A 113,605-nucleotide genomic window follows, 5' to 3' on the forward strand; every position below is an offset into this window, starting at 1 on the left:
GTGCAGGCCATTTTCACCGACCCGCTGCTCATCCTGCCGCTGATCGCCGCCTTCTTCGTCATCCGCCTGTTCAATCCGGCGCTCTCGGTGCTGGCGGTCCTGATCGGCGGCGGCGCTGCCGCCTTCCTCACCGGCCGGGTCGGTGGCCTGCCGACGCCGGAGCTTTCGACTTTGACGCTGATTGCGCCGCAGTTCACCGTCACGGCGATCATCGGCCTGGCGCTGCCGCTTTATCTGGTCACCATGGCCTCGCAGAACCTGTCCGGCCTCGCCGTGCTGAGGGCCGCGGGCTACCACCCAGAACCCGGCCCGCTGATCGGCGTCACCGGCCTGCTTTCGCTGCTGTCGGCGCCATTCGGGGCCTCGACCACCAATCTGGCGGCGATCTCGGCGGCGATCTGCACCGGCCCCGACGTCCATCCCGATCCGGGCGAGCGCTGGAAGACCGGTCCCTTCTACGCGCTTGCCTATCTCGTCTTCGCCATTTTCGGCGCCTCGCTGGTGGCGATCTTCGCCGTGCTGCCGCAGAGCCTGATCGTGCTGGTTGCCGGACTGGCGCTGATGGCACCGCTCGCCAACGCGCTGTCGATCGCCTTGAAGGAAGACGGCGAGCGCATGGCCGCCACCGTCACTTTTGCCGTCACCGCCTCGGGGCTGACGCTGTTCGGCGTCGGCGCGGCGTTCTGGGGCCTGATTGCGGGCCTGGTCATCCTTTTCCTTGAAACTCTCAAAAAGCGATAATCATTTCAGCTGCTTGTCCGGTTTTGGCTGACACTGTCTTGAATCGCCGTTTTTCCCTTCCCATTTCGATTCCACGCAGCCGGGATTGGCTGTCTCCAACTGAAGGATTGGGAGAAAATGAACACATCTGCATTGATCCGTCCGGCCTGGACGCCGGCAACCATCGCACTGATGGTGATCGGCTTCATGGTGTTCTGGCCGCTCGGCCTCGCCATGCTCGCCTACATCATCTGGGGCGACCGGCTTGAAGGCTTCAAGCGCGACGTCAACCGCGCCACCGACGGCATCTTCGCCGGCTGCCGCCGCAGTTCCGACAAAGCGGCGCGCTGGGGCCACGGCTCCGCCCGCACCGGCAACGTCGCTTTCGACGACTGGCGCGAAAAGGAACTCGAGCGGCTCAATGAAGAGCGCCGCAAGCTCGACGAGATGCTGAGCGAGTTCGACGAATATGCCAGGGAACTGCGTCGCGCCAAGGACCAGGAAGAGTTCGACCGCTTCATGGCGAACCGCAACAAGTCGACGTCGCCTACAACCGGTGGATCAACCGGCTCGACGGGGACCGGCAAACGCGGTGGCAAATCCACGCCAGGCCTACTGGACGAGTAAGGCACTTGCCCCGATAAATAATCAAAAAACGGCGTCGCGTCAGCGGCGCCGTTTCTTTTATGTTCTATTCGTTTTCCTCGAATCACGTATCGTCGCCCCATGTCATTCGGCTTCTTCCGCAACCTGACCAAACCCAGGCCCGCCCCCGTCGTGGAGCGAGAGCATTGTGTTGCCGGCCGCACGCTGCCGCTCAAGATCGTCGAGAGCGACCGGGCGCGGCGCCTGACGCTGCGCATCGATTCCGGCGGCCGTGGCTTGCGCATCACCGTGCCGCCGGGCTTGCGCCGTGGCGAAGTCGAAAAATTCCTGGACCGCCATCAGGACTGGCTGGAGCAGCGGCTGGCCAAGGTGCCCAACCGGCCGCAGGTGCGGCCCGGCATCAAGGTACCGGTGCGCGGCGTGCCGCATCGCATCGTTCATGAGCCTTCGAAACGCGGGACCGTCACGCTGTCGCGCGACGAGCGCGGTCCGCTGATGATCGTGCATGGCGATCGCGTGCACCTGCCGCGCCGCATCGCCGATTTCCTCAAGCGCGAAGCCAAGCGCGAGATCGAGGCGCTGGTGGTCAAGCATACAGGCGCGGTCGGCAAGCGCGCCAAGGCGATCCGCTTCAAGGACACGTCGAGCCGCTGGGGATCGTGCACCTCCGACGGCAATCTGTCCTTCTCCTGGCGCATCATGATGGCGCCATCGCCTGTTATAAACTATCTCGTCGCGCATGAGGTGGCGCATCTCAAGGAGATGAACCACGGCCCGAAATTCTGGAAATTGTGCGAGCAGCTTTGCCCCGACACCGAGCGCTGCAAGGATTGGCTCAAGCGCAATGGCGGCGCGCTGCAAGCGATCATGTTCGAGTAGATCGCCCGATCAATCGTCGTTGGCGGCGTTCAGCTCTTCGGGACGTAAGCCTTCGTCGGTATGGCGCGGCCATGGCAAGAAATTCTTCTCGAAGCCATCGTTGCTGAAATAGGCCAGCGCGCGATGTGCCTCGGCGCCGTTGAAGGCGGCCTTGTCCATCAGATGAGCGATGACCTCGTGGGCCTGGGCGATCTTTTGCCTGAGTTGGGCGACGGTTTGGTCTGCCATGCTTGTTTGCTCCCGCCTGTACTGTCTGAAGTAAGGTAGCGCGTTCCGCGCTGGTGGCAAACAGGATGCTTTTTCTCGACTCTTTTGCCGTTTCGTGCCAATCCCGCGCCATGGCGCTCGACATTAAGATATGCGGATTGAAGACCGACAAGGCATTGGCCGCGGCATTGGCCGGCGGCGCCAGTCATGTCGGCTTTATTTTCTTTGCCAAAAGCCCGCGCTATGTCGAGCCGGCGGAAGCCGGCCGCTTGCGCGGAGCGGCGATCGGCAAGGCCAAGGCGGTTGCCGTGACGGTCGACGCCAGCGACGCGTTTTTGAATGAAATCGTCGGGAAAATGCGCCCGGACATGCTGCAGCTGCATGGTTCGGAAACGCCCGAGCGGGTGGTCGAGTTGAAGGCGCGCTATGGCCTGCCGGTGATGAAGGCGCTGTCGGTCAGCGAGGCTGTCGATCTGAAGCGGCTAAAACCCTTCGTCGGCGTTGCCGACCGCTTCCTGTTCGACGCCAAGCCGCCGAGGGGTTCGGAACTGCCGGGCGGCAACGGCGTTGCCTTCGACTGGCGCATTCTGGCCGGTCTTGACGCAGGCGTCGATTACATGCTTTCCGGTGGGATCAACGCCGCCAATATCGGCGATGCCCTTCTGCTTGCCAACCCGTCCGGATTAGACATTTCCTCGGGCGTGGAAAGCGCGCCGGGCGTCAAGGATCCGGCGCTGATCGAACAGTTTTTCCGGGCCGTCAGGGCAGCACGCGACAACCGCGCCGCCTGAGGATAGAACCCGGAGCATGTCCCGGAAACGTGGAAACCGGTTTTCCGACAAGGACATGCTCCAAACAAGAAGTAGGAGATCGGCGATGGACAAGCCGGCGATACCCAATTCCTTCCGCACCGGACCCGACGAACAGGGCATGTTCGGCATCTTCGGCGGTCGTTTCGTTGCCGAAACGCTGATGCCGCTGATCCTCGACCTGGAACGGCACTGGAACGAGGTCAAGGACGATCCGGATTTCAAGGCTGAGCTAACGGACCTTTCGACCCACTATGCCGGGCGGCCGTCGAAGCTTTATTTCGCCGAAGGCCTGACCAGGCATCTTCGTGAGGTTTCCGCGGCGAAGGGCCTCGGGGGCGGTGCGAAAGTCTATTTCAAGCGCGAGGATTTGAACCACACCGGCTCGCACAAGATCAACAACTGCCTTGGCCAGATCCTGCTGGCCAAGCGCATGGGCAAGAAGCGCATCATCGCCGAGACCGGCGCCGGCCAGCACGGCGTGGCGTCGGCCACGGTGGCGGCGCGTTTCGGCTTTCCTTGCGTCGTCTATATGGGCGCAACCGACGTCGCCCGGCAAAGCCCGAACGTCTTCCGGATGAAGCTGCTCGGCGCCGAGGTGCGGCCGGTGACAGCAGGCCACGGCACGCTCAAGGACGCCATGAACGAGGCCCTGCGCGACTGGGTGACGAATGTCGAGGATACCTATTACCTGATCGGCACCGCCGCCGGCCCGCACCCCTATCCGGAGCTGGTGCGCGACTTCCAGTCGGTGATCGGCACCGAGGCGCGCGCGCAGATCCTCGAGCAGGAAGGCCGGCTGCCGGACACCATTATCGCCTGCGTCGGCGGCGGTTCCAACGCCATCGGCCTGTTCCACCCCTTCCTCGATGACAAAGAGGTTCGCATCATCGGCATCGAGGCCGGCGGCCGCGGTCTGGACGGCATCGAGCACTGCGCCTCGATGAGCGCCGGCGCGCCCGGCGTGCTGCACGGCAACCGCACCTACCTTCTGCAGAATGCCGACGGGCAGATAATGGACGGGCATTCGATCTCGGCCGGCCTCGATTATCCGGGCGTCGGGCCGGAGCATTCCTGGCTGCGCGACAGTGGCCGCGTCGACTATGTGCCTGTTCTCGACGATGAGGCGCTGGAGGCGTTCCAGCTGACGACGCGCGTCGAAGGCATCATTCCGGCGCTCGAATCTGCCCATGCCATCGCGCATGCGGTGAAGATCGTGCCCGCCATGGACAAGGACCAGATTGTCATCGTCAACCTGTCCGGCCGCGGCGACAAGGACGTGCATACGGTGGCCAATATGCTGGGCATGGAGATCTGATCATGACCACCCGCATCGACCGCCGCATGGCCAAGCTGAAGGCCGAAGGCCGCCCGGCGCTCGTCACCTATTTCATGGGCGGCGACCCGGACTACGACACCTCCCTGTCGATCATGAAAGCGCTGCCCGGCGCCGGCAGTGACATCATCGAGCTTGGCATGCCGTTTTCCGATCCGATGGCCGACGGCCCGGCAATCCAGGCGGCCGGCCTGCGGGCGCTAAAAGGCGGCCAGACGCTGGTCAAGACGCTGAAGATGGCGTCGGAATTCCGCGCCGGAGACAATGAAACGCCGATCGTTTTGATGGGCTACTACAATCCGATCTACATCCACGGCGTCGACCGCTTCCTGAGCGACGCGCTGGCCAGCGGCATCGACGGGCTGATCGTCGTCGACCTGCCGCCGGAAATGGATGAGGAGCTGTGCATTCCGGCACTGAAGGCCGGCATCAATTTCATCCGGCTGGCGACGCCGACCACCGACGACAAGCGCCTGCCCAAGGTGCTGCAGAACACCTCCGGCTTCGTCTACTACGTGTCGATGACCGGCATCACCGGTTCCGCACTTGCCGACACCGGCAAGGTGGCGGCAGCGGTCACGCGCATCAAGGGCCATACCGACCTGCCGGTCTGCGTCGGCTTCGGCGTCAAGACCGCCGAGCAGGCGCGCGTGATCGGCGCCAATGCCGATGGCGTCGTCGTCGGCACCGCGATCGTCAATGCGGTCGCCAATGTTCTGGGGCCGAAGGGCGAAAAAACCGCCGACCCGGCCGAGGCGGTCGCCACGCTGGTCAGCGGGCTTTCGCAAGGCGTGCGTGCGGCTCGCCTTGCTGCCGCCGAATAGTCTTCCTACGTCTTCGTCAGGACAGGAGCCGAAGCGATGAACTGGATCACCAACTACGTTCGCCCGAAGATCAATTCGATGCTCGGCCGGCGCACCGACATGCCTGAGAACCTCTGGATCAAGGATCCCGAGACCGGCGAGATGGTCTTCCACAAGGATCTGGAGCAGAACCAGTTCGTCATCCCATCCTCCGGCCACCACATGAAGATCTCGGCCAAGGAGCGGCTGAGATTCTTCATGGACGACGGGAAGTACGAGACGCTCGAAAATCCCAAGGTGGTGCAGGACCCGCTGAAATTCCGCGACGAGAAGCGCTACACCGACCGGCTGAAGGACGCCAAGGCCAAGACCAGCCTGGAAGACGCGATCATCAATGCGCTGGGCACCGTCGAAGGCCTGCCGGTGGTGGTGACCGTGCAGGACTTCGCCTTCATGGGCGGCTCGCTCGGCATGGCCGCCGGCGACGCCATTGTTCGTGGCTTCGAGGTCGCCTTGCAACGCAAGCGGCCGCTGATCCTGTTCGCGGCCTCCGGCGGCGCCCGCATGCAGGAAGGCATCCTGTCGCTCATGCAATTGCCGAGGACCACGATCGGCGTCGATCGGCTGAAAGAGGCCGGTCTTCCCTATATCGTCGTTCTGACCAACCCAACCACCGGCGGCGTCACCGCCTCCTACGCCATGTTGGGCGACGTGCACATCGCCGAGCCCGGCGCGCTGATCGGCTTTGCCGGGCCGCGCGTCATCGAGCAGACCATCAGGGAAAAGCTGCCCGACGGCTTCCAGCGCTCCGAGTATCTGATGGAGCACGGCATGGTCGACATGGTGGTCTCGCGGCTGGAGATGCGCCAGACGATTGCACGGCTCCTGAAAATGCTGCTCAAGCTGCCGGAAGAGCAAAAGCCGATGGAACCGGAAATCCTGCCGCCGGCGGCGATCCCGGCGGAAGCACGCCCGCAAGCCTGACGCGACATCCTTCGTCGCGAACCGCGATTGCGCGCCATCTGTGGCGCGCCTAGGATTCTCCCATGACCACGCTTGCCGCCGACCGCGAAATCGAAAGCCTGATGTCGCTTCATCCGAAGGGCTTCGATCTTTCGCTCGACCGCATTTCGCGACTGCTGGAGCGGCTGGGCAATCCGCAGAACCATTTGCCGCCGGTCATCCACATCGCCGGCACCAACGGCAAGGGCTCCTGCGCCGCGTTTTCGCGGGCGCTGCTCGAAGCGTCCGGCCACCGCGTCCATGTCCACACATCGCCTCATCTGGTGAACTGGCATGAGCGCTACCGGCTGGCCGCCGACGGCGGCGGCAGGCTGGTCGAGGACAAAGTCTTTGCCGACGCCATCGCCCGGGTCGCCAAGGCCAATGAAGGCCAGAAGATCACCGTCTTCGAAATCCTCACCGCGGTCACCTTCCTGCTGTTTTCCGAACATCCGGCGGATGCCGTCATCATCGAGGTCGGCCTCGGCGGCCGCTTCGACGCCACCAATGTCATCACCGAGCCGGCAGTGTCGGTGATCATGCCGGTCTCGCTCGATCACGAATCCTTTCTCGGCGACCGTGTCGAACTGATCGCTGCCGAAAAGGCCGGCATCATCAAGCGCGGTTGCCCGGTGGTCATCGGCGCGCAGGAAAGCGAGACGGCGCTGCAGGTGCTTCTCGAAACCGCCGAGCGGCTCGACTGTCCCGCCTTCGTCTATGGCCAGGATTTCCTCGCCTTCGAGGAAAACGGCCGCATGGTTTATCAGGACGAAGTCGGATTGATGGACCTGTCGCCACCGCGGCTGCCGGGTCGCCACCAGTTCGCCAATGCGGCGGCGGCGATTGCGGCGGTCAAGGCGGCGGGCTTCGAGATCAGCCATCGCGTCGCCGACAAGGCGATGGCCAATGTCGCCTGGCCGGGGCGGATGCAGAAATTGCCGCAAGGCAGGCTGACGGAACTGGCACCGAAGGGCGCCGACATCTGGCTCGACGGCGGCCATAATCCGGGCGCCGGCGTGGTCGTCGCAGAGGCGCTGGCCGAGCAGGAGGAAAAGAACCCGCGGCCGCTGTTCCTGATTTCCGGCATGATCAACACCAAGGACCAGAGCGGTTATTTCAGCGCCTTCAAGGGCTTGGTGCGGCATGTCTACACGGTGCCGGTGAGCCTCAGCGAGGCCAGCGTGCCGAATGACGAACTGGCGGTCCGCGCCGTCGAGGCCGGCCTGTCGGCCGAACCGGTGAGTTCTGTCGCCAATGCGCTGATGCTGCTGCGCGATACCTGGGACGGACCGCCGCCGCGCATCCTGATCAGCGGCTCGCTCTATCTGGCCGGCGCGGTGCTGGCCGAAAACGGCACGCCGCCGGTTTGAGGCTCTGGTTCACCAGGCCATGATGACGGACTTCGTCAAATCACCACGAGGAGTCAGCCATGATCAACGTAAAGCAGCTCGCTCACGTTTGCATCTTCGCAGATGATCTCGAAGTGACGCGAAGCTTCTATCGGGACGTCCTCGGCATGGACACCCAGTTCAACTTCCTGCGCGACGGCAAGATTTTCGGTTTCTACCTTAATTGCGGCAGCCGCAGCCACGTCGAGGTGTTCCAGAAAGACGGGGCCAGCTATAGCGACTTGAACCAGATCGACCACTTCTGCCTTGAAGTGGAAAACCTTGACGCCGCGATCGCCCACGTAAGAGCGAAAGGCGTTGAAGTCACGTCAAAGAAACACGCATGCGATGATACCTACCAGGCGTGGATTCGCGACCCTAACGACGTGAAGATAGAACTGTTTGAATACACTGAGAAAAGTGCGCAGTTCGTCGGAGGCGATCGTATCGCGGATTGGTGATCGCCTCACGCCTATGGCGGAGACGGCCTCGGTGGGGACTACTTCAGCTCAATCTCGATGAAGGCATACTCGCCCTCATTGGCATTGATGACGTCATGCTCCACGCCCTCCTTGCGGAAATAGGGCGCGCCCTTCTTCATTTCGGCGAAGGATTCGCCGTCCTTGGTCAGGAGCTTGAGCTTGCCGTCCATCAGCGGCACGATGACATAGTCGTGGCCATGACGGTGCCAGCCGGTGTTGTCGCCCGGCGCGAAGCGATATTCGGTGACGATGACGCGCTCATTGTCGATGAAGACGGTGGCTTTGGCGGATCCGGTCATGTCGTTCTCCTGCTTTAAGCCAGACAAGAACATGACGCGGTAAGTGGCGAGTGCCAGATCGGCGGATTGGTGACACCAACAAAAAGCCCGGCGCGAGGGCCGGGCTCGTCTGCGAAATTTTCGGTCGGATCAGGCGAGATTGCCGTTGATCCAGTGCGACAGCGCCGTCTTCGGCGCGGCGCCAACCTTCATGTCGGCCATTTCGCCGCCCTTGAAGATCATCAGCGTCGGGATAGAGCGCACGCCGAACTGCGCGGCCAGCTCCGGATTCTCGTCGATGTTGAGCTTGGCGATCTTCACCTTGCTGCCGAGTTCGATGGCGATGTCTTCCAGCGCCGGCGCGATCATCTTGCACGGGCCACACCATTCCGCCCAGAAATCGACCACGACCGGCTCCTTGGCGTCAAGCACATCGGTCTGGAAGTTGCTCTTGTCGACCTTGACGGTGGCCATGCGAAAATCCTTTCGAGAGTTATTGTCGCACCAAATGTGGTGGTGATCGTGGCCTTCTTCAAGCAGCTGTTGTGTCACGCTCCCGTGAGTCGGGCAAGAGCGTCGTCCATGACCGCCGGCGGCAGCTCGATCAGCCGCGGCACTTCAGTGAACAGCAGCGCCGCCGAGACCTCATGCCGGGGGTAAAGCGGCTGGAGCAGCGCGCGATAGAGCGCGAGCTGCAGGACATAGGCCGGTGGAACGTCCGCCAGCGCTGCTGGCGCCGGCCGGTTGGTCTTGTAGTCGACGATCGACACCTTGCCTGATGTGACCGCCAGCCGGTCGATCTTGCCGGAGATGGAGCGCAGCTTGCCCTTGACCTCCAGGCTGCCCATGATCGCGACTTCGGCGCGCGACGATGATGCGAACAGCTGATCGAAGCGGCTGTCGGCAAGTATTGCCGCCACCGAGGCCAAGGCCTTGTCACGCTCGCTTTCTGGCCATTGCGCGCCGGCGCGCTTGAGATAGCGTTCCGCGGCATCCCGGCGTTCGGCCTCGGCAATGCCGGGCAGCATCTGCAACAATTTGTGCAGCGCCAGCCCTCGCATCACGGCAAAGCCAGGTTCCGCCTCGGTGTCCAGCACCGGCGAGCCGGTGTCGATTACGGCTTCCTTGGCCTCATCGATCAGGGCCGAGGCGCCGGAGGGCGACAGCGGTCGCGGCAGATCCTCGAAAGGCGGCAAGGGCTGGAACAGGGTCTTCGGCAACGGCTCGAACTGTTGCGTCTGCCGCGCCTCTTCGGCCGCCGCCTGTGCGACCGGCGGCAATTTTGTCACGTGAAACCGATGCACGGTCTCGCCGGTGGCGGGGTGCAGTCGCTCATCGCTTTCGGGGGCGCCGACCAGCGCGCGGCTGACGATCGAATGCCAGGTACCGGCGTTCGGTGCCCGCTTGCCATGGTAGCCGCAGACGATCAGCCGGTCCTCGGCGCGGGTCATGCCGACATAGAGCAGCCGACGGTATTCGTCGTCGGACAGCTCGCGAGCGCGAACCGAAGCGGCCCGCGAGAATCCATTGGCGACATCGCTGGCCGAGCGCCAGAGATAGCCCTTGCCACCCCAGTGCTCGCCCGAGCCATCGAACGGCATCAGTCGCGGCAGATGCTGGTCGCTGAACGGCGCCGAGCCGCCATCGACCAGGAACACGACAGGCGCCTCCAGGCCCTTGGCGGCATGCACGGTCATGACGCGAACCTCGTCGCGGGTCTGGTCCATTTCGCGCTTGATCTCGGGGCCGGCATTTTCCAGCGTCGACAGGAAGGATTCCAGTCCCGGCAGGCCGGTCCGTTCCCCGGCCAGGCAAAAGCTTAGAAACTCGTCGAGGATGTCGCCGGCCTCCGGCCCGAGCCGCGCGATCATCTTCTTGCGCAGGCCGTCGCGGGCGAGAGCCCCGGCATAGAATTCGAACACCGGCTTGAATGCGGCTTCATCAGACCATGTGTCGAGTTGGGCAACGATTGCGGCCAAGGCAGCGCTTTCGCCGGCTTGCTGCCTGAGCGAAGCGATCAGCGAGAGACCAGACGGCCGCTCGCCCGCCAGCGCGAAAAGCATCTCTTCCGAAACATCGAAAATCGGGCTGCGCAGCACTGCCGCAAGCGACAGATCATCCTCGGGCTGGATGAGAAAGTGGCCGAGCGCGATCAGGTCCTTCACCGCGATATGGCCGGGCAGGCTGAGCCGGTCGGCGCCGGCGACCGGGATGTCGCGGCGCTTCAGCGCACGCGTCAGCGCATGGACAAAGCGATCGCGCTTGCGCACCAGCACCAGCACGTCGCCGGGCCGAAGCTTCTTGCCACGGCCTTCGATGATCTCGCCGGTGCCGATCCAGCCAGCAATGGTCGCCGCCACGTTCTCGGCAACACGCACCGCCGGTGCATGGGCGTGGTCGACGGCCTGCGTCCAGTCGTCGGGTTCGTCGACGACGTCGGCGCCGATCGACGGCCAGACCTCGACATAGCCCGGCGCATCGGTGCGGATCGCCTTGTGATTCAGCGGGTCGGGATCGTGGCTGATGCCGCGCCGCACGATCGGGTCGGCAAAGACACGGTCCACCGCCGCAAGCACGTCGTCGGTCGAGCGGAACGACCAGGTCAGCTTGAGATCGGCGAAGGCGGCGTTGGCGTCGCGCACCCTTCCGGCAAACAGGATCCTTGAGTCGGCAAAGGAGTCGGGCGCCGCTCCTTGAAAGGAATAGATCGACTGCTTTTCGTCGCCGACGGCAAAGACCGTGCGATGAACATTGTCGCGCGCGCCGAGCCCGGCAAAGAATTCCTCCGCCAGCCGCTTAACCACCTCCCATTGGTCGGGGCTTGTGTCCTGCGCCTCGTCGAGCAGGATGTGGTCGATGCCCTGGTCGAGCTTGTATTGCACCCAAGGGCCGGCGTCGGGCCGCGCCAGAAGATTAACCGTTCGGGTGATGAGGTCGTTGAAGTCGAGAAAGCCGCGGGCGCGCTTCAAGTGCTCGTAGCGGGCGATGAGCCAGTCGGCGATGGTCAGCGCGGCACGTGTGCCCTCCAGCATCCTGAACAAGGCCAATCGATCGGAGATTTCGAGGATCGCATCGGCAGCTGAGAGATAGCGCTCGGCAAGATCGGGCAGCCGGTCGAGCAACGCCTTCTTGAATGTCTTTGCCGGCTCATAAGGCTCGCCATCCGCCCGCAGGAAAGCTTTTGCCAGCAGATGCAGCCGGCGAACCGGATCATCCTCGGCGAAGGCAAGACGCGCATAGGGCAGAAGATTGTTCAGCACGATGCGGGCATCGGCGGCTTCGGCAGCGCGGGCAAAGGCGATGAAATAGTCCGGCAGGAAGCCCGGCAGCGGCCAGACGGAGGCCGCCAGGCCTTCGGCGGTCTGGCCGGCGCGAAACCTGAACTCGTCGAACAGCGCCCGGAAGCCATCGCCACCGGCCGCGCTGATGAAGGCGCGCAAGCCGTCGCGCTTGCGCACGATCTCGGCCAGCAATGCGTCGAGCCCATGTTCGCCGCCGCGCTCCAGAATGGTGGCGAATGCCTCTGCCAGTCCCGCATCGCCGGCGGCCGTGCCCGAGATCATGTCACGACGGGCGGCGGCGAAGAGCGACGCCTCCATCTGCGGATCGAGCATTTCGAAATGGGCCGGAATGTTGGCTTCCAGCGGGAACTGGTGCAGCACCGATTCGCAGAAGGCGTGGATGGTCTGGATCTTCAGCCCGCCCGGCGTCTCCAGCGCCTCGGCGAACAGCCGGCGCGCGCGGCGCATGGTTTCGCGATCGGGCTGGCGACCGTCCAGCGCCTCTACCCTCGCCGCCAGATCGACGTCGGCAAGCGCAGTCCATTCCGACAACGTCGAAAACACCCGGTTCGACATGTTGGCGGCGGCGGCACGGGTGTAGGTCAGGCACAGGATCTTCGATGGATCGGTGCCACGCAGCAAGAGCCTGATGACGCGCTGGGCCAGCACATGGGTCTTGCCCGATCCGGCATTGGCCGACACCCAGGCGGAATTTTTCGGGTCGGAGGCGCTTGCCTGGCTGGCGGCGGTATCGGTCGGGATGGGATAGGCCTTCTTCATGCCTCCCCTCCTTCGTCGTCGGCGTCGCCGCCGGCGGACCATTCGAGAACGCGGGCGAGATGGTCGTAGTCGCCATCGGTCTCGCCCTCGCGAAATGGCAGCGCCCGCGACAAATAGCCGGTCGTCGGGTCGGCGTAATGGATCAGCAGTTTTTCCAACCGCGCCCAGGCCTCCTCGGCGAGATCGGCGGCGGTTCGCGGCTTGCGGTTGTATTCGAGGATGGATTCCTCGAATACCTCGCCGTTCGGCTTCAGCCTGACGAAGGCCAGTTGCGACGGCTCGCGCGCGCCAAGCCCCTTGAAGGCCCCGCGCCTCAGCAATGCCCCTTCCAGCGCCAATTGTGGCGACAGCAGCGTGTGCGCCTGCGCCTTGGACGGCGAGGAGCCGGTCTTGTAGTCGAGAATGTCGGCCATGCCGCCGGCCAGCAGGTCGACGCGATCAGCGTAGCCGGACAGCGTCACGCCGGACCGGCCAACGCCGGTTTTCTCGGCGCGCTCCTCGGCGTGCCGCATTGTCACGGCAAGGGCGCGGCCGCGCTCCCATTCGATGATCCCGGCCGCAAGCTTTTCGAAGCGCGGCCACCATACCGCCTCGACATCGTTAGGAAGGGCCGCTTCGGCAAAGCATTGGCGGCCGGCGACGATGAGACCGTCAAGCGCCTCCGGCACAAGCGGATCGGCCACCTTCGCCGAGAAAAGATGCAGGATGGCGTGAAACAGCGTGCCGCGCTCGGCAGCACCCGGGTCGCGGATGACCGGGTCGAGCGGCATCAGGCGCAGGATCCTCCTGGCATAGATCGCGTAAGGGTCGCGGCGCAGCGTCTCGATCTCGGTGACCGAGAAATGCTGCGGCCGCTCAGCCAGCGGCGGCTGCGGCTGCGGTCGCGGCGCGAAATCTCTCCTTTCGCCGGCATCGAGCGCACGTGCCCAGGAAAGGAATTCATCACCACGCCGGCGCAGCACTGCCGCATGGTCCTTGCCGATGAAGGTCAGGAGGCGCTGCAGCCAGCGCGACGGCACCGCCGGCGCGTCGCCCGAGCGGGCGGAGCGCGCCAGCACCACTTTCTTCGCCCCCATCGCCATCTGGAAATCATGGGCGGCCAGGCCGATGCGCCGTTCGGGCGGTTCGAGATCGATGCCGGTCTTCATCAGCCGCGACATGAAGCGGTCGCTCTCCGGCTTGCGCGGCCACACGCCTTCATTGAGCCCGCCGACGACCAGCGTGTCGACGCTCTGCAACCGGGCTTCCAACGCGCCCCAGATGGCGATGTTCCTGTCGGTGCCTTGTGCCGGCTTGACGGTTTCGGGCGCGATCAGCGCCTCCATCACATCGGGCCATTCGTCCGCCGCGAAGGAGAACGACGCCGAGGCGGCGACCAGCCCGCGCAAGAGCTCGGCGAGCTTCTCACCGGCATCGCCCGCATAGAGTTCGCTCAGGCTGCCATCCGCGGTGCGGCCGAGACCTTCGAGCGTGACGACGCTGGCCCGGGTCAATTCGGCAAGATCGGCCTCGGCTTGATTGCGAAAGGCGATCAGCGGCGCCAGCGCCGCGGCTAGGCGGATGAGCAATTTGCGGGCGCCCTCGATGTTGCGCACGGTCAGGCGGGAAAACCAGAAGGGCGGGCGGGCATCGCCCAGGCCGGTGAGACGTATGTCGAAGAGCTCCGGCAACGATGCAATGTCGGGGCGGCCGGTGCCGCCACGCAGCGCCACCAGTTCGATGATCTCCGCCGCATGACGGACGCTTGTGCGTTCCAGGCCGAGGCCAAGCAGCGGGTGCTTGAGCAGCGACAGCAGGGCGACCGGATCGCCGGGCCGGAACGCGGCCTGAAGCGCCAGCCTGAGCAGACTGGCGGCTGGCGTGTTGATGAGCGGCGTGCCGCCCGAATCGTCGGCCACGACCCCAAACCGCAACAGCTCGACCGAGACGCGCCGCGCCAGGGCGCGGTCGCCGGTGACGAGCGCCGCACGCTGGCCGGGCTGCTCGACGGCACGTTTGAGCGCGACGGCGATCGCCACCGCTTCGTCGCGTTCGCCGGCGGCTTCGAGAAGCGTCACGTCGGCGAAGGCATCAGTGATGTCCGCGGCGGCAAAGCCAGCGCGCGTCTGCGCCCATAGCTCAGTGGTTTCGGCCGGCCGCAGCGCCTCGCCGACAAGTGCGGCGCGCAGCGCGAGCGGCCTTTCGGCAACGGCGATTTCCTCGACATCGCCGCGCAGCACGCCGATCTTGCCGACCAGTTTTGCCAGGCCGTATTGCGGATGGCCAAGCAAGGCCGGGCGCGCCCCGGGCGCCGCGATTGCCTGGAATGACGGCTCATCCAGCATCAAATCGAGGCCGGGCAGCACGACGGCGCCGCTGGGCAGGCCGGCGATCACCGCAAGCAATTCGGCGGTGGCCGGAATCGACCCGGTGGAGCCGGCTGCGATCACCGGCCCAGTGGGCGGATTGCGCTTCAGCCGCGCCGCTTCCAGCCTTATCAGCGCATTGCGATGCGCGGCGGGGTTGGAGCGGTTGCGTTCCTCGAGGAGATCCGGCCAGTTTTCGGTGACGATGCTCAGGAAGTCGAGTGTCACTTGCCACCAGCCGGCAAGGTTGCCGGTGACCAGATCGGCGAGCCTGGTCCAGTCCGTGCCTTCGGTCTCGATCTCGTCCATCAGCCGGGCCAGGTCGCGCGCCAGCCAGATGGCGTCGGCGGCGGAGGCCGGCACAACGATCTCCTCATCGAAAAGTGCCGCGACATGGGCAGGCAAGCGGCGCTTCCAGGCGCGCACCAGCGGTGCCAGCAGCAGCAGCCGCTCGATCGCCGCGATCGGCGGCGCGAGATCGATCGCCGCCGATGCGTCGGCCTCGAATGCAGCTTCGTCCTCGTCGAACTCGCCAAGCGGACGGATGACCGGCAGGATCGCCGAGCGGCCACCCAGACGGTCGACGAAGACGCCGCGCAGCGCCCGCGCGGCGCGGCGCGTCGGCACGTAGATGGTGGCGTCGGCCAGCGCCAGCGGGTCGCCGTCGAAGCGGAAACCGGGAACAAGCCGCCCCGACAGCAGGGCCTCGGCCAGCGTCGGCAGAAACGGCGCTCCGGGCGGGATCGAGAAAACGCGGCGGGAGCCGCTCATTTCAACTCAGTGAAGGCGCTGGTCAACTCGGTAAAAGCACTGGGTGACTCAGCGAGAGCAGCGGCGACGGCGGCTTCCGCAAGCGGAATGGCGTCTGGCGTGCCGACGGTGATCCAATGGCCGTGCATCACCGTGCCGAACAGGCGGCCGGCAGCAATGGCCGCATCGAAATAGGCGTTGAGCGAATGCGGACCGGCCGGCGCATCCGCGAAAAGCCTGGGATGGACGATCGCCGCCCCGGCATAGATCAGGCCTGTCGGGTCGCCTTTCGAACGCCGCAAGGCGCCGTCCGGCGCCATCAGGAAGTCCGTGCCGCCGCTGTGTCCGGTTGCTGACTGGAGATCCGCGAGCATCAGCAGAATATCCATTTTCGCCGCGTCCCATGCAAGGGCGAGGCGGGCAAGGTTGGGCACGCCGCTGTCGATCCAGAAGGTGTCGGCGTTGACGATGTAAAAGGGAGCCCCTCCCAGTTCCGGCAAAGCATGGACGATACCGCCGGCGGAATCGAGCAGTCTTTCGCTTTCATCGGAAATGACGACTTTCGGGGCGCGGCGCGCGGCGACATGGGCGACGATCTGTTCGGGGAAATAATGGACGTTGACCATCGCCTTGTCGACGCCGGCCTGCGCCAGGCTGTCCAGGCACCAGTCGAGCAATGTCTTGCCTGATATCTTGACCAGCGGCTTCGGCATCGTGTCGGTGATTGGCCGCATGCGCTTTCCCAGCCCGGCGGCAAGCACCATTGCGGTTTTGAGGTGTGTCGTCACAGCGACCGCTCCTCTAGCAGGCCGTGGGCGGTATAGAAATCCCGCAAGCTGGCCAGCCCGGGATGCGCCAGCGCTCGCCTGAGATAGTCGCGAATGCGCGGCAGGTGTTTTAGATAATAGGGCTTCCCGTCGCGCTTTTCGAGCCGAACGAAAATGCCGAGTATCTTCGAATTGCGCTGCGCGGCCATGATCGCATAGGTCTCGACGAATTCGTCTTCGTTAAAGGCGCCAGCCTTATGGCGCGCGGCGATATAGGCTTCGAGCGTCCGCTTCTCGATCTCAGGCGAAACCGTGACGCGCGCATCCATGGCAAGCGAAGCGAGGTCATAGGCGGACGGGCCGATCAGCGCGTCCTGGACATCGACGACCCCAAGGCGATCGTGACCGGTACGATTGCCGCGCCAGATGATATTGGGCGAATGAAAATCGCGCAGCATGAGCGTGTATTCGCGCCCTTCCAGCCGGTCGAGGACCGCATTCCATTCCCTGTCATAGCCGGCGCGCAAGGCATCGCTTGCCGGGCCATCCGATATCGCCGGCACATACCAGTCGAGCAGCAATTCGGCTTCGATCATCATGGCGTCGCGGTCGAAAGGCGGCACGTCGTGAAAGACGCCGGGCGCGGCCTCCATTCGATCGGGCCATGATTTGCCATGCATCATGGCAAGCAGTTTGGCCGCCGCTGCGTACCGCTCCGCCACCGGCTGACCATGCTGGCCGAGAAATCCCTCCGAGCCGAGATGCTCCAAGAGAAGAAAGCCTTGGTCCAGGTCCTGCGCATGGATCTCCGGGGCGCTGACGCCGCCGGCCCGCAACGCCCGGTCGATGGCGACGAAGGCCGAGACGGATTGCGCGGTGTGGGCGATCACCGCATAGGGCTTGCCGTCGCGGACCGGCGACCCGAGCACCAGCCTTGGTGAATTCATTAACACGCGCCGCGGCAGGCCGGCCAGCGAGACGATCTCATAGGAGCGGGCCGATGCGTCGCCAACAAAGTATCGTCGCTGCGCTTTGCCCCAGCCAGCTCTTTCCAGAAAATCGCGCATCGCCAGCGATCGCGCCGCGCGCTCGAAGGCAGCGCCTTGTCCCGACAGTCTCGCCAGGCGGCCGTCGCCCTGATGGAGCAGCTCGATCTGGACCGAAGTCTTTGGCAAATAGGACCCTGCCCGTTCCGGCCATTCGACCAGGGCAGCGCCTTGCGCCAGCGCCTCGTCGAAGCCCAGCTCGTCCAGCTCGGACGCCGAGGACAGGCGATAGAGGTCGAAATGATGGATGGGAACGCGCGCCTCATAGCTCTGGACGAGCGTGAAGGTCGGGCTCGGCACATCGAGACCGGAATCGTCGGTCATTGCCCTGATCAGCGCCCGCGCCAAACTCGACTTGCCGGCGCCAAGGTCGCCTTTGAGCGCCAGCACGTCGCCGGGGCGCAGCGACATGGCCAGATCCTCGCCCAGCCTTGCGGTCGCAGCCTCGTCGGCGAGAAAACGCTCCAGCACCACGCCTGCCATCGAGCGCGCTACTCGGCCGCCGCGCGGATGCCGGACGGCGTGTCGGGAAAGGCACAAATGACGGTGGTGCCCCTGTCCTTGCCGGTCTCGATGCGGACGCTGCCGCCATGCAGCTCGACAAAGCTCTTGACGATCGACAGGCCGAGGCCGGCGCCGCGCCGGCGGCCACCATTGGTGCGCGGCTCGAAACGACGGAACACCGAATCGAGCAGGTCCGGCGGCATCCCGGGACCGTCATCGTGGACGGAGAATTCCACGCCTTCGGCAAGCGAGCGGCAGGCGAGCGTGATGGTGCTCGCCTCCGGAGCGTAGTTCGCGGCGTTGCTCAGCAGATTGTAGAGGATCTGGCGGACGCGGGTTTCGTCGCCGTGGAACGTCTTTGGCGCGGTGGCCGCGTCAATCTTGAGCCTGATTGCATGCTCCTCCAGCCGGTCGGCAACAAGCTCGGCGGCGGCGGCGATGGTCCGGTCGACGTGAACTTCGGAGATGTCGAGCTCCATGATGCCGGCATCCACGGTCGCCAGGTCGAGGATGTCGTTGACGATGGTGAGCAGGACCGAGGAAGACGAGCCGACATGCTCGACATATTCGCGCTGCTTCTGGCTCAATGGCCCGGTCGACGGCAGCGAAAGAAGCTCGGTGAAGCCGATGATGTTGGTCAGCGGCGAGCGCAATTCGTAGGAGACGTGCTGCACGAACTCGTTCTTGAGCTGGTCGGATTTTTCCAGCGCCTCGTTCTTGTCCTTCAGGGCCCGCTCGACATTGACGCTGTCGGTGACGTCGACGAAGGTCATCATCACCTGCCCGTTGGGCAGCGGGATCATCGCGTAGCGCAGCACGTTGCCGTTGTTCAGCTCGGTCTGGCCGTGGCGGTCGCGGCGCTCATCGTCGAAACCGGTGATGGCGGCAACGAACCCGGCCCAGGGACTGTCGGCGGCGCGCCGGTCGCAAAGATCGCGGATCGTGGAGACGTGGACGTTGGGCTTGGCGGCGTCGGCGTCCAGTCCCCAAAGTGCTGCGAATGCCGGGTTCGACAATCTGAGCCTTCCGTCCGGGCCGAACACGGCCACGCCCTCGGCAAGATTGTCGAGCGTCTCGCCCTGGACCCGCACCGCGGTCTGGTAGCGGCTTTCGAGGTCCATCTTCTCGGTCAGGTTCTCGAACACCCAGGTCACGCCGCCCTTGGGCTGCGGATTGGCGACAACGCGGATGGTCTTGCCGTCCGGCAGATGCCACCAATGTTCCTGCGACTCGACCGCGCGATAGGCGCCTAGCAGGCTCTCCTTCCAGCGCCGCCATTCGGGCTGCTCGGCGATCTTGCCTTCGCTGCGCAGCCTGTCGAGCAACAAGGCGTTGTCCGGGGCGCTGTGCAGGAAGCCGCTGTCGAGGCCCCATAGTTTCTGGAACGCCTGGTTGAAAAACCGCAGCTTCTCGTCGGTATCGAAAATCGCCACGGCGGTGTTGAGTTGATCGAGCGTGTCGGCATGGCTCCGCACGGTCCGCTCGTATTCGTTACGGATGATCTCGATGCCGCTGGTGTCACAGGCAAGACCCGCCGAACCATCCGCGCCGGCGAAGTCGGTCACAGCGAACATGCGGCGGTCGCCTTCGATGACGGTGGAAAGCGCCTGCTCGAAGACGGGATGCGACTTGTGCTGCGCAGCGATCGCATCGCGCGCCTGGCCACCCAGGAATTCCTTCGCGTCGCGAACGGCCGCTTCGGCATTTTCCGCTTCGACTGCGTTGGCATAGGCGCGGTTGACCCATTTCAACCGCCCGTCCGCCGTGCGCAGCCATGACGGCATGCTGAGCGCGTCGAGAAGGCCGAGCATCGTGTCATAGTCGGTGGCGAGGCGCTGGTTCTCGATTTTCAGCCTGGCCTCGCTTCGCTGCGTTTCAGACAGCGAGACGAAGCGCACAAGCACGTGTGCTGCGCTCTTGCGACCGTGCACTTCGAGCGGCGCACCGACCTGCGATTCGATGACGAGATCGAACGGCCTCGCCTTTTCCCGCAGTCCCGCCACGGCATTCTCGAGCGCCGCCGCCGAGCGCGGCATCAGCCAACGGCCGAAGGCGAGGAAAGCGGCGCGGTCTTCCGGGGCGCCGCTCTCAACCGGCAATGTTCCGACGAGCTCGGGTTTCTTGTTTTCCGCGGCCCATACGATGACACGCTGGTCGCGCAGATTGAGCAGCGCCTCGGAGCGCCGCAGCGCAGCGTTGACGTCGGCCAGGCGGGCTCTGAGTTCGACATTCTGTGCCGAGGTGCGCGCTCTTTCGCGGATCAGGGCGATGGCCGAGACAAGTGCCGCGCCCATGACGCCGACAAACATGGCGAGCTGCATGACCTCGACCGTGGAGACCGACAGCCCGGCTTTTTGCGCAGCGACGGTTTCAGCATGCGCCGCAAAACCGAGCAGCGGACCGGCGAGCGCGGAAGAGGCAAGTAATTTTCCGACGCGAGCGCCAGCGCACCATAGGAGGCTTCCGCCTGTTGCAGCGGAATCCGTGGTCACCGAATCGGTGTGGCCGCCGGAAACGGCCTGTCCCGCGCGAGGCGGGTTATCCCCCGGCATGTCTTGGTCCTCTTCGCCGCCTGAATGCAAGACCGCCCTGATGCGTGCGTCGGCCCTCGTCCCCGGACCCGCGAATCAGCACCATAGCGCTTGCGCGAATCGGCGTGAAGAATCAATCAGCGCAAAAATAAAGCCGGGCGAAAAGTCAATCGCCCGGCATCAATATCTAGTGGTAATTTAAGCTTTGGTTAATAGCGGTAGTGTTCCGGCTTGAACGGCCCCTGCGGGGTCACGCCGATATAGGCGGCCTGTTCGCCGGACAGTTCGGTAAGCCGGGCGCCAAGCTTGTCGAGATGCAGGCGCGCGACCTTTTCATCGAGATGCTTCGGCAGGACATAGACCTGATTCTCGTACTGGCCGGGCTTGGTGTAGAGCTCGATCTGGGCCAACACCTGGTTGGTGAAGGACGCCGACATGACGAAGCTCGGATGGCCGGTGGCATTGCCGAGATTGAGCAGGCGGCCTTCCGACAAAAGGATCATCCGCTTGCCGTCCGGGAAGGTGATCATGTCGACCTGCGGCTTGATGTTGGTCCACTTCAGATTGCGCAGCGACGCCACCTGGATCTCGTTGTCGAAGTGACCGATATTGCCGACGATCACCATGTCCTTGAACGACCGCATGTGGTCGAGGGTGACGACGTCCTTGTTGCCGGTGGTGGTGATGATGATGTCGGCCGTCGGTGCGGCATCCTCGAGCGTGACGACTTCGAAGCCGTCCATCGCCGCCTGCAACGCGCAGATCGGATCGACCTCGGTGACCTTGACGCGGGCGCCGGCGCCCTTGAGCGACGCCGAAGAGCCCTTGCCGACGTCGCCATAGCCGCAGACGACCGCGACCTTGCCGGCCATCATCGTGTCGGTGCCGCGGCGAATGCCGTCGACCAGAGATTCCTTGCAGCCGTATTTGTTGTCGAATTTCGACTTGGTCACGCTATCGTTGACGTTGATGGCCGGGAACGGCAGCAGGCCCTTCTTCTGCAACTGATAGAGCCGGTTGACGCCGGTCGTCGTCTCTTCGGTGACGCCGCGGATCGCTTCCTTCTGCTTGGTGAAGAAGCCGGGCGAAGCCGCCATACGCTTCTTGATCTGCGCAAACAGGATCTCTTCCTCCTCGCTGCCCGGATTGGAGAGCACATCCTCGCCGGCTTCGGCGCGCGCGCCGATCAGGATGTACATGGTGGCGTCGCCGCCATCATCCAGGATCATGTTGGAGGTGCCGCCATCGGCCCACTGGAAAATCCTGTCGGTGTAGACCCAGTAGTCTTCGAGCGTCTCGCCCTTGATGGCGAAGACCGGAATGCCGGCCTCGGCGATGGCCGCGGCCGCATGGTCCTGGGTCGAGAAGATGTTGCAGGAGGCCCAGCGGATATCGGCGCCGAGCACCTTCAGCGTTTCGATCAGCACCGCCGTCTGAATGGTCATGTGCAGCGAACCGGTGATGCGCGCGCCCTTGAGCGGCTGCGCCTTGCCGAATTCCTCGCGGCAGGCCATCAGACCCGGCATTTCGGTTTCGGCGATCTCGATCTCCTTGCGGCCCCAGCCGGCAAGAGAGATGTCGGCGACCACATAGTCTTTGCTACCCGTCATGGCAGTGCTCCGATCAAGAATTGTCTTCGGGATGCGCCCGCGCCAAAGGCGTTTCGAAGGGCGCGAGTTGCCGGCCTGACTAGCAGATCGCCGGTCGGACGACAATGGGATATAAAGAAATCTTTATCCGTGCATGTCTTCGGAAGCGATTTTCGGAAAGCACGATGCGCAAATTCGAGTCCAAAGGACGCGCGGCGCTCCAGGCGTCAGGACTCTTCGCCGAAGCGGGAGGCGACCAGTTTCTCCAGTGCGTCGATGACCTGCTCGGCCTCCGGGCCGCTGGCGGTGACGCGAATCGAATAGCCGGGGCTCGCCGCCAGCATCATCAAACCCATGATCGAGGTGCCGCCGACCTTGACGCCGTCCTTCTCGACATGGACGGAGGCGTCGAAGCCGCTGGCAACCTGAACGAACTTCGCCGAGGCGCGGGCATGCAGGCCACGCTGGTTGACGATTGGAAACTCCCGGACGATGTCATCCTTCTTGGCCGACAGCGCGTTCATTTGCTGCTCAAAAGCTGGCTGGCGACATTGATGTATTTGCGGCCGGCTGCCTGCGCCTCGTCCAGCGCTGCGCTCATATTGTCGCCCTTGCGAATGCTGGACAGCTTGATCAGCATCGGCAGGTTCATGCCGGCAATGACCTCGGTACGACCGGATTCCATCACCGAAATGGCGAGATTGGAGGGCGTGCCGCCGAACATGTCTGTCAAAACGATGACGCCCGCCCCCGTGTCGACACGGGCAACGGCGTCGACGATGTCGCTGCGGCGCTGCTCCATATCGTCATCGGCGCCGATCGCCACGGTCTCGAAACTGTCTTGTGGCCCGACGACATGTTCCACGGCATGGCGGAATTCGGCGGCCAGTTGACCGTGCGTTACAAGCACGAGTCCGATCATTCTTTGGTGGCTCCCGTCATCGCCGCTTCATAAGGCGTTTCATACTCGCCGGCCATTTTAGGCGGCGGGAGCGCTATCTTGTCGACGCGAGACGCGTTGACAAGCCCAAAATTGCATAGGCCTAGGCCATTTTGACGCATTGCAGCAAAAAACCGGAACCGGATCATAGAAAAGGCGCGATGGAGAGCCGTGCCATCACCGCCGGCAAGGCCGTGGCGGCGTTGCGCTCGGCAAGGTCGATACGCGGCACCGGACAGCCTGCCACCGGTTCGCTGATTTCCTCCTGGAAACGGGCCATTTCTGCCTTCGGCACCAGCCGGACATGCAGGTCGATCACTCCACCCGGCTCGAAGGGCAGCGGGCGCGGCATGAACCCAGGCACTTCGGCGAGACCGGCGATGGTCGCCGGCACGCGACAGACCAGCCGCCCGGCGTGGGCCACGGCGAGCAGCCTGTCATCGCCGATAAGCCGCGAAAACAGCCCGCGCGCGCGGCAATGATCCAGGAGCGTCAGCGCCAGCGTCGTCTTGCCGGCGCCGGACGGTCCGGTGATGAGGACGCCGCGCTCGCCGATCAGCAGCGCCGTTCCATGAATGTTTTCAGCGCGCATAGATCAGCCTTCGGCCGGCAACGTCACGACGAAGCGCGCGCCCTTGATCTCGCCGGGTTTGGTGCCCGGGATGTTCTCGGCGGTCAGCGTGCCGCCATGGGCTTCGACGATCTGCCTGCTGATCGACAGGCCAAGCCCTGAATTCTGGCCGAACGCCTCGCCGGCCGGCCGGTCGGTGTAGAAGCGTTCGAAGATGCGGTCGATGTTGTCTGCTCTTATACCGGGACCATTGTCGTCGATGGTGATGATGTTGACCTTGCCGGCACGCGCCAGTGAGATAGTGATGTGGCCGCGCTCTTCAGGAACGAAGGAGCGGGCATTCTCGATCAGATTGGTGATGACCTGGCCGATCCTCAGATCGTGGCCGGCGACGAAGTAGCCCTTGACGCCCTGCGGCGGCTTGGCGACCTTGAACTCGATCTCGACCGTCTTTTTGTTGCGCGTGGCCGTGCGTGAAACGTCGACCAGATCCGTGATGAACTTCTTGAGATCCACGGTTCCTGCGTCTTCCCGCGCGAGCTCGGCGTCAAGACGGGAGGCATCGGAAATGTCGGTGATGAGACGGTCCAGCCGCCTGACGTCGTGCTGGATGATATCCATCAGCCGGCTGCGCGACGTGTCGTTCTTGGCCAGCGGCAGGGTCTCCACTGCGCTGCGCAGCGAGGTCAGCGGGTTCTTCAACTCATGCGAGACGTCAGCCGCGAAACTTTCGATCGCCTCAATGCGGGCATAGAGCGCATTGGTCATGTCGCGCACGGCGATCGACAGATTGCCGATCTCGTCCTGCCGGTCGGAGAAATCAGGAATTTCCTCGCGGTTCTTGACGCCGCGCCGCACCCTGACCGCCGCCGCCGACAGCCGGCGCAGCGGGTTGGCGATGGTCGAGGCGAGCAGCATCGACAGGATGGCGGTGACAAGGGCGGCAATGCCGAAGACGCGCAGGATCGCCTTGCGCTCGGCCGCGACGATCCTGTCGATGTCGCCGCCTTCCGTCGACAGCATCAATACGCCGAGAACGGCGCGGAAGCGCTGGATCGGCACGGCGACCGAAACAATCTGCTCGCCCTGTTCCGAGATCCGCACGATGGTCGACGGGCTGCCGGTAAGCGCCTTGACCACCTCCGGAAATGCAGCGCCATTGCCGCCCGGCTGCTCATGATAGACCGGCAGCGCGGTGTTGCGGAAGAAATCGAAGACGAATTTCTGGATACGCTCCAGAAGGTCGGGCTCTTCCGCGGAGACCGGCGGCAGGTCGTAGCGAAGGATCTGGCCGCGCGAATAGAGATGGCGGGAATCGAGCAGCAGGTTAGCGTCGCGGTCATAGATGCGGGCACGCGTCCGCGTCGGCGAAATCAACCGCCTGAGCACCGGCGCGACGCGCTCCGGATTGATCGGAAAGTCCAGATTGTCGAGCTGATCGGAGCCGGGACCCAGGCTTTCGCCGGCCTGCAGTTCCAGCAGTTTTTCCGGATCGATGCTGATCGAATCGGTCTCGACCGTCGCCGATGCCGCGATCGCGCCGGCGATGATCTCGCCCTGGGTCATCAGGCTCTCGACGCGGGCATCGATCAGCCCGTCGCGAAACGTGTTGAGGTAGAGAATGCCGGTGACCAGGACGGCCAGGCCGGCGAGGTTGAGGAAGAGAATGCGCCGCGTCAGGCTGGAAAAGATATGGTGGCCGAGGAAGCGGCGCATCGGCACCGTGATCCTCGACAGGAATGCGGGCAGAATCCGCGACGGGCGCCGGCCGCCCGTCCGTCTCACTCGCTCTACGTCCACTGCCATCGAATAGCAGCCCCCGCTCGGTCTTTAGTTTTGAGCATGTCGTTGTCCCAAAACCGGGACCACTTTTGGGCGACATGCAATAACGTTTTCGATGCATGTCGTTGTCCCCAAAACCGGGACCACTTTTGGGCGACATGCAATAACGTTTTCGATGCATGTCGTTGTCCCCAAAACCGGGACCACTTTTGGGCGACATGCATCAATTCATGCTTCGCGGAACCGGTATCCGACTCCGTAAAGGGTTTCGATCATCTCGAAGTCATCATCGACGGCCTTGAACTTCTTGCGAAGCCGCTTGATGTGACTGTCGATGGTGCGGTCATCGACATAGACCTGCTCATCATAGGCCGAATCCATAAGCGCATCACGGCTTTTTACCACACCGGGACGCTGGGCCAGAGAATGCAGGATCAGGAACTCGGTGACGGTAAGCGTCACCGGCTCGCCCTTCCAGGTGCAGGTGTGGCGCTCCTGGTCCATGACAAGCTGGCCGCGCTCGAGCGAACGTGCCTGCTGGTTGGGCGTCTTGGCCGACGCCTCGCGGGCGCTGGCGCGGCGCAGCACGGCCCGAACCCGCTCGACCAGAAGACGCTGCGAGAAGGGTTTGCGGATGAAGTCGTCGGCGCCCATCTTGAGGCCGAAAAGCTCGTCGATCTCGTCGTCCTTGGACGTCAGGAAGATCACCGGCAGGTCGGATTTCTGGCGCATCCGGCGCAGAAGCTCCATGCCGTCCATGCGCGGCATCTTGATGTCGAGGATGGCGAGATTCGGCGGACGCGCCGCCAGGCCTTCCAGCGCCGATGCCCCATCCGTGTAGGTTTCGACGCGATACCCCTCCGATTCGAGGGCGATCGACACCGAAGTCAGAATGTTGCGATCGTCGTCGACAAGCGCGATTGTTGCCATTTCAAGTGGCTCCCTCATGAGCTGTCCCTTCTTTGGTCGAGAAGGGGCTTTTGCAGGACAAATTAGGTACAAAATGTGGCACAGGCTCAGTCCGCAGTCACGAGCGGCATGCCGGCGGCCACAATCTCACCTCGATATGGATTGGACTGATAAAGACCGCCAATCCTTTGGGCAACCGCCTGATTTTTTGCATATATAAACGATTTAAACAACTTTCAAAATATTTAAATCGATTAATTATTTGATATCATTTGGCTTTTCTGGTTCTGACGCTTACAGTCTCCGTCGTGGGGGCTCCGGAAATTCGCCGGCCAGGATGCTCAAATCGAAGAAGGAACCCTCATGTCGGAAGCCGGCAAACGCAATCCCGCATGGGCGATCGATCGGATCGGCCTGAAAACCACGGGCGCGGTGCGCTATAATTTCGGCGTGGCGGCCCTTTACGAGGAAGCGATCCGCCGCGGCGAGGCCCGGACAACCGCGCATGGCGCGCTCGTCGCCGAAACCGGGCAGCACACCGGCCGCTCGCCCAAGGACAAATTCATCGTGCGCGACGAGACCACCGGGCCGCATGTGTGGTGGGACAACAACAAGGCGATTTCGCCGTCCCAGTTCGACGCGCTGCTCGCCGATTTTCGCGCCCATGCGGCGGACAAGGATCTTTATGTGCAGGATCTGGTCGGCGGCGCCGACGAGGACTTGAAGCTGACGACCAGGGTCGTCACGGAGCTTGCCTGGCACTCCTTGTTCATCCGCAATCTGCTCATTCGTCCGGAAGCCGCCGAGCTCGAGCATTTCGTGCCTGACATGACGATCATCGACCTGCCGTCATTCCGCGCCGATCCCGTCCGCCACGGCACCCGCACCGAAACGGTGATCGCCGTCGATCTCTCGCGCATGATCGTGCTGATCGGTGGCACCTCCTATGCCGGCGAAATGAAGAAATCGGTGTTCACCGTGCTCAACTATCTGTTGCCGGCGAAGGGCGTGATGCCGATGCATTGCTCGGCCAATGAAGGCGCTGGCGGAGACGCGGCCATTTTCTTCGGCCTTTCGGGAACCGGCAAGACGACGCTGTCGGCCGACCCGTCGCGCACGCTGGTCGGCGACGACGAGCACGGCTGGGGTCCGGATGGCATCTTCAATTTCGAAGGCGGCTGCTATGCCAAGACGATAAAGCTTTCGGCCGAAGCCGAGCCGGAGATCTTCGCCACCACGCAGCGCTTCGGCACGGTGCTGGAGAATGTGGTGCTCGACGCGGACCGTGTGCCGGATTTCGACGACGGCAGTCTCACCGAAAACACGCGCTGCGCCTATCCGCTCGACTTCATCCCCAACGCCAGCAAGACGGGCCGCGCCGGTCACCCGAAAAACATCATCATGCTGACCGCCGACGCATTCGGCGTGATGCCGCCGATCGCCCGGCTCACTCCGGCGCAGGCGATGTATCATTTCCTCTCCGGCTATACCGCCAAGGTGGCAGGGACCGAAAAGGGCGTCACTGAACCCGAAGCGACGTTTTCGACCTGTTTCGGCGCACCGTTCATGCCGCGCCATCCGTCGGAATACGGCAATCTGCTGCGCGAGCTGATCGCCCATCACGGTGTCGATTGCTGGCTGGTCAACACCGGCTGGACCGGCGGCGCCTATGGCACCGGCAAGCGGATGCCGATCAAGGCGACGCGGGCGCTGCTTGCCGCGGCACTCGACGGCTCGCTGAACGGGGCCGATTTCCGCACCGACGCCAATTTTGGTTTCGATGTGCCGGTGGCGGTCGCTGGCGTCGACCGCGCCATTCTCGATCCGAGATCGACCTGGGCCGACACATCAGCCTATGACCTGCAGGCGGCGAGGCTGGTCGGCATGTTCGCCATCAATTTCGAAAAATTCGAACCTCATGTCGACGCCATTGTGCTCGGCGCCGCCCCGCGCATGCGCGAAGCCGCGGAATAATCGCCGGGCGGATATCCTGCACCTCAAGGCCCGGACCGGGATCGGGAAGGCCCGACCCGGGGAACGGGAACGCCCGACCCCGGGGATCGGGCCTTTTCTTTTTTCGCTTGCCGCGCCATGACTGCGGCATGAACGCCGACGACAAGATCATCATTGCCGACGATGCGGTGATCCATCCGGATGACCTGCATGAGGACTTCATCCGCTCGTCCGGCCCTGGCGGCCAGAACGTCAACAAGGTGGCGACGGCGGTGCAATTGCGCTTCGATGCGGCGAATGCGCCGGGCCTGTCGGAGCGCGTCCGCGAGCGAACCATAAAGCTGGCTGGCCAACGCGCCACCAAGGACGGCGTCATCGTCATCGAGGCCGGACGCTTCCGCACGCAAGAGCAGAACCGGGCTGACGCCCGGGCGCGGCTTGCGGAACTGGTCGCCAAGGCCGCCGAACCGCCGCCGCCGCCGCGCAAGAAGACGAGGCCGTCGAAAGGCGCGGTCGAAAGGCGGCTGAAGACTAAAGCTGGGCGCGGCACAATCAAGAAACTGCGCGGCCGGGTGGACGACGATTAGAGCGACGTGCGTCCACGATGTGGCAGGCGCGACATCGATCCCGCTGTCGAGACGGCTTCCAATTCAAGGTTGCAGATGGCAAGTTCTGTATTCGCCACAGCAAGGGAGACCACAGATGGGCATGTTTGATTTCGTCAAGGGCGTCGGCAAGAAGCTCGGCTTCGGCGACGATGAGCCGGAGCCGACCGCCGATACGCTCAAGAAGGAGCTCGATTCGCACGCGCTCGGCACCGACAATGTGGAAGTCGTCGTCAAAGGCGATACGGCCGTCCTGAAAGGCGTGGTCAAGGATCAATCGATCTTCGAAAAGGCTGTCATCGCCGTCGGCAACACGCTCGGCGTCTCCAAGGTGCAGGCAGACGAATTGCAGGTCGCCGCACCCGAGTCCGGCACGCCCGCTACCGCGGCCAAGGAACCGACCTTCTACACGGTCAAGAAAGGCGACAACCTCTGGAAGATCGCCGAAAAGAGCTACGGCAAGGGCAAGGGTGCGAAGAACCCGATCATTTTCGAGGCCAACAAGCCGATGCTGACCCACCCGGACAAGATCTATCCGGGGCAAGTCCTGCGCATACCGGACCTCGACTAAGAGACTGTTTGGAAACTCTACTCCGGCGGCTATCTGATAGCGTTTTCTGCGCTTCCGGTGCTCACGTGCTTAAGTACGCTCCGCTCCGGTTCTCGAAACCACCACCATATGACTCGCCAGAGCGAATTTCGAAACAGTCTCTAAGCCCGGTGCAATCGCGACAAGAGAAGAACGGCGGCTTTCGGGTCGCCGTTCTTGTTTGTTGGTGGCATTATCCGCCAGATGAACCTAATGGAGCGACCAAGCTGATGCTCGTTCTGCCCAAAGGTGTCCGCCACATGCCCGGCTACCTGTCCCGTGCGGTGCAGGAAGCGCTGGTCGAGGATGTGAGACGGGTCGTCCAGGAGGCTCCCCTGTTCGTGCCGGCCATGCCGCGCACCGGCAAGGAGATGAGCGTGCGCATGACCAATTGCGGCCCGCTCGGCTGGGTCACCGACAAGGAGCACGGCTATCGCTACCAGCCGACGCACCCGGTGACCGGAACGCCCTGGCCGCCAATCCCGGACGTGCTGCTCGAGTTGTGGCGGGACGTGTCTGCCTATCCGCATCCGCCGGAGGCTTGTTTGGTCAATTTCTATTGGCCGGACGCGAAGATGGGCCTTCACCAGGACCGCGACGAGGAGGATTTCGCCGCGCCGGTCGTGTCGGTCTCACTGGGCGACGATTGCCTGTTCAGGGTCGGCCAAAGCACGCGCGAAGGCGGCACAAAATCGTTCAGGCTGAAAAGCGGCGACGTCGTCGTGCTTGGCGGCGAAGGCCGCCTCTCTTTTCACGGCGTCGACCGCATCTATCCCTCGACCTCGGCGTTGCTCAGGAATGGCGGACGGATCAATCTGACGCTGAGGCGGGTGACGACGCCGACGTGAGGCGCCCGACCGTCAACGGGCCGGGGCGGACATAGTCATCGCGTAGATAGATGCGCAGGGCACCGTCTTCGGCGAGCACGTGGTAACGGGCCAGGATCGCGTCAAAGCCAAAACGCTCGGTCAGTTGGCTTGTCCAGTTGGTGTTGTTTTTCTTGAAGATGATGACATCCGCGCGCAGGCGCTCAAATTCTTCGCGCTTGCTTTCGGCGTAGCGCACCATGATGGCTTGGTAACGTGTCGCCTCGGCGGTGTCACCGGAGAGGACCGCCTGCTGGGACAGGCGGAGCGAGAACGCTCCAAGCCAATCGCTGACATGGGTCGAAACGAACTGCCCGTCGATCATGCGGTTCAGCGGATGTCCAGAGGAAATGTCCGGGCTGACCAACGCGACGGTCGGCCGATCGGTCGCGGCGCGAATGGCGGCAACCAGCGCGGGGTCTGGCTTCTGAGTGCTCCAGTACGGCAAGAAAGCGATCGCCACCCCCGCCAGCGCCCAAGCTCGCGAAGGTGCCGTCACAAATGACAACAGCCTTGGCTGCTGCTGCTCGATCCTGGGCAATGCCAGCAGGCAGAGAATGGCTGCCACGGCGCAAAAGATGGCGGGATAGGCATGATAGGCCCAGCCTTTCGCCTGGTAGAACAGCGGGAACATGCCGGCGACCGACGCGGTCAGCGCTACCGCCGCCAGCTCCGGAAATCGCCCGGCCGGCCACAGCCACCACGTCAGGAATACGAGAAAGCCCCACGTAAAACCGTAGACGATCACAATCGGCAGAAAGACGCTGACCTTTGCATAAACATCCGCCATCAGGGGATAAACGTCGCGCAGGAATTCCGGATGGATCAATGTGACCGCGCCGAAATAAGCGATGCAGACGCCGCCTATGACCCAGTGCTCCGGAGCGAAAACCGATTTCAGACTGCATTGGCGTGCTGCGACGAGCAGTGCCGGCGCCAACACCATGATCGCGTAGTAGGGCTTGATCAGCAACAGAACACTGCCCGACAGGCCGGCAAGGGCTGCAAGACCCAAGCCTGGTTGCGCCGTTGCATCTCGGCGCGCGCGCCAGGCATGAAGTGCGAGCAGCGGCATGAAAAGCGCTATGCCGATATGCTCTCGCTCGCTGAAGGCGTTGCCGGGAAAGACCACCAGCATTGCGTAGAAAGCTGGCGCCAATGCAAATAGTGATGCTGCTTCGGCGAAACCCGCACGCTTGACGATCACGCCCGAAAACGAAAGTCCGACAAGTGCGGCAAGATAGGTCCAGGCCTGAACCAGGACTTCCGGGGCGATTCCCAGCAACCTGGCCGCAGCCACTGGCGGCAGATAGAGCCATACGCTGAATGGAGGGTTGGTCTCGTAGATTTGCGTGTAGAGCCGCTCACCAGAGAGTATCCGCTCGCAGACGGTGATCAGCCAACTCGTATCCGGAATAGTTCCCCAGCGCACCTGACAGGCGATCGACAAGACTGTGAGCGCAGCAATCGCAAGGACATTGCGGCCAGGATGCAGCGACGCCGCAAAATCCCGACTGCCCCACCGGCCCCAGCCGCCAGTCTCGTTCGCGACGCTCACGGTGCTGTCCTGCCCCGGAACGTTGACATATGTGCTCTCCGATAAAACGATTGGATAGTCCTTACCATGTTCTCTGTAGCCTCTCCCTCGATCAGCCAATCGTCCGGACGGAACTAGTTCGAAACGGGCGTCAACTGGCGCGCGCCGCCGTGCAGAAAGACGGTGATCTCCGGCTCGGCGTGCAGCACATGATAGTCGCTCAAGGCAACCGCGATTCGCTTGTCCTGCAGCATCAAGGCAGTCCACGAGGGAGAGCCTGACAGCACGATGTCGGGCTTCTTCGTTGATATCTCGGCGGCGTATTCGCCGATCACCCGATCGCGGATCCCTTCAAATTTCCGTTTCTGTCCGTACTCATCGGCCTTGCGGGCAAGTATTTCCGCATTGAACACCGCCCAGGCGCCTGGGTGACGCGACATGAACTTGCCGCCGACCAGCCTGGTGAGGGGATGGCCCACCTGCATCCGATCCGCGATCGACATGATCGTCGGGTTTTCGATCGTGGCTCTGATTGTGGCGGCGGACCGCTCTATCGGCTCGTTGTCCGCGGTCAGCGCAGCGTATTGTGCTCTACCCGTTATTTGCAGCACCAACACGCAGCCGAAGACAAAGCCGGCTTTGCGAACGAAGCCTGCAGCGCGGAACTCACCGAACCGCGGAAGCTGGACAGCGAATGCAAGTACCGCCACAACCACCATCGGCAGCGCATGGTTAGGCCAACCCTTGCCCATGACGACGAAGGCGGGGATGAACCCGAGAGCGGCCAGGAGCGGAATCCGGACGTCCCAATGCAATTGTCTGATGTCGCCCGCTGCCAGCACGACAGCCGCGGCCAGAAGCAGCACTATCTTCGGCCAGTTTGCCATCATCTCGACGACCGAAGCTCTCAGCGGCAGATACACCTCCCTGACGAAGGGCAGTATTTCGCTGAAATAGGCACGATCGAAGATCGCAATGGAAGCCACATAGATGACAATGATCGCAGCGCCGAGAAGATTTTCCATGGCGAAGAACGGCTTTAGAGACCGTCTCTGGAGCGCAAGGCACAGCGAGGGCAGCAGGAGAGCCAGGGCAAAATGCGGTGGTTTGAGCATGATGACGGTGGCCGCGCCCAGCCCCGCCAGAACGCGCTCCACGGTCGAGCCTGCGACGAAGTCCGGCGTGCGCTGGCGTGCGCACTGCAATGCCAACCAGGGCAGAATGGCAATCAGCGCGAAATGCTCGCGTTGGCCGAATTGGTCCGGCAGGAAACACAGGACCATGAACAGCGCGACCGGAGCTGCCCAGAGAGCGTTAGGCTGTCGGTAAATCGGGTCGACGCGGACGAGAATGCGGGCGGAAACAAACAGGCTGGCCAAGCTCAGGCAGACGACACCGAGCGTCAGCCAGACTTCGGCGCGTATGCCGCTAAGCTTTTCCAAGAGCATAAACGGCATGTAGAGAAAGATCGAGAAAGGCGGATTGGTCTCCATGATGTCGGTGTTCAGTCGCTCTCCGCCGAGCAACCGATCACACGCAACCAGGAGCCATGACACATCGACATTGGTCGGCGTCACAACTGTCGATAACCAGACGGCATACGCCACGACCACGCCGACCAGCAACGACGGAGCAGCACCTGCGCCGCCGACAAACCGCGAGAAACGGCCTATGGCAGGCAGCGGTTCACCGAGGGATCGCGCGCTAGAGACCACGAAACACCCAGCGCCCGAGGACGACATAGTTGATAACCGGCACGGCAATGCAGGTCAGCAGGATCGGGACTGAAGCAGGGACGCCGAGCATCTGGGTCAAAAGCCCCGGCAGAGCGACCGCGACAGCGAGGCCCGAAGCGGTGAGCAGGAGGAAGCGGGGCAGTTCCATTGCGTGGCTGCCGCCAGAGATGAATGTGAAATATTTATGCCCGGTATAAGAAAACAGCGCGGCGATGGCGTAAGCCGCAAAGGATGTGAGCGCTGCCGGCAGGCCCGCCGTTGCCTGTCCACGCGACAGCAGGAAAGCGCAAGCGGCATAGATCAGCGTCGAGGCAATCCCGATCAGGGCAAAGCGCGACAGGCGACGATACGAGCCAGTAGCCGACATGGCGCGATCAGGCCGCCAGTTTCTCGTCGAGGCGACCGGTGTCGACGGCGCCATCCCTACGAAACACGGCCAGTAGCGAGACACCAAACGGCAGGCTTGCGTTTGGCACGATACGGCCCTCCGCCGAAAACACAGCCTTCATCGCCGCATTGACCGGCTTCGGCGGCGTCGCGTGGCCCGCTGGCCTGGCCGGTTTGCGCAGCCTGTCAACCAGTCGTGCCAACACAGCTGCGGGAAACAGCGCGGCATTGGTGTAGCTCAGCCGGTCGATCGTGAAGCCGGCCTTTTCAATGCGCTCACGCAGCAGATTGCGGGAATAGCGCCGCATGTGATGCAGCCCCACATCGTGGGCGCTCCACAGCCATTGATGTGCAGGCACCGTAAGGATGACGCGGCCACCTGGTTTCAGCATTTGGCGGATTGCGGCCAGCGATGCTTCGTCCTCCGCGACATGCTCCAGCACGTCGAACAGGCAGATGAGGTCACAACTTTGCGGCGCGACAGGAATGTTGTCCGGCAGATGGCCGGCGAGAAAGTCGCGGCCGGTCTTTTCCCCGGCGATCTCGCGCGCCAGATCACTCATTTCCACCGCCGTCACCGCGCCGAACTGTTCCAGCATCGCGATGTTGCCGCCGGTGCCGGCGCCGATCTCGACGATGCGCGCCTTTGCGGGCAGGTCGAGCTGGCGAATGACCGCCTCCGCGATGGCGCGCCGCCCGCAGAACCACCAATGCTCGTCTTCGGTGGCGGCCATCTGTCGGTAGGCGTCGAGCTCCATCAGTTCATCCCCTCATATTTGCGACGCACGATGTAGATCGGACGCTGCTTGATCTCGGCGTAGACCCTGCCGAGGTACTGTCCGATGATGCCGATGCCGAGCAACTGGATGCCGCCAAGGAAAAGAACACTGACCAGCAGCGAAGCGTAGCCTGGCACGTCCGCGCCAAAGATCATCGTCTTGGCGACGATCAGCAGGCCGTAGAGAAACGACAATGCCGAGATCGTCGCGCCGACATAGGTCCAGATTTCAAGCGGCGCGGTGGAGAAGCTGGTGATACCTTCGAGCGCGAAGTTCCACAGCCTCCAGCCGGAGAATTTCGACTGGCCGGCGATGCGCCGATCGCGGACATATTCGACGGTCGCAGTGCGGAAGCCCACCCAGGCGAACAGGCCCTTCATGAAACGACGGCGTTCGGGCAAGGAGCGCAGCGCTTCGATGACCTGACGATCGATCAACCTGAAGTCGCCGACATCGTGCGGGATCTTCTGCTGCGCGATCCAGTTGTGAACGCGGTAAAACGTCGAGGCGGAGCGCTGCTTTAGAAAACTGTCGCTCGACCGATTGGCTCGCTTGGCCAGAACGACCTCGAAACCCTCGCGCCATTTTTCGACAAGCAGCGGAATGACATGCGGCGGGTCCTGCAGGTCGACATCCATGGGAATTGCGGCATCGGCATCGCAACTGTCGAGACCGGCGGTCATCGCGGCCTCCTTGCCGAAATTGCGTGAAAGGTCGATCACCCGAATACGCGGATCGGCTTGCCGGGCTTCGATCAGCCGTTCGAGCGTCGCATCGCTGCTGCCGTCATTGACGAAGATGAGATCGAAGGTAACGCCATTTTCCTGCAGCGGATCGATGCTTTCGCATACGGCCTTCAGAAATGGCGCGATCGCGCCTTCCTCATTGTGCACCGGCACGATCAGCGCAATCGTGGCGGTCCCGTTCGCCGGATGTGCGACGCGGTCAGCTGCCGGTCGATCAATATGAAGGAATGGCGCGTTCATTGTTTGCCGGAGCCCGCAGATCAGGCTCGACAATAGAAAGACTGGGTTAAGATGACTTTAAGGAATGGCTCGGAATTTCACAGCTTCCTGAGCGCCACTTCCTCGACCAGGTGATTGGCGCCCTTGCGCAGGATGAGATCGGCGCGGGCTCGCGTCGGCAGGATGTTCTCGCGCAAATTCTTCAGGTTGATGTTGGCCCACAAGCCTTCGGCGATGGCGCGAGCCGCTGCTTGCGAAAGTTGCGAATAGCGGTGGAAGAAGGAATCCGGATTGCGGAAGGCGGTCTCGCGCAGCCGCATGAAGCGGGCGATGTACCAGTGATGGATCAGCTCCTCTTCGGCATCGATATAGATGGCGAAATCGAAGAAATCCGACAGGAAAGGCACGATCTTGCCGTCCTTCGGCAGCTTGCCGGGCTGAAGCACGTTGATGCCTTCGAAGATCAATATGTCCGGCCGGTCGATGGTCTGGAACTCACCGGGAATGACGTCGTAAGTCAGGTGCGAATAAACAGGCGCGCGGACATTGCGCTGCGCCGATTTGATGCCCGACAGGAAACGCAGCAGGGCGCCGACATCATAGCTGTCGGGGAAGCCCTTGCGTTCCATCAGGTTGTTGCGGCGCAGGATTTCGTTGGGAAGCAGGAAGCCGTCGGTGGTGATCAGATCGACCTTGGGGCTCGACGGCCAGCGCGCCAGCAATTCCTTGAGCACGCGCGCCGTGGTCGATTTGCCGACCGCGACAGAGCCGGCAATGCCGATGATGAACGGCGTTTTGACGATATCCACCGCGTTGAAGAAGGCCTGGCGCTGCCTGAACAGCAGCTGGCTCGCCTCGACATGGGCCGACAAAAGCCGCGACAGCGAAAGATAGATGCGCTTGACCTCTTCGAGGTCGACAGGGTCGTTGAGCGAGCGCAGACGACGGATCTCATCCGCGCCGAGCGTCATCGGCGTGTCGGCACGGAACTGCGACCATTGCTCCGCCGAGAAAAAACGAAAGGGCGAATATTTCTCGGTGGGGGCGAGCTGGTCCATCGAGTTTCCTACCCTCCGCAGCGATCAGCCCCGGTCCTGCCGAGACGCCTTTTCGGCGATGCCCGAACGACTGGTGCGGCGCTCGAGCTCGGTCAGGACATCGGCAAGCGGAATGCCGGCGACACCCAGAACGACGAGCCAATGATAGATGAGATCGGCGCTTTCCGAAACGAGGGCTTGTCTGTCACCGCTAACGGCCGCGATCACCGTTTCGACCGCCTCTTCGCCGAGCTTCTGTGCCGCCTTGTCGATGCCGCGCGCGAACAGCTTTGCCGTCCATGAATCCGCATCGCCGGAATGCGCGCGTTCCCTGATGATTATCTCCAGATCGGAGAGCGAAAACTCAGCCATGGCGCCATCTATCTGCTTGTTTAAGCATGATCTTTCCCGAAAACCGGTTCCCGCTGGCGGTCATGCTTAGAGCCGATCAGCCGTTGAGTCCAGTCGCATCGGCAGCCCGGCGCGGGCCATATGCGCCTTGGCTTCGGCGATGCTGTAAGTGCCAAAATGGAAGATCGATGCCGCCAGCACCGCACCGGCATGGCCATCGCGGATGCCCTCGACCATGTGATCGAGCGTGCCGACGCCGCCGGAGGCGATGACCGGCGCACGCACGGCGTCGGCTACCGCGCGGGTGAGCGCAATGTCGTAGCCGGCCTTGGTGCCGTCGCGGTCCATCGACGTCAGCAGGATCTCGCCGGCGCCGCGATCGACCATCTGCCGAGCAAATTCGACTGCGTCGATGCCGGTCTTCTCGCGGCCGCCATGGGTGAAAATCTCCCAGCGATCGGCCTCGTCTTCACCCGATACTTTCTTGGCGTCGATGGCGACGACGATGCACTGGTTGCCGAACTTGTCGGCCGCCTCGGCAACGAAATCGGGATTCTTCACCGCCGCCGTGTTGATCGACACCTTGTCGGCGCCGGCCAAAAGCAGCCTTCTTATGTCGGCGACCTGGCGCACGCCACCGCCGACGGTCAGCGGCATGAAACATTGTTCGGCCGTGCGGGCGACGATATCGAAGATCGTCTCGCGATTTTCGGATGAAGCCGTGATGTCGAGGAAGCAGAGCTCATCGGCGCCGGCGGAGTCATAGGCCTTTGCCGCCTCGACCGGATCGCCGGCATCGACCAGGTCGACGAAGTTGACGCCCTTGACGACGCGGCCGTTCTTGACATCGAGACAGGGGATGACTCGGGCTTTCAGCATCAAATCCTCTCAAGCGCGGCAAGAAAATCGCCAAGCAATTGCCCGACGATAGGCGGAACCTCGCCCTTGGCGTCAAATGCCGGGTCGTAGGCAGACAGGGTGACGCCGACAATCGGGATCGACCTGGCCAACCCGCAAGCCAGTTGCCGCAGTTGATCCGGGTTTGGGCCTCCAGGCTGCGCATAGCGGTTCACTTGCAGCACATCCGGATCGTGAACGTCCAAATCCAGATGCAGATGCGCCCGAACCGCGCCGGCCGCCTTCAGCTTTCCGACATTGTCGAGCGCATCGGCGCATTGGGTGCGAATGACAGGCAATGTGTCCAGCAGGCGCTTTTCATCGGGATCGAGGTCGCGTGCATCGACCAGCATGCACCGCGATGGATCTATCGCCTGGAAGCGGGGAATCGCTGACGTCATCGGACGCCAGCAGAGCCCCAGCGTCGTCGCCAGCGCCATGCCGTCGAGGAAGCCGTAGGCGGACGTCTCGGGCGTGTTGAGATCGCCATGCTGATCGACCCAGATAATCGAATCCGCGGCGTTGCCGGCCACCGCACCGGCGGCGGTCAGGCAATTTCCGGCGAGCACGATGGGAAAACGCTCACCGTCGCGCGCCAGATCGACCTTGGTGGCGACTGCCCGGCAAACCGCGAAGCCCGTCGCGATTTCGCGTCTCTGGGCATCGCCGACCTCGCCGATGTCCTCGACGAGGACATCGTGGCCGCGGAAAGTAAGTTCATCGACGAGGCCGCCGGCAATGATGGCGTCGGGGCCCTGGCCACAGCCGGCATGGTAAAGGCCGCTGTCATAGGGTGCGAGGATGATCGAGAGTTTCATCGCGTCCTCGCCTTCTCCGGTCCTGCCGCCAGGATCGCCAGTGCCTCGGCCGGATCGATACGCCCGTCATAAAGCGCGCGACCCGAGATGGCGCCTTCGAGTTTTTGCGCATCGGGCATGGTCATGCGCACGATGTCGGCGATCGAGGCCAGACCTCCAGAGGCGATGACCGGGATCGAAACCGCTTCGGCGAGATCGATGGTGGCGTCCCAGTTGATGCCGGTCAGAACGCCGTCGCGGTCGATATCGGTGTAGATGATGGCGGCAACGCCGGCGCCCTCGAATTTCTTCGCCAGTTCGATGACGCCAAGGCTTGAGGCCTCTGCCCAGCCCTCGACCGCCACCTTACCGCCCTTGGCATCGATGCCGACGGCGATCCTGCCGGGGAATGCCTTGCAGGCCTGCCTGACCAGATCGGGATCGCGCACGGCCACCGTGCCGAGAATGATGCGGGCCAGCCCGCGATCGAGCCAGTCCTCGGCCTGCGCCAGGGTGCGGATGCCGCCGCCGAGCTGCACCGGATTTTTCGTCGCCTTGAGGATGGCGCCGACCGCCGCGCCGTTGACGCTCTGGCCCTTGAAGGCGCCGTTGAGGTCGACCACATGCAGCCATTCAAAGCCCTGTTGCTCGAAGGCTCTGGCCTGCGCGGCCGGGTCGTCATTGTAGATCGTCGCGGTCGCCATGTCGCCATGCTTCAGGCGCACGCACTTGCCGTCCTTGAGGTCGATGGCCGGGAACAGGATCACCGTTCAGGCGCCTTCGACAATGACGAAGTGGCCGGTCGAGGCGGCAAGCCTGTACTTCAAAGCCGCCCGGTATTCAGGCGATTCGTAGCATTCTATCGCCCTGTCGTAGGATTCGAACTCCACCAGGACATGACGATTGCCTGTCGGCCCTTCCGGGTTCGCGTGACGCCCGGCCCGCATGGGAAACTTCGCGCCATATTTCGCAAAAGCTGCGGCGTTCGCCTCTATATATTGCTTGTAGACCTCAGGATCGCGGACATCGACCATCGCCATCCAGTAGCCTTTCTTGCTCATCCTAGGGCCTCCAGCTCAGGAAATTGGTGATCAGCGCCAGGCCAAGCGCCTGGCTCTTTTCGGGATGGAACTGCGTGCCGGCGAGATTGTCGCGGGCGACCGTAGCCGTCACCGGACCACCATAGTCGGCAATCGCCAGCACGTCGTCCGCTTTCCTGGCGTTAAGATGATAGGAATGAACGAAATAGGCGTGCAGTCCCTTGGCGCCGGTCGGAATGCCGGAAAACAGCGGGTGCTTGTGCGTGAGCTCGATGGTGTTCCAGCCGATCTGCGGGATTTTCAGCGCAGGATCGGCCGGGGCGATCTCCTTGACGTCGCCGGCGATCCAGCCAAAGCCTTTTGTAACAGTCTTCTCCAACCCCCGCTCCGACATCAGCTGCATGCCGACGCAGATGCCGAGGAACGGCCGCCCCTTGACGATCGCGACCTCCTCGACCGCTTCCCACATGCCGGCCACAGCGCGCAGCCCGGCCGCGCAATCGGCGTAGGCGCCGACGCCGGGCAGGACGACGCGGTCGGCGGTTCTGACACGCTCGGCATCGGCGGTCAGGTCGATGGCGGCGGCGATGCCGGCTTCGTGCGCGGCGCGCTCGAAGGCTTTGGTGGCCGAGCGCAAATTGCCCGAGCCGTAGTCGATGATCGCGACCCGCATGTCAGGGTCTTCCCGGCGTGTGGTTCAGCCCTAGCGCTATGCCCATATGTGCTGGCCGGGCATGGACAGCGTCGGGAACGATGCGTTGCGCGGGCGCTTGCTCATCCGAATGCGCTTCGGCTTCCAGCACATAGCGCGTATCGGCATCATCGAGCCTGTCGGCCTCGACGACGCCCCATTCATGCCAGCCACGGCGGCGCAGTGCGGCAATCCGCAAGGCCTGCCCTTCCAGCCCGACATAGAGCGATACAAGCAGCGACAGCAGCGGACCTGCCAGCCCCAGGCTCAATCCTTCAGCAAGCATCGAAAGGAGAGCCTGGGCGACAAAGGCCAGGGCTGCCTCGATCCACAACCGGTGCCAGAGCAGCCACAGCGGCGGCACGAGGAAGCCGAGCCAGGAAAAACCATCACGGACAAAGGCCGTCATATCAGACTTTTCGCCGCGGCCGGGCGGTTCCATCACGACATAGATGGCCATGACCTATCCCTTCAGAGATCCCTTGGTGGAGGGGACCGCGTCTGGCTGGCGCGGGTCGCTTTCAAGTGCTGCGCGCAGCGCGCGGGCCACTGCCTTGAAGCAGGTCTCGGCAATGTGGTGATTGTTGGCGCCGTAGTGATTGGTGACATGCAGCGTGATGCCGGCATTCTGCGCCAGGGCCTGGAAGAATTCGCGCACCAGTTCGGTGTCGAACGTGCCGATTTTCGGCGACGAGAACGCAACGTTCCAGACCAGGAAAGGACGGCCGGAGACGTCGATCGCCGCGCGTGTCAGCGTCTCGTCCATGGCGAGATCGATCGAGGCATAGCGCATGATGCCGCGCCGCTCGCCCAACGCCTTGGCCAGCGCCTGGCCGAGCGCGATGCCGGTGTCCTCGACCGTGTGGTGGTCGTCTATGTGCAGATCGCCCTTGGCCTTGACCGTCATGTCGATCAGTGAATGGCGCGAAAGCTGGTCCAGCATGTGGTCGAAGAAGCCGACGCCCGTCGAAATATCGGATTTTCCCGAGCCGTCGACCTGGACCGATACGGAGATGTCGGTTTCCCCAGTCTTGCGGCTTGCGTTGGCGGAACGGGGCGGCATGACCTCATCCTTGTCCAGAGTTCAGACGTTCCAAGCGCCCACGTGCTTGAAAACGAGAGCCTTCTAGCAGCATGATCCGGCGATTGCCAGTTGCCATGCCAGGGGATATCGAGCCTGGCAGATGACCGGTTTGCAATCATCGGGCCTATGCATACATATGGCCGATCAAGTCACTCGTAACGCGCCAATTGCCTTCGGGATCGGTGCTGATCGGAGCAGAGAATGTCTGATAAACTGACCATGCACGCCACGACCATCGTGACGGTGCGCAAGGGCGGCAAGGTGGTGATCGCCGGCGACGGCCAGGTCAGCCTCGGCCAGACCATCATGAAGGGCAACGCCAAGAAGGTGCGCCGCATTGGCAAAAGCGGCAATGTCATTGCCGGTTTCGCCGGCGCCACCGCTGACGCCTTCACCCTTCTGGAGCGGCTCGAGGCCAAGCTCGAACAATATCCGGAGCAATTGACGCGGGCCTGCGTCGAGCTCGCCAAGGACTGGCGCACAGACCGCTATCTGCGCCGGCTGGAAGCGATGATGCTGGTCGCCGACAAGTCGGTCTCGCTGGCGCTGACCGGCACCGGCGATGTGCTCGAGCCCGAACATGGCGTCATGGCGATCGGTTCGGGCGGCAATTACGCGCTGGCCGCGGCGCGCGCGCTGATGGACAGCGACAAGGATGCCGAGGAGATCGCCCGCAAGGCGATGCAGATTGCATCCGACATTTGCGTCTACACCAACAACAATTTCGTCATCGAAACGCTCGATGCCGGCTGAGCCGGTCGTGCCATATGACTTTCGGCCGGTGACCGAGGCGGACCTGCCGATGATCGCGGCATGGCTGGCCGAGCCGCATGTCGCCGAGTGGTGGGATGATCCCGAGACGGAGATCACGCAAATCCGCGAGCACATCGACTCGATTTCCGTCGAACCGCTGATCATCGAGCTCGATGGCGAGCCGATCGGCTACATGCAGAGCTACGACCCGCATCTGGAGGACGGCCATCCCTATAGCGACCAGCCGTTCGGCACGCTCGGCATCGATCTGTCGATCGGCAGGCCTGAGCTTGTCGGACGCGGCCACGGGTCGGCAATTGTGCGGCAATTCGTGGAACAGCTGTTCGAGGAAGGGGCGCCGCGTGTCATCATCGACCCGGATCCGGCCAACGGACGAGCCATCCGCGCCTATGAAAAGGCCGGTTTCAGAGCTATCGATCGAAGGCAATCGGAATATGGCGACGTTTTGCTGATGGCAATCGATGTCGAAGTGGGCGACGCCGAAGAGGGGCAGTAACAGCATGAGCACAACCGGCGCCGACAAATCCGTCTCGGCCTATGAAGACAGCTGGCGGATGGGACTTCTGCTCGTCCTCGGCCTGATCATATTCCAGGCCGGAGCCCTTTACGGCATGGGCCGAACGCCGATCTGCACATGCGGCTATGTCAAGCTGTGGCACGGCATCGTGCAGAGCTCGGAGAATTCCCAGCATATTTCCGACTGGTACACATTCTCGCACATCATCCATGGCTTCCTGTTCTACGCGCTGGCGTGGGCTCTGTTCCCGCGCTCGCCGATCGGGCTCAGGCTGGCATTTGCGGTCGTCATCGAGGGCGGCTGGGAGCTTCTCGAGAACAGCCCCTTGATCATCGAGCGCTATCGCGCCGGCACAATTTCGCTCGATTACTACGGCGACAGCATCATCAATTCGGTGGCGGACACGCTGGCAATGGTGCTGGGATTTGTGATGGCGCGGAGGCTTCCTATATGGGTGATCGTGACCCTCGCTCTCATCTTCGAATTCGGTGTCGGCTACATCATCAGGGACAATCTGACACTCAACGTGATCATGCTGCTGCATCCGTTCGAGTCCATCCGGCAGTGGCAAAGTGGAATTTAGTGACATGACCACCTTCTCTCCCCGCGAAATCGTTTCGGAACTCGACCGCTTCATCATCGGCCAGAAGGACGCCAAGCGCGCCGTGGCCATCGCCTTGCGCAACCGCTGGCGCCGCCAGCAGCTCGAAGGCCAGATGCGTGAAGAGGTGATGCCGAAGAACATCTTGATGATCGGCCCGACCGGCGTCGGCAAGACCGAGATTTCGCGCCGCCTGGCACGCCTTGCCGGTGCGCCGTTCGTCAAGGTCGAGGCGACCAAGTTCACCGAGGTCGGCTATGTCGGCCGCGACGTCGAGCAGATCATTCGCGACCTGGTCGAGATCGCCATCGGGCTGGTGCGCGAGAAGATGCGCGAGGATGTCAAGGCGCGCGCCCATATCAATGCCGAGGAACGCGTGCTGGAAGCGCTCGTCGGCAAGACGGCGAGCCCGGCCACGCGCGACAGTTTCCGCAAGAAGCTGCGCGACGGCGAACTCGACGACAAGGAGATCGAGATCGAAGTGGCCGACACCGGCACGGGCGGCATGCCCGGCTTCGAGATCCCCGGCATGCCGGGCGCCAATATCGGCGTGTTGAACATCAACGACATGCTGTCGAAAGCGATGGGCGGCCAGAAGACCAAGACGCGCAAGACGACGGTGAAGGAATCCTACACGCTGCTGGTCGGCGACGAGTCCGACAAGCTGCTCGACCAGGATGAGGTGGTGCGCAGAGCGCTCGAATCGACCGAAAACGACGGCATCGTCTTCCTCGACGAGATCGACAAGATCGCCTCGCGCGAGGGCGGCATGGGCGCCGGTGTTTCCCGCGAAGGCGTGCAGCGCGACCTGCTGCCGCTTGTCGAAGGCACAACGGTCGCGACCAAATACGGACCGGTGAAGACGGACCACATCCTGTTCATCGCATCGGGTGCGTTCCACGTCGCCAAGCCGTCCGACCTGCTGCCGGAACTGCAGGGCCGTCTGCCAATCCGCGTCGAGCTGCGGGCGCTGGAGAAGGACGATTTCGTCCGCATCCTGACCGAGACCGAGGCCAGCCTGATCAAGCAGTATATCGCGCTGATGAAGACCGAGGGCGTCGACCTCGTCTTCACCGACGACGCCATCGATTCGCTGGCCGGCATTGCCGTCGATCTCAACGCCAGCGTCGAGAACATCGGCGCCAGGCGGCTGCAGACGGTGATGGAGCGGGTGCTGGACGAGATCTCCTATGACGCGCCGGACCGCCACGGCACGTCGGTGACCATCGACGCCGCCTATGTGCAAAAGCATGTTGGCGACCTATCCAGAAACACGGATTTGTCGCGTTTCATCCTGTAAGACGGCGCCGGCCAAGCCCGGTGCCCGGGCGACGAGCGATTTCCGGACATTCCGCAGTGTGTGGCCAAATGGAAGCATCTGGCCACCTTTTGTCTCAGTTGTCGAAGGGCTCTCGACTCGACCTGGAGCTTTACCTAGTTTGCCCGGCGACTATTGCAGGCGGCGGCGCATGAAAAAACTGATCCTCGTCATTCTCGGGCTGACGCTGGCGACAGCCATGTTCGCTGCGCAAGCGGCGACGATGGTGCCGCCTGGCAACAGTCATGCCGAGCAGCCCAACATACCGGGCGCATCGAGCAGGCGCACCCAGGCCACCAACACCACCTTCCAGGCGAAATACCGCAAGGTCTACGCGCTGCTGCAGAACGACGCCGGTCTTCGCGGCAAGATCAGCCAAGCGGCGGCGACCTATGGCATCGATCCGATGCACATCGTCGGCGCCATCGTCGGCGAGCACACCTACAATGTCGACGCCTACGACCGGCTGCAGACCTACTACGTCAAGGCGATCTCCTATCTGTCGAGCAAGCTGTCCTTCGCCTATGAAGGCGAGGACATCACCGATTTCGTGCAACGGCCGCAATTTGCCAAATGCGCCGGCGAATCGGACAGTTACGCGCTGTGGGCGTGCCGCGAGCAGGTGTGGAACCAGTCCTTTCGCGGCAAGAATGTCGGGGGGACAAGCTTTCCCAATGACCGCTTCGGCGCCACTTTCTTCCAGCCCTACTATGCCGGCCAGACCTTCGGTCTTGGGCAGCTCAATCCGCTGACGGCGTTGCAGATGAGCGATCTCGTGCACCAGGTTTCCGGCCTGCCGAAGCTCGACGTCGGCGATCCGAACGGGGTCTACAAGACCATCATGGATCCGGACCTGACATTGGCTTATGTCGCGGCGACGATCCGGAAATCGATCGATGCCTACCAGAGCATTGCCGGCTTCGACATATCGGACAATCCCGGGATCACATCGACGCTCTACAATGTCGGTAATCCGGAACAGCGCGCCTATGCGCTGAAGGCCGAGAACGACAAGCGCCGTGCCGCGGGCGAACCGGAGAAGCTGCCCGAGGAAAATTACTATGGCTGGCTGGTCAACGACAAATTGCCGGAGCTGAAGGCGCTGTTTTAGAACGTGTTGAGATTCGGATTTTGAGCCGGATCGAAGTCGCCCCTTTCGGGCGTTTGCGCTGCCCCTCTTTGCCCTGCCGGGCATTTCTCCCCGTATAGTGACGGGGGAGAAAGAACGCTGGCATCGGCTGCAACGCCCGTTCTGCGGCGCTGGCGATTGGCGAAATCCTAAGCGACAGTGGGTCACTATACGGGGAGAAGATGCCGGCAGGCAGATGAGGGGCGGCGCCGGCTTTAGGCAATCGGCGCCACGGCTCACGCCGCCAGCAGAGACTTCAGCTTGACCGTCTGCGAGCCGAGCGCTTCCGGCGCCGGCTTGGCCCTTTTCGCGATCAGCATCTCGGCCAGCCTGATGTCGCGGGCGACCGTGTTGCCCGGGCCGATGCCGCTCGCCGCGACGAGCCTGCCGTCCTCGGCGAGGTGGAACAGGATGAAGGCGCCATCGTCGAGGTCGCGGCGCACAGTGCTGCGGCCCTCGTCCGACAGGCCGGATATCTGCAAGGTCAGGCCGTATTGATCCGACCAGAACCATGGCACCGCCGCGTGGCTTTCGCCGGCGCCAAGCATGTTCCTGGCCGCAAGCGCGCCCTGCTCCTGCGCGTTGCGCCAAGCTTCCAGTCGCACGCGCCGGCCGCCATAGACGGCAAGCGGAAACGAGCAGCAATCGCCGGCGGCGAAGATGGCCGGATCGCCAGTGCGAAGCTCGGCATCGACTGCTATGCCGTTGTCGATCGTCAGCCCGGCTTCCGCGGCGAGCCCGATCACCGGCACTGCGCCGATGCCGATCACGGCGAGATCGGCGACGATGTCCAGTCCGCCGGCAAGCGCGATGCGCACCTCGGCGCCATCGTCGGCGATCGCGGCGATGCCGTCGCCGCACAGGATTTTCACGCCTTCGGCTTCATGCGCCTCGTGAATGATTTTGGCGATCTCGGCCGGAACCCCGCGCATCAGGATGCGCGCCTGCGCCTCGATGACGGTGACCGCGGCGCCCAGCCTGCGCGCCGCGGCCGCAAGCTCGAGGCCGATGAAGCCGCCGCCGACGATGGCGATGCGGTTTCCGCCGCTGAGATGGGCGCGGATGGCCAGCGCATCGTTGAAGGTCCTGAGATAGACGCAGCGCCCGCCAAGGCCCGGCATCGGCAGCTTGCGCGGGGTCGAACCCGTCGCCAGCAAGAGCTTGTCATACGGAAGGCTTGAGCCGTCCGACAGGCGCACGAGATGCGCGGCGCGATCGATCGCCACTGCCTGAACCGAATGGATATGCCGGATCGATCTCTCGGCCAGGATCTCGTCGCTGGCGATCGCCTTGATCGCGGGCGCATCGCTAGCCATCGCTTCTTTCGACAGCGGCGGCCGCTCATAGGGCAGATGCGGCTCGTCGCCGACCAGCGTCACCGGCCCGTCATAGCCGAGATCGCGCAATGCCAAGGCAGCCCGCCCGCCGCATTCGCCGGCACCGATGATGACCATCCCGTTCGTCATCACCGTCACCCGATCTGAATGAGGATTTTGCCGGCGTCGAGCTTGACCGGATATGTCCTGAGATTGACGCAGACTGGCGCGCCCCTGGCCGCACCGGTCTTGTAGTTGAAGCGGCCATTGTGCTTCGGGCATTCGATGATGTCGTCCATCACCAGCCCGTCGGCCAGGTGCACCTTCTCATGCGTGCAAAGACCGTCCGTCGCGAAATATTCGTCGTCGGGGCTTCGATAGATGGCGAAGGTGCGGCCTTCATGGTCGAACCGCATCACGTCCTCTTCGTCGATGTCTTCGGCATCACAGGCCTCGACCCAGTCGCTCATCAGTCCTCCCGGCAGCTTTTTTGCTTGGTCAACTTGCCCGACACGTTGCCTGGCATGGGCGCATATCATTCCGCTGCTGCCGCGACAGCATGGCTGTCGTTATGGAAGTTCTCACGATAGGGCTTCGCGGTCGGCGGCAGTTCGCGCTTGAGGAAATAATCTTCATTGCGCAACTGGCGCAGGAAGGCAGGCACCATCTCGCGATAGCCGGCCAGGATCGACGGCGTCGGCGCCGGCAGGTCGTGCTTGATCATCTCGTGCAGCCTGGGCAGCGCGTGGTAGGGCACCATCGGGAACATGTGGTGCTCCACATGATAGTTCATGTTCCAGTAGATGAAGCGGCTGATCGGGTTCATGTAGACGGTGCGGCTGTTGAGGCGATGGTCGATGACATTTTCGGCGAGGCCGCCATGCTGCAGCAGGCCCGTCATGACATGATGCCAGGCGCCGTAAAGCCTGGGCAGCCCGACCAGCATCAGGGGCAGGAACGAGCCGCTATAAAGTGCCAGCGCGATGGTCGCGGCATAGATTGCCACCCAGATGCGGGCAATGCGGATCGCCTTTGGCTGCTCCTGCTCGGGAATGAAGGTTTTTTCCGCCGGGCTGATGATGCCGGCCGCATTGCGCAGCATGTCGCTCATGGCATGCCAGGCATCAAGAATGCCGAAGAAGTTGAGCACGACGCGCAACAGATCCGGCGGGCGCATCACCGCGATCTCCGGATCGCGGCCGACGATGATCGTGTCGGTGTGGTGCCGCGTATGGCTCCAGCGCCAGGTCACTGGGTTTCGCATGATCATAAAGCAGGCGAGCTGGTAGACCGCATCATTCATCCACTGCGTCCTAAACGCGGTGCCGTGACCGCATTCGTGCCAGCGTGAATCGGTGGAAGAGCCGTAAAGCACGCCATAGACGAAGAAGAACGGGACGCACCACCAGGTGCCCCAGAACCAGGCGCCGCCCGCGCCGCTCAGGATCAGGGCGCCGAGCCAGATGATGGTGTCGCGGATCGCCGGGCCGTCGGAGCGCTGCATCAGCGCCTTCATCTGCTTGCGGGGGACGTCGGTGTGATACCACTCGGCCGCCGCCAGCCCGGTCTCGACGGCGAGCTTGGCGTCGCGGCCGATCAGGCTGTAGTCGCGCCGGGACGGTGCTGCGTCCATCGTTGCGTCCATGGGAGTGCCTCCACCAGCGCCCTGCGATCCGCCCCGGTCAATGACCGGGCCGCGGTCGCAAGCGTCGTAGGCTAGAAATAGCGCCAAGCCATGATAGGCTCAATATCACAAAGATAGTTTCTATCATTTCCCATCAGAATGATATAAATTGCTTTGGCAAGCGGAGAGACAGCCATGGCAAAACGGCCGACCATCACCGATCTGGCGCGCGCCTCCGGCGTCAGCGTCGCCACCGTCGACCGGGTGCTGAACAATCGCCTGCCGGTGCGCGAGGAAACCGCGCGCCGTGTCTATGAGGCGGCGACCGATATCGGCTATCACGCTGCCGGACTGATCAAGCAGCGGATGCGCCAGGAACTGCCGGAGTACCGGCTCGGTTTCCTGCTGCTGAGGGGCAATGATGTTTTCTACAGCGATTTCGCGCGGGAGCTCGAACTGGCGGTGTCGCAGTCGCAGCGCTTCCGCGGCGTGGCAACCATCGATTTCGCCGGTTCGCTGGCCCCCGGCGAGATCGCCGCGCAGATGCGCAAGCTGGCGGCGAAATCCAGGGCGGTCGCCCTTGTCGGTCCGGATCATCCGACGCTGACGGCAGCCGTCGAGGCGCTGAAGGCGAGAGGGCAACCCGTCTTCTCGCTGCTGTCCGACTTTGCCGCCGGCATCCGCGAAGGCTATGTCGGCCTCGACAACCGCAAGGTCGGCCGCACCGCGGCCTGGATGATCGCCAGGGCGGCGAGGAAGCCCGGCAAGGTCGCGCTTTTTGTAGGCAGTCATCGCTTCCATGGTCATGAGCTGCGCGAGATCGGCTTCAGATCATTCTTCCGCGAGCATGCGCCGGAATTCACGGTGCTGGAGACGCTGGTCAACCTGGAAGCCAACCAGGTCACCCATGATGCGATGATCGATCTTCTGGCGCGGTACCCGGATCTTGCCGGCTGCTACGTCGCTGGCGGCGGCATGGAAGGCGCGGTTTCCGCGCTCAGGGCAGCGAGGCCCGTTAATATGCCGGTGGTCGTTTGCAATGAGATCAACGCCGAGTCACGCGCGGCGCTCGCCGACAACATCCTGACCATGGTGATTTCGACGCCACTGGCAGCACTATGCCGCGAGCTTGTCGATCTGATGGCGCATGCCATCGAGGCAGGCGCTGCCAATGCGCCGGGCCAGACCTTCCTGCCCTTCGACATCTATCTGCCGGAAAACATCTAGGTTCGGGTAAACCATCTGGGCTCAGCCAGTGCATCCAGGTTCAGATCGGGCGCCACGATGCGTCGGCAATGATGTGAACCATCAGCCTGATGGATTCTCGCAGAAGATTTGCCGGCCCTCAGCTGCGTTATCCGAAAATCCGGCATCCGCTCTCGGAATCTCCTTGACGCCCGCACGCAGAATGGAATAAATATTTCACCAGATAGGTACTTTGGTTCTTTCGTTCCGGAACATCTGTTTCAAGCAGAGGGCTTGGCGTTCCAGTCAACGCGGAAATCGCCATCGGGAACGGAAATGGCGATCGGGAGAGATTCCCTGTGAGATCGGGGATTCCGGGTAGATCGGTGCAGCCGGACACCAATTCTGTGGAGGAGAAAATAAAATGAAGAAACTGCTTTTGGGCGTCGTGTTTTCGGCGCTGATGAGTTCGTCCGCCCTCGCGGCCAAGATCGGCGTGTCGATGGCGCTGTTCGACGACAATTTTCTCACCGTGCTGCGCAACGGCATGATCGAGCAGGCCAAGGGCATGGAAGGCGTGGAGCTGCAGGTCGAGGACGCGCAGAACGACGTCGCCAAGCAGCTCGACCAGATCAAGAACTTCGTCGCCTCGGGCGTCGACGCGATCATCGTCAATCCGGTCGACACCTCGGCCACCCAGGCGATGTCTGACGCCGCCGCTGCGGCCAAGGTTCCGTTGGTCTATGTCAACCGCGAGCCGGTCAATGTCGACACGCTGCCGGACAACCAGGCCTTCGTCGCCTCTAACGAGGTTGAGTCAGGCACTCTCGAAACCCAGGAAGTCTGCCGCCTGTTCAAGGAGGCCGGCAAGACCGAGGCCAACGTCTACGTGATCATGGGCGAGCTGTCGAACCAGGCCGCGGTGCAGCGCACCAAGGACATTGACGATGTGATCGCCACTCCGGAATGCAGCTTCATCAAGATCATCGACAAGCAGACATCGAACTGGAAACGCGAGGAAGCGCAGAACCTGATGACCAACTGGCTGTCGACCGGCACGCCATTCGATGGCGTGATCGCCAATAATGACGAAAGCGCCATCGGTGCCATCCAGGCCATGAAGGCTGCCAACATCGATATGAAGTCGGTTGTCGTCGGCGGCGTTGACGCCACTCAGGACGCGCTTTCCGCGATGCAGGCGGGCGACCTCGACGTGACCGTGTTCCAGGACGCGGCCGGCCAGGGCGCCGGGGCGCTGGACGCGGCGCTCAAGCTTTCCAAGGGCGAGGCGGTCGAACAGAAGGTCTACATCCCCTTCCAGCTGGTCACGCCGGCGAACATCGACAAGTTCCTGCAGAAGAACTGAGGCAGAGGACGGTTTTTCGATAGGGAGCGGCGCGGCAGAGCATCGGACCGTTTTAAGAATCCGATGTTCGAAAAACAAAAAGCGCCGCTCCTCTTTTCCTTATCGCCGTAGACAGGCGGCGGGAGGCGACTGCTGACGGAGGAAGCAAGATTTGGCACAGACAACCCATGGCGTCGGCGGGCTGAGCTATGATGCGAAGAAGCGCACATGGCCTGCCGAATTCAACGTTTTCCTGGCGCTCATCATCCTTGTCGGCGCCTTCGAGCTGATAGGCCGCGTCTTTCTTGGCGACAGCTTTCTGTTCAATACCCGCGCCAATGTCGATACGATCTTCAACGAGGCGCGCCTGCAGATCATCATCCTGCAGGTGTCGATCGTCGGCATCATCGCCATCGGCGTGACGCAGGTGATCATTTCCGGCGGCATCGACCTTTCCTCTGGTTCGATCGTCGGCGCTACGGCGATGATCGCAATGAGTTTCGCCCAGGTGGCGACGGTCAACGGCAACCCTAACCCCAAGGCGGTGTTCCTCGCGCAAGGCTGGACCGACCTGCCGGTGATCGTGCCGGTGCTGGTCGCGATCGGCTGCGGCCTGCTGGCGGGCCTGGTCAACGGCTCGTTGATCGCCTACACGCGCATTCCGCCGTTCATCGCCACGCTCGGCATGATGGTCACCGCGCGCGGCATCGCCAAATGGTGGTCCAAGGGGCAGCCGATCTCGTTTCCCACCGAGAGTTTCGCCGCCATCGGCAAGGGGCTGATGCCGGTCATCATCTTCATATCGCTGGCGATTCTGTTCCAGCTGATCCTGTCATACACCAGGTACGGCAAGCACTGTTATGCCATCGGCTCCAACGAGGACGCCGCCCGGATGTCCGGCATAAATGTCCAGAACCACAAGATCCTCGTCTTCGTCATTGCCGGCATCCTCGCCTCGCTCGCCGCCGTGGTGCTGAGCTCCAAGAACCTCACCGCTCAGGCCGGCATGGGCGTGATGTACGAGTTGGACGCCATCGCCATGGCGGTCATCGGCGGCGTCTCGCTGTCGGGCGGCCGCGGCTCGATTATCGGAACGGTGATCGGTGCGCTGATCTTCGGCGTCATCATCTCCGGCTTCACCTTCCTGCGCCTCGACGCCTACTACCAAGAGATGGTCAAGGGCGTGATCATCATCGGCGCAGTCGTTCTCGACCAGTGGCGCCAGCGCCTGCGGGCAATGAGGGCTTGATCATGTCAGACATCGTCCTGAAAACCGAAAACCTGACCAAATACTATGGCGGCGTGCATGCGCTCGAAAGCGCGAATTTCGAGCTGCGCAAGGGCGAGCATGTCGCCATCATGGGTGACAACGGCGCTGGCAAGTCGACCTTCGTGCGCCAGATCACCGCCGTCGAGCAGCGCACCAGCGGCAAGGTCTGGTTCGATGGCAAGGAAGTGAACTTCGCCGGCCCGATCGCGGCGCGCGAGGCGGGCATCGAAACGGTGTTCCAGAACCTGGCGCTTGCCGACGATCTCGACGTGCCGTCGAACCTGTTTCTCGGCCGCGAGAAGGTGCTTTTCAATCTCGGGCCTTTCTCGATCCTCGATCGCAAGTTCATGCGCAAGGCGACCGAGGCGGCGTTGATCCGCACGGCGGTCAAGATTCCCAATCTCAACAACACCATCCGCCACATGTCGGGCGGCCAGCGCCAGTGCGTGGCGATCGCCAGAACCGCGACCTTTGCGTCCAAGCTCATCATCATGGATGAGCCGACGGCAGCACTTGGCGTGCAGGAGACGATGCAGGTCGAAAACATCATCCGCACGCTGAAAGCCAATGGCGAGCCGTTGATCCTGATCAGCCACAACATGCGCCAGGTGTTCGACCTTTGCGACCGCATCGTTGTCTTCCGGCGCGGCCGCATCGTCGCCAATTTGCGCAAGCAGCACACCGACGGCAACGATATCGTCTCATATATCACCGGCGCCAAGACCGGGGAGGCGGAACTTGCGGCCTAGGGCCAATGCCGGCGCGGGTCATCGACCCGTCGCCGATCTGCCGCGATAAGAAAATCTACTGCGCCTCGCGCTGAACGGTGCAGGAAAGACGCACTTCCATTTTCGAACAATCCTCAAAGGAAATTCCCATGTCTCTCCGCTTCGCTCTTCTCGGTGCCGGCCGCATCGGCAAGGTCCACGCCCGTGCCGTTGGTTCCAATCCGCAGGCCAGGCTGGTGGCAGTTGCCGATGCCTTCGAGAAGGCGGCGACGGATCTGGCGTCGGCCTATGGCGCCGAAGTACGAACCATCGAGGCCATCGAAAAAGCCGGAGATATCGACGCAGTCATCATCTGCACGCCGACCGACACCCATGCCGACTTGATCGAGCGGTTCGCCAAGGCCGGCAAGGCGATCTTCTGCGAGAAGCCGATCGACCTCGACGCCGGCAGAGTGGAAGAATGCCTTGAAGTGGTCGACAAGGCCGGAGCCACTTTGATGGTTGGCTTCAATCGCCGCTTCGATCCGCATTTCGCCGCCGTGCGCAAGGCGATCGACGACGGCGCCATCGGCACGGTCGAGATGGTGACTATCACGTCGCGCGATCCCGGCCCGCCGCCACTCGATTATATCGGCCGCTCGGGCGGCATCTTCCGCGACATGACCATCCATGATTTCGACATGGCGCGCTTCCTGCTCGGCGAGGAGCCGGTGGCCGTCAGCGCCCATGCCTCGGTGCTGGTCGACAGACAAATCGGCGAGGCCGGCGACTTCGACAGCGTCAGCGTCATCCTCGAAACCTCTTCCGGCAAGCAGTGCATCATCTCCAATTCGCGCCGCGCCACCTATGGCTACGACCAGCGCATCGAGGTGCATGGCTCGAAAGGCATGATTGCGGCCGAGAACCAGCGGCCGGTGTCGATCGAACTGGCCAATGAAAAGGGCTATACGCGCCCGCCGCTGCACGACTTCTTCATGACCCGCTACCTCGACGCCTATGCCAACGAGATCGCTGCCTTCATCGCGGCGGCGACATCAGGCAAGAAGGCGGCGCCGAGCGGCAAGGACGGGCTCGTCGCGCTGAGGCTGGCGGACGCGGCGCTGAAATCGGCGAAGGAAGGCAAGACCGTTCGCCTCGACAAGACAGTCTGACTATCAAGCACAGGAGCAAGGCGATGAACGGTTCCGCCGGTCGCAATTCAGAAACACGCGCCATCGTCACCGGCGGTGCGCAAGGCATTGGCTTCGCCGTCGCTGAGGCGCTGGCCGATGAGGGCTGCCGGGCGCTGGCGCTGGTCGGCCGCTCGCAGGAGAAGGGCGACAAGGCCGTCGCCATCCTCAAGAAGTCGGGCGTCGACGCCATCTTCATCAGCGCCGATGTTTCCAAAGTGGCCGACTGCAAGCGCGCGGTCGAAACGGCGATCGGCCATTTCGGCAGCGTCAACGCGCTGGTCAATGCCGCCGCCACCTCGGCGCGCGGTTCACTGGTCGAGACGAGTGAAGAGCTTTTCGACCAGATTTTCCAGACCAATGTGCGCGGCCCCTTCTTCCTGATGCAGGGCGTGGTGGCGCAGCTGCTCGCCCGCAAGGCGCCAGGCTCGATCGTCAATGTGCTGTCGATGTCGGCGCATTGCGGGCAATCGTTCCTGGCGCCCTATTCGTCGAGCAAGGGCGCACTGGCGACGCTGACCAAGAATGTCGCCAACGCGTACCGCAGCAACCGCATCCGTTGCAACGCCGTGCTGCCCGGCTGGATGGACACCGAGGGCGAGGCGATCGTGCAGAAGAAATGGCACGATGCGCCTGATAACTGGCTGGAAAAGGCCGAGGCGGCGCAGCCGATGGGCCAATTGGTGAAGCCGGACCAGCTTGCCCGGCTGATCAGCTATATGGTCAGCCCGCAGTCGGGCGTCATGACCGGGTCGCTGGTCGACTATGACCAGAATATTGCGGGATCGTCGCCGGAATAGGATCAGCCGAGTAGCCTCACGTCCAGAAGCAGCTCGGCACGCGTCGGCCGAGATGACCCGAGAATACCCGCGGCCGGCGTGATCGATTCGACCAAACTCACCAAGGCGCTCGGGCTGAAAAACCCCTCTCCTTCCTTGTTGCCGCCGGATCATCATTCCCATATAGTCAAGATGGTCAGAATGGTCATGGAGGACGAAATGCTGTCTGCGCCCAAAAAGGGCACCAACTGGACGGTCGCTGGGGCAAAAGCTCGGCTCTCGGAGGTTATCGAGCGCGCCCAGTCATCGCCGCAGACGATCACCAGAAACGGCAAACCAAGCGTGGTTGTCGTCTCCGCCGAGGAATGGCAGCGCAAGACCGCGCGCAAGGGTACGCTTGCGGAGTTTCTGCTGGAGTCGCCGCTGCGCGGCGCCGATCTCGACCTCGAGCGTCAGCGCGACGAACCGCGTGATCTGCCGCTGTGAGGCTCCTGCTCGATACGAATGTCCTGTCCGAGGTGACTAGGCCGGCGCCTGACCCACGCGTTTTGGACTGGCTGGACGGGCTTGATGAGGACCGCTCATTCATCAGCGTCGTGTCGATCGCCGAGATCCGGCGTGGCGTCGCCCTCATGGATGAGAGCCGGAAACGCGAGGCACTGGCCCAATGGCTCGCTCAAGACCTGCCGCAGCGCTTCGAACAGAGGGTTCTTTCGGTGGACGAACCGATTGCCTTGGCGTGGGGCGACCTGATGGGCCTGGCGAAGCGCCGCGGTCGCGGCCTGTCGTCGATGGACGGCCTGATTGCAGCCACGGCGATTGCGCAGGAGCTCACCTTGGCAACGCGTAATACGAACGATTTCGAAGGCTTTGGAATTGAACTCTTCAATCCCTGGACTGCATGAACCGCTCGGCACTGCGTGTTGGGGCTCGAAAGCGACCGATGTGTCCTCGTCATCACTTCGTCATCCACGGGCGGAGCAAGGAGCGTAGCGACGCAGCGCAGACCCGAGGATCCACGCCGTGACTTCAACGCGTTGCCGCGATGCAGAATTCTGCTCCGCTGCGCTCTTCGGCTAGCGTCACGGAATGGATCCCAGGGTCTCCGCGACGGAGCTTCGCTCCTGCTTCGCCCTAGGATGACGAAGTTCGGAAGGCTTCAGCCAATCGCGAATGGGCTGGAGTAGACCTCCTCCTCATCAGACACGTGACAATCGCCACGGCTTCGACTATATGAGCCCCATGATCAACCTGACCGCCACCTATTGGTACTTTAGGAACTTGCTGGCGGCGGGAGGATTGCGCTCGATCTGAAGATTGCAGCATCAAAATCCGAACAGCCGCCAGACCTGGCGGCTTTTTTGTTTCAGCCGGCAGGTCTCCCAATCAGGAGCAGAGAGCCGTGTTGACCACCACAGATGATCTTCGGGTCAAGGAAATAAGGGAACTGAGTACGCCGGACCAGGTGATGCGGGAGATACCGCGCACGCTGACGGCGACGCGCACCGTGACCGCGTCGCGCAACGCTATCCACGCCGTGCTGACCGGCACTGACGATCGGCTGATCGTCGTCGTCGGCCCCTGCTCGATCCACGACCCGGCCGCCGCCGTAGACTATGCCAGCCGCCTGGCATCGCTGCGCGAAAGCCTATCCGATCGGCTGGAGATCGTGATGCGCGTGTATTTCGAGAAGCCGCGCACGACGGTCGGCTGGAAAGGCCTGATCAACGATCCCGACCTGGACGGCAGCTTCAACATCGACAAAGGACTGAGGATGGCGCGCAATGTGCTCTCCGCCGTCAACAATCTCGGCCTGCCGGCAGCGACCGAATTCCTCGACATGGCCACCCCGCAATACATTGCCGACCTCGTCGCCTGGGGCGCGATCGGCGCGCGCACGACCGAGAGCCAGATCCATCGCGAACTCGCATCCGGCCTGTCCTGCCCGGTCGGCTTCAAGAACGGCACCGACGGCAATTTGCGGATCGCCGCCGAGGCGGTGAAATCCGCTGCCCAGCCGCATCATTTCTTGGCGGTGACGAAGGGCGGGCGCAGCGCCATCGCGACGACGACCGGCAACGAGGACTGCCACGTCATCCTGCGCGGCGGCATTCAGCCCAATTATGACGCGGCAAGCGTCGCCGCCGCCAGTGCGGAACTCGCCCGGATCGGTGTCGCGCCCCGGCTGATGATCGATGTCAGCCACGCCAACAGCAACAAGAAGCCAGAGAACCAACCGAAGGTAGCGGCCGACGTGGCGGGCCAGGTTGCGGCAGGCGACGAGCGCATCATCGGCGTCATGATCGAGAGCAACCTCGTTGCCGGCCGGCAGGACGTCATGCCCGGCAAGCCGCTCGTCTACGGCCAGAGCATCACCGATGGCTGCATCGACTGGGCAACCACCGAAACGGTGCTGCACGGCCTTGCCGACGCGGTCGAGCAACGCCGGTCGGCGCGACGCGCCCTGGTCGCCAGCCGCCCGGGAGCCGCTTGACGCTTTCCCCTTCTCCCCTTGTAAGGGGAGAAGGGGAGCCAACGCCCGCGCTACCTAACATCCAACCAGCGCTGTTCCTCGAACGAGCGCGCCATGGCATGCACGGTGCGCTCGATCTCCAGGCCTTCGTCGAAATCGATGATGCGCGCCGGCTTGCCGGCGAGCCTGGTCAGCAGTTCTCGGCATTCGATGATCTTGAGATCGTTGAAGCCGAGACCGTGGCCGGGTGCCGGCAGGAAGGCGTCGTAAGGTCTGTGGTGCGGCGCCACCAGGATGGTTCGGTAACCCTGCTCGGTCGGCCGGTCGGCGGTGAGATAGAGCTGGAACTCGTTCATCCGCTCCTGATCGTACAGGATCGAGCCCTTCGAGCCGAAGATCTGGATAGCGATCCGGCCCTTGCGGCCCCAGGCCGAACGGTTGGCCAGCAAGGTGCCGACAACGCCGTTTTCGAGGTGCATCAGCACGCTGGCGATGTCATAGGTCTCGACCGTGCGGCGCCCGCCTGAAGCGACGCGGCGATCGGCATAGGGTTTTGCCATGTCGCACATGACGCGGGCGACGCGGCCGAACAGCACGGCGACCAGCGACAGCGGATGCACCGCGAAATCGTCGAGCGCGCCGTAGCCGGACGCCGCCTCGTGCTTCCAGAAGAACAGCGCCTCTGGATCGGCCATGAAATCCTCGTCCATCTCGATGCGCAGATGGTTGACCTCGCCGATGATCTTTTCGTCGAGCAGCGCACCGATATGGCGGATCGCGGGGTTCTGGATGTAGTTGTAGCCGAGGGCTGCCACCTTGCCGGATTTTTTCGCTGCTGCCGCCATGGCTTCGGCTTCTGCGAAGCCCGGCGCCATCGGTTTTTCGCACCATAGATGCTTGCCGGCTTCGAGGATGGCGATGGCCATTTCCGGATGGAACTGGTTTGGCGTCGTCAACGAGACGATATCGACCTCGGGGTCGTTAACGACGGCGCGCCAGTCACCGGAACCCTTGGCGAAGCCGAATTCGGTGGCACGGCGCTTGGCAAGGTCCTCGTCGACCTCGCCGAGATGGACCAGCCTTGGTTTGGCCACGTCGGAAAAGACAGTGCCGACCGCGTTCCAGGCGATGGCGTGGCACTTGCCCATGAAGCCTGTGCCGATAAGACCGACTCCGACCATTCCCTTGTCTCCGCTGTCAGGAAGATTTGCGTGGATGAATTAGTCCATTTTATCCAGAAATGGAACGCATGCCTCATTTTTTATGGCCTTATTGCACAGGCTCGCTATGATGGGGCACACAGCATCGACTGATGGGCCTAGGCGGAGCGACGATGGACGAACGGGTGCCCCGCGATTTCGAGACGCTGCGTACGACGATCCTGGAACGGCGCCATAGCCTGCCCAAGCGTATCGCGCAGATCGCCGCCTATGCGCTCGACAATCCCGACGATATTGCCTTCGGCACCGCCGCCAGCATCGCGGCCTCCGCCGGCGTCCAGCCGTCGACCCTGATCCGCTTCGCCCAGCAGCTCGGCTTCGACGGCTTCACCAGCCTGCAGCTGGTGTTTCGCGAGCGCCTGCGTGAGCGCAATTCGTCCTATGATGAAAGGCTGGCGGCCTTGCGCGCCAAGGCCGAGGAAGGCGCCGGTCACCGGGCGATCTTCGACGGCTTCGTCGCCGCGGCCAGCACCTCGCTCAACGATATTTCAGGCAGGTTGAACGAAGATCATTTCGAAGATGCGATCGCCTTGCTGGCAAAGGCGGAGACCATCTATGTGCTGGCCAAGCGCCGCTCCTATCCGGTCGCCTCCTACATCGCCTATGCGCTGGGCAAGCTCAAGATCCGCAACCAACTGATCGAATCGGCCGCCGGCCTCAATGCCGAGATGATCGGCTTTGCCTCGCCCCGGGATGCAGTCATCGCCATCAGTTTCTCACCCTATGCCCCGGCAGCCATCGAGGAGGCGCGCGTCATTTCCGAGCAAGGCGTTCCGATCGTGGCGATCACCGACAGCTCGTTCTCGCCGCTCGCCCAGTTCGCCAAGGTCTGGTTCGAGGTCGCCGAGGCTGATTTCGCCGGCTTCCGCTCGCTGTCGGCGACGATGGCGCTGGCCATGGCGCTGACTGTTGCAGTTGGCGAGAAGCGGCGCGACACGGGCAAGAAGCGCAAGACCTAGGGGCCACTTTTCAGCAAAGGAACGCACGTTCCATATTGACTATGGATTGGAATTATTATTTCATATTGCCGGCGCCACGCTGCCGCTCGCGCGTGTACCCCAAGACAACAAGGCTGATGGGAGGTTCGAATGGGCGAAGCCGTGGACGCGAAACATGCGCCGCTCGACGTTATCACCATCGGTCGCGCCTCCGTCGACCTCTACGGCCAGCAGATCGGCTCCCGCCTGGAGGACATCACCTCCTTTGCCAAGTCGGTCGGCGGCTGTCCGGCCAATATTTCGGTCGGCACGGCGAGGCTCGGCTTGCGCTCGGCGCTGCTCACCCGCGTCGGCAACGAGCAGATGGGCCGCTTCATCCGCGAGCAGCTGACACGCGAGGGCGTCTCCGTCGACGGCCTCAAGACCGACCCCGACCGGCTGACCGCGCTGGTGCTGTTGTCGGTCGAGGAGGAAGGCGTCTCGCCGATGATCTTCTACCGCTCCGACTGCGCCGACATGGCACTTTCGGAAGACGATATCGACGAAGCGTTCATCGGCTCAGCGCGTGCCATCGTCGTCACCGGCACGCATTTTTCGCGGCCCAACAGCGATGCCGCGCAGCGCAAGGCGATCCGCACTATCAAGGCCAAGGGCGGCAAGGTGGTGTTCGACATCGACTATCGGCCCAATCTCTGGGGCCTTGCCGGCCATGCCGAAGGCTTCGAGCGCTACGTGAAATCCGACCGGGTCTCCGCCCAGCTGAAGACGGTGCTGCCCGATTGCGACCTGATCGTCGGCACCGAAGAAGAGATCATGATCGCCTCCGGCGCCGACGATTGCCTGAGCGCGTTGAAGACGATCCGCTCGCTGTCCAAGGCGACCATCGTCTTGAAGCGCGGCGCCATGGGCTGCATCGTCTATGACGGGCCGATCAGCGACGATCTCGAAGACGGCATTGTCGGCAAAGGCTTTCCGATCGAGGTCTACAACGTGCTCGGCGCCGGCGATGCCTTCATGTCGGGCTTCCTGCGCGGCTGGCTCGGCGGCGAAAGTCTTGAGACGGCGGCCACCTGGGCCAATGCCTGCGGCGCCTTCGCCGTGTCGCGGCTGCTCTGCGCTCCGGAATACCCGACCTTCGAGGAATTGCAGTTCTTCCTGAAGAACGGCAGCAGGCACTTGGCGCTGCGCAAGGACGAGGCGATCAACCATGTCCATTGGGCGACGACGCGCAGGCGCGACATTCCCTCGCTGATGGCGCTGGCCTGCGACCACCGTATCCAGCTTGACGATGTCGCCGCGAAAGCCGGTGCCGACCCATCGCGCATCCATGATTTCAAGGTGCTGACGGTCAAGGCGGCGGCAAGGGTTGCCGCCGGCCGTGCCGGCTACGGCATGCTGCTCGACGAGAAATACGGCCGCGAGGCGATGTTCGAATTCGCCCGTCATTCCTTCGCCTGGCTCGGCCGGCCGGTCGAACTGCCGGGATCGCGGCCGCTTCGTTTCGAATTCTCGCAGGACATCGGCTCGCAATTGATCGAGTGGCCGGTCGACCATTGCATCAAGTGCCTATGCTTCTATCACCCCGACGACCCGGAGCCGCTGAAGACCGAGCAGCAGCAGAAGCTCAAAAGCCTGTTCGAGGCCGCGCGGAAAGTGGGCAGAGAACTTCTCATCGAGATCATTGCCGGCAAGCACGGCGAACTCGACGACACGACGATCCCGCGCGCGCTCGAGGAACTCTACGCGCTTGGCATCAAGCCTGACTGGTGGAAGCTCGAACCGCAGGCTTCAGCCGGGGCTTGGGCAAAGATCGAGGCGGTGATCCTGAAGAACGACCCATGGTGCCGCGGGATTGTGCTGCTCGGCCTCGAAGCGCCACAGGACGAGCTGGAAGCCGCCTTTGCCGCCACCGCCAAAGCGCCCATCGTCAAGGGCTTCGCCGTCGGTCGAACCATCTTCATCAACGCAGCCGAACAGTGGCTTGCCGGCAGAATGTCGGACGAGGAAGCGGTGGCCGACATGGCGTCTCGCTTCGAGAGACTGACCGAGGCATGGCTTGCCGCGCGCGGCCGCAAAGCAGCATAAGAAGGCGCGGCATAAGGACTGCGGAGGAAAACAAGATGACCAAGACAATCCGCCTGACGATGGCGCAGGCGCTGACCCGCTTTCTTGCTCGCCAGATGACCGAGATCGACGGCAAGAAAATGCCGATCTTCGGCGGAGTCTGGGCGATCTTCGGCCATGGCAATGTCGCCGGCGTCGGCGAGGCGCTCTATCAGGTGCGCGACGAATTGCCTACCTTCCGCGCCCATAACGAGCAGGCGATGGCGCATGCGGCGATCGCCTATGCCAAGGCCAATTTTCGCCGCCGCTTCATGGCGGCGACCAGCTCGATCGGCCCCGGCGCGCTCAACATGGTGACGGCGGCGGCACTCGCGCATGTAAACAGGTTGCCCGTCCTGTTTCTCCCCGGCGACGTCTTCGCCAATCGCATCCCCGACCCCGTCCTGCAGCAGGCAGAGGATTTTTCTGACGGCACGGCGACGGTCAATGACTGCTTCCGGCCGGTGTCGCGCTACTTCGATCGCATCACCCGGCCGGAGCAGATCATCCCGGCGCTGAACCGTGCCATGCAGGTGCTGACCGATCCGGCCGAATGTGGGCCGGTGACGCTGGCGCTCTGCCAGGACGTGCAGGCCGAGGCCTATGATTACCCCGAGAGCTTCTTTGCCGAACGGGTCTGGCATCAGCGGCGGCCGCGTCCGGACCGCCAGGAACTCGCGGCTGCGGTTGCGGCGCTGAAGGCGGCGACTAAACCATTGGTGATTGCCGGCGGCGGCGTGCTCTATTCGCAGGCATCGGGTGAATTGGCGAAGCTGGTGCAAGGCGCCGGCATCCCGGTCTGTGAGACGCAAGGCGGCAAATCATCGCTGCCGGACGATCATCCGCTCAACATGGCGGCGGTCGGCGTCACCGGCACCTCGGCGGCCAACCGGCTGGCCGAAGAAGCCGACGTCGTGCTTGCCGTCGGCACCAGGCTGCAGGACTTCACCACCGGCTCGTGGGCGCTGTTCAAGAATTCCGGCAAAACCATCATCGGGCTGAACGTCCAACCTTTCGATGCGGGAAAGCACCAGGCGCTGCCGCTGGTCGCAGACGCGGCGGAAGGGCTCGCCGAGCTCGGCGCGGCGCTGAAAGACTGGAAGGCGCCGGTCGCCTGGACCGACAATGCGGCCAGGGGCAAGAAGGATTGGCAGGCCGATGCCGACAAGGTGACGGCGTCGACCAATGCCGCCTATCCCTCCGACGCGCAGGTGATCGGTGCCGTTCAGCGCGCCATGGGCGCCGGTGTGACGCTGCTTCATGCCGCCGGCGGCCTGCCCGGCGAATTGCACAAGCTCTGGCAGGCGGGGGCGCCCGGCTCCTACCATGCCGAATACGGCTTCTCGACCATGGGTTACGAGATCGCAGGCGGGCTTGGCGTCAAAATGGCCAAGCCCGACGAGGAGGTCGTCGTGATGATTGGCGATGGCTCCTATCTGATGCTCAATTCCGAGATCGCAACGTCTGTCATGCTCGGCCTCAAGCTGACCATCGTGCTGCTCGACAACCGAGGCTATGGCTGCATCAACCGGCTGCAGATGGCGACCGGCGGCGCCAACTTCAACAATCTCTTGAAGGACGCCCGCCACGAGGTTCTGCCCGATATCGACTTCGCCGCGCATGCGGCAAGCCTGGGCGCGATCGCCGAGAAAGTTTCGTCGATCGCCGGGCTGGAAACGGCGCTGGCGCAAGCTCGGAAGAATACCAGGACCACTGTGCTTGTCATCGACACCGATCCGCTGGTTTCGACCGAAGCCGGTGGAAGCTGGTGGGATGTCGCCGTGCCGGAAGTCTCGGTGCGCCCGCAAGTGAACGCGGCGCGCAAGAAATACGAGGAAGCGCTGAGCGGGCGGCCTTAAGCCGTCCGTGAAGCTGATCCTAAGGCCTGAACTGGAGTAACGACTTGAGAGCCAAACTGGGCATGTCCCCCATTGCATGGTGGAACGACGATCTTGCGGAACTCAGCGATGATGTGTCGCTGGAGGAATGCCTGGCGCAGTCGCGTTCGGCAGGCTTCACCGGCATGGAAATGGGCCGCCGTTTTCCCAGCGATCCGGAGATCATGCTGCCGATCCTGAAAGAGGCCGACGTCACGCTTTGCGGCGGCTGGTTCTCCGGCACGCTGGTCGACGAAGACATGGCTGACAATAAGGATCGCATCCAGCCGATGATCGATCTGTTCAAGGCAGTGAACGCGCCCTGCATCGTCTATGGCGAGGTCGGCCGCTCCATCCAGGGTGACCGCTCGAAGCCGCTCGCCACCAAGCCCAGGCTTTCGGACGACGAGATGAAAGCCTATGCGAGGCGCCTCACGCAGTTCGGCGAATGGTGCGCCGAGCAGGGCATGCCGCTGTCCTATCACCATCATATGGCGGCGGTGGTCGAGACCGAGCCGGAACTAGATGCATTCATGCGCTATTCGGGTGAAGGCATTCCCTTGCTGCTCGATGCGGGCCACCTGGCTTTTGCCGGCGGTGACGTGCTGCGCGCCATCGACAATCATCACCGGCGCATCAACCACGTGCATGTGAAGGACGTGCGCATGGGGGTGATCGAGAAACTCGACCGCCAGAAGCAATCCTTCCTCGATGCCGTGGCGCTCGGCGCCTTCACGGTCCCGGGAGATGGCTCGCTGGATTTTGGCGCCATTGTGGAAAGGCTGGCGAACTACGGCTATGAAGGCTGGTTCGTGGTCGAGGCCGAGCAGGACCCCAGAAAAAATCCGCCGCTCAAGATGGCGCAAGTCGGCTACAAGGAATTGATGCGGGTGATGACGGCCGCAGGCTACACGGTTGAAACACAGGGCTTCCCCAATGCTTGAATGCACTATTCCCGGCAAATGGCTGATCCGATGCGGGGGTTGATCCGATGAAGGACTCTGAGCATCCGTTCTTCCGGCCCCTGTGGCGGCGCGTTGCCATCGTCGCGGTCTGCCTGGTGTGGGCCGTGGTCGAGTTTGCCACCGGCGCACCATTCTGGGGCACGATCGCGCTCGGCTTCACCGGCTATGCCGTGTGGCAGTTCTTCTATCTCTACAAGCCGGCCGACGAGGCGAAGCCTCCGGTCGAGCCGAAGGAATAAAGCAGTCCATGGCGCTCAAGGCTTACGGGTCGGGCACTGCGCCCATGACGGATCGCCTGCGTTGAAGATTTAGCTGAAACGCCTCTCGCTTCGTCATCCTGGGGCGGAGCAAGGAGCGAAGCGACGCGGCGCAGACCCCAGGATCCATGCCGTGACATCAAAACGGCCGCTACGGTGCAGAATTCCGTTCCGCTGCGCTCTTGGACTGAGGTTACGGCATGGATCCTAGGGTCTTCGCGACGGAGCTTCGCTCCTGCTACGCCCTAGGATGACGAAGTTGGGGCTTCGGCCAATCTCGAAGATTTGCGATAGGAGAGACACAATGTCGAAACTGCTCGTCAAAGCCGATAAGGGCCACGGCCGCGTCGCCCATGTGACGCCGCAAAGCGCCGGCTGGACCTATGTCGGTTTCGATCTGCATCGGCTGCGGCCCGGTGAGGCAGCCTCCGGGCAGACCGCGAACTGCGAAGTCTGCCTGGTGTTCGTCACCGGCAAGGGCAAGGCTAGGGCCGGCGACAAGGATCTCGGCCTGCTCGGCGAACGCATGTCGCCCTTCGAAGGCAAGCCGTGGTCGGTCTATGTGCCGCAGGGCTCTGACTGGTCGGTAACTGCCGACACCGATCTCGAACTCGCCGTCTGCTCGGCGCCGGGGCTTGGCGGCGGCCTGCCCGTCCGCGTCATTGCGCCGAAGGATCTCGGCCAGGAGGTTCGCGGCAAGGGCACCAACACGCGCTATGTCACCAACATCCTGCCGGAAGGCAAGCCGGCCGATTCCTTGCTGGTGGTCGAGGTCATCACGCCCGGCGGCCACACCTCGAGCTACCCGCCGCACAAGCATGACCAGGACAATCTGCCTGATGAGTCCTATCTCGAGGAGACCTACTATCACCGGCTCAACCCGCCACAGGGCTTCGCCTTCCAGCGCGTCTACACGGATGCCGACAGGAATGGCGCTCGTTCGCTCGATGAGGCGATGGCGATCGAGGACGGCGATGTCGTGCTGGTGCCAAAGGGCTATCACCCTTGCGCCGCCTGCCATGGCTACGACCTCTATTATCTCAATGTCATGGCCGGGCCGAAGCGGACGTGGAAGTTCCACAACGCGCCCGAGCACGAATGGCTGATGAAGAGCTGATCGCGCGGCTCTTCCGGGCCGGCAAACTGGCCCAAAGCGAAAAAATCGTCGGCTAATGACCCGCCTGAACAACTTTGTTATCAGGAGCGATCATCAGCTTCGTCATTTCGTCATGCAAATCGCCTATGGCAGCGGGTGTTGACGAGGAACTTCGATGCGCTACGCGATCTATTTCACCCCCCGGCAGGACGAACCGCTGGCGCGGATCGCCGCCAATTGGCTCGGCCGCGACCCATTCGGCGCCGCCACAAGGCCGGTCGAGGCCGTGGGCGAGCTGTCGGCGGCGGAAGTCGCCTTCCACACCGCTTCGGCGCGCCGCTACGGCTTCCATGCGACGCTGAAGGCGCCCTTCCGGCTAGCCCCGAACGAGACGGAAGCCTCGCTTCGCGCGGCGCTCGACGATTTTGCCGAGGCGACGCCGGTGGTGACCATCCCACGGCTGGTCGTCAGCCAGATCGACGGCTTCTTCGCACTGGTGCCGGAAGGACCACTGCCGGCGCTCAACCGCTTCGCCGATGACGTGGTGCGCGACTTCGACCGTTTTCGCGCGCCGCTGAGCGAGGCGGAAATCGAGCGGCGCAGCCCGGATTCGCTGAAGCCGGCTGAATTCCGCAATCTCTGCCAATGGGGCTACCCCTATGTCTTCGAGACCTTTCGTTTCCATATGACGCTGTCCGGCCGGGCCTCGCCACAGGAAAGCCCTCGTCTTCGCTTAGCAATCGACAGCCTGTTTGCGCAGGTCCTGCAAAAGCCGGTGCCGGTGGACGCGCTGACCCTGTTTGTCGAAACCGAACCTGGCGCCCCGTTCATGGTGCTTTCCCATCACGCGCTCGGGCGCCGCCCGGCTAGAAAAACTGCCTGAGATGACTATCTGTTTTAACCGCGTTTGTGCGACGCCAATCGATTCCAATTGGCTGCAAAATGCTCCAAGGACTGCCTGAAATGACCGCCGAGACCGTTCTCAACAATGCCCGCATCGTGCTTGCCGACGAGATTGTCGAAGGATCGATCGTGCTGCGCGACGGCTTGATCACCGGGATCGATGCCGGTGCCGGCCGGACCGGCGAGGACATGGGCGGCGATTTCATCATCCCCGGACTGGTCGAGCTTCACACCGACCACCTCGAAGGCCATTACGCGCCGCGGCCGAAGGTGCGCTGGAACCCGATCGCCGCGGTGCTCGCTCACGACGCGCAGGTGGCGACCGCCGGCATCACCACCGTGCTCGATGCCTTGCGCGTCGGCATGGACGACGATGCCGACATGAATTCGGCCGACATGCGCAAGCTGGCCGATGCGATCGAGGACAGCGTCCAGCAGGACCGGCTGCGGGCCGATCATTTCATCCATCTGCGCTGCGAGGTTTCGGCGCCGGATTGCCTCGCAGCCTTCGCCCATTTCGACGGCGATGACAGGATCAAGCTGGCGTCGCTGATGGACCATGCGCCGGGACAGCGCCAGTTCGTCGACTTGGAAACCTATGCCTATTACTACCAGCGCAAGCTGAAGCTGACGGATCGCGAATTCCAGCAATTTTGCGAGAAGCGGATGGCGGAATCGGCGACGAATTCCGGCCCGAACCGCGCCTTCATCGCCGCCGCCTGCCATCAGCGCGGCATCGTGCTCGCCAGCCATGACGACGCCACGACAGGCCATGTCGACGAAGCGATCGAGCAGGGTGTCCGCGTCGCCGAGTTCCCAACTACAGAAGAAGCCGCCAGGGCCTCGAAAGAAGCAGGGCTTGGCGTGCTGATGGGCGCGCCGAATGTCATGCGCGGCGCCTCGCATTCTGGAAACGTTTCAGCCCGCACACTCGCCGGCGACGGGCTGCTCGACATACTGTCGTCCGACTACATTCCCTTCAGCCTGATCCAGTCGGCCTTTTTTCTCGGCGACGTGGTCGACGGCATTTCCCTGCCTCAGGCGGTGGCGATGGTCTCGAAGAACCCGGCCGAGGCAGTCGGCCTAACCGACCGTGGCGTCATCGAGCAGGGCCGGCGCGCCGATCTGGTGCGTGTACGTCTCGACGACCATGTCCCGGTCGTCCGCACGGTCTGGCGGCAGGGACGCCGGGTCGCATGATGGCGTCGGCGTTGATCGAGCGTGAGTTGTCGGCCGCGGCGTTTCCGATCCGCGACGGTGTCTTTGTCGCCGTTGTCGGGCCGAGCGGCGCCGGCAAGGACACGGTGATCGGCTATGCCCGCACCCGCTTCGCTGACGAGACAAGGCTGGAGTTCGTGCGCCGGGTCATCACCCGGCCGAGCGACACGACAAGCGAGGATCACGACACGTTGGCCGATGCGGCCTTTGTCGAGGCCGAGGCGGATGGCGCCTTCGCCATCTCCTGGGAGGCGCATGGTTTGCGCTACGGCATTCCGGCTGAAGTCGACTGGTCGGTCGCCAATGGACGCGTCGCCATTGCCAATGTCTCCCGCGCCATTATCCCGGTTCTACGCGAGCGTTACGCAAATCTCGCCATCGTCGAGATCACCGCTTCACCGGAAATCCTGGCCGAGCGATTGGCCATGCGCGGCCGCGAGTCGCGCGGCGAGGTGCTGGCGCGCCTGGCGCGCAGCGCCAATGTGGCGCTGTCCGGGCCAGGCGTCACCTCGATCGACAATAGCGGCCCACGCGAGGCAGCCGGCGAGCGCTTCGCCGATGTGCTGCGCAAGGCGATGGCCTTCTCCGACATGTCGGGCCTGATCTAGGCTGCCCCTTACCTTCTCCCCTTGTGGGAGAAGGTGGCCGCGAAGCGGTCGGATGAGGGGTGCTCCAGCTTGGCATCGCCAGCGATCCGTCCAACACCCCTCTTCCGTCTCGGCGCTACGCGCCGATCCACCTTCTCCCACAAGGGGAGAAGGACGAGGCGATGCAACTATTCCGCGGCGGCACCTGCCGCGCCCTTGCGGGCTGCCCCCAGCATCAGTCGCCGCTCCCGGAACACGCCCCATTGCTGGTCGACCAGCACGCCGATGAGGATCACTCCGCCCATCACCGCGAAGTTGAGCGAGGAGGGGATGCCGAGCAGGTTGACGAGGTTTTGCAGCTCCTGCAGCAAGACCGTGCCGAGGATGACGCCGATCAGCGAGCCCTCGCCGCCGCGCAGCGAGAAGCCGCCGAGCACGGCTGCGGCAATGGCGTAGAGTTCGTAGAACTGACCGTGGCTCGCCGGCGAGATCGAGCGCGTGTACATGGCGAAGTAGATCGCCGACAGCGCCGTCAGCACACCGCAGATGACATAGGCGGCGATGACGACGCGACCGGTGCGGATGCCCGAATATTTCGCCGCCTCCTCGTTTTTGCCGATGGCATAGAGGTAGCGCCCGAACACCGAGCGGTGCAGCACCACCCACGTCACGATTGCGATGACGATCAGCGCGATGAAGCTGTTTGGCACGCCATAGGATCGCCCCGCTGTCAGGAACTCGAGCTCCGGAAAGTTCTGTCCGAAGGCGAAGCCGGCGGTGCCGTCGGCTGTGTAGAACCGCGCCACGCCGCGGTAGATCAGCAGGCCGCAGAGCGTCACCACGAAGGGCTGCAATTTGAGCCGCGTGATCAGCCAGCCATGTGCCAGCCCGATGAGGCCGCCGAGCACGAGGATCAGCGGCAGCGCCACCGGCCATGCCATGCCGCGCGTCGCGATAAAATCGACGAACAGGACGCCGAGCAGCGCGACCACCGAGCCGACCGACAGTTCGATGCCGCCGGTGATGATGACGAAGGCCTGGCCGATCGCCAGGATGCCGAACAGCCCGATCAGGTTCGAGGTATTGGCGAGGTTGATTGGCAGCAGGAAGCGCGGATTGATGATCGCCACCACCGCTCCCACCACAAGGATCAGGATCAGCAGGCCGAGATCTTTCTTGCTCATCGTCTTCTCCCAATGCCTGACTAGAACCCGCGCCAAAACAAAAAGCTATTTCGGCTGTTTGCCAACTGCCAGCAGCAGCACGTTTTCCTGGCTGAATTGCTCCTTGTCGAGAATGCCTGAGATCTGGCCCTCATGCATGACGGCGATGCGGTCGGAGACGCCGATCACCTCCTCCATGTCGCTCGAGATCATCAGCACGGCGACGCCGGCATCGGCCAGCGCCCGCATCAGCCCGTAGATTTCGGCTTTGGCGCCGATATCGATGCCGCGTGTCGGCTCATCGAGGATCATCACCTTAGGGTGCATGGCCAGCCATTTGGCAAGCACCACCTTTTGCTGGTTGCCGCCGGACAGCGTGCCGGTGCGCGTCGCCACCGAGGGCGCCTTGATGCCGAGATTGCGTTTCTGCTTCTCGGCGGTGACGGCTTCGGCGCTGGCCGAGACCAGGAACCGCCGTGCATGCGCCGGGAGGTTTGGGAGCGAAATATTCTGGGCAATCGACAGGTCGAGCAGGATGCCGGTAAGCTTGCGGTCTTCCGGGACGAGGAAGATCCCGTTGGCCACTGCGTCCGCAGCCGAACCAAGAACCAGATCTGTTCCATCAAGCTGGAGCGCACCGCCAAGTGCCTTCTCAATACCGAAAAGCACGCGCGCCAGCTCGGTGCGGCCGGAGCCGACAAGACCAGCCAGGCCGAGGATTTCGCCATGCCTGACGCCGAGATCGACTGGCCGGTCGGGATAGGCGCTTGTGCGAATAGCCTTGGCCGACAAGGCGACCGTGCCGGGCGGTCGCGCCGATTCTGCGGCCTTCTCCCTCTCCTTCAGCAAGCGTCCGATCATCAGCTTGACCATCTGGTCGTGATTGATGGCGTTTTTCGGCAACGTGCCGGCAAGCATGCCGTCCCTCAGCACGACGACGCGATCGGCGACCCGCTCGACCTCGTGAAGGCGGTGCGAGATGAAGATGACGCTGATGCCCTCCGCCTTCAGCGCCCTGATGACATCGAGCAGCTTGTCGGTTTCGGCAAGGGGCAGGCTCGATGTCGGCTCGTCGAGGATGACCAGCCGCGCCTCGATCGACAGCGCCTTGGCGATTTCGACCATCTGCTGCTGGGCAAGCGACAGCGCCGATACCGGCGTGTCGGCGGAAAAATTGGCGCCCACGCGTTTGAGCAGCGGCGCCGACAACGCGCGCAGCCTGGCGCGGTCGACCAGCTTGAGCGGGCCGGCGCGCAACGGCTCACGGCCGAAAAAAATGTTGGCGGCAACATCGAGGTTTTCGAACAGGTTGAGTTCCTGGTGGACGAAGGCGATGCCGGAACCGATGCTGGCCTCGACCGTCAGCCCGTCATGGGCGACCCCGTCGACGATAATCGTGCCGGTGTCGGGGGTGGTCACGCCGCCGAGTATCTTCATCAGCGTCGACTTGCCGGCGCCGTTTTCGCCGACGAGGCCGATGACCTCGCCGGGCCTGACGTCCATCGAAAACCCGTCCAGCGCAACCACGCCGGGGTAGGTCTTGCGCACGCCCTCGAGACTGAGGAACGGGGCAATCGTGGATGCGCTGATGGATGCGTCGGAATAATTCATCATGCCTGACAGCAGCCGGTGGGCCACAGACTGACGGGCCTGGCGAGGCCCGTCAACAACAGCGTCGCGCTGCCCCTCACCCTTACCCTCTCCCCGTGAAGAACGGGGAGAGGGGGATCGCCAGCGCTGGAGCTTGTCGCTTCTCCCCGTTGTTCACCGGAGAAGGTGCCGGCAGGCGGATGAGGGGCAGCGCCAACGCCGATTATTTACCCGCCATTGTCTTCAGATTGGCGGCATAGGCGTCGACGTCGTCCTTGCCGATGATCTTGGTCGGCACGATGATCAGCCCGTCGGCGGGAACGCCCGATTTGTCGCCCTTGAGATAGGCGGCCATCAGCTTCATGCCCTGGTAGGCCCATTCGAAGGGCTGCTGCACAACGGTGGCGGCAACGGTGCCTTCCTTGACGCCGCCCAGCGTGATCGGATCGTCGTCGAAGCCGACGACCGTGATCTGGCCGAGCTTGCCGGCGTCGCGCAGCGCTTCATAGATGCGCGGCGTGTTGTAGGAATAGAAGCCGACCATGCAGGTGACGTCGGGGCTGGCGACCAGCGCGTCCTCGACGTTCTTCTTGGCGCGGGCCTGGTCGATGTCGTCGCCACGAACGTCGATCAACTCGATGTTGGTGCCAGCGAGCCCTTCCTTCATGCCCTCAATGCGCTCCTTGGCGTTGTCGGCGCCGAGCAGGCCGACGAAGCCGAGGCATTTGCCGCCGTCAGGCATCGCCTTCTTGGCGATCTCTGCCGCCTGCTTGCCGGCGTCGATATTGGACGAGCCGATATAGGCGACCCGCTTGGTCTGCGGTGCATCGCTGTCGGTGGTGAACAGCGCCGTCTCCGAGGCGATCTTGTTCAGCCCGTCGGTCGAGGTCTTGGGGTCGACTGCAGAAACCATGATGGCCTTGACGCCGGCCGTCACCAGATCGTCCATCAGCCGCTGCTGGATGGCGACCGAGGACTGCTCCGGATATTTGAGCTGCAGATCGTAGTCGGGCAATTCAGCCTGCGCCTTCTTGACGCCGGCTTCGGCCGCCTTCCAGAAATCGGAAGCGCCGTTGACGACGAAGGCCAGCGTCGGTTTGTCCTGGGCGCGAGCAATTGCCGTGATGGACAGGCCGAGAGCCAAGGCCGCGGCGGCGACGGACGCATTTCGTATTACAGATTTCATGTTCAACCTCCCGTTTGATTCAGTCATTTTCGCTGATCTGAACTTTGTCGAATGCGGCTTGGACGCCCTCCTCCTCAAGGGGTGCTGGCAGCGAAAGAACGGCGCCATTCCAGCCGCGATTTTGGACTTTAGAGACTCATTGGCTGTTCGTATAGTCGGATTTGTCTGACATTTCTGTAATTGCGTGGCGTTGCTTTGCCGGCCCAAGAGCCGCGGATGCCGCGCCACACGCCTGCTTCCCGTCATGGCCCGTTCGACCCCGGGCCGGCATGACAAATTGACTTTAAAACGCTTACGACTATTAGTAAATAGTATTAGTCTTCTGCTTGGAACCTGGTGTCGCTGACGAAATGGCTGCCTGCCGCATGGCGCGAGAAGTGAGGAATCCGCCCTTCAAGACCGCGTGTATCTCTCACATTGCTCTCTTCGCGCTGATAGCCAATTCGGTTGCCAGGAATAGTAATAATGATTAATCGAGTGCTTGTTTTATAAACGCGAAGCACCGGGCCGGGCTGCCGTATTTAACGACGTCCAGGGCGACCTCTGATCAGCCAGGCCGGTAATTTGGAACACAATGCCATGAACGAACCGACGGATCTGCGTGATCCTGCGCCTGAGGTCTCCAAGCCCCGAAAGGCTCCTGCGAAAAACCCCAAGGGTCGCGTCACCATGACGGACATCGCCAGGGCCGCCGGCTGCTCGCAGGCGACGGTTTCGTTCGTGCTCAACAACACGCCGGGCATAAGGCTGTCGCAGCAGACCCGCGAACGGGTGATCGAGGCCGCGCGGGGTCTCGGCTATGCGCCACCAGCCTTCTCTGCTCTTCGCGGCCCTGTCGCCTCGTTCGAGGGGCTGGACGGGGTGATCGGCTTCGCGGTCGATCAACTGGCGACCAGCCCCGAAGCGGTCGTCGCCATCGAAGGGGCACGCCAAGCCTCGTGGAATGCCGGCAATGTCGTGCTGGTCGCGCAGACTTTGGGTGATTCCGTCATGGAGCCGCGCGCCATTGCGGCACTGACCAAGCGGGGCATTTCGGCGCTGATCTATATGACCATCTTCACGCGCGAGATCGTCGCGCCAGATTATCTCTACGGCCTCGACATCCCGGTCATCCTGCTCAATTGCTACACCGCCGACTACGCCTTTCCCGCCGTGGTGCCGAGCGAGATCGCCGGCGGGCAGAGCTCCACTCGCCACCTGATCAGTCATGGCCATCGCCGCATCGCCACCATCACCGGCGAGCCCTGGATGCAGGCGGCACAGGATCGGCTGAAGGGCTACCGCCGGGCGCTAGCGACGGCCGACATCCCGTTCGATGCGGAGCTGGTGGTCGAGGGCGACTGGTCGGCGAGCGCCGGCTACGCCGCGACCGTCAAGCTTCTGGCGCTCAAGGACCGCCCGACCGCCATCTTCTGCCAGAACGACCGCACCGCGATCGGCTGCTACGAGGCGCTCAAGGAAGCCGGCCTGCACATCCCTGGGGATATTTCGGTTATCGGCTATGACGACGAGGAAATCGCCCGCCATCTGTTCCCGCCTTTGACGACCTCGATCCTGCCGCATATGGCGATGGGGCAATGGGCGATCGAGCAATTGGAAGTTCCCGCACCGCCCGGCCGGGGCCGCTATCCCATCACCAAGCTTGAATGCCCGCTGGTCGAACGGGAATCGGTCGGTGCTGTGGCGCCCGCGCGCTCAAACGGTCCGACAACCAGCTGAGCATGGACCAAACCACTTCTGAAAATTGTGGAGTTCCGTTAAGCATCGATACCGGAAGGGAATTGCTCACCCCAACGGCATAATGCCTCAGCTCCAGCATTGAGCGCCGCTCCGCTTTCTGTCAACGAATAGACGACCTTGGTCGGCGATCCCGGATAGACTTCTCGGTTCACAAGCCCGTCGGCCTCCAGTTCACGCAATTGCTGCGTCAGCATCTTTTCACTGATCGCCGGAATCGACTGCCTCAACCGGCCGAACCTGCGAGACGCCGTTCCAAGCTCACAAAGAATATCCACTTTCCACTTCCCTTCGATCGCCTTGATCGCGGTTGCGAAGCCGCAATTGGCCGTCGGCTTACTCATGATGTTCTCCTTACCGTTGGGTAACCACTTACCTCCAGGTGCGTATTGTGCGCGCCATTCACTCCAGCATACCTCTGCCCGTGACGGCAAAACCATGGCGCCGGGCGCCTATTGGCATCTATTGGTATGGAGTGTTGCAATGAAGCTTTCAATCAGCGTTGTGGGGACGGGTCGTATGGGATCGGCGCTCGCCCGCGCCCTGCTTCAGTCGGGATATCGGACGACGGTCTGGAACAGGACAAAACAAAAGGCCGAACCGCTGGCCGCGCTCGGCGCCACTGTCGCGGGGTCCGTCCTCGAAGCTGTCAATGCGGCTGAGATTATCATCGTGAACGTAAGCGACTACCAGGCAAGCGCGGTTCTGCGCGACGATGCCGTTGCTTCAGCTATTCGCGGCAAGTTGATCGTGGAACTCACTTCGGGAACGCCGCATGGCGCACGCGAAGCCGCTGAATGGTTTGCCGAGCACGGAGCCAACTATCTCGATGGCGCGATCATGGCCACGCCGGATTTCATTGGCACAGATGCCGGGACGATACTGATCTCGGGGCCAAGGCAGGCTTTCGACGCGAACGAGGAGATGTTTCGTGCGTTGGGCGGCAATGTCCAGCATGTCGGGGAAGAACCGGGACGGGCAAACGCACTTGATAGCGCGCTGCTTGCTCTCATGTGGGGCGCGCTGTTCGGAGCGCTCCATGCGATCGCCGTGTCTCAGGCCGAAGAGATCGACCTCGGCGAGTTGGCACGGCAGTGGACCGCAACAGCGCCTGTTGTTGACGGGCTTATCGTCGACCTCATCAAGCGGACGAATGCTGGCCGTTTTGCCAGCGACGACGAGACGCTCTCGTCGATCTCCCCGCACTACGGCGCATTCCAGCATCTCTTGGAGCTGATGGAGGCGCGCAAGATCGACCGCTCGGTCGTCAACGCTTACGACGCGATCTTCCAACGGGCGATTGCAGCTGGCCACTTACATGATGATTTTGCCGCGTTATCGCAGTTTCTGGGAAAGTCCGGATAGGAGACCTCTCCGACCTGGATTGCGAGAAGGCCCTTTCTGACTGGCTGAGCGGATTTTCATTATGCAGCTTTCGGCCTTACTGAGGCGGATCATGCTTTACCGTCAGCCAGCGGGCCGTTTAACGGTGAGCTGCGTTCGGGCTTTGTTGTCCAAGCATGGGCCGAGTCAGGCCAGTGATCCGCATTAGGGGAATAGGATGCCTTTGACGCTTCTCATCGATTCGTATTGTGCTGCCTGGTCTGATGAGAACGCCCAGCAGCGGCGGGCGTTGCTGTCATCGGTCTGGAGCGATGGCGCAACATACACCGACCCTACAGTCCATGCGACTGGCGCGGAAGAACTGCTCGCGCACATCGCAGGAGTTCTGGCCAAGCATCCCGGTGCCCGCATCTTACGGACAAGTGACGTGGATGTTCATCATGGGATCGCACGCTTCGCGTGGAAGTTTCTGATGCCTGATGGATCGTCCTTCCCCGAGGGTTTGGACATAGCCTTCCTCGACTCCAGCCAGAAGCGAATAACGCGTATCGTCGGCTTTTTCGGGCCGTTGATAAGGTCTTCAGTGTCATAGGCCACGCACCAAATTATTCAGCCAGATCCGGTCGCAAGATCGTCGCTTCAGTTGGGGATATTCCGACAAGCTCTCGCCATCAAGCAGATCGACCAGCGCGTGCCAGCCCGTGCGCCACCAGCCGATCGATGATTTCGGAATAGCTGACGCCGCTTGCCGCCATCGCCTTGGAATACATGCTGATATCGGTGAAACCGGGAATGGTGTTGAGCTCGTTGATGAGGACGCGCATGTCAGGCGTCACGAAGAAATCAACGCGGGCCATGCCGTCGCAGCCGACCGCACGGAAGGCCTTTGCTGCCATCGCGCGGATCTTGCCCTCAATCTCCTGCGGCAGTTCAGCCGGGACTTTCAGCGCGGCGCCGTGCTCGTCGATATATTTGGCGTCGTAGCTGTAGAAACCGTGGCTCTGTGCTGGCATGATTTCGCCAGGACGGGAAACGAAGAGGCCGCCTTGCGTATCCTCCAGCACGCTGCACTCGATCTCGCGGCCTCGAATGAATTCTTCGGCCAGCAGCTTGCGGTCGTGACCAAAACCTTCTGTCAGCGCTGCCTCATAGTCTTTTTCAGCCGAAACCTTACTGACGCCGACAGAGGAGCCCTGCCGGGCCGGTTTGATGAAAAGCGGAAGACCAAGCACGCTCTCCAGTTCCGCAAAGGCCGGTGCGGCGCCGTGGTGGATTGTGACGGAACGCGCGGTGGGCAAGCCCGCCTCGTTCAGCAGCCGCTTGGCAATGTCCTTGTCGAGGGCGGCGGCCGAACCGAGTATGCCGCAGCCGGCGAGCGGCACACGCGCCACCTCCGCGAGCCCCTGCACCGAGCCGTCCTCGCCATGGAGGCCGTGCAGGGCGGGAAACAGGATGTCGATGGCAGGCAGTTCGTGAGGCGTGCCATTCGTCGGGATCGCCAACACCCGTCCTTGTCCGCCCGGCACCAGACAGACTTCTGTACCGGTCGAAGGTTTCGCCAGCGTGCCATCCTCGAAGCTGCTCAGCAGCCATTGTCCTTCGCGGGTGACGAAGACGGGAACGGCATCGTATTTCGCGGGTTCCAGCGCACGCATGACATTGGTTGCCGACAGCACCGAAACGTCATGCTCGGCGGAGCGTCCGCCAAAGAGCACGGCAATGCGCAGTCTTTTCGAGGTGTCGGCCATGAGCGTCTCCAAATGGTCTGGCAGGGATGCCGGCAGTAGGCACATTGGGTCTCGGCGCGCAGCCCGAACGGTTCCCGACGAAGGTCATGAAGTTATGTAGATGATCGACTCGTATACTCGTACACGAGTCGAGAGGTGGCCATTCAAGTCCGTGTCTGAGGTGCTTGGGTTCGGTCTCCTCCCCAGTGCTCCTCTCATTGAAGGAAGCGCAGCATGAGACCTGAATGAGGAGAGAATACGCTGCCCTCTGCCCTGCTTCGCAAGCAACTGGGGTTGCCTTGATCATAAACCTGTGCTTATCATAAACCATGATTTATGATTATGCAGGTATGGTCGCGCTGGCCGACCCCACGCGCAGAAAGGTATTCGAGCTTGTGGCCGAAGAGCCGCGTTCGGTAGCGAACCTCGCTCGAACCCTGCCGGTGTCTCAGCCCGCGATCTCTCATCATCTGAAGGTGCTGAGGGAGGCGCGGCTGGTCCGCGCCGAGCCTCGCGGCGCCAGCAACATCTACCATGTCGACCCTCATGGTCTTGGCGAGATGCGAGCCTGGCTCGACCAGATGTGGGGGAACGCGCTCGACGCCTTCCGAAACGAGATCAACAAAGCCAAGGAGCGAAATAATGACGGCGATCATTAAACCAGCGCCTGTGCGCAAGTCGGTCACCGTGGACGTGCCGGTTGCCACGGCGTTTGAAGTGTTCACGAGCGGGTTCGGACGTTGGTGGCCGGCGTCCCACTCGATAGGCAAGTCCGCGCTCAGGAGCGCGACTATCGAGCCAAAGGCAGGAGGCCGCTGGTTTGAGACCGGCGAGGATGGGACGGAATGCGACTGGGGCGAAGTGCTGGCGTGGGAACCGCCAAACCGCATCGTCCTGGCATGGCGGATTCGCGCCGACTGGCAATATGATCCGTCGCTGCTGACCGAAGTCGAGATCAACTTCTCCGAGGCCGGCGAGAACGCGACTCGCGTCGAGCTCGAGCATCGTCGGCTTGAGAACATGGGCGCGGCCGGCGAAGCGGTGCGTGAGATCTTCGACTCCGATCGCGGCTGGAGCGGTATCCTGAAAAACTATGTCCAGTTGATAGAGAAGCGGTAGGCCGCCAACCGATCGGCCAACACACTTACCCTTGAGTGCGTGAAAGGTGCGCTTCAATTCGCAATCCAAGTACTATAGTTAAGGACCAGGAGGGCGGCTTGCCGCTTGCTGAGACAACGACGGCGAAAGCATATTTTGCCCCAGTGTATGACGAGCCGTGCCGGTGAGATGAGACGAAACGGTCGAAGACAGGCTAGCATAAGGCCCGGCACTCTGCTCAGCATGGGTGCTGGTCTGCGGCTGCTCGCTTCATTGCTCTTCTTGATCTGGACCATTCCCGCGGCAACAGCCGAGCACGTCGCACAGGATCTTGCCAAGGGGCAAATGAGGCTCGGCGCGACCGAGCCCGTCACACACCCGACTTTCCTTGTCCGCGACATTGCACGCCGTGTTGCTGCTGAGACTTCCCGTTTCAAGACGGGAACGCCTGTCACTGCGGGAAACGGCAAGCCCTTTTGCATCATCCCGGATTTGCGCCTGCCGCTCGAAACAGCGTCAGCCGCACCGTTTGGTATAGGGTCCGAAGACCGGCCGAAACTGTCGCCGAACCGCGCCTTCGATGCGCGCGCGCCTCCGCTTCTCACGGCATGATCTTGGCCGCGCGACCGCGGCCCTCGGCTCCCAAAACTTTCACATCGCGTTCCCGGGCTCTCGTCGAGTTGCTCGCCGATCGGAACGCCAAAGCACTTGTCGGAGGCGGTTTCCGCCCGATATGGGCTGAACGGATAAGAATATGCTGCATTTTTCGCGCTGGAAGACCATTCTCATCTGGCTGACGGTCCTAGCCGGTGTCCTGTACGCAGCGCCCAATTTGGTTCCCGCCTCCACTCTGGCCTCGCTGCCCAATTGGCTGCCAAAGCAGCAGCTGACGCTGGGGCTCGACCTGCAGGGCGGCTCGCACATCCTGCTCCAGATCGATCGGCAGGACCTCGCCAACGAACGCCTCGAAGCGGCCCGCGACGAGGTTCGCACATCGCTGCGCGATGCCCAGATCGGTTATACCGGACTTGCCGGCACCGCCAATTCGATCCAGGTCCGCATTCGCGACCAAGGTCAGGTCGAAGCTGCGAAGAGCGCGCTCGAAAGATTGACGCAGCCGATCTCGACCGGACTTTTCATGAGCGGCTCCGTGACCGAGATGGAGATGGCCGAGCCGGAACCGGGGCTGCTGCGTTTTACGCTGACCGAAGCCGGGATCGACTACCGGATCGCCGCGGCGCTGACCCAATCGATCGAGGTGGTGGGCCGGCGCGTGAACGAGCTTGGCACGACCGAGCCGATCATCCAGCGCCAGGGTTCGGACCGTATCATGGTCCAGGTGCCGGGCCTGCAGGATCCGCAGCGGCTGAAGGATATTCTCGGACAGACCGCGAAGCTGACCTTTCAGATGGTCGACCAGTCGATTCCGGTCGAGGAGGCTATCTCCGGCCGCCCGCCGGCGGGCTCGACGGTGTTGTATTCGACGGACGAACCGCGGGTTCCGCATCTGATCGAGAATCGGATCATCGTCTCCGGCGAAAACCTCGTCGATGCGCAGGCAACCTTCGACCAGCGCACCAACGAGCCGGTGGTCTCGTTTCGCTTCGACAGCCGCGGCGCCGGCCGCTTCGGTCAGGCTACTCAGACCAATGTCGGGCGCCTGTTCGCGATCATCCTCGACAACGAGGTGATCTCCGCGCCGCAGATCCGCGAACCAATCCTGGGCGGCACCGGGCAGATATCCGGCAGTTTCACGGTGGAGAGCGCGAACGACCTTGCGGTCCTGCTGCGCGCCGGCGCACTGCCTGCCGACCTCACCATCGTCGAGGAACGCACCGTCGGTCCGAGCCTCGGCAGCGATTCGATCGACGCCGGCCAGTTCGCGTCAATCGTCGCCGGGTTCCTCGTCGTCGGCTTCATGCTGTTCGCCTATGGGCGACTGGGGCTGATCGCGAATATCGCGCTCCTGGCCAACGTCGCATTAATCATCGCCGTCCTGTCGGTTCTCGGCGCGACGCTGACGCTGCCCGGCATCGCCGGCATCGTGCTGACGATGGGGATGGCGGTCGATTCCAACGTCATCATCTTCGAGCGCGTCCGCGAAGAGAGCCGCCAAGGGCGCTCGATCGTGCAGTCGATGGATTCCGGGTTCAAACAGGCGCTGGCGACAGTCGTCGACGCCAATGTGACGACGCTGATTGCCGCCGTCATCCTGTTCTTTCTCGGCTCAGGGCCGATCAAGGGATTTGCCGTCACCCTCGCCATCGGCATCGTCACCACCGTGTTCACGGCGTTCACGCTGACGCGCTGGCTGGTCGCGTTCTGGCTTCGCCGGCAACGCCCGAAAACCATGCCCAGCGGTGTCATGCGACTGGTGCCTGACGACACGCGCGTGCCGTTCATGGCGTTCCGAAAGTACGCCTTCACGCTGTCCCTGCTATTGTCGATCGCTTCGGCCGCGGCGTTCTTCACTGTCGGCATGAACTACGGCATCGACTTCCGCGGCGGTTCGAGCATCGAGGTGCAAGCGAAGGGTCAGCAGGCCGACATCGGCAACATCCGCGAGCGCCTGACAGGTCTCGAACTGGGCGAGGTGCAGGTGCAGGAGTTCGGGTCGACCCGGGATGTGCTGATACGCATCGGCACCCAGGGGGGCGGCGACGTTGCCGAACAGTCCGCCGTCCAGAAAGTGAGAAGCGCGCTCGAATCTGACTACGAGTTCCGCCGCATCGAGGTCGTCGGCCCGACTGTGTCCTCGGAACTAGCCTTCAACGGCACGATGGGCGTGCTCGCCTCGCTGCTGGCGATGCTCATCTACATCTGGGTCAGGTTCGAGTGGCAGTTCGGGCTCGGCGCCATCATTTCGACCTTCCACGACGTGATCCTGATGATCGGCTTCTACGTCGTCGCGGGCATAGAGTTCAATTTGACCTCGATAGCCGCGATCCTGACTATCGTCGGCTATTCGATCAACGATACGGTTGTTGTCTATGACCGGGTCCGCGAGAACCTGCGCCGCTATAAAAAGATGCCGATCGCCGAGCTGCTCGACCTGTCGATGAACCAGACTCTGGCGCGAACGGTCCTCACCGGCGTGACGACGCTGTTCGCGCTGGCGGCGCTTTCGATCTGGGGCGGCGAGGTCATCCAGTCCTTCACGGTCGCGATGATCTTCGGCATCCTCGCCGGGACGTATTCCTCCATCTTCGTCGCCGGGCCGCTGCTGATCCTGTTCAGGCTCCGGCCGGGCGCCCTCAGTCCAGAGGAACCCACAGCGGCGAAAGAGCCGCCGGCGCGACCGGCTTTATGACGCAACGATGGGTGGTGCCGTCTCTTTGGGTCCTATCGTCTAGCGGATGGCGGATCGGACCGTGACGGCTCGAAGCTGATCCACGACGGCGTCGATTTCGGCGCTGGTCGTGGCTCGACCAAGACTGAAGCGAACGGCGCCCATGCCGATCTTCTCGGGCACGCCCATGGCCGTGAGCACTGGAGAGAGCTCGACCCGGCCGGCATGACAGGCCGAACCGGTCGATGCCGCGACGCCGTCGAGATGCGAAAGCACCTCGGCGCCGATCATGCCTACGAATGAAACGTTGAGCGTGTTGGGAAGGCGATGCTGAGGGTGCCCGTTGAGCACGACACGGTTGCCGAAACTTTCCTGCAGCGCGTCCCAAAAACGATCACGCAGCACGCGGACGCGCGCCATCGGCTCCAGGTCGCTGGCGAGCGCACAGGCCGTACCGAGGCCAACCGCGAGCAAGGCGCTTTCAGTGCCGGCGCGCCGGCCATGTTCATGCCCGGCGCCATGGATCAGCGGCTCGAGCCTGACCCCGCCTCGGACATAAAGCGCACCGACACCCTTTGGTGCATAGAGTTTGTGGCCGGCGATGGTCAGCAAATCGACGCCAAGCGTGTCGACCTTGCTTGCAATCTTGCCGACCGACTGCGCTGCGTCGGTGTGAAACCGGACCCCACGTTCCCGCGCAACAGCACCGATCTCCTCGATCGGCTGGATCGTGCCAACTTCATTGTTGGCGTGCATGACGCTGATCAGGATGGTGCGCGGCGTGATGGCACGACGCACGTCCTCGGGATTGACCCGGCCCGTGCTGTCGACCGGCACATAGGTCACTGCCGCGCCGAGCTCCTCGAGAAACCGGCAAGGCGCGAGAATGGCCGGGTGCTCGACCGTGGTGGTGACGATGTGCTCGCCCTTGTGCCTCAGCGCGAAGAACGTGCCCTTGATCGCCAGGTTGTTGGCCTCGCTGCCGCCGCTTGTGAACACGATCTCGTCGGGGGCGCAGTCGAGTAGTGCCGCAACCTGGCCGCGGGCCTTCTCCAGCGCAGCCTTCGCCGGCATGCTCGCCCAATGGCCGCTCGACGGATTGCCGAAAGCCTCATCCAAATATGGCCGCATGGCAGCCGTGACGGCCGGATCGATCGGCGTGCTCGCGTTGTAGTCGAGGTAGATCGACGTCATGTTCGGGAGCCTCCTTCGCGGCTTGTCGCCCGGCGATCAGCTGCGCGCGGCTACTGCCGCATGAATGCCTGCACCTCTTCGGGTGTCACTTTGCCGTCTTTGTTTGCATCGACCTTGTCGAAGATTCGCTTATGGATAGCGGTGATCTCTTCGAAGGAAAGCGCGCTGTCGCCATCCGTGTCGGCAATGGCGAACATGATCTTCATCATGTGCCCACGCATGCGCATCATCGGCATTGCGCCCATCATGCCGGGCTGTTTCATCTCGCACATCATGCCCTGACCCATGCCTTGGCCCATCATGCCTTGACCCATCATTCCGGGAGGCATCATGCCGGGTTGAGCGGGCTGTGCCCCTTGGTCTTGTCCCGCCATATCTCCAGGCTCGGTGGACGGCGCCGCCTGTGCGACCGTCGTATCGGGATGGTGCGGATCGGCTGCGGTCGTTTGCGCGGCGGCTATAGCCGTCATGCCGGCGGCGACAATTGCGGCGAGCGCGGCCACGCGTGTCAATGAAATCAACGTCATAGCATCCTCCTTCCTCTCATGGGCTCGGCAGTTTTGACCCACTGGCGGCTCTGCGGCCGGAAATGCTTTGGGCTCTTTCCGTACTGCCGGCAAACTGCCGGTCGCGGTCAAATTCCAATATAGGCCCAACGGGCAGCGCGGCGAGCTTGCGCCGGATCAATTGCTTGGGCAGCGATCTGCCGCCGCTGTCATGTTGCCCTCCTCGCGGACGGATGAGCCTCGGTTTCGCTCATCACAACAGCCACGACTACCCCTGAGAGAAACGTCAGCGCGGCGATCGATGTGATCGCCCATGACAGCCCGAAGCTGTCGGCGATGAGGCCGGCGGAGAGCGCGCCGATCGCGTAGCCGAGATCCCGCCAGAAGCGGTAGACGCTGAGTGAGCGGGCGCGCCAGGTCGGATGCGAGGCGTCGGAGACGGCTGCGATCAGGCTTGGGTAGACCATCGCCGTGCCGAGGCCGAGCAGAAGGCTGCCGACGATCCACCACTCGAACTGGCGCGTCGCCGCGGTGAGAAACAGACCCGCGGCCTGTACCCACATGCCGGCGACGATCAGGCCCTTGCGCCCCCAGCGATCGCTCAAGGGGCCTGTGGCGATCTGCAGGACACCCCATGTCGCGGGATAGACCGCCTTGAGGATGCCGATGCGCTCGACGCCGAGACCGAAGGAAGCGAAGAATAATGGGAAAATGCCCCAGCTCATGCCGTCGTTGAGATTGTTGACGAGGCCGGCCTGCGAAGCGGCGAACAGGTTGCGATCCCCGAACGAGGTGAGCGCGAAGACTTCCCGAAAGCTGATCGGCGCGGACTGCTGCGCGTGGGACGAAGCTTCCAGCCGAACGTGGTCCCGCGTGTCGCGCACGAGCAGGATCGACAGTGCGGCACCGACGACCGCATAACCGATGCCGAGATAGATCGGCACTGGCCGAAGTCCGTATTGTGAGGCGAGATAGCCGGTCAGGAACGCCGTCACCCCGACGGCGAGATAGCCGGCGAACTCGTTAAGACCAACGGCAAGGCCGCGCGACTTCGGCCCGACGAGATCGACTTTCATGATCACGGTCATCGACCAGGCGAGCCCCTGGTTGATGCCGAGCAATGCGTTGGCCGCAATCACCCATTCCCAGGTCGGCGCCCAGATGATCATGAACGGCACCGGCAGGCCGACCAGCCATCCCAAGACGAGCACGCGCTTGCGGCCCCACGCGTCGGCAAGCTGCCCCGAGACCAGATTGGCGAGCGCCTTGACGACGCCGAAGCTGACGATGAAGGAGACGATGAGCGTTGTCGACGTGACGTGGAACTCTTCCGATCCGATCAGCGGCACCACCGTTCGTTCTATCCCGACCATGCCGCCGACAAAGGCGTTGATCACGACGAGCAGCGCGAATTGCGGCCAGTTCTCTCTGAGGCCTAGCCTGACGGGTGAACCCGCCTTGCCTGGCACCGATGCCGCTTCGTCCATGGGTCAGGCCGCCGCCGCAGCCAAGGCGGAATTGGCGGCCCGGAGCGCCGCGGCCTCGGGCGGAGCCGGGGGAATCTCGGCGAGCATGAAGCGGATGAACGCGGCTTCGTCCTCGATCCGCAAGGCCTCGTTGTGGCGTTTCTCGAAACCGATGGTCGACCAGGGCTTGCCGCTCAGGCGCCGGCCGCAGACCGAGCCAGCATAGGCGCCGGGGAGAACCTCGACATGATCTGGGAGAGCCTTGAGCCGACCGGCGCTGTGAAACATATCCTTTGCGCCTTGCTCGGCGCTGACGGCGAGTTCGGTGCGACCGAGATCGCCGACCATCAGCGTGTGGCCGGTCAGCACGAACCATGGCTCGTCGGCACGCGTGCGGTCGCTGACGAGAATGCAGATATGCTCCGGGGTGTGACCGGGCGTGTGCAGGACGGTTGCGGCGACGTTGCCGAGCGAGAGGGCCTCTCCGTCGCGCATTCCTTTGAACGGGAACGCGACATACGCCTCCGCCCCGAGCACGTATGCGGCGCCCGCCGCTTCGGCGAGCGCGCGGCCGACAGAGAGATGGTCGGCATGAACATGCGTGTCGACGACGAAGTGGATGCGCATGCCGGCGTCTTCGGCGGCGCGCAGGTAAAACTCGATGTCGCCGGCCGGATCGACGACGGCCGCGGCTGCCTTGCCGCCGCAGCCGAACAGGTATGAGACGCCGACTGGATCGGTATGAAGGAACTGGCGAAGGATCATGGTCTTGCGCGCCTCGCGACGACGGGCTAGAGACATTCAATCATTCCGCTGAATGTTCCACTGAGGAGAAGCCGTGTCAAGCACCGGACCGAAACAGGCGATCTACGCGAGCCTTGCCGAAGTGGCTCAGGCGCTCGGCCATCCGCATCGGCTCGAGCTTCTGGAGCACCTCGCGCAAGGGGTGCGCAGCGTCGAGGACCTCTCCGCGCGAGCCCATCTGAGCTTCGCCAACACGTCGCGCCACCTGCAGATCCTGCGGCGGGCTCGCCTCGTCGAGACGGAGCGCCGCGGCAAGCACATGCTCTATAGCCTCGCCGGCGACACCGAGGTGGTGGCGCTGATCAAGGCGCTCGGCCGCGTCGGCGAGCGAAATGTTGCCGAAATCGGCCGCGTCATGGCCGACTACTTCCGGGCTCGCGATGCGATGGAGCCGGTGTCGCGAGACGAGCTCGTCTCAAGGCTGCATGACGGCATGGTCACGGTTCTCGACGTGCGGCCAGAGGATGAGTTCGCGGCCGGACATCTTCCAGGCGCCCTCAACATCCCGCTGGCCGAGTTGGAGCGTCGCTTAGGCGAGCTAGAGGCAGATCGGGAAGTGATCGCCTATTGCCGCGGTCCCTATTGCGTTCTCTCGTTCGAAGCGGTCGCCGCCTTGCGAGAGCAGGGCTATCTCGCGCGTCGGCTCGAAGACGGCTATCCCGAATGGAAGACCGCCGGCCTGCCGGTCGAAACGGCCGCCTGAAACAGAACACGCGGGCGCTCACGCAGGTGATGAGGGCAGGCAGATCAGTGCTGCGGATCCATTCGACGACCTTTCTTTTCATGGCCCGTGCCTTGCGCGACATGGGCGATGGCTTCGTGGCCGTTCTGTTGCCGGTCTATCTCCTCGCGTTAGGCTTCACTCCCCTTCAGGTAGGCGTGATCGCAACGGCGTCACTGCTTGGTTCCGCGCTCTTAACCATCGTTGTCGGGTTCCTCGGCGTCCGTTACGATCACCGCCAACTCCTGTTTGCCGCCGCCAGCCTGATGGTCGCCACGGGCGTGGCCTTTGCTTTGGTCCATGACTACGCGCTGCTGTTGGTGGTCGCGTTCGCAGGCACCATCAACCCGTCGGCCGGCAGCGTCAGCGTATTCGTGCCATTGGAGCATGCGGTGCTGACACGCGAAGTCACCGATGCCGCGCGGACCAGGATGTTCGCGCGTTACAGCCTTGTGGGTGCGCTGGCAGGCGCGGTTGGCGCGCTCGTTTCGGCGACACCTGATCTTCTGGCTCCGGCCGGCCTCGACCAACTCGCCGGCATCAAGGCGATGTTCGTGCTCTATGCGTTTCTGGGTCTTCTCGGCGGCCTCCTTTACGCGCAGATTCCGCAGCGCCGTCCAGCGACGGACTCCAGCAGCGGGTCCGCGCTCGGCCCCTCGCGCAAGATTGTGTTCAAGCTCGCGGCGCTTTTCAGCCTCGATGCTTTTGCCGGAGGCTTTGTAGTCCAGTCGCTGCTTGCCCTCTGGCTTTTCGAAAAGTTCGATCTGTCGCTTTCGGAAGCGGGATTTTTCTTCTTCTGGTCCGGCGTGCTTTCGGCGTTCTCTTTCCCCGTTTCAGCTTGGCTGTCCCGGCGCATCGGACTGATCAACACGATGGTGTTCACCCACATTCCGTCGAGCATCGCCCTGATGCTGGCGGCGTTGGCGCCCACGCTGCCTCTGGCACTCGTCCTGCTGCTGATCCGCGCAGCACTTTCGCAGATGGACGTGCCGACGCGATCATCTTACGTGATGGCCGTCGTCACGGAGGCGGAACGGGCGGCGGCCGCGAGCTTCACATCAGTGCCGCGGAGTCTGGCCGCCGCAGTCAGCCCCGCGCTGGCTGGCGCGCTGTTCGCGGCCTCGTTCCGGGCTTGGCCCCTCCTCATTTGCGGTGCCCTGAAGATCACCTACGATCTGTTGCTGCTGATGCAGTTCCGGCATCTCAAGCCCCCGGAGGAACGGTGATGCGGCCTTGTCGCTTCGGCGCGTTTTACCACGACGGATCAATCACGCAGAAAGAACGTTGGAAGGTTGTCGATCACTTTCGGCTGGCTGCTCTTACTTTCATCGTCGTTGCTCGTCCGATTCACCGAGGTGTGACCCACCTAGAATATTCCACGCTCTCGGCGATTTCGATCGGGCCCGGGTGCAACTCGTCCCACTAGATTGTATAATGAGTATCGACTTATCGGTTTGAGCCATAAATGCGGCGTGGAAGACTTGATATGCTTCTGGCCTTTCTGGCCGTCGCACGGGAGGGCAGCTTCACGCGGGCTGCGGCGCAGCTCGGAATTTCGCAGTCCACGCTGAGCCACACGGTCCGTGCACTCGAAGAGCAACTGGGTATTCGGCTGCTGACCCGCACGACCCGCAGCGTTTCACCTACAGAGGCCGGCGCGCGGCTGCTGCGCAACATCGGCCCGCGCTTCGAGGAGATCGACGTCGAGGTCGAGGCGTTGAGCGAATTGAGGGAAAAGCCTGCCGGCACCATTCGCCTCACCGCCAGCGATCACGCATTTAATTCTGTTATCTGGCCGAGGTTGGCGAAGCTCCTTCCCGACTATCCCGACGTCACAGTTGAGGTGTTCCTCGACAACGCACTGACAGACATTGCAGCTGAACGGTTCGACGCAGGCGTGCGAATGGGAGAGAGCGTCGCAAAAGACATGATCGCTGTGCGCGTCGGGCCGGACATCCGCTTCGCCGTCGTTGGGGCGAAATCATATTTCGCCAAGCGGCCGCCGCCAATGACACCGCAGGAGCTAACTGGTCACATTTGCATCAACCAGCGCTTTTCCTCCAACGGCGGGCTGTGGGCCTGGGATTTCGAGCGAGACGGTCGCGAGCTGAAGGTGCGGGTGGACGGCCAGATCATCCTGAATGGCACCGTCGAGATTCTCGAAGCCGCGTTGGAGGGTTTCGGCCTCGCCTATATGCCGGAGGACGTGGCGCAGGCCCACCTTGACAGCGGTCGCCTTGTGCGGGTGCTCGACGAGTGGTCCCCGCCTTGGCCGGGATATCACCTCTACTATCCCAGCCGCCGCCAAACGTCCCCCGCTTTCGCTCTGCTTGTCAATGTGCTCCGCTATTCGGGCTGAGGCCGCCCACGAAACGGGCAGCGTGGCTCCCGCCGGCGCAAGTCCACTTTGGCTTGGCGCCCACGCGAAGCCGGCCTAGACGGCTTCAGTCAGCGGGCGCGGCCGGGAAAATCCGAAGCCCGCCAAAGCCGCTACGATGGGCGGCGTTCCCGGCGATAGCTCCAGTTTTACGCAGCTGTTATGCTCGCGGCGCACCAGCATGCAGATGTTCACAATCCGATCTGTCCACTGGGGGCGTGCCTGCTCGCTATGTCGCTGCTGGAGGGTGGCAAAATGAACCAATGGTTTTCTTCACTGCCGGCCTTGGCTAAGTGGACGATTGGCGTCATAGGTAGTGTCCTGATTGGAATGGGTGTTACTTCTGTTGTTACCGAAGTCGCCTCCGGCAAGGCCTGCTTCCTCAGTCAAGCACAAGTAATCCACACGGACCAGGGTCAGAAAATATTCCAAGTAGTTACCCACACAAAGAATTATGGCCGTGGATCCGTTAAGGATGTCAATGTTCGTTATGTCTATACTGTCGAAGAAGGTGGCGAACTAGGCGCGCGATTCGCAGATTTAATTTCTGAAAACCCGCCGGACAGCTCCTCCAGCAGATGCCGGGAGCAAAAAAGAGAGAATTGGAATGGGAGAAATGAGCTGACTGTGGAGTTCGTCGGGTGCGATTTTGAGCCTACTGAAGCCATGGACACATTTACGGGACCGTACATCCAAAAGGCTCGAAAGATCGTAACCACCGTGGAAAATGAGAGCGGGGCTCGTTGGGCGGAGACCATGCGGCTCAGCGACCGCGACTATCTAAGGCACATTCGATCAGAGTCTACGGGGACAAGAAGAGTTCAATGGCACAACATCAGGATATCTGTTTTGGTTGAAATGGGCGTTAGCACCCATGATCTGTCTTACGAAAAGTTAAGGGAGATTGAGCGCCAGCGTCGTGCATGCCCTAAGTTCCTAACGCCGAACTACTGCTGAGGAGTTAGCAGCGCACGCGTTGATTGATGGCGTCGGATAGGGTTGCCTTAGCATCGCCTGCCGCTGGGCAGCTTTCGGCTCAATGACATGGGTCTGGCGTGCTCTTCGACATGCCGGGAATAGCGGTGCAGGCCGCGCCGAAGCGCCACAGGGGCTCGCCCGCACGAAAACGTCTCTCATAGGTTGGAGGGCTTTCGCTGGCTACAAGCGCGTCCGGCGTGCTGCAGCGTAGATTTGGCGCGCCCGAAGAGATTCGAACTCCTGACCCCCAGATTCGTAGTCTGGTGCTCTATCCAGCTGAGCTACGGGCGCGCAACAGGCCATGCTTTGCATAGCCCGCGATCCGATCCTTAACGACCGGCCGCGATGTGACGTGTTCCCTAGCGACTGAATTTCCGAAAAGCAAGCCGATCCGGCAAAAGTTTTGCTGTTCGTGCTGGCCGGCTCTTTGTTCTGCGCAATTCCGGACGGAAAACCGTCACACACTTTTCCTGGAATTGCTCTGGATCAGGCCGGGCGGCGCAGGCCGTTGCGGGCCTGGTCGAGCCGGACCGGCTCGTCCGGGATGGTGACCGCGAATGTGGTGCGGCCGCCTCTGCTTTCGACAAGCTCCACCGTGCCGCCGTGAGCGCGGATCAATTCATAGGCGATCGCCAGGCCAAGGCCGGTGCCGCCGCTGCGGGCCGAGCCGCGGAACGCCGCGAACAGGTTCTCGCGCGCCTTCGGCGGCAGGCCGGGGCCGGTGTCGGTGACGGTGATACGGCTGACGCTGCCGACGCGCTCGGCCGACACCGCCAACCGGCGCACCACCGCGCTTTCCGCGTCCGCCGCCATTGCCTGCACGGCGTTGCGGCAAAGATTGGTGAGCACGCGAAAGAGCTGATCGGAATCGGCATCCACCTCGAAAGCCTGATCGACGGCGTTGACGAATTCGATGCCGCCTTCGGTGTCGAGCAGGCCATGGACGTCGTCGACCAGTTGGCGCAGCCTGAGCCTGCGGCGCGAAGGCGGCGGCTCCTGGGTGCGGCCATAAGAAAGCACACCTTCCGAGTAGGATACGGCACGATCGAGCGCGCGCAGCAGTTTCGGCGCGAAGGCCTGCACGGTCGGGTCCTTGACCTGACGCAAACGGTCCGACATCAGCTGCGCCGACGCCAGGATGTTGCGCATGTCGTGGTTGATCTTCGACACGGCGAGACCGAGATCGGCGAGATGCTTCTGCTCGGAGAGCATCTTCTGCAGCCGCTCCTGCATCTGCGAGAGCTCTCGCTCTGCAACGCCGATCTCGTCGGCGCGGGCGGCAGGGTGGATGATCCGCCCGGGGTCGTCGGGCGCCTCGGAGAAGGCCAGCATCGAACGCGTCATCGTCCGGATCGGGCCGATCATGATCAGGTCGATGGCGGCATAGACCAGCATGGCGGTGAACAGCGAGATCAGCAGCGAGACGAAGGCGACGTTGCGCGAATAGATGAGCATGGCATTGCGCAGGCTGTAGTCGGGCATGATCAGCTCGAATTCCTTGTCGCTGTCGCCGACCGGCCCGAAAACGCGCAGCATCCGCTCGCCACCGAAAAACAGCGTGTCCAAAGCACTGGTCATGCCCTGGACCAGGCCGACATTGGCAATGTCGATATGCTCGTCGACGTGCGGCGGCATTTCAGCCACGACCAGAAGGCGCGAGACGCCGCCGTCGCGCACGGCGATCGCCTTGGCGCCGATCGCCGTCAGCACGTCGTTCTGCGCGGCGCGCGACAGCGAGGCTGGCTCTCCCTGCACCAGCACGATCGAGACCGCCGCGGCGGTGCTCAGCCTTTCCTTCAGCCAACTCATTCGGTAGCTGGCGATCCAGGGCAGAAAGATAAGGACCTCGGCCAGAAGCACGAAGACGATCGTGAGCAGCAGGAGCTTTGTCGACAATCCACGCGACAAGGGCACAGTACGGGGCACCGTCCGAGCGGCGGCCGTCGCCCGGTCGGTCCCTTCGTCCGCGGATGGGATTTCACTCATGCTGCTTTTTCTTCACGATCACTTGATCAGCCAAGATTAGGCCATTGCGGCTTTTTTGCCAATTTCATCCTTCGTCCCAATACGGGATAAGACCGCCCAGAGTTCGGCCATCACTTCAGCCATCGGCCATGACGGCGCCGGATTGACTTCCAAAACCCTTCTTTCTATAAGCCCGCTCACGCTCGGGCCATTCGTCCCGGCGCGGTTTCGATCGCGCCAAAACCGACCCGGCAAAGCTCCTGTTACAGAGTGACAGAATCAAGAAGGGCCGCACCCCGCGGTATTAAAACAAATGAAGCGTACCTACCAACCGTCCAAACTCGTCCGCAAACGTCGGCACGGTTTTCGTGCCCGCATGGCCACCAAGGGTGGTCGTGGCGTCGTCGCAGCCCGCCGCAACCGCGGTCGCAAGCGGCTCAGCGCCTGAACGGAAGACGAGATCGTTGCCCGCAACCGGCAAGCCAGTGGGAGCACATCCCAAGCGGCTTCTGAAACGCGCGGAATTCCTGGCTGTCCGGCGTGGCGAGAAGCGCCGCGGGCGGCTTTTTCTCGTCGAGGTTCTGGACCGCAGCGACGCAGAGGCGCCTCGCGTCGGCTACACGGTCACCAAGAAGGTCGGCAACGCAGTCGTGCGCAACCGCATCCGGCGGCGGCTGAGGGAAGCCGTGCGCACCCATGCCGCGGGTGACATGGCGCCTGGCAATGACTATGTCATCGTCGGGCGCGAAGACGTGCTTACCACTCCGTTCGGCCAATTGAAGGCCGAACTCTCCCGCCGATTGCGCGGAACACGATAGGCCAAGGCTTTCGATGGAAAACAACCGGAACTTCTTCATCACCATCGCGCTGTCGGTGCTGATCCTGTCGCTTTGGCAGTATTTTTACGTGCTGCCGCAGAGCGAGGCACAGCGCGAGAAGGCCCGCATCGAAGAACAGCGGGTAGCGGAGCAGAAGAAGGCGGCCCAAGCCACCAGTCCGGGCGGTAGCGAAACGCCGGTGCCGCCGCAAGGCGCCATTCCCAATGTAGCGGGCCCCAACGCACCGGGAACCGACGGCACGACGCCTGCCGGCCGCGAGCAGGCGCTGGCGTCGACCCAGCGGGTCAAGATCGACACGCCGAGCCTGGAGGGCTCGATCAATCTCACCGGCGCCCGTCTCGACGACCTCAGGCTCAAGCACTACACGACGACGGTCGACAAGAACTCGCCCGAGATCGAGTTGCTCAATCCGGCGGCGCTGCCTACCGGCTACTATGCCGAGATCGGCTTTGTCGGCAGCGACAAGACCGGCGCGGTGCCGGGGCCGGAAACGGTGTGGACCGTCGACGGCAATGCGACACTGACCCCGGCGACACCGGTCGCGCTGACCTTCACCAACGACAAGGGCCTGACCTTCAAGCGCACCTTCTCCGTCGACAGCGACTACATGTTCACTGTTTCGGACACGGTGCAGAATTCGGGTTCGACCGCCGTTACCCTGTCGAATTACGGCCGTGTCACCCGCTTCGACAAACCTGCCGTTGCCAGCATCTATGTGCTGCATGAGGGGTTGATCGGCGTCACCGGCACGGAAGGCCTGCAGGAACACAAATACGCGGCCGTCGAGGAGGACAAGCAGTTCACGCCCGGCAAGTCGACCGATGGCTGGCTGGGCATCACCGACAAATACTGGGCGGTGACGCTGGTGCCGACCGAGAAGCAGCCGTTCCAGCCGCGCTACGCCTATTTCGAGGACGGCCGCCCCCGCTACCAGGCCGACTTCCTCACCGACCCGATCAATGTTGATGCCGGCCAATCGGCGACGGTAGAGACCGAGATCTTCGCCGGCGCCAAGGAAGTCGCCAAGGTCAACGCCTATGCGCAAGATCGCCATATCAGGCTGTTCGACCGTTTGATCGACTGGGGATGGTTCATCTGGATCACCAAGCCGATGTTCTACCTGATCGACACGATGTACAAATTCTTCGGCAATTTCGGTCTGGCCATCCTCGCCACCACCGTCGTCGTCAAGGCCGTCTTCTACCCGCTTGCCAACAAATCCTACGCGTCGATGGCGAACATGAAGAAGGTGCAGCCAAAGATGCTTGAGATCCGCGAGAAATACGCGGACGACAAGATGAAGCAGCAACAGGCGATGATGGAGCTCTACAAGACCGAGAAGATCAATCCGCTCGCCGGCTGTTGGCCGGTGGCGCTGCAGATCCCGGTCTTCTTCGCGCTCTACAAGGTGCTCTACATCACCATCGAGATGCGGCACGCACCGTTCTTCGGCTGGATCCAGGATCTGGCGGCGCCCGACCCGACCTCGATCTTCAACCTGTTCGGCCTCATCCCGATCACCTTGCCGCATATGTTGATGGTCGGCGTTTGGCCGCTGATCATGGGCGTGACCATGTTCCTGCAGATGCGCATGAACCCGACGCCGCCGGACCCGACGCAGGCCATGATCTTCACCTGGATGCCTGTCATCTTCACCTTCATGATGGCGGGCTTCCCGGCCGGCCTGGTCATCTACTGGGCCTGGAACAATTTGCTTTCGATCATCCAGCAAGGCGTGATCATGAAGCGGCAGGGCGCCAAGATCGAATTGTGGGACAATCTGGTCGCGCTTTTCCGGAAGAAACCGTCGCCGGCGGAGTAGCCGGCGCCCCCTTTTGCGAATCCAAAAAAGCCCCGCACCGGGGCTTTTTTGAACAAGCCGAGCCGCCGCCGAACGGCGAAACCCGTCGGCCCGGCGGTAGACGCCGCCGCGACACATCCCTATAAGGTCGCTCTCGTTTCAGGAGCGCTCTGTCGATGAACAGGTAAGGATGATCCGCTGCGCACGCGGTTGGTGCTGCCGGGCGGATCGCGCTATTTTGACCTTGCCCGTTTATCTCGCCGATGGAGCCAGACCATGATCGGACCCAACCCCAACATCAAGCACCCGATCCCGATGCATACCCGCGTCGGATTCCTGAAGGGACTGGTCACGGCGCCGAACATCGAGATCGGCGACTTCACTTATTATGACGATCCGGACGGGCCCGACAAATTCGCCGAGCGATGCGTGCTGCATCATTATCCGTTCATCGGCGACCGGCTGATCATCGGCAAGTTCTGCGCCATCGCCGAGGGCGCCCGCTTCATCATGAACGGCGCCAACCATGCCATGTCCGGCTTTTCGACCTATCCGTTCAACATCTTCGGTCATGGCTGGGAAGAGGGTTTCGACCCGGCGACCTGGTCGAAGGAATTGCGCGGCGACACAGTGCTCGGCAATGATGTATGGATCGGCATGGAAGCGGTGATCCTGCCCGGCGTGACGATCGGCCATGGCGCCATCGTCGCGGCAAAATCGGTGGTGACGCATGACGTGCCACCCTATGCGATCGTCGCCGGCAATGCGGCCAAGGTGGTGAAGATGCGCTTCGACGACAGGACCATCTGGCGGCTTTTGGCGGCGGCGTGGTGGGACTGGCCGGTGGAAAAGATCAGCCGCAACCTCAATGCCATTCGTGGCGCCGATATTTCTCTTCTGGAGGCAGCGGTTTGAACGCGTTGAACAAGACCGTGATCGGCATCGAACTGTTCACGCGGCCGTGGATCTTCATCCGCGGCGTGCCGGCAATGAAATTCCTGCCGCCGGAAGGGCCGCCGGAGATCGCCTTTGCCGGCCGCTCGAATGTCGGCAAATCGTCGCTGATCAACGCGCTGGTCAACCAGAAGGGGCTGGCGCGGACATCCAACACGCCGGGGCGGACGCAGGAACTCAACTATTTCGTTCCGGGTGGATTTTCCGGCGAAGGCGCCGATCTGCCGCCGATGGCGCTGGTCGACATGCCGGGCTACGGCTACGCCACCGCGCCCAAGGAAAAAGTCGACGACTGGACGAAACTCGTATTCGACTATCTCAAGGGCCGCGTCACGCTGAAGCGCGTCTACGTGCTGATCGACGCCCGTCACGGCATTAAGGCCAAGGACGATGAAGTGCTGTCGCTGCTCGACAAGGCGGCGGTGTCCTACCAGATCGTGCTGACCAAGACCGACAAGATCAAAGCGGCCGGCGTGCCGCGATTGATCGAAGAGACACTTGCGAAGATCAAGAAGCGGCCGGCCGCGTTTCCGTTCGTTCTCGCCACGTCGTCGGAAAAGAGCGAGGGCCTCGAGGAATTGCGCGCGGCGATCGTGCTGGCAGCCAATGGCGGCTAGGACTTTGCCTCTAGCGCAATCGTCTGGGTGCGTTCTTCCGTGGCAAGCCTTTCGGTGCCGTAAGCCTTCAGGAACATGCCGACGCCCGACTTGACGATGTGGTCGATTTCTTCCTGGCTCGGGGCTTTGGTGCGGTAGGCGAATATGCACTGGCGGAAAAGGCCAGCAAGGCACAGCTCAGTGAACTGATAGGCGGCAAGATCGACATCGTCGATCCGCAGCAGGCCGCGCTCGATGGCGGCATTGAGAAAAGCAACGACCTTGTCGTGGCCGCGTTTCGGGCCGCGTTCATAAAAACGCGCGCCAAGTTCGGGAATCCTGTCGGATGCGCCGATTACCGTGCGCTGCGCCTGGACGACCTTGGCCGAGGTGATCTTGAGGGACAGCACCTTGCCGAATTTCACTAGCGTCTCGCGAAGGTCGTCGGCGCGATCGAGCAGATCGTACATGTTCTTGAAGATCGTGCCGCGTTCTTCTTCGATCAGCGCTTCGAACAGCTCTTCCTTGTTGGCGAAATAGACATAGATCGTGCCCTTGGAAACGCCGGCCTCGCGGGTGATGTCGTTCATCGACGCCGCTTCGAAGCCCTTGTCGATGAAGACACGACGGGCGCCGTCGATGATCTGGCTGCGCTTGACCGGGTCCTGTCCCGCCGCGGGGCGGCCGCGACGCAGGCCATCCAGCAGATCGCACTGGTCCTTGTCGGGTTCGGTCATAACGTCACACCTCGAAAAATATTCGAACCGATCGGTTCGATCACCCTTGATATGGCCCTCTCCCTGCGCTAAGTCAACGTTTACATCGAACCGAACGGTTCAGTCTGACTGACTTTCCAGAGAGATGGCTCGTTTCCAGAGAAATGCCAAGAGAGATTCCATGTCCTCGAACGCAACCCCCATCGCCGACGTCCGCCCATTCCCCAACGCCAAGGTCGCGCCAGCAATCGAAGCGCCGACCGCACCGACCGAGCCCGCAATAAGTCCTCCGGCCGAGACGCCGGCCAAAAAGAAACGTTCGGCACGCTCCTTTCTGTTGCCCATCATCGCGCTTGGATTGCTGGGCGCAGGCGCCTGGTATGGCTACGACTACTGGACCGACGGGCGTTTCATGATCTCAACCGACGATGCCTATGTCCAGGCCGACATGGCATTCATCTCGCCGAAAATTTCCGGCTATGTCGATCAGGTCAAGGTGACCGAGAACCAGCAGGTCAAGGCCGGCGACCCTCTGCTGGTCGTCGACAATGGCGACTACAAAATAGCGGTCGCCCAGGCCGAGGCGCAGATCGCCACCTTGAGCAAGACGCTCTACCGTATCGACGCCCAGACCGAGGCGGCGCGCGCATCGCTCGAGCAGGCGCGGGCGCAGAAGACCGCCGACCAGGCAGCTGCCAACAATGCGGCGCGAGCTCAAGCGCGCGCCGCCCAATTGCTCAAGACGCGTGTCGGCACCCAAGCTCAACTGGATGATGCCCAGACCGCGGTCGAGCAGGCCAATGCCGCCCTTGTCGGCGCCGACGCCCAGATCGCAGCGGCGCAGGCCAATATCGGTGTGCTTCAGGCGCAGCGCGCGGAGACGGCAAGCACACTGGCGTCGCTGCAGCTTGCCCGGGACAAGGCCGCGCGGGACCTGTCCTTCACCGTGCTGCGCGCGCCCTATGACGGTGTGGTCGGCAACCGCTCGGTCGAGCAGGGCGACCTGATCAGCCCTGGACAGAAGCTCGCCGTTATCGTGCCGATGGACAAGCTCTATATCGTCGCAAATTTCAAGGAAACCCAGCTTGCCCGGCTGGTGCCTGGCGAAAAGGTCAGGATTTCGGTCGACGCTATCGACGGTCACGACTTTGAAGGCACGGTCTCTTCGCTGGCACCGGCCTCCGGCGCGGTGTTCTCGCTGCTGCCGCCGGAAAACGCCACCGGCAACTTCACCAAGGTCGTGCAACGTGTGCCGGTTCGCATCGACGTGCCGGCCGACGTGCTGAAGACCGGCAAGCTGCGCGCCGGCCTCAGCGTCGTCGTCGCCGTCGACGGCCGCACAGCGCCGGCCGCGTCGAACTGAGCGGCCGCTTGGGAGCAATGCCATGGCAACCGCAACCGTGACGGCAGGATCGCCGCCGGCGAGGCCGGCTACGCCTGACACCATTTCCACACGGCGCGTCATCGCTTTCCTGGCGATGGTGTTCGGCATGTTCATGGCGATCCTGGACATCCAGATCGTCTCGGCCTCGCTGGCCGAGATCCAGGCGGGCTTGAGCGCCAGCTCCGATGAGATCCCGTGGGTGCAGACCGCCTATCTGATCGCCGAAGTCATCATGATCCCGCTATCCGGCTTTCTCAGCCGGATGCTGTCGACACGCGTGCTGTTCACGATTTCGGCGGCAGGCTTCACCGCCGCCAGTGCGCTGGCGGCGACCGCAACCAATATCGACCAGATGATCGTCTACCGCGCCGTGCAGGGCTTCATCGGCGGCGGCATGATTCCGAGCGTCTTCGCTGCCGCCTTCACCATCTTCCCGTCGTCGCGCCGCGCCATGGTTTCGCCGATGATCGGTCTGGTGGCGACGCTGGCGCCGACCATCGGCCCGACCGTCGGCGGCTACATAAGCCATGCCATGTCCTGGCACTGGCTGTTCCTGATCAATGTCGTGCCCGGCATCCTGGTCACCGCCGCGGCATGGTCGCTGATCGACTTCGACAAGCCCAATCTCAAGCTGTTCAGCAAGTTCGACTGGTGGGGCCTTGCCGGCATGGCGGCATTCCTGGGCTGCATGGAATATGTGCTGGAGGAAGGTCCGAACAACGACTGGCTGCAGGATCAGGCGGTGTTCATCTGCGCCACCATCATGACCGTCGGCGCGGTGCTGTTCTTCTGGCGCGCTTTCACAGCCGAGGAGCCGATTGTCGACCTGAAGGCCTTCACCAACGTCAACTTCGCTTTCGGCTCGTTGTTCTCCTTCGTCGTCGGCATCGGCCTCTACGGCCTGACCTATCTTTATCCGGTGTTCCTCGGACGCATCCGCGGCTACGATTCCCTGATGATCGGCGAGGCGCTGTTCGTCAGCGGCCTGGCCATGTTCTTCACCGCCCCGATTTCCGGCATCCTGTCGAACAAGATGGACCCGCGTCTGATGATGATGGTCGGCTTCTTCGGCTTCGCCACGGGGACCTGGTGGATGACGCATCTCACCGCCGACTGGGATTTTTATGAGCTGCTGATCCCGCAAATCCTTCGCGGCTGCTCGATGATGCTGTGCATGGTGCCGATCAACAACATCGCGCTCGGAACCTTGCCGCCCGAGCGGTTGAAGAACGCGTCGGGCCTGTTCAACCTGACCCGCAATCTCGGTGGCGCCGTCGGCCTGGCCGTCATCAACACCGTGCTGATCGACCGCAACGCCTTCCACTACGCGAGGCTCTCAGAGCACGTGCAATGGGGCAGTGCCGCAGCACAGGAAAAGCTGCAGAACATGACGCTCAACTTCGAGCAGACTGCCGGACTTGACGCCTCCAAGGCGGCGATCTCCAAACTAGCAGGCATGGTCCAGCAGCAGGCGTCGCTGCTGTCTTTCATGGACGTGTTCTTCATGCTGACCGTGTTGTTCGCCACGCTTGGGCTCTTCACCCTGGTGATCCGCAAGCCAGCCGCACAGGGCGGCGGTGGTGGCGGACACTGAGGAGCGCCGGGACCCCCCGCCCGGCATCCTCGCGCATGACCCCGAAAAGCAATTTTCGGGGTCATGCGCAAAATCTTCAAAGGCAGTAGGCGCGTCGCGTGTGATGGGAACCACGCGCCGGGCTTTAGGTCTTTGCATGTCGTTCCCCCAAAACCGCTGCCACTTTTGGGCGACATGCATTAGATGGTTTGGGCTAAAGTTCCGGGATGAATATCCTGATTCTCGGCGCGACCGGTTTCATCGGTTCCGCCGTCGCAAGGAAACTCGCGGACGAAGGCCATCAGGTCACGGGGCTTGGGCGTGATATCGCGCGTGCCTCGTTGAAGATGCCGTTCGTTCGCTGGCTGAAGGCCGATCTCGCCGGCATGACGCAGGGCGTCAGCTGGCAGCACGTGCTGGATGAGCAGCAGGTTGTCGTCAATTGCGCCGGCGCGCTTCAGGATGGGCTCTCGGACGATCTGAGTGCCACCCAGGAACGGGCGATGCTCGCCCTCTATGAGGCGGCGCGCGACCAGAGGCTGCTGATCATTCAGATATCGGCGGAAACGGAAACCGCTGACCGCGACATTCCTTTTCTCAGCACCAAAAGGCGAGCGGACACGGCTCTCGTGGCAAGTGGCGTACGCCATGTCATTCTGCGTCCGGCGCTTGTGCTCGGCCGCAACGCGCATGGCGGATCCGCATTGCTAAGGGCTCTCGCAGCCTTTCCCATGGTCATTCCGCTGGTTTACGCTGAAAGCTTCGTTACGACGGTCGCACTCGACGATGTCGCCAGCGCCGTCAGCGCGGCCATCCAGGGCACGCTGCCAGCCGGATCCGATGTCGCTCTTGGCAGCGACGAAAGGCTCACGCTTAGAGAACTCGTCCTATTGCATCGCAGCTGGCTCGGCCTTCCTGCCGTGCCGGTGATTTCCATGCCGCCGGCGGTCGCTCGGCCGGTGACATGGTTCGCCGACATGGCCGGCAGGCTTGGTTGGCGTTCGCCGCTCCGCTCTACCGCCATGGCAGTCATGTCAGGTGGCGTTGGAAACCAGCGGCCAAGGGACCACTGCCCGCGTCTGTCGTCGACGGCCGAGACGCTCGCCGCGGTCCCTTCGGGGGTCCAGGATCTCTGGTTCGCCCGCCTCTATCTGCTGAAGTCGCCAATCATTATCATCCTGGCGCTTTTCTGGCTGATTTCCGGCCTCGCGCCGTTCCTCACATTCGAGGCGGCGCAAAGCCATCTCGCCTTTCTACCCGATCGTCTCGCAGGCATCATGGTGGTCGCGACATGTCTCGCCGACATCATGCTGGGGCTTGCGGTTCTTTTCCGACCCTGGGCAAGACGCGCGCTGATCGGCATGCTTTTCCTGACGCTTGTCTATCTGGTTGCCGCAACGTTCACCGAACCTGTGCTTTGGCTCGATCCGCTCGGTCCCCTCGTCAAGGTGGTTCCGTCGATTCTGCTGACGCTCGCGGCCCTCGCCATTCTGGATGAACGCTGATGGCTGGATGAACGCTGACGGCGGTCGCGCTCGAATTCAAGCCGTCAGGCCGTGGCCGGCTTGAAGGCCAGGGCAACGCCGTTGATGCAATGACGCAAGCCGGTCGGCGGCGGGCCGTCGTCGAAGACATGGCCAAGATGGCCGCCGCAGCGGCGGCAGTGGACCTCGGTGCGGATCATGCCCAGGGACCTGTCCACGGTCTTGCCGACGGCATTGGGAATCTCCTGCCAGAAGCTTGGCCAGCCGGTGCCGGAATCGAATTTCGTCTCGGAGGAATAGAGCGGCAGGTCGCAGCCGGCGCAGGCGAAGATGCCCTTGCGGTGCTCGTTGAGCAGCGGGCTGGTGCCCGGATATTCGGTGCCTTCCTTGCGCAGCACATTGAAAGCCGCGTCAGACAGCACCGCGCGCCACTCGGCCTCGGTCTTGGTGACCTCGAAGGTTTCGGCCGCCCCCGCATCCTGCGGTCTGCCCATGCGCAACAGCGCTGCGGCACCTGCAGCCACCCCAATTGCAGCCGCACCGCTCAATAGAAGATCGCGACGGTTCATGATCATTTCTCCTGTTATCCGTCTGCCAAATTCGACCGTCATACGGAAATCAAAAGCCGGTGACGGCTACTCCTGAAAACGGAGACTCCGCACTGGGCCCACGCTTGGAGGGGCGGGGACGGCGCGGAGTGTACGCTTGTCGATAGCGCGGGTCACGCAAGCGGAACCCGCGCTATCGGCATGGAGCCTCGCCCATATCTTCGCTGGCAGCAGGCCCTTCGTTACATCTTCGGCAGAAGAACCTTGTCGATGACGTGGATGACGCCGTTCGACTGCTCGACATCGGCGATCGTCACATTGGCGACATTGCCGTTCTCGTCGGTCACCGTGACCTTGCCGCCATCGGCCTTGAGCGTCAGCTCGCAGCCACCGGCCGTCTTGGCCTTGTGCGCACCGCCATCGTCCATGACCATCTTGGTGACGTCGGCGGCCAGCGCCTTGGCAGCGATGACGTGGCAGGTCAGAATCTTGACCAGCTTGTCCTTGTTTTCGGGCTTGAGCAGTGTGTCCACCGTGCCGGCCGGAAGTGCTGCAAAGGCCTCGTTGGTTGGCGCGAACACGGTGAAGGGACCGGCACTCTGCAGCGTCTCGACGAGACCACCGGCCTTGACGGCCGCGACCAGTGTCGTGTGATCTTTCGAATTGACGGCGTTCTCGACGATGTTCTTGGTTGCATACATGGCGGCGCCGCCGACCATCGGATTCTGGGCATAGGCGGCGGTGGCGAGCGCGGAGACGGCGACCGTTCCGGCAAGCAAAAGGGTGGCGAATTTACGCATTATGTCAATCTCCTCAGTTTATCTTTCCCCTCTTTGGGGGCGCAAGGAGATACGGGAGATAAGTGCGTGAGTTTCGTCGCTCAGGAGAAAATCTTATCTTTCATAACGGCGATTCAGAGCAGGCCATGCTCGGTTGTATGTTCCTAAGCTCATTCAACCATAAGAGATAGATTAAAATCTTCTCGTAAGAGCGAGAAGACAGGTGCGATCAGATGCTCTTCAAATCGCCCGCAGCGACCACGGGGCCGGTCGGCTGACCGGTCGGCGAACCGCCGGCCGGCTCGAGGCTAACCGCAAGCACGGCGCCCTGCGCAAGCTTTTCCTGAACGGCCGGCGAGATGGTCATATGCGCGGTCTGACCGGCCGGGATGACGCCCATCGAGACCGGCGCATTCTTGCCCTCGATCATCCACAGCTCGAAATCCTTGCCGGCGGCACGCTCGCCCGAGACATGTGACAGGCCGACCTCGCGATGGGCGGCGTCATAGACGGCAAGATATCTGACGTCGCTGCCGTCAGCGGCCAGCGAGGCGACAAGCCGCGGCTGTTCGACCGGCGGGTTGAGGTAAGGCACGGCGATGGTGATCGCCAGCGCCGCGACGGAAGCTGCGGCAAGACCGCGCCAGAAGGCAAGGCTCGACCAGAGACCGTCGCGAGGCTCTGCTACGAACAGCTGGCGATCTATCGCCTCCTTGACCCTGATCGGAGGCTCTGTCTCCGGATAGGCGCCTGCCATCGGCGAAAGATGCGCCTCCCAGGCATCGACGAGGCGCGCGAAAGCGGCGTCCGCGTCGATGCGGCGTGACGCAATCTCGCGCTCGTCCGCGGCCAGCACGCCAAGAACATATTCGGCAGCGAACAGGTCGTCGCCCCCAGGTTCCGGTCCGTTATCCTCTTCCAGCGTCATCTTTCCAGACACTCTCTGAGCTTCAACAGGCTGCGCCGCAGCCAGGTCCGCATCGTGTTCAGCGGCACGTCATGGCGTGCCGCCAGTTCGGCATAGCTTTCGCCGTCCAGATAGGCGCCCCGGACGGCCGCCGCCCGGTCCTTTTCCAATTCGTCGAGACAACGATAGATGCGCTCGGATTCACCGCCCGCAACAGCCGCAGCCTCTGGTCCCGGCGCCGGATCGGCCACCTCGAGCGCAGCATCGATATAGGCGGCAGGCTCTCGCCGCGCCCTGATGCGATCGATCGCATGATTGCGCGCAATGGCCACCAGCCAGGAAATCGGGCTTAGATCCGAGACGGCGAAACGGTCCGCCTTCGTCCATATCTTGACGAAGACCTCCTGCAGCGCCTCTTCTGCCTCTCCCCGGTCCTTCAATACACGAAGGCAGACGCCGAAAAGTTTCGCGCTGGTCTGCCGGTAGAGCAGATCGAACGCAGCCCGGTCCTTCATCGAAGTCCGAACGATCAGGTTACTGATGTCCTGCGGCGTCATCGGCTGCCAAATTAGGCAATTGCAATGTATTTGCAACGGCGGAAGCGTTCTTGTGCACCGGGAGCGTCGTGGACTTCGATTGCCAAGAAAATCCGCAACCGCTAGCCTTCTCATAGCGGGGAGAGCGGCAATGTCGGTTGAACAGGTCTTGTGGGAACACGACGCAATCGGCTTGGCCGGCCTGGTGCGCAAGGGCGAGATCGCACCGCAGGAGCTCGTCGATGCGGCGATTGCGCGGGCCGAGGCCACCCGCCCGGACATCAACGCCATCGCCGAGCCGCTTTACGAGGCGGCGCGAACGCGGGCGAAAACCATCGACCGCAAGCTGCCGCTGGCCGGCGTGCCTTTTGCGCTGAAGGATCTCGGCATCGCCATGAAAGGCGTGCCGACGCATGGCGGCAGCCGCATTCCGGCTTTCGTTGCCGATTTCGACTCGGTGATGACTGAACGCCATCTGGCCGCTGGCCTTGTCCCGATCGCCACCAGCACCTCGCCCGAACATGGGCTGAGGCTGATGACCGAATCCGCCGCTTTCGGCATCACCCGCAATCCGTGGAACACGGCGCATACCAGCGGCGGCTCGTCTGGAGGGGCGGCGGCGCTTGTCGCGGCCGGCGTCGTGCCGGTGGCACATGCTTCGGACGGCGGCGGCTCGATCCGCGTTCCCGCCGCCTGCACCGGGCTGGTTGGGCTGAAAACCTCGCGCGGCCGCGTGCCGCTGTCGCCGCTCGTCACCGAGAGCTGGTACGGGCTGGTCGTCGATCACGCGCTTGCCCGCTCGGTCCGGGATTCGGCCTTGCTGCTCGACCTGACCCATGGCCCTGATCCGCTGTCGCCCTATGCGGCGCCGCCGCCGAAAGGCGCTTTCGCCGCCGCGGTGGCGCGCGATCCCGGCAAGCTCAAGCTGGCCGTCTATCGGAAATCGCCGCTCGGCCTGCCGATATCGGCCGAGACGCTGACCGCGCTGGACACGGCCGTGGCGTTGGCGCGCGAAGGCGGCCATACGATCGAGGAGATCGACCTGCCCTATATCGATCGTGATTTCATGGCCGATTTCTGCAAGATTGTCGCCGCGGCGGTGGCCGGTACGATGCGCGCTGAAGCGTTGCGTGTCGGACGCTCCGTCTCGGGCGACGTCGAGCGCGCCACGCGTCTGATGAGCCGCTTCGGCGAGATCGTCTCGGCCGGCGAGATCTATGCCGGCCTGCAGCGGCTGCATGCCGTATCGCGTCGCCTGATCACCAAGACCGCGCAATACGATGCCGTGCTGATGCCTGTTATTGCCCATCCGCCACTCGCCTGCGGCGCCATGGATCCGAAAGGCGCAGATGCGTTCATAGAGGACGTGCTCGACAGGCTGCGCCTCGCCCGGCTGCTGATATTCAAGCCGCTGTTTGGGCAGTTGATGGACAAGAGCCTGTGGTTCACCCACTGGCCGGCGATCCAGAACGTCAGCGGTCAGCCGTCGATCACGCTGCCTGTCCATGTCACCGATGCCGGCCTGCCGCTCGGCATCCAGGCTGCCGGCCGGCCCGGCGACGAAGAGACGCTTCTGTCCCTCGCCGCGCAAATGGAAAAGATTTCGGGATGGCAGGCGCGGCGGGCGCCGATGCGAATGCCAGCATAGAAGCGGGCCGATTTCACCTGATGTGACAGCAAAGCCGTTTGCGGCCCGCCGCAATTCCCGCTAAGACGCCGCCGATCATTTCAAGCTGGGAACAATGCCGATGACGGACGTCGCCGCCACCGCCGAAATGCAGGCCGCGCTGCTTTCGAGGGCGCTGCCTTACATGCAGCGCTACGAGAACAAGACGGTTGTGGTGAAATATGGCGGCCATGCCATGGGCGATATTGCGCTCGGCAAGGCCTTCGCCCGCGACATCGCGCTGCTCAAGCAATCCGGAGTCAATCCGATCGTCGTCCATGGCGGCGGGCCGCAGATCGGTGCCATGCTGAGCAAGATGGGCATCGAATCGAAGTTCGAGGGCGGATTGCGTGTCACCGACCAGAAGACGGTCGAGATCGTCGAGATGGTGCTGGCCGGCTCGATCAACAAGGAGATCGTCGCGCTGATCAATGCCGAGGGCGAGTGGGCGATCGGCCTGTGCGGCAAGGACGGCAACATGGTTTTCGCCGAAAAGGCGCGCAAGACCATGATCGACCCGGACTCCAACATCGAGCGCGTGCTCGATCTCGGCTTCGTCGGCGAGCCGGTCGAGGTCGACCGCACGCTGCTCGACCTTCTGGCGCGGTCCGAAATGATCCCGGTGCTGGCGCCGGTGGCACCGGGCCGCGACGGCCACACCTACAACATCAATGCCGACACCTTTGCCGGCGCGATTGCCGGCGCCTGCCAGGCGACACGCCTTTTGTTCCTCACCGACGTGCCCGGCGTGCTCGACAAGAACAAGAAGCTGATCGACGAGCTGACCGTGGCCGAGGCAAAGGCCTTGATCAAGGACGGCACGGTGTCGGGCGGCATGATCCCCAAGGTCGAGACCTGCATCGAGGCGATCGAGCGCGGCGTCGAAGGCGTCGTCATCCTCAACGGCAAGACGCCGCATTCGGTGCTGCTCGAGCTGTTCACTGAACACGGCGCCGGCACGCTGATCGTGCCATAAGCGGCGGCCTTTGGTCGCGCCGCCAGTCGATTAGCTGGGCTGAGGAAGGCGCGCGATGACTTTTATTTCAAAATCGAAGCCAGCCAGCCAGTTCACGCCCACCGCGGTCCAGTTCGGGTAGGGCGGTTCACCGATCGCCTTCAGCCGGACGGCGTTGATCGCCTCCCACTGTGTGGCCGGATCGGTGTGGAACGTGGTGACGTCAACGATATCGTCGAAGGTGCAGCCGGCAGCCTTCAGCACCGCCGCGAGATTGTCGAAGGCAAGCTGGACCTGCTTTGCAAAGACCGGCTCGGGCGACCCGTCCTCGCGGCTGCCGACTTGGCCTGAGACGAACAGAAAGTCGCCCGAGCGGATCGCCGCCGAATAGCGGTTGATCTCGTAGAGGGCCTGCCGACCGGCAGGGAAGATCGCATCGCGTTTGGTCATTGTTTCACTCCATCTAGACAAGGCAGGCCAGACCTCCCGACGATCGCGATGTGGCTTCGCCGAGAAGGGCGAGAGCCGCTCGCAAGGCTTCAGGGTTTTGGATCGCTGCGCTCCGGTTTCCGGGCGGTTGCTGACATACCCCCGTCTCCCCGAAGTGGGTACATACGCTCCGTATGTCAATACGCATACGTTGCGTATGTTTTTAGGAGATTGCCCAGAGCTGATCAGGCGCTCGGCGAAATCGCGATCCCGGGCGGTGTCAGCTTGCGTGCCGGGTGCCCGAACACCATCGATTCCTCTTCCTCGTCCTGCGGCGCGCCCCAGAATTCGGCCAGTGTCGGACCGTCCTTCAGGCGGCGGTCGCGGGCGAGAAAGCCCCAGACCTCGCGGAACCAGACGCGGCGGCCCATCTGCGTGTACCAGCGCATCGAATGGCGCTGTTCCGGGTCCTTGTGGAACAGGATGCGCGCCAGTGCCTTCGGCCGCGACTGCACCGCCAGTTCGATCAGCTTGACGCTGAAGAACAGCATCCAAGGCTTCAGTCGGGTCATCTGCAGCACTTGATGCTTGTAGTCCCACAGGCGGGCGTCCAGTTGGATCACCTTGCGGTCCCTGGCCATCCTGAAGAACGGCGTCCAGCGGTGCGGGGTGACATAGAGCGCCTGGATCTGGTCCGGATCATAGGCGATGAGCTGGCGGAAGCCGCGCCAGAGATCGCGAAAGCGCTCATCCTCGAAACCGGCGACCCAGGTCGCCATCGACAGTATGCCATTGAGGCGCAGCAACCGGATCGCCTCGCGGTCGGACGAGGTGCTGCCTCCCTTGCGGATCAACGCAAGCGTCTTCTCATCGGTGTTTTCCATGCCCAGCAGCCAACGGATGACGCCTGCCTTGCGGTAGAGATGCAGGCTGTCGGCATCACGAACAATGTCATCTGCGCGGGTTGAGCCGACGATCAGGACCGGCACGTCCTCGGCGATCATCGCATCGAGAAAGGCGCGCCAGGCTTTTTTGGACGAGGTCGGATTCTCGTCGGCAAGGTTGATCAGCTCGACGCCATGCTCGCGGTGCAGCCAGGCGATCTCTTGCGCGAACTTCACCGGGTCGCGATGCCGCCATCGCGTCCAGAAACCGCGCTGGCCGCAATAATTGCACAGATGCGGGCAGCCTCGAGAAAACTGCATGACCACCGCGCGCTTGCCGCCCCAATAACTGTAACGACTGATATCGATCAGGTCCCAGCCGATGCGGTATTCATCGAGGTCGGCGATCGTGCTTGCCGGCTTGGTGGCAAAGGGACGGCGCAAATCGTCGCGAAAGGCGATGCCCGCCACGCCAGACAGCGGCCGGCGCCTTTCCAGCGCCTCAACCAACGCGACGATGGTCGCCTCGCCTTCGCCGCGCACGATGAAGTCGAAGACGTCCGTTTCGGCAAGTATGTCGCGCCAGTGATAGGTGGGGAACACGCCGCCATAGATCACCATCGTCGCCGGATCGATGTGCTTGACCATTCGTGCGATCTCCAGTGCTGTCGGATGCGCCGATGTCGAACCGGAATGGCCGATCAGAATGCAATCGGGATGATCGCTCAAGGCGTCTTGCACGGCTGCGGCAAGCGGCATCGGCTCGAACTCGGCATCGACGAGCCGCACCTCATGGCCAGCGTCGATCAGCGGGCCGCCCAATGCGAGCAGGCCGAGCGGCGGCAAATGGTCGTCGGGCACGCGGCTGCCGATGGCGGTATGCGGCGGATTGATCAGGACGATTTTCATGAAGGACCTTTTGCAATGGCGGTCCGGTCATCCTGGTCGTCGATCTGGGCCTGCAGCTGGCCCGGTTCAGCAGTTTCCGTGCAGCTTTTCCGCAGAAATGCATTTGCCGAGATACAGGCTCATCGCCTGAGGTGCCCGAGCGGCACGTGGCCCGGCCCCTTGATGTTCTGCAGCACAAGCTGCGTGTGGACGTCGCGCACGCCGTCGAGCCGCATCAGCCGGTGCATGACGAAGGCGTTGAGCTCGTCGACCGACGGCACCATCACATGCAGCAGGAAATCGTAGTCGCCGGTCATCGTCCAGCACGACGACACCTCGTCCATGCGCTGCACGGCAGCGATAAAGGTTTCGGGCGAACCGTCGCTGTGGGTCACGAGGCGCACCTGAATGAACACCTCGACCAGCAGGCCGACGGCGCGGCGGCTGAGCACAGCAGCAAAGCCCTTGATGATGCCGGCGCTCTGAAGAGCCTCGAAGCGGCGCGCGCATGGCGTCGTCGACAGGCCGATCTCCTGGGCCAGTTCGGACACAGGCTTGCGTCCGTCACGTTGCAAGATATCGAGCATCTTGATCTCAAAATCGTCAAACTGAGGCACTTTCACTCTCCTACAGCTTTGCTGTGGTGGCTTTTACCTCAAATCGCGTATTCGAGCCATCATCAAAGCGGATTTGCCTCACCGGATCCGGCTAGATTTTTATGATGTTAGTCGTGATTTCCAGGGAGAACAGCCATGACGATCAACGTTGCCGACTACGCCCGCGAATGCGCGGCGCAAGGCCTTCGCGGCGACTATTCGGTCTGCCGTTCCGATTTCACCGTCGAGCAGAGCTACAACTACACCGCCGACGAGCAGGCGGTGTGGCGCACACTGTGCGACCGCCAGACGAAGTTGACCAAAAAGCTGGCACACCGGTCTTATCTCGACGGCGTCGCCACGCTGGGCCTGCTAGACAAGATTCCGGATTTCGGTGTGGTCAGCGAAAAACTGCGCAAGCTTACCGGTTGGGAAATCGTCGCCGTGCCGGGCCTCATTCCCGCCCCCGCCTTCTTCGTCCACCTCGCCCACCGGCGCTTCCCGGTGACCAACTGGCTGCGGACGAAACAAGAGCTCGACTACATCGTCGAGCCGGACATGTTCCACGACTTCTTCGGCCACGTGCCGGCACTGACGCAGCCGGTCTTTGCCGATTTCATGCAGATGTATGGGGAGAAGGCGGAGGACCTGATCGCGCTTGGCGGCGACGAGATGATCAGCCGCCTTTACTGGTACACCGTCGAATACGGGCTGATACAGGAAGCCGGCCAACCGCTGAAGGCTTTCGGCGCCGGGCTGATGTCGTCCTTTGCGGAACTTCAATTCGCGATTGAAAGCAAGGACGCGCACCATGTCCCCTTCGATCTGGAAACGGTGATGCGCACCAGCTACGAGATCGACAAGTTCCAACGCGCCTATTTCGTGCTGCCATCCTTCGACGTTTTGCGCGATGGATTCCAGGATGTCGCCGAGATGGCAGCGATTGTCGGACGCCACAAGGGCAAACCGGCGCTCGACCCGGCGAAACTTTAAACGCTGGGCAGGCTCGGACGCTCGCAGCCGACCGGCGCGGGCGTCGTTGGCGGTGGACTGCGATGGCGATCCCTCGGCCGGCCGGCTGAGCCGGCCTTCTATACGCCGATAACCTTGCTGAGGTGATCGCCCAGCCGGCAGGCCAATGCGACGATCGTCGTCGTCGGGTTGCATTCGCCGGACGTGCAGAACACCGAAGAGCCGCCGACATAGAGATTGTCCATGCCATGCACCTTTGAGTTGGCGTCGACCACGCTCTTGATCACATCCGTGCCCATACGGGTGCCGCCCATATGGTGGTGGCCGGCCAGCTCCTCATTCGTCGGATAGTCCCCGCCATTGGTGAGCCAGTCGGCGATGCGCACCCGGCCGAGATCCTTCTGGACGAGCGTCGTCCCGAACAGCCTCAAGCCCTCGAGAAGCGTGCGGCGCTCCAGCTCCGACTTTTTCCAGTGCAGCTCGATGCGCGGCACGCCAGCATGGTCGACATCGGCTTTCGACAACTGAATCCGGTTCGAGGCCAGCGGCGCCTGTTCCCAGGTGACATAGAGCTGGGCGGCGCAGCGCAGGTCCTGGCTGAGCTGATAGGACACCCATTCGGCCATCTCGGGCGCCGTGCAGGCGAGGTCGGCGATGACGCGTTTGACCCCGGGGTACGGCGTCTCGATCAGCCTGATCCCGAAATTCATGATCTCAAGGCGCTCCATGGCGGCAAGCGTCGGCGAGAAGAAGGCCTCGTTGGTGGCGTCGACCTCGAACGCGCTATAGTCGGCGAGGATGGCATTGCCGCCCTCGAAGGTCGGATGCTCCATCCAGTAGCTGCCGAGTGCCGTCGCCTTCGGCACCACGCCGCCATTCGAGCGCTGGTTCGACCACAGAAGCAGCCGCGAGTTTTCCAAGCCGCCGGTACAAACGATGAAATAGTCGGCGGTGAAGGAACCGGCGTCCTGGCCGTTCGACCACAATTTGGCGCCGGTCACTCGTTTGCCATCGCCGGCGAGCTCGGTGGCATAGGTGTTGAGCACCACGGCGACGTTCCTGCTCTTGTCGAGCTCGTCGGCGAATTTCTCGCCGAAGCGCACGGCCGGGCTTTTGATCAGTTGCACCCAGCGAATGTCGTCCGAGATCGGCACATCCGGCCGGAAATCGGGAAGTTCGAGGATATCGTGGACTTCAGGCAGGTAGGGCTCGATGTCGGCACGGCTGATAGGCCAGCCGGTATCCGGCGCCCAGGCCTTGGGCTCGAAATCTTGGCTGTCGAGCACGCGGCACCAGCCGGCCCAGTGATTGGAGCTGCCGCCCATGAAGCGTAGCCGGGTGATGTCGAGATCGAAATAGGGATCGCCGACCGTGGCGCCGCGGTAGAAATCCTGCGAATCATCGCTGAACTCACGGGAGCCGGCCTCCAGCACCACAACCGGAATGCCGGCCACGCCAAGCTTCCTGGCGATCGTGGTGCCGGCTGGCCCCGAGCCGAGAATGCAGACCTTGGCGGTGAAATTCACCGCGCGAAATGCCTCGTAGCTGCCGAAGATCACGCCAGGTCGCTCCTTTTTAGGATCCAACCATTGACCTCGACGATTGCGTCCGGATCGGCATCGGGCAGCTTGCGGAACAGCGACAGGGCCGGCAATGCGATCAGCGCCTGCATGATCGTGCGGCGCGACATTTTCTTTGTGAAGAAACTCATGACACGTCTCGATGGGGCCTTTATCCACGCATGGCGTTCCCAGAACGGCACATGCTCGCCAAGAGAAGCCAATTCCGTGCCAAACCTAGCCGCACACTTGCTTAAGCCGTGTAAACGGCCAGGCTGATTGAAAACCGCTCAAGCCGCCTCGGAAATGTCCGTGTCCAGGATGGTCAGATTGCGGCCGCGGTGCTTGGCCTGGTAAAGGCGCCGGTCGGCGGCACGCATCAGATCCGATACGGCGGCGCCCTCGCCGCAGGTGACGCCACCGATGCTGACTGTGAGGGGTATGATCCGCTCATCAACGGGACGGAAGCGGATCAGCTCGACTTCACGGCGAATGCGCTCGGCGACGCGTTTGGCTTCCTGCTCGGTGGCGCCGATCAGGAACGCGCCGAATTCCTCGCCGCCGATGCGGCCGATCACGTCTCCGCTGCGCACGCCGCGCTCGATCGCGCTTGCAATGAGGAGCAGCGCGTCGTCGCCGGTCAGATGGCCGTAGCTGTCGTTGATGATCTTGAAGTGGTCGGCATCGATGATCAGCAACGCACCGCGATCGGATTTCCGCCGGGAGGCGTCGAGCGCCGCAAAGAAGCTCTCGCGGTTGAGCATGCCGGTCATGTCGTCGCGGCTCGCCTTTTCCGACAGGCGCCGATGCGCGGCGGCGAGTTGGGCATGAGCGCGGGCGAGATCGCGATGGGCGCCTTTCAGCCTCTCGCCCTGCCAGAATGTATAAGCGCTAGCAATCCAGGCAAGCGCGAGCGGGCAGACCGTGCACGTCAGCCACATCGTGCGGTTGAACGGAAAGCCCATTGCCGGGACGACGATCAGCGTCAGCAAAAGCGAGACCGCGAGGGAGGCGAAAGCGACGGCGGCAGACTTCAGAAATATGCGGCTCATCGCTGGCTCCCCCTCGACCGTCTGTGTGCCAGCAAGCCCTGAATGCCATCTTTCTGCGATGCCTAAAATTTGAATCATGGCGTCATTTTCGCCACCCGCAACCCGCATAAGTTGTGGATAAAGCCTCTGCCAAAAGCAATGTTTCGTGCCATAAGGATTGCATGACCACACTCCCGGATCCCGGCCGCTTTGCCCATGTCACCGACTGGGTGTTCGACCTCGACAACACGCTCTATCCGCACCATTCGAACCTGTTCTCGCAGATCGACGTGAAGATGACCGCCTATGTCGGAGAGCTGCTGACGCTGCCGCGCGACGATGCCCGCAAGCT

110 protein-coding genes and 1 tRNA gene (1 of these 111 cut by a window edge) are annotated in these 113,605 nt (G+C 62.8%); 58 read left to right on the forward strand and 53 right to left on the reverse strand.

Annotated elements, in window-relative coordinates:
• The 3 genes from EOC94_RS34565 to EOC94_RS13845 form a co-directional block, all read left to right on the forward strand.
• The coding region (locus tag EOC94_RS34565) for a benzoate/H(+) symporter BenE family transporter (protein ID WP_245465566.1) at positions 1-741 on the forward strand (741 nt) is incomplete at its 5' end.
• A 117-nt stretch (positions 742-858) separates the two neighbouring features.
• A complete protein-coding gene (locus EOC94_RS13840) occupies positions 859-1,347 on the forward strand; it encodes a DUF2852 domain-containing protein (RefSeq protein ID WP_095484456.1) in 489 nt (162 codons plus the stop codon).
• 99 nt (positions 1,348-1,446) lie between these two features.
• Positions 1,447-2,205, forward strand: a complete 759-nt coding sequence (locus EOC94_RS13845) for a M48 family metallopeptidase (RefSeq protein ID WP_095484457.1) — start codon at positions 1,447-1,449, stop codon at positions 2,203-2,205.
• Between the two features lie 9 nt (positions 2,206-2,214).
• Here the strand turns inward: EOC94_RS13845 and EOC94_RS13850 are convergent, their stop codons facing one another.
• Positions 2,215-2,433 (reverse strand): hypothetical protein, encoded by a 219-nt coding sequence (locus EOC94_RS13850; RefSeq protein ID WP_126103984.1) that lies wholly within the window; start codon positions 2,431-2,433, stop codon positions 2,215-2,217.
• Between the two features lie 110 nt (positions 2,434-2,543).
• On the opposite strand from EOC94_RS13850, the gene EOC94_RS13855 reads away from it, so the two are divergent.
• From EOC94_RS13855 to EOC94_RS13880, 6 genes are all read left to right on the forward strand, one after another.
• Positions 2,544-3,203, forward strand: a complete 660-nt coding sequence (locus EOC94_RS13855; protein WP_127291464.1) for a phosphoribosylanthranilate isomerase — start codon at positions 2,544-2,546, stop codon at positions 3,201-3,203.
• An 85-nt stretch (positions 3,204-3,288) separates the two neighbouring features.
• Positions 3,289-4,539 (forward strand): tryptophan synthase subunit beta, encoded by a 1,251-nt coding sequence (gene trpB, locus EOC94_RS13860; protein WP_126103985.1) that lies wholly within the window; start codon positions 3,289-3,291, stop codon positions 4,537-4,539.
• A gap of 2 nt (positions 4,540-4,541) precedes the next feature.
• Positions 4,542-5,381, forward strand: a complete 840-nt coding sequence (gene trpA, locus EOC94_RS13865; protein ID WP_095484461.1) for a tryptophan synthase subunit alpha — start codon at positions 4,542-4,544, stop codon at positions 5,379-5,381.
• 36 nt (positions 5,382-5,417) lie between these two features.
• Positions 5,418-6,344 carry an acetyl-CoA carboxylase, carboxyltransferase subunit beta gene (gene accD / locus EOC94_RS13870; RefSeq protein ID WP_127291133.1) on the forward strand — a complete coding sequence of 309 codons (927 nt, stop codon included), beginning with the start codon at positions 5,418-5,420 and terminating at the stop codon, positions 6,342-6,344.
• A 62-nt stretch (positions 6,345-6,406) separates the two neighbouring features.
• Positions 6,407-7,732 carry a folylpolyglutamate synthase/dihydrofolate synthase family protein gene (locus EOC94_RS13875; protein ID WP_127291135.1) on the forward strand — a complete coding sequence of 442 codons (1,326 nt, stop codon included), beginning with the start codon at positions 6,407-6,409 and terminating at the stop codon, positions 7,730-7,732.
• 59 nt (positions 7,733-7,791) lie between these two features.
• Positions 7,792-8,211, forward strand: a complete 420-nt coding sequence (locus EOC94_RS13880) for a VOC family protein (RefSeq protein ID WP_127291137.1) — start codon at positions 7,792-7,794, stop codon at positions 8,209-8,211.
• 38 nt (positions 8,212-8,249) lie between these two features.
• On the opposite strand, the gene EOC94_RS13885 is transcribed toward EOC94_RS13880, so the two are convergent.
• From EOC94_RS13885 to EOC94_RS13950, 13 genes are all read right to left on the reverse strand, one after another.
• The gene (locus EOC94_RS13885) at positions 8,250-8,531 is read right to left on the reverse strand and encodes a cupin domain-containing protein (protein WP_065011517.1); all 282 of its coding nucleotides are present in this window, start codon (positions 8,529-8,531) and stop codon (positions 8,250-8,252) included.
• A gap of 129 nt (positions 8,532-8,660) precedes the next feature.
• The gene (gene trxA / locus EOC94_RS13890) at positions 8,661-8,984 is read right to left on the reverse strand and encodes a thioredoxin (RefSeq protein ID WP_027152031.1); all 324 of its coding nucleotides are present in this window, start codon (positions 8,982-8,984) and stop codon (positions 8,661-8,663) included.
• A 74-nt stretch (positions 8,985-9,058) separates the two neighbouring features.
• Positions 9,059-12,571, reverse strand: a complete 3,513-nt coding sequence (gene addA / locus EOC94_RS13895) for a double-strand break repair helicase AddA (protein WP_127291139.1) — start codon at positions 12,569-12,571, stop codon at positions 9,059-9,061.
• Positions 12,568-15,687, reverse strand: a complete 3,120-nt coding sequence (gene addB, locus EOC94_RS13900; protein WP_127291141.1) for a double-strand break repair protein AddB — start codon at positions 15,685-15,687, stop codon at positions 12,568-12,570. The genes addA and addB overlap by 4 nt, the downstream gene beginning before the upstream one ends.
• The gene (locus EOC94_RS13905; RefSeq protein ID WP_127291467.1) at positions 15,684-16,430 is read right to left on the reverse strand and encodes a nucleotidyltransferase family protein; all 747 of its coding nucleotides are present in this window, start codon (positions 16,428-16,430) and stop codon (positions 15,684-15,686) included. The genes addB and EOC94_RS13905 overlap by 4 nt, the downstream gene beginning before the upstream one ends.
• A gap of 20 nt (positions 16,431-16,450) precedes the next feature.
• A complete protein-coding gene (gene tsaE, locus EOC94_RS13910) occupies positions 16,451-17,962 on the reverse strand; it encodes a tRNA (adenosine(37)-N6)-threonylcarbamoyltransferase complex ATPase subunit type 1 TsaE (RefSeq protein WP_127291143.1) in 1,512 nt (503 codons plus the stop codon).
• An 8-nt stretch (positions 17,963-17,970) separates the two neighbouring features.
• Positions 17,971-20,535: a PAS domain-containing sensor histidine kinase gene (locus EOC94_RS13915; RefSeq protein WP_127291145.1), complete on the reverse strand. Its 2,565-nt coding sequence runs from the start codon at positions 20,533-20,535 to the stop codon at positions 17,971-17,973.
• A 188-nt stretch (positions 20,536-20,723) separates the two neighbouring features.
• Positions 20,724-22,124, reverse strand: coding sequence for an adenosylhomocysteinase (ahcY, locus tag EOC94_RS13920; RefSeq protein ID WP_095484471.1), 1,401 nt, complete (start codon positions 22,122-22,124; stop codon positions 20,724-20,726).
• Between the two features lie 206 nt (positions 22,125-22,330).
• The gene (locus tag EOC94_RS13925; protein ID WP_126103994.1) at positions 22,331-22,627 is read right to left on the reverse strand and encodes an HPr family phosphocarrier protein; all 297 of its coding nucleotides are present in this window, start codon (positions 22,625-22,627) and stop codon (positions 22,331-22,333) included.
• Complete coding sequence (locus EOC94_RS13930) at positions 22,624-23,025, reverse strand: PTS sugar transporter subunit IIA (RefSeq protein WP_029347440.1); 402 nt, start codon at positions 23,023-23,025, stop codon at positions 22,624-22,626. Before EOC94_RS13930 ends, EOC94_RS13925 begins: the two co-directional genes overlap by 4 nt.
• Before the next feature lie 163 nt (positions 23,026-23,188).
• Positions 23,189-23,635, reverse strand: a complete 447-nt coding sequence (locus tag EOC94_RS13935) for a serine kinase (protein ID WP_095484473.1) — start codon at positions 23,633-23,635, stop codon at positions 23,189-23,191.
• Positions 23,636-23,638: 3 nt separating this feature from the next.
• On the reverse strand, positions 23,639-25,420 hold the full coding sequence (locus EOC94_RS13940) for a sensor histidine kinase (protein WP_127206473.1): 1,782 nt from the start codon (positions 25,418-25,420) through the stop codon (positions 23,639-23,641).
• 204 nt (positions 25,421-25,624) lie between these two features.
• Positions 25,625-26,326: a response regulator transcription factor gene (locus EOC94_RS13950; protein WP_023796909.1), complete on the reverse strand. Its 702-nt coding sequence runs from the start codon at positions 26,324-26,326 to the stop codon at positions 25,625-25,627.
• A gap of 342 nt (positions 26,327-26,668) precedes the next feature.
• On the opposite strand from EOC94_RS13950, the gene EOC94_RS13955 reads away from it, so the two are divergent.
• From EOC94_RS13955 to EOC94_RS13970, 4 genes are all read left to right on the forward strand, one after another.
• The gene (locus tag EOC94_RS13955; protein WP_127291149.1) at positions 26,669-28,279 is read left to right on the forward strand and encodes a phosphoenolpyruvate carboxykinase; all 1,611 of its coding nucleotides are present in this window, start codon (positions 26,669-26,671) and stop codon (positions 28,277-28,279) included.
• 128 nt (positions 28,280-28,407) lie between these two features.
• Positions 28,408-28,845 (forward strand): alternative ribosome rescue aminoacyl-tRNA hydrolase ArfB, encoded by a 438-nt coding sequence (gene arfB / locus EOC94_RS13960; RefSeq protein ID WP_077374749.1) that lies wholly within the window; start codon positions 28,408-28,410, stop codon positions 28,843-28,845.
• Positions 28,846-28,960: 115 nt separating this feature from the next.
• Positions 28,961-29,434 carry a peptidoglycan-binding protein LysM gene (gene lysM, locus EOC94_RS13965; RefSeq protein WP_095484476.1) on the forward strand — a complete coding sequence of 158 codons (474 nt, stop codon included), beginning with the start codon at positions 28,961-28,963 and terminating at the stop codon, positions 29,432-29,434.
• Positions 29,435-29,682: 248 nt separating this feature from the next.
• Entirely contained in the window at positions 29,683-30,300 is a 618-nt protein-coding gene (locus EOC94_RS13970) for an alpha-ketoglutarate-dependent dioxygenase AlkB (RefSeq protein ID WP_127291151.1), read from the forward strand.
• Between the two features lie 1,689 nt (positions 30,301-31,989).
• Here the strand turns inward: EOC94_RS13970 and EOC94_RS34570 are convergent.
• From EOC94_RS34570 to hisB, 13 genes are all read right to left on the reverse strand, one after another.
• Complete coding sequence (locus EOC94_RS34570) at positions 31,990-33,462, reverse strand: hypothetical protein (RefSeq protein ID WP_245465567.1); 1,473 nt, start codon at positions 33,460-33,462, stop codon at positions 31,990-31,992.
• Positions 33,463-33,559: 97 nt separating this feature from the next.
• Complete coding sequence (locus EOC94_RS13985; protein ID WP_127291155.1) at positions 33,560-33,958, reverse strand: GtrA family protein; 399 nt, start codon at positions 33,956-33,958, stop codon at positions 33,560-33,562.
• 7 nt (positions 33,959-33,965) lie between these two features.
• On the reverse strand, positions 33,966-34,736 hold the full coding sequence (locus EOC94_RS13990) for a class I SAM-dependent methyltransferase (protein WP_127291157.1): 771 nt from the start codon (positions 34,734-34,736) through the stop codon (positions 33,966-33,968).
• The gene (locus EOC94_RS13995; RefSeq protein ID WP_127291159.1) at positions 34,736-35,743 is read right to left on the reverse strand and encodes a glycosyltransferase family 2 protein; all 1,008 of its coding nucleotides are present in this window, start codon (positions 35,741-35,743) and stop codon (positions 34,736-34,738) included. Before EOC94_RS13995 ends, EOC94_RS13990 begins: the two co-directional genes overlap by 1 nt.
• Before the next feature lie 77 nt (positions 35,744-35,820).
• Positions 35,821-36,780, reverse strand: a complete 960-nt coding sequence (coaA, locus tag EOC94_RS14000; RefSeq protein WP_095484481.1) for a type I pantothenate kinase — start codon at positions 36,778-36,780, stop codon at positions 35,821-35,823.
• Between the two features lie 24 nt (positions 36,781-36,804).
• On the reverse strand, positions 36,805-37,131 hold the full coding sequence (locus EOC94_RS14005; RefSeq protein WP_127291161.1) for a phosphoribosyl-ATP diphosphatase: 327 nt from the start codon (positions 37,129-37,131) through the stop codon (positions 36,805-36,807).
• A 66-nt stretch (positions 37,132-37,197) separates the two neighbouring features.
• A complete protein-coding gene (gene hisF / locus EOC94_RS14010; protein WP_185928233.1) occupies positions 37,198-37,992 on the reverse strand; it encodes an imidazole glycerol phosphate synthase subunit HisF in 795 nt (264 codons plus the stop codon).
• Entirely contained in the window at positions 37,989-38,825 is an 837-nt protein-coding gene (locus EOC94_RS14015) for an arginase family protein (RefSeq protein ID WP_127291165.1), read from the reverse strand. The genes hisF and EOC94_RS14015 overlap by 4 nt, the downstream gene beginning before the upstream one ends.
• Complete coding sequence (hisA, locus tag EOC94_RS14020; protein ID WP_127291167.1) at positions 38,822-39,571, reverse strand: 1-(5-phosphoribosyl)-5-[(5-phosphoribosylamino)methylideneamino]imidazole-4-carboxamide isomerase; 750 nt, start codon at positions 39,569-39,571, stop codon at positions 38,822-38,824. Before hisA ends, EOC94_RS14015 begins: the two co-directional genes overlap by 4 nt.
• A 3-nt stretch (positions 39,572-39,574) precedes the next feature.
• On the reverse strand, positions 39,575-39,865 hold the full coding sequence (locus tag EOC94_RS14025) for a DUF1330 domain-containing protein (protein WP_127291169.1): 291 nt from the start codon (positions 39,863-39,865) through the stop codon (positions 39,575-39,577).
• Between the two features lies 1 nt (position 39,866).
• Positions 39,867-40,517, reverse strand: coding sequence for an imidazole glycerol phosphate synthase subunit HisH (gene hisH / locus EOC94_RS14030; RefSeq protein WP_127291171.1), 651 nt, complete (start codon positions 40,515-40,517; stop codon positions 39,867-39,869).
• Between the two features lies 1 nt (position 40,518).
• Positions 40,519-40,995, reverse strand: coding sequence for a DUF2628 domain-containing protein (locus tag EOC94_RS14035; protein WP_127291173.1), 477 nt, complete (start codon positions 40,993-40,995; stop codon positions 40,519-40,521).
• A gap of 3 nt (positions 40,996-40,998) precedes the next feature.
• The gene (gene hisB, locus EOC94_RS14040) at positions 40,999-41,598 is read right to left on the reverse strand and encodes an imidazoleglycerol-phosphate dehydratase HisB (RefSeq protein ID WP_126104009.1); all 600 of its coding nucleotides are present in this window, start codon (positions 41,596-41,598) and stop codon (positions 40,999-41,001) included.
• Positions 41,599-41,820: 222 nt separating this feature from the next.
• Between hisB and hslV the strand changes: the two genes are divergently transcribed.
• The 5 genes from hslV (at position 41,821) to EOC94_RS14065 (ending at position 45,940) form a co-directional block, all read left to right on the forward strand.
• The gene (gene hslV / locus EOC94_RS14045) at positions 41,821-42,372 is read left to right on the forward strand and encodes an ATP-dependent protease subunit HslV (RefSeq protein ID WP_095484490.1); all 552 of its coding nucleotides are present in this window, start codon (positions 41,821-41,823) and stop codon (positions 42,370-42,372) included.
• The gene (locus EOC94_RS14050) at positions 42,362-42,889 is read left to right on the forward strand and encodes a GNAT family N-acetyltransferase (RefSeq protein WP_127291175.1); all 528 of its coding nucleotides are present in this window, start codon (positions 42,362-42,364) and stop codon (positions 42,887-42,889) included. The genes hslV and EOC94_RS14050 overlap by 11 nt, the downstream gene beginning before the upstream one ends.
• A 4-nt stretch (positions 42,890-42,893) precedes the next feature.
• Entirely contained in the window at positions 42,894-43,493 is a 600-nt protein-coding gene (locus tag EOC94_RS14055; RefSeq protein WP_126104011.1) for a DUF2585 domain-containing protein, read from the forward strand.
• A gap of 4 nt (positions 43,494-43,497) precedes the next feature.
• A complete protein-coding gene (gene hslU, locus EOC94_RS14060; protein ID WP_126104012.1) occupies positions 43,498-44,811 on the forward strand; it encodes an ATP-dependent protease ATPase subunit HslU in 1,314 nt (437 codons plus the stop codon).
• Between the two features lie 169 nt (positions 44,812-44,980).
• Positions 44,981-45,940: a DUF1402 family protein gene (locus EOC94_RS14065; RefSeq protein WP_127291177.1), complete on the forward strand. Its 960-nt coding sequence runs from the start codon at positions 44,981-44,983 to the stop codon at positions 45,938-45,940.
• Positions 45,941-46,194: 254 nt separating this feature from the next.
• On the opposite strand, the gene EOC94_RS14070 is transcribed toward EOC94_RS14065, so the two are convergent.
• The 3 genes from EOC94_RS14070 to EOC94_RS14080 form a co-directional block, all read right to left on the reverse strand.
• Positions 46,195-47,424, reverse strand: coding sequence for an FAD-dependent oxidoreductase (locus EOC94_RS14070; RefSeq protein ID WP_127291179.1), 1,230 nt, complete (start codon positions 47,422-47,424; stop codon positions 46,195-46,197).
• Between the two features lie 5 nt (positions 47,425-47,429).
• Entirely contained in the window at positions 47,430-47,744 is a 315-nt protein-coding gene (locus tag EOC94_RS14075; RefSeq protein WP_095485063.1) for a MocE family 2Fe-2S type ferredoxin, read from the reverse strand.
• Positions 47,745-47,809: 65 nt separating this feature from the next.
• A complete protein-coding gene (locus EOC94_RS14080) occupies positions 47,810-48,919 on the reverse strand; it encodes a fatty acid desaturase family protein (RefSeq protein WP_245465568.1) in 1,110 nt (369 codons plus the stop codon).
• A 174-nt stretch (positions 48,920-49,093) separates the two neighbouring features.
• Here EOC94_RS14080 and EOC94_RS14085 point away from each other — a divergent pair, with 174 nt between their 5' ends.
• The 9 genes from EOC94_RS14085 to EOC94_RS14125 all read left to right on the forward strand — a co-directional run bounded on the left by EOC94_RS14085 (position 49,094) and on the right by EOC94_RS14125 (position 57,868).
• Entirely contained in the window at positions 49,094-50,125 is a 1,032-nt protein-coding gene (locus EOC94_RS14085; RefSeq protein WP_127291181.1) for a LacI family DNA-binding transcriptional regulator, read from the forward strand.
• 382 nt (positions 50,126-50,507) lie between these two features.
• Positions 50,508-51,449 carry a sugar ABC transporter substrate-binding protein gene (locus EOC94_RS14090; RefSeq protein ID WP_127291183.1) on the forward strand — a complete coding sequence of 314 codons (942 nt, stop codon included), beginning with the start codon at positions 50,508-50,510 and terminating at the stop codon, positions 51,447-51,449.
• A gap of 151 nt (positions 51,450-51,600) precedes the next feature.
• On the forward strand, positions 51,601-52,677 hold the full coding sequence (locus EOC94_RS14095) for an ABC transporter permease (protein ID WP_095484496.1): 1,077 nt from the start codon (positions 51,601-51,603) through the stop codon (positions 52,675-52,677).
• Positions 52,678-52,679: 2 nt separating this feature from the next.
• Positions 52,680-53,447, forward strand: a complete 768-nt coding sequence (locus EOC94_RS14100; protein ID WP_127291185.1) for an ATP-binding cassette domain-containing protein — start codon at positions 52,680-52,682, stop codon at positions 53,445-53,447.
• Positions 53,448-53,575: 128 nt separating this feature from the next.
• A complete protein-coding gene (gene iolG, locus EOC94_RS14105) occupies positions 53,576-54,577 on the forward strand; it encodes an inositol 2-dehydrogenase (protein ID WP_095484498.1) in 1,002 nt (333 codons plus the stop codon).
• Between the two features lie 23 nt (positions 54,578-54,600).
• Positions 54,601-55,395 carry an SDR family oxidoreductase gene (locus EOC94_RS14110; RefSeq protein WP_095484499.1) on the forward strand — a complete coding sequence of 265 codons (795 nt, stop codon included), beginning with the start codon at positions 54,601-54,603 and terminating at the stop codon, positions 55,393-55,395.
• Positions 55,396-55,593: 198 nt separating this feature from the next.
• A complete protein-coding gene (locus EOC94_RS14115) occupies positions 55,594-55,860 on the forward strand; it encodes a type II toxin-antitoxin system Phd/YefM family antitoxin (protein WP_126107278.1) in 267 nt (88 codons plus the stop codon).
• Complete coding sequence (locus EOC94_RS14120; protein ID WP_126104018.1) at positions 55,857-56,279, forward strand: type II toxin-antitoxin system VapC family toxin; 423 nt, start codon at positions 55,857-55,859, stop codon at positions 56,277-56,279. Before EOC94_RS14115 ends, EOC94_RS14120 begins: the two co-directional genes overlap by 4 nt.
• A 497-nt stretch (positions 56,280-56,776) precedes the next feature.
• A complete protein-coding gene (locus tag EOC94_RS14125; RefSeq protein WP_127291187.1) occupies positions 56,777-57,868 on the forward strand; it encodes a 3-deoxy-7-phosphoheptulonate synthase in 1,092 nt (363 codons plus the stop codon).
• 50 nt (positions 57,869-57,918) lie between these two features.
• Here the strand turns inward: EOC94_RS14125 and EOC94_RS14130 are convergent, their stop codons facing one another.
• The gene (locus EOC94_RS14130; protein ID WP_127291189.1) at positions 57,919-59,028 is read right to left on the reverse strand and encodes a Gfo/Idh/MocA family oxidoreductase; all 1,110 of its coding nucleotides are present in this window, start codon (positions 59,026-59,028) and stop codon (positions 57,919-57,921) included.
• 152 nt (positions 59,029-59,180) lie between these two features.
• Here EOC94_RS14130 and EOC94_RS14135 point away from each other — a divergent pair, with 152 nt between their 5' ends.
• The 9 genes from EOC94_RS14135 to phnN all read left to right on the forward strand — a co-directional run bounded on the left by EOC94_RS14135 (position 59,181) and on the right by phnN (position 69,032).
• Positions 59,181-60,026, forward strand: a complete 846-nt coding sequence (locus tag EOC94_RS14135; RefSeq protein ID WP_185928234.1) for a MurR/RpiR family transcriptional regulator — start codon at positions 59,181-59,183, stop codon at positions 60,024-60,026.
• A gap of 129 nt (positions 60,027-60,155) precedes the next feature.
• The gene (gene iolC, locus EOC94_RS14140) at positions 60,156-62,090 is read left to right on the forward strand and encodes a 5-dehydro-2-deoxygluconokinase (protein ID WP_127291193.1); all 1,935 of its coding nucleotides are present in this window, start codon (positions 60,156-60,158) and stop codon (positions 62,088-62,090) included.
• A 35-nt stretch (positions 62,091-62,125) separates the two neighbouring features.
• Positions 62,126-63,967, forward strand: coding sequence for a 3D-(3,5/4)-trihydroxycyclohexane-1,2-dione acylhydrolase (decyclizing) (iolD, locus tag EOC94_RS14145; RefSeq protein ID WP_127291195.1), 1,842 nt, complete (start codon positions 62,126-62,128; stop codon positions 63,965-63,967).
• Between the two features lie 44 nt (positions 63,968-64,011).
• Positions 64,012-64,929 (forward strand): myo-inosose-2 dehydratase, encoded by a 918-nt coding sequence (gene iolE, locus EOC94_RS14150; RefSeq protein ID WP_127291197.1) that lies wholly within the window; start codon positions 64,012-64,014, stop codon positions 64,927-64,929.
• 47 nt (positions 64,930-64,976) lie between these two features.
• Positions 64,977-65,189 (forward strand): DUF3329 domain-containing protein, encoded by a 213-nt coding sequence (locus EOC94_RS14155; RefSeq protein WP_126104024.1) that lies wholly within the window; start codon positions 64,977-64,979, stop codon positions 65,187-65,189.
• A 322-nt stretch (positions 65,190-65,511) separates the two neighbouring features.
• A complete protein-coding gene (gene iolB / locus EOC94_RS14160; protein WP_126104025.1) occupies positions 65,512-66,324 on the forward strand; it encodes a 5-deoxy-glucuronate isomerase in 813 nt (270 codons plus the stop codon).
• A 154-nt stretch (positions 66,325-66,478) separates the two neighbouring features.
• A complete protein-coding gene (locus EOC94_RS14165; protein ID WP_095484508.1) occupies positions 66,479-67,186 on the forward strand; it encodes a DUF1045 domain-containing protein in 708 nt (235 codons plus the stop codon).
• Between the two features lie 80 nt (positions 67,187-67,266).
• Positions 67,267-68,406, forward strand: a complete 1,140-nt coding sequence (locus EOC94_RS14170) for an alpha-D-ribose 1-methylphosphonate 5-triphosphate diphosphatase (protein WP_126104027.1) — start codon at positions 67,267-67,269, stop codon at positions 68,404-68,406.
• Positions 68,403-69,032, forward strand: coding sequence for a phosphonate metabolism protein/1,5-bisphosphokinase (PRPP-forming) PhnN (gene phnN, locus EOC94_RS14175; RefSeq protein WP_164547060.1), 630 nt, complete (start codon positions 68,403-68,405; stop codon positions 69,030-69,032). The genes EOC94_RS14170 and phnN overlap by 4 nt, the downstream gene beginning before the upstream one ends.
• Before the next feature lie 167 nt (positions 69,033-69,199).
• Here phnN and EOC94_RS14185 read toward each other — a convergent pair whose 3' ends face one another.
• From EOC94_RS14185 to EOC94_RS14195, 3 genes are all read right to left on the reverse strand, one after another.
• A complete protein-coding gene (locus EOC94_RS14185) occupies positions 69,200-70,195 on the reverse strand; it encodes an ABC transporter permease (RefSeq protein WP_095484512.1) in 996 nt (331 codons plus the stop codon).
• Between the two features lie 45 nt (positions 70,196-70,240).
• Positions 70,241-71,785 (reverse strand): sugar ABC transporter ATP-binding protein, encoded by a 1,545-nt coding sequence (locus tag EOC94_RS14190; protein WP_127291473.1) that lies wholly within the window; start codon positions 71,783-71,785, stop codon positions 70,241-70,243.
• 202 nt (positions 71,786-71,987) lie between these two features.
• Positions 71,988-72,950, reverse strand: coding sequence for a sugar-binding protein (locus EOC94_RS14195; protein ID WP_127291201.1), 963 nt, complete (start codon positions 72,948-72,950; stop codon positions 71,988-71,990).
• Between the two features lie 579 nt (positions 72,951-73,529).
• Here EOC94_RS14195 and EOC94_RS14200 point away from each other — a divergent pair.
• Positions 73,530-74,669, forward strand: a complete 1,140-nt coding sequence (locus tag EOC94_RS14200; RefSeq protein ID WP_164547061.1) for a LacI family DNA-binding transcriptional regulator — start codon at positions 73,530-73,532, stop codon at positions 74,667-74,669.
• A gap of 38 nt (positions 74,670-74,707) precedes the next feature.
• Here EOC94_RS14200 and EOC94_RS14205 read toward each other — a convergent pair whose 3' ends face one another.
• Entirely contained in the window at positions 74,708-75,031 is a 324-nt protein-coding gene (locus tag EOC94_RS14205; RefSeq protein WP_126104030.1) for a helix-turn-helix domain-containing protein, read from the reverse strand.
• A gap of 139 nt (positions 75,032-75,170) precedes the next feature.
• Here EOC94_RS14205 and EOC94_RS14210 point away from each other — a divergent pair, with 139 nt between their 5' ends.
• Both EOC94_RS14210 and EOC94_RS14215 read left to right on the forward strand, forming a co-directional pair.
• A complete protein-coding gene (locus EOC94_RS14210; RefSeq protein WP_126104031.1) occupies positions 75,171-76,052 on the forward strand; it encodes an NAD(P)-binding domain-containing protein in 882 nt (293 codons plus the stop codon).
• A 196-nt stretch (positions 76,053-76,248) separates the two neighbouring features.
• The gene (locus EOC94_RS14215; RefSeq protein WP_127291203.1) at positions 76,249-76,623 is read left to right on the forward strand and encodes a nuclear transport factor 2 family protein; all 375 of its coding nucleotides are present in this window, start codon (positions 76,249-76,251) and stop codon (positions 76,621-76,623) included.
• A 79-nt stretch (positions 76,624-76,702) separates the two neighbouring features.
• Here the strand turns inward: EOC94_RS14215 and EOC94_RS14220 are convergent, their stop codons facing one another.
• The gene (locus tag EOC94_RS14220) at positions 76,703-77,779 is read right to left on the reverse strand and encodes a D-alanine--D-alanine ligase family protein (RefSeq protein ID WP_126104032.1); all 1,077 of its coding nucleotides are present in this window, start codon (positions 77,777-77,779) and stop codon (positions 76,703-76,705) included.
• 308 nt (positions 77,780-78,087) lie between these two features.
• Between EOC94_RS14220 and EOC94_RS14225 the strand changes: the two genes are divergently transcribed.
• The 3 genes from EOC94_RS14225 to secDF all read left to right on the forward strand — a co-directional run bounded on the left by EOC94_RS14225 (position 78,088) and on the right by secDF (position 82,166).
• The gene (locus tag EOC94_RS14225) at positions 78,088-78,417 is read left to right on the forward strand and encodes a metalloregulator ArsR/SmtB family transcription factor (RefSeq protein WP_126104033.1); all 330 of its coding nucleotides are present in this window, start codon (positions 78,088-78,090) and stop codon (positions 78,415-78,417) included.
• Complete coding sequence (locus tag EOC94_RS14230; protein ID WP_126104034.1) at positions 78,401-78,877, forward strand: SRPBCC family protein; 477 nt, start codon at positions 78,401-78,403, stop codon at positions 78,875-78,877. Before EOC94_RS14225 ends, EOC94_RS14230 begins: the two co-directional genes overlap by 17 nt.
• Before the next feature lie 733 nt (positions 78,878-79,610).
• Positions 79,611-82,166, forward strand: a complete 2,556-nt coding sequence (gene secDF, locus EOC94_RS14235; RefSeq protein ID WP_127291205.1) for a protein translocase subunit SecDF — start codon at positions 79,611-79,613, stop codon at positions 82,164-82,166.
• A gap of 39 nt (positions 82,167-82,205) precedes the next feature.
• Here the strand turns inward: secDF and EOC94_RS14240 are convergent, their stop codons facing one another.
• The 4 genes from EOC94_RS14240 to EOC94_RS14255 all read right to left on the reverse strand — a co-directional run bounded on the left by EOC94_RS14240 (position 82,206) and on the right by EOC94_RS14255 (position 86,112).
• Positions 82,206-83,339 (reverse strand): cysteine desulfurase family protein, encoded by a 1,134-nt coding sequence (locus EOC94_RS14240; protein ID WP_127291207.1) that lies wholly within the window; start codon positions 83,337-83,339, stop codon positions 82,206-82,208.
• Between the two features lie 50 nt (positions 83,340-83,389).
• A complete protein-coding gene (locus EOC94_RS14245) occupies positions 83,390-83,866 on the reverse strand; it encodes an EF-hand domain-containing protein (RefSeq protein WP_185928238.1) in 477 nt (158 codons plus the stop codon).
• A 188-nt stretch (positions 83,867-84,054) separates the two neighbouring features.
• Positions 84,055-85,332: an MFS transporter gene (locus EOC94_RS14250; protein ID WP_127205277.1), complete on the reverse strand. Its 1,278-nt coding sequence runs from the start codon at positions 85,330-85,332 to the stop codon at positions 84,055-84,057.
• Between the two features lie 3 nt (positions 85,333-85,335).
• Entirely contained in the window at positions 85,336-86,112 is a 777-nt protein-coding gene (locus EOC94_RS14255) for an MBL fold metallo-hydrolase (RefSeq protein WP_245461486.1), read from the reverse strand.
• A gap of 37 nt (positions 86,113-86,149) precedes the next feature.
• Here EOC94_RS14255 and EOC94_RS14260 point away from each other — a divergent pair, with 37 nt between their 5' ends.
• The 4 genes from EOC94_RS14260 (at position 86,150) to EOC94_RS14275 (ending at position 90,170) form a co-directional block, all read left to right on the forward strand.
• Positions 86,150-86,818, forward strand: a complete 669-nt coding sequence (locus EOC94_RS14260) for a metalloregulator ArsR/SmtB family transcription factor (protein ID WP_127291209.1) — start codon at positions 86,150-86,152, stop codon at positions 86,816-86,818.
• A gap of 29 nt (positions 86,819-86,847) precedes the next feature.
• Entirely contained in the window at positions 86,848-88,062 is a 1,215-nt protein-coding gene (locus tag EOC94_RS14265; RefSeq protein WP_185928239.1) for an MFS transporter, read from the forward strand.
• A 239-nt stretch (positions 88,063-88,301) separates the two neighbouring features.
• Complete coding sequence (locus tag EOC94_RS14270; protein WP_127204487.1) at positions 88,302-89,195, forward strand: LysR family transcriptional regulator; 894 nt, start codon at positions 88,302-88,304, stop codon at positions 89,193-89,195.
• A gap of 273 nt (positions 89,196-89,468) precedes the next feature.
• Entirely contained in the window at positions 89,469-90,170 is a 702-nt protein-coding gene (locus EOC94_RS14275) for a hypothetical protein (RefSeq protein WP_127291211.1), read from the forward strand.
• Positions 90,171-90,405: 235 nt separating this feature from the next.
• Here EOC94_RS14275 and EOC94_RS14280 read toward each other — a convergent pair.
• Positions 90,406-90,482, reverse strand: a tRNA-Arg gene (locus EOC94_RS14280).
• Between the two features lie 195 nt (positions 90,483-90,677).
• Positions 90,678-92,177: a HAMP domain-containing sensor histidine kinase gene (locus EOC94_RS14285; protein ID WP_127291213.1), complete on the reverse strand. Its 1,500-nt coding sequence runs from the start codon at positions 92,175-92,177 to the stop codon at positions 90,678-90,680.
• 292 nt (positions 92,178-92,469) lie between these two features.
• On the opposite strand from EOC94_RS14285, the gene rpmH reads away from it, so the two are divergent.
• The 5 genes from rpmH to yihA all read left to right on the forward strand — a co-directional run bounded on the left by rpmH (position 92,470) and on the right by yihA (position 96,367).
• Positions 92,470-92,604, forward strand: coding sequence for a 50S ribosomal protein L34 (gene rpmH / locus EOC94_RS14295; RefSeq protein WP_008833937.1), 135 nt, complete (start codon positions 92,470-92,472; stop codon positions 92,602-92,604).
• Positions 92,605-92,620: 16 nt separating this feature from the next.
• The gene (gene rnpA / locus EOC94_RS14300) at positions 92,621-92,974 is read left to right on the forward strand and encodes a ribonuclease P protein component (RefSeq protein WP_095484530.1); all 354 of its coding nucleotides are present in this window, start codon (positions 92,621-92,623) and stop codon (positions 92,972-92,974) included.
• A gap of 13 nt (positions 92,975-92,987) precedes the next feature.
• Positions 92,988-94,817 (forward strand): membrane protein insertase YidC, encoded by a 1,830-nt coding sequence (gene yidC / locus EOC94_RS14305; RefSeq protein WP_127291215.1) that lies wholly within the window; start codon positions 92,988-92,990, stop codon positions 94,815-94,817.
• A 255-nt stretch (positions 94,818-95,072) separates the two neighbouring features.
• Complete coding sequence (locus EOC94_RS14310) at positions 95,073-95,711, forward strand: CatB-related O-acetyltransferase (protein ID WP_095484532.1); 639 nt, start codon at positions 95,073-95,075, stop codon at positions 95,709-95,711.
• Positions 95,708-96,367 carry a ribosome biogenesis GTP-binding protein YihA/YsxC gene (gene yihA, locus EOC94_RS14315; RefSeq protein ID WP_095484533.1) on the forward strand — a complete coding sequence of 220 codons (660 nt, stop codon included), beginning with the start codon at positions 95,708-95,710 and terminating at the stop codon, positions 96,365-96,367. The genes EOC94_RS14310 and yihA overlap by 4 nt, the downstream gene beginning before the upstream one ends.
• Here the strand turns inward: yihA and EOC94_RS14320 are convergent.
• Positions 96,364-97,083 (reverse strand): TetR/AcrR family transcriptional regulator, encoded by a 720-nt coding sequence (locus EOC94_RS14320; RefSeq protein WP_127291217.1) that lies wholly within the window; start codon positions 97,081-97,083, stop codon positions 96,364-96,366. The two genes, yihA and EOC94_RS14320, sit on opposite strands and share 4 nt — an antisense overlap.
• Positions 97,084-97,243: 160 nt before the next feature.
• On the opposite strand from EOC94_RS14320, the gene EOC94_RS14325 reads away from it, so the two are divergent.
• From EOC94_RS14325 to EOC94_RS14335, 3 genes are all read left to right on the forward strand, one after another.
• Positions 97,244-98,425, forward strand: a complete 1,182-nt coding sequence (locus EOC94_RS14325; RefSeq protein WP_127291219.1) for an HlyD family secretion protein — start codon at positions 97,244-97,246, stop codon at positions 98,423-98,425.
• Between the two features lie 22 nt (positions 98,426-98,447).
• Positions 98,448-100,040 (forward strand): DHA2 family efflux MFS transporter permease subunit, encoded by a 1,593-nt coding sequence (locus tag EOC94_RS14330; protein ID WP_127291221.1) that lies wholly within the window; start codon positions 98,448-98,450, stop codon positions 100,038-100,040.
• Positions 100,041-100,246: 206 nt separating this feature from the next.
• The gene (locus EOC94_RS14335) at positions 100,247-101,524 is read left to right on the forward strand and encodes an SDR family oxidoreductase (RefSeq protein WP_127291223.1); all 1,278 of its coding nucleotides are present in this window, start codon (positions 100,247-100,249) and stop codon (positions 101,522-101,524) included.
• A gap of 44 nt (positions 101,525-101,568) precedes the next feature.
• On the opposite strand, the gene msrB is transcribed toward EOC94_RS14335, so the two are convergent.
• The 4 genes from msrB to EOC94_RS14355 all read right to left on the reverse strand — a co-directional run bounded on the left by msrB (position 101,569) and on the right by EOC94_RS14355 (position 104,294).
• Complete coding sequence (msrB, locus tag EOC94_RS14340) at positions 101,569-102,072, reverse strand: peptide-methionine (R)-S-oxide reductase MsrB (RefSeq protein WP_127291225.1); 504 nt, start codon at positions 102,070-102,072, stop codon at positions 101,569-101,571.
• A 221-nt stretch (positions 102,073-102,293) separates the two neighbouring features.
• The gene (locus EOC94_RS14345) at positions 102,294-102,851 is read right to left on the reverse strand and encodes a fasciclin domain-containing protein (RefSeq protein ID WP_095484538.1); all 558 of its coding nucleotides are present in this window, start codon (positions 102,849-102,851) and stop codon (positions 102,294-102,296) included.
• Between the two features lie 208 nt (positions 102,852-103,059).
• The gene (locus EOC94_RS14350) at positions 103,060-103,758 is read right to left on the reverse strand and encodes an anti-sigma factor (RefSeq protein ID WP_127291481.1); all 699 of its coding nucleotides are present in this window, start codon (positions 103,756-103,758) and stop codon (positions 103,060-103,062) included.
• The gene (locus EOC94_RS14355) at positions 103,755-104,294 is read right to left on the reverse strand and encodes a sigma-70 family RNA polymerase sigma factor (RefSeq protein ID WP_127291227.1); all 540 of its coding nucleotides are present in this window, start codon (positions 104,292-104,294) and stop codon (positions 103,755-103,757) included. Before EOC94_RS14355 ends, EOC94_RS14350 begins: the two co-directional genes overlap by 4 nt.
• 130 nt (positions 104,295-104,424) lie before the next feature.
• On the opposite strand from EOC94_RS14355, the gene EOC94_RS14360 reads away from it, so the two are divergent.
• Both EOC94_RS14360 and argB read left to right on the forward strand, forming a co-directional pair.
• Positions 104,425-105,921 (forward strand): amidase, encoded by a 1,497-nt coding sequence (locus EOC94_RS14360; protein WP_127291229.1) that lies wholly within the window; start codon positions 104,425-104,427, stop codon positions 105,919-105,921.
• A 100-nt stretch (positions 105,922-106,021) separates the two neighbouring features.
• On the forward strand, positions 106,022-106,915 hold the full coding sequence (argB, locus tag EOC94_RS14365; protein WP_126104050.1) for an acetylglutamate kinase: 894 nt from the start codon (positions 106,022-106,024) through the stop codon (positions 106,913-106,915).
• Positions 106,916-106,945: 30 nt separating this feature from the next.
• On the opposite strand, the gene EOC94_RS14370 is transcribed toward argB, so the two are convergent.
• The 3 genes from EOC94_RS14370 to EOC94_RS14380 form a co-directional block, all read right to left on the reverse strand.
• Positions 106,946-107,344, reverse strand: coding sequence for a RidA family protein (locus EOC94_RS14370; RefSeq protein ID WP_126104051.1), 399 nt, complete (start codon positions 107,342-107,344; stop codon positions 106,946-106,948).
• A 224-nt stretch (positions 107,345-107,568) separates the two neighbouring features.
• A complete protein-coding gene (gene bchE, locus EOC94_RS14375; protein ID WP_127291231.1) occupies positions 107,569-109,116 on the reverse strand; it encodes a magnesium-protoporphyrin IX monomethyl ester anaerobic oxidative cyclase in 1,548 nt (515 codons plus the stop codon).
• 119 nt (positions 109,117-109,235) lie between these two features.
• Positions 109,236-109,712, reverse strand: a complete 477-nt coding sequence (locus EOC94_RS14380) for an Lrp/AsnC family transcriptional regulator (protein WP_095485072.1) — start codon at positions 109,710-109,712, stop codon at positions 109,236-109,238.
• 135 nt (positions 109,713-109,847) lie between these two features.
• Between EOC94_RS14380 and phhA the strand changes: the two genes are divergently transcribed.
• The gene (phhA, locus tag EOC94_RS14385; protein ID WP_127291233.1) at positions 109,848-110,684 is read left to right on the forward strand and encodes a phenylalanine 4-monooxygenase; all 837 of its coding nucleotides are present in this window, start codon (positions 109,848-109,850) and stop codon (positions 110,682-110,684) included.
• Positions 110,685-110,782: 98 nt separating this feature from the next.
• Here the strand turns inward: phhA and EOC94_RS14390 are convergent, their stop codons facing one another.
• The 3 genes from EOC94_RS14390 to EOC94_RS14400 all read right to left on the reverse strand — a co-directional run bounded on the left by EOC94_RS14390 (position 110,783) and on the right by EOC94_RS14400 (position 113,274).
• A complete protein-coding gene (locus EOC94_RS14390; RefSeq protein WP_127291235.1) occupies positions 110,783-112,222 on the reverse strand; it encodes a GMC family oxidoreductase in 1,440 nt (479 codons plus the stop codon).
• The gene (locus EOC94_RS14395) at positions 112,219-112,374 is read right to left on the reverse strand and encodes a hypothetical protein (protein ID WP_126104055.1); all 156 of its coding nucleotides are present in this window, start codon (positions 112,372-112,374) and stop codon (positions 112,219-112,221) included. The genes EOC94_RS14390 and EOC94_RS14395 overlap by 4 nt, the downstream gene beginning before the upstream one ends.
• A 138-nt stretch (positions 112,375-112,512) precedes the next feature.
• A complete protein-coding gene (locus EOC94_RS14400) occupies positions 112,513-113,274 on the reverse strand; it encodes a GGDEF domain-containing protein (protein ID WP_095485073.1) in 762 nt (253 codons plus the stop codon).
• A gap of 161 nt (positions 113,275-113,435) precedes the next feature.
• On the opposite strand from EOC94_RS14400, the gene EOC94_RS14405 reads away from it, so the two are divergent.
• Positions 113,436-113,605 carry the beginning of a pyrimidine 5'-nucleotidase gene (locus EOC94_RS14405; RefSeq protein ID WP_127291237.1) on the forward strand. It continues 538 nt past the right edge of the window, so the window shows 170 of its 708 coding nt (coding positions 1-170); it begins with the start codon at positions 113,436-113,438; its stop codon lies off the right edge, out of view.

It is taken from the genome of Mesorhizobium sp. M6A.T.Ce.TU.016.01.1.1 (assembly GCF_003997065.1).
In the GTDB taxonomy this organism is placed as follows: domain Bacteria; phylum Pseudomonadota; class Alphaproteobacteria; order Rhizobiales; family Rhizobiaceae; genus Mesorhizobium; species Mesorhizobium mediterraneum.

Coding starts and splice junctions, on each gene's coding strand:
- EOC94_RS13840 (WP_095484456.1), top strand. CDS start 859: ATGAACACATCTGCATTGATCCGTCCGGCCTGGACGCCGGCAACCATC.
- EOC94_RS13845 (WP_095484457.1), top strand. CDS start 1,447: ATGTCATTCGGCTTCTTCCGCAACCTGACCAAACCCAGGCCCGCCCCC.
- EOC94_RS13850 (WP_126103984.1), bottom strand. CDS start 2,433: ATGGCAGACCAAACCGTCGCCCAACTCAGGCAAAAGATCGCCCAGGCC.
- EOC94_RS13855 (WP_127291464.1), top strand. CDS start 2,544: ATGGCGCTCGACATTAAGATATGCGGATTGAAGACCGACAAGGCATTG.
- trpB (WP_126103985.1), top strand. CDS start 3,289: ATGGACAAGCCGGCGATACCCAATTCCTTCCGCACCGGACCCGACGAA.
- trpA (WP_095484461.1), top strand. CDS start 4,542: ATGACCACCCGCATCGACCGCCGCATGGCCAAGCTGAAGGCCGAAGGC.
- accD (WP_127291133.1), top strand. CDS start 5,418: ATGAACTGGATCACCAACTACGTTCGCCCGAAGATCAATTCGATGCTC.
- EOC94_RS13875 (WP_127291135.1), top strand. CDS start 6,407: ATGACCACGCTTGCCGCCGACCGCGAAATCGAAAGCCTGATGTCGCTT.
- EOC94_RS13880 (WP_127291137.1), top strand. CDS start 7,792: ATGATCAACGTAAAGCAGCTCGCTCACGTTTGCATCTTCGCAGATGAT.
- EOC94_RS13885 (WP_065011517.1), bottom strand. CDS start 8,531: ATGACCGGATCCGCCAAAGCCACCGTCTTCATCGACAATGAGCGCGTC.
- trxA (WP_027152031.1), bottom strand. CDS start 8,984: ATGGCCACCGTCAAGGTCGACAAGAGCAACTTCCAGACCGATGTGCTT.
- addA (WP_127291139.1), bottom strand. CDS start 12,571: ATGAAGAAGGCCTATCCCATCCCGACCGATACCGCCGCCAGCCAGGCA.
- addB (WP_127291141.1), bottom strand. CDS start 15,687: ATGAGCGGCTCCCGCCGCGTTTTCTCGATCCCGCCCGGAGCGCCGTTT.
- EOC94_RS13905 (WP_127291467.1), bottom strand. CDS start 16,430: ATGGTGCTTGCCGCCGGGCTGGGAAAGCGCATGCGGCCAATCACCGAC.
- tsaE (WP_127291143.1), bottom strand. CDS start 17,962: ATGGCAGGCGTGGTGCTGGAGCGTTTTCTCGCCGACGAGGCTGCGACC.
- EOC94_RS13915 (WP_127291145.1), bottom strand. CDS start 20,535: ATGCCGGGGGATAACCCGCCTCGCGCGGGACAGGCCGTTTCCGGCGGC.
- ahcY (WP_095484471.1), bottom strand. CDS start 22,124: ATGACGGGTAGCAAAGACTATGTGGTCGCCGACATCTCTCTTGCCGGC.
- EOC94_RS13925 (WP_126103994.1), bottom strand. CDS start 22,627: ATGAACGCGCTGTCGGCCAAGAAGGATGACATCGTCCGGGAGTTTCCA.
- EOC94_RS13930 (WP_029347440.1), bottom strand. CDS start 23,025: ATGATCGGACTCGTGCTTGTAACGCACGGTCAACTGGCCGCCGAATTC.
- EOC94_RS13935 (WP_095484473.1), bottom strand. CDS start 23,635: ATGCGCGCTGAAAACATTCATGGAACGGCGCTGCTGATCGGCGAGCGC.
- EOC94_RS13940 (WP_127206473.1), bottom strand. CDS start 25,420: ATGGCAGTGGACGTAGAGCGAGTGAGACGGACGGGCGGCCGGCGCCCG.
- EOC94_RS13950 (WP_023796909.1), bottom strand. CDS start 26,326: ATGGCAACAATCGCGCTTGTCGACGACGATCGCAACATTCTGACTTCG.
- EOC94_RS13955 (WP_127291149.1), top strand. CDS start 26,669: ATGTCGGAAGCCGGCAAACGCAATCCCGCATGGGCGATCGATCGGATC.
- arfB (WP_077374749.1), top strand. CDS start 28,408: ATGAACGCCGACGACAAGATCATCATTGCCGACGATGCGGTGATCCAT.
- lysM (WP_095484476.1), top strand. CDS start 28,961: ATGGGCATGTTTGATTTCGTCAAGGGCGTCGGCAAGAAGCTCGGCTTC.
- EOC94_RS13970 (WP_127291151.1), top strand. CDS start 29,683: ATGCTCGTTCTGCCCAAAGGTGTCCGCCACATGCCCGGCTACCTGTCC.
- EOC94_RS13985 (WP_127291155.1), bottom strand. CDS start 33,958: ATGTCGGCTACTGGCTCGTATCGTCGCCTGTCGCGCTTTGCCCTGATC.
- EOC94_RS13990 (WP_127291157.1), bottom strand. CDS start 34,736: ATGGAGCTCGACGCCTACCGACAGATGGCCGCCACCGAAGACGAGCAT.
- EOC94_RS13995 (WP_127291159.1), bottom strand. CDS start 35,743: ATGAACGCGCCATTCCTTCATATTGATCGACCGGCAGCTGACCGCGTC.
- coaA (WP_095484481.1), bottom strand. CDS start 36,780: ATGGACCAGCTCGCCCCCACCGAGAAATATTCGCCCTTTCGTTTTTTC.
- EOC94_RS14005 (WP_127291161.1), bottom strand. CDS start 37,131: ATGGCTGAGTTTTCGCTCTCCGATCTGGAGATAATCATCAGGGAACGC.
- EOC94_RS14015 (WP_127291165.1), bottom strand. CDS start 38,825: ATGAAACTCTCGATCATCCTCGCACCCTATGACAGCGGCCTTTACCAT.
- EOC94_RS14025 (WP_127291169.1), bottom strand. CDS start 39,865: ATGAGCAAGAAAGGCTACTGGATGGCGATGGTCGATGTCCGCGATCCT.
- hisH (WP_127291171.1), bottom strand. CDS start 40,517: ATGCGGGTCGCGATCATCGACTACGGCTCGGGCAATTTGCGCTCGGCC.
- EOC94_RS14035 (WP_127291173.1), bottom strand. CDS start 40,995: ATGGCCATCTATGTCGTGATGGAACCGCCCGGCCGCGGCGAAAAGTCT.
- hisB (WP_126104009.1), bottom strand. CDS start 41,598: ATGCCGCCCCGTTCCGCCAACGCAAGCCGCAAGACTGGGGAAACCGAC.
- hslV (WP_095484490.1), top strand. CDS start 41,821: ATGTCTGATAAACTGACCATGCACGCCACGACCATCGTGACGGTGCGC.
- EOC94_RS14050 (WP_127291175.1), top strand. CDS start 42,362: ATGCCGGCTGAGCCGGTCGTGCCATATGACTTTCGGCCGGTGACCGAG.
- EOC94_RS14055 (WP_126104011.1), top strand. CDS start 42,894: ATGAGCACAACCGGCGCCGACAAATCCGTCTCGGCCTATGAAGACAGC.
- hslU (WP_126104012.1), top strand. CDS start 43,498: ATGACCACCTTCTCTCCCCGCGAAATCGTTTCGGAACTCGACCGCTTC.
- EOC94_RS14065 (WP_127291177.1), top strand. CDS start 44,981: ATGAAAAAACTGATCCTCGTCATTCTCGGGCTGACGCTGGCGACAGCC.
- EOC94_RS14070 (WP_127291179.1), bottom strand. CDS start 47,424: ATGACGAACGGGATGGTCATCATCGGTGCCGGCGAATGCGGCGGGCGG.
- EOC94_RS14075 (WP_095485063.1), bottom strand. CDS start 47,744: ATGAGCGACTGGGTCGAGGCCTGTGATGCCGAAGACATCGACGAAGAG.
- EOC94_RS14080 (WP_245465568.1), bottom strand. CDS start 48,919: ATGGACGCAACGATGGACGCAGCACCGTCCCGGCGCGACTACAGCCTG.
- EOC94_RS14085 (WP_127291181.1), top strand. CDS start 49,094: ATGGCAAAACGGCCGACCATCACCGATCTGGCGCGCGCCTCCGGCGTC.
- EOC94_RS14090 (WP_127291183.1), top strand. CDS start 50,508: ATGAAGAAACTGCTTTTGGGCGTCGTGTTTTCGGCGCTGATGAGTTCG.
- EOC94_RS14100 (WP_127291185.1), top strand. CDS start 52,680: ATGTCAGACATCGTCCTGAAAACCGAAAACCTGACCAAATACTATGGC.
- iolG (WP_095484498.1), top strand. CDS start 53,576: ATGTCTCTCCGCTTCGCTCTTCTCGGTGCCGGCCGCATCGGCAAGGTC.
- EOC94_RS14110 (WP_095484499.1), top strand. CDS start 54,601: ATGAACGGTTCCGCCGGTCGCAATTCAGAAACACGCGCCATCGTCACC.
- EOC94_RS14115 (WP_126107278.1), top strand. CDS start 55,594: ATGCTGTCTGCGCCCAAAAAGGGCACCAACTGGACGGTCGCTGGGGCA.
- EOC94_RS14130 (WP_127291189.1), bottom strand. CDS start 59,028: ATGGTCGGAGTCGGTCTTATCGGCACAGGCTTCATGGGCAAGTGCCAC.
- EOC94_RS14135 (WP_185928234.1), top strand. CDS start 59,181: ATGGACGAACGGGTGCCCCGCGATTTCGAGACGCTGCGTACGACGATC.
- iolC (WP_127291193.1), top strand. CDS start 60,156: ATGGGCGAAGCCGTGGACGCGAAACATGCGCCGCTCGACGTTATCACC.
- iolD (WP_127291195.1), top strand. CDS start 62,126: ATGACCAAGACAATCCGCCTGACGATGGCGCAGGCGCTGACCCGCTTT.
- EOC94_RS14155 (WP_126104024.1), top strand. CDS start 64,977: ATGAAGGACTCTGAGCATCCGTTCTTCCGGCCCCTGTGGCGGCGCGTT.
- iolB (WP_126104025.1), top strand. CDS start 65,512: ATGTCGAAACTGCTCGTCAAAGCCGATAAGGGCCACGGCCGCGTCGCC.
- EOC94_RS14165 (WP_095484508.1), top strand. CDS start 66,479: ATGCGCTACGCGATCTATTTCACCCCCCGGCAGGACGAACCGCTGGCG.
- EOC94_RS14170 (WP_126104027.1), top strand. CDS start 67,267: ATGACCGCCGAGACCGTTCTCAACAATGCCCGCATCGTGCTTGCCGAC.
- phnN (WP_164547060.1), top strand. CDS start 68,403: ATGATGGCGTCGGCGTTGATCGAGCGTGAGTTGTCGGCCGCGGCGTTT.
- EOC94_RS14185 (WP_095484512.1), bottom strand. CDS start 70,195: ATGAGCAAGAAAGATCTCGGCCTGCTGATCCTGATCCTTGTGGTGGGA.
- EOC94_RS14190 (WP_127291473.1), bottom strand. CDS start 71,785: ATGAATTATTCCGACGCATCCATCAGCGCATCCACGATTGCCCCGTTC.
- EOC94_RS14195 (WP_127291201.1), bottom strand. CDS start 72,950: ATGAAATCTGTAATACGAAATGCGTCCGTCGCCGCCGCGGCCTTGGCT.
- EOC94_RS14200 (WP_164547061.1), top strand. CDS start 73,530: ATGAACGAACCGACGGATCTGCGTGATCCTGCGCCTGAGGTCTCCAAG.
- EOC94_RS14205 (WP_126104030.1), bottom strand. CDS start 75,031: ATGAGTAAGCCGACGGCCAATTGCGGCTTCGCAACCGCGATCAAGGCG.
- EOC94_RS14210 (WP_126104031.1), top strand. CDS start 75,171: ATGAAGCTTTCAATCAGCGTTGTGGGGACGGGTCGTATGGGATCGGCG.
- EOC94_RS14215 (WP_127291203.1), top strand. CDS start 76,249: ATGCCTTTGACGCTTCTCATCGATTCGTATTGTGCTGCCTGGTCTGAT.
- EOC94_RS14220 (WP_126104032.1), bottom strand. CDS start 77,779: ATGGCCGACACCTCGAAAAGACTGCGCATTGCCGTGCTCTTTGGCGGA.
- EOC94_RS14225 (WP_126104033.1), top strand. CDS start 78,088: ATGATTTATGATTATGCAGGTATGGTCGCGCTGGCCGACCCCACGCGC.
- EOC94_RS14230 (WP_126104034.1), top strand. CDS start 78,401: ATGACGGCGATCATTAAACCAGCGCCTGTGCGCAAGTCGGTCACCGTG.
- secDF (WP_127291205.1), top strand. CDS start 79,611: ATGCTGCATTTTTCGCGCTGGAAGACCATTCTCATCTGGCTGACGGTC.
- EOC94_RS14240 (WP_127291207.1), bottom strand. CDS start 83,339: ATGACGTCGATCTACCTCGACTACAACGCGAGCACGCCGATCGATCCG.
- EOC94_RS14245 (WP_185928238.1), bottom strand. CDS start 83,866: ATGACGTTGATTTCATTGACACGCGTGGCCGCGCTCGCCGCAATTGTC.
- EOC94_RS14250 (WP_127205277.1), bottom strand. CDS start 85,332: ATGGACGAAGCGGCATCGGTGCCAGGCAAGGCGGGTTCACCCGTCAGG.
- EOC94_RS14255 (WP_245461486.1), bottom strand. CDS start 86,112: ATGTCTCTAGCCCGTCGTCGCGAGGCGCGCAAGACCATGATCCTTCGC.
- EOC94_RS14265 (WP_185928239.1), top strand. CDS start 86,848: ATGAGGGCAGGCAGATCAGTGCTGCGGATCCATTCGACGACCTTTCTT.
- EOC94_RS14270 (WP_127204487.1), top strand. CDS start 88,302: ATGCGGCGTGGAAGACTTGATATGCTTCTGGCCTTTCTGGCCGTCGCA.
- EOC94_RS14275 (WP_127291211.1), top strand. CDS start 89,469: ATGAACCAATGGTTTTCTTCACTGCCGGCCTTGGCTAAGTGGACGATT.
- EOC94_RS14285 (WP_127291213.1), bottom strand. CDS start 92,177: ATGAGTGAAATCCCATCCGCGGACGAAGGGACCGACCGGGCGACGGCC.
- rpmH (WP_008833937.1), top strand. CDS start 92,470: ATGAAGCGTACCTACCAACCGTCCAAACTCGTCCGCAAACGTCGGCAC.
- yidC (WP_127291215.1), top strand. CDS start 92,988: ATGGAAAACAACCGGAACTTCTTCATCACCATCGCGCTGTCGGTGCTG.
- EOC94_RS14310 (WP_095484532.1), top strand. CDS start 95,073: ATGATCGGACCCAACCCCAACATCAAGCACCCGATCCCGATGCATACC.
- EOC94_RS14320 (WP_127291217.1), bottom strand. CDS start 97,083: ATGACCGAACCCGACAAGGACCAGTGCGATCTGCTGGATGGCCTGCGT.
- EOC94_RS14325 (WP_127291219.1), top strand. CDS start 97,244: ATGTCCTCGAACGCAACCCCCATCGCCGACGTCCGCCCATTCCCCAAC.
- EOC94_RS14330 (WP_127291221.1), top strand. CDS start 98,448: ATGGCAACCGCAACCGTGACGGCAGGATCGCCGCCGGCGAGGCCGGCT.
- EOC94_RS14335 (WP_127291223.1), top strand. CDS start 100,247: ATGAATATCCTGATTCTCGGCGCGACCGGTTTCATCGGTTCCGCCGTC.
- msrB (WP_127291225.1), bottom strand. CDS start 102,072: ATGAACCGTCGCGATCTTCTATTGAGCGGTGCGGCTGCAATTGGGGTG.
- EOC94_RS14345 (WP_095484538.1), bottom strand. CDS start 102,851: ATGCGTAAATTCGCCACCCTTTTGCTTGCCGGAACGGTCGCCGTCTCC.
- EOC94_RS14350 (WP_127291481.1), bottom strand. CDS start 103,758: ATGACGCTGGAAGAGGATAACGGACCGGAACCTGGGGGCGACGACCTG.
- EOC94_RS14355 (WP_127291227.1), bottom strand. CDS start 104,294: ATGACGCCGCAGGACATCAGTAACCTGATCGTTCGGACTTCGATGAAG.
- EOC94_RS14360 (WP_127291229.1), top strand. CDS start 104,425: ATGTCGGTTGAACAGGTCTTGTGGGAACACGACGCAATCGGCTTGGCC.
- argB (WP_126104050.1), top strand. CDS start 106,022: ATGACGGACGTCGCCGCCACCGCCGAAATGCAGGCCGCGCTGCTTTCG.
- EOC94_RS14370 (WP_126104051.1), bottom strand. CDS start 107,344: ATGACCAAACGCGATGCGATCTTCCCTGCCGGTCGGCAGGCCCTCTAC.
- bchE (WP_127291231.1), bottom strand. CDS start 109,116: ATGAAAATCGTCCTGATCAATCCGCCGCATACCGCCATCGGCAGCCGC.
- phhA (WP_127291233.1), top strand. CDS start 109,848: ATGACGATCAACGTTGCCGACTACGCCCGCGAATGCGCGGCGCAAGGC.
- EOC94_RS14395 (WP_126104055.1), bottom strand. CDS start 112,374: ATGAGTTTCTTCACAAAGAAAATGTCGCGCCGCACGATCATGCAGGCG.
- EOC94_RS14400 (WP_095485073.1), bottom strand. CDS start 113,274: ATGAGCCGCATATTTCTGAAGTCTGCCGCCGTCGCTTTCGCCTCCCTC.